Below are 115,343 nucleotides of genomic sequence, written 5' to 3' on the forward strand. Positions count from 1 at the left end.
TTAATTTTTAGGCTTAGGTTAAGACAGTTCTCCAAACTTCTGATTATCTGAAATTATTTGATTTTGGGTGCTTTCTTAACGGTATCTTGCACATCAATTTTTCCAAGTCGTTTATCGAAGGAGAGATATATTAAAAGGTTTGAAAAGGTGAGCTACTAATATCTTCTTTCCAACAATTTTGACAATGTTCTTTTTATTTTTGACAAAGATGCTTGTCAAAAATAAAAAGAAGCGTTACAATAGTTTTAGACGAAGGAAGGAGAGAAATTACGATGGAATTTATTTGGCTATCTTTTATTCCACTTCTATTTCTGATTTATACGGGCTCAGAGAAGAAGATAAAAAGATTGAACAAACGTATCAAAAGGTTGGAAAAACAATTGAAAGGAAATAAAGAAATGTCTAGACTTTTAGAAGAATTGAAAGGGCAAACGGTCAGTATTAGACTAAATGGTTTTGGAAGTAATTGGGAAATTGTTGATTTTGATGAAGATTGGGTTAAATTAAGCCATGAGGGCATTAAACAACATAGGGTGACAAAATTAGTTCGTATTGAAGATGTTGAATTAATTCAACAATTGAGGTAGTCATCATGAGATTAAAAAATCGTCTGAAAGAGTTGAGGGCGCGTGATGGGCTCAACCAATCTGAGCTAGCTAAGCTGGCAGGGGTCTCGCGTCAGTCCATCAGTCTCTTGGAACGGGGGGAATATACTCCTTCGGTTATTATTGCCATCACCATCGCCCAGGTTTTCAAAGAGCCTGTGGAAAATGTTTTTAGTCTAGTAGAGGAAGAGGAATGATTATGAAAAAGCAACCACAAAAAAGATCTCCACGTTACCGTTTTTGGAGAAATGTCGGAATCATCACAGTTTCCTGCTTAATCGGAGGAGGTCTTGGAGTTTTGACAGGGATGTTCGGATCAGAAAAGCCAATTGAAATTCAATCTCTCTTTAGTAAAGAAGTACTCTATTTGGGATCTGTAGTTTTATTCCTGATTGTGTTTATGATTACGATGGGCTTACTGATGTGGGGAAGAAAAGTCCATCAAAAGATGCTTCAAATAGAAGATGAAGATGAGGCATATCACTATGACGTTCAAAAGAAAAAACTTTATGGTTTAGCAACCATTTTTAAAGGAATCTTGATCTTACCATACTTTTTAGTCATCATATTTTATAGTCAATTGATGTCTATGGATAGACCTGGAACAGGAAGCTTGTCTTTTATCTTTGGACCTTTTACCATGCTCTATCTTTTTCTTGCCTTGATTGTCCTATTTTTCCTAGTGGGTATCTTCTATCGTAAGACCTTTGATCTGATTTATGGAAAACCAATTCCTCGCAATGCCAATGCCAAGGAAGTGCGTGAATTTTTGATGAGTATGATGGATGAGGCAGAAAAACAGATAAGCTACGAAGAAAATTTCGAAGTGGTGGTTAAGTTAAGCAATTATATCTTGCCAATCATGCTAATTGGAATTTTAATCATTGGGATTGCCTTCCAGACGGATATCCTCTTGGCTTTGAGTGTTGTATCCATCATCTATATTTATATCCTTATTTCACAATACAAGATTACCAAACGTTATTATAAGGAATAAAGGTGTCATCCATGTTATAAATCTGTAAAAAGCTTTTGGAAGTGATAGAGAGCTCTTCTTATTGAAAATCTTATCTTCCATTTCTTTATATACAATCAATGGGTGTGTTATCAGTCTTGAATCTTAGGTATTCTGAGAGACTATCAAAGGTGACCTAGCTATCGTAAATCATCTAAGCCCTCAGTTGAAACTGAGGGTCTTTTATTTCACAATTGATTTTTGAAACCCTTTTCACTACAATAGAGATACAGAAAAGGAGGCAGAGATGAAGTATATTGATTTTGCTGAAAATGAGCGTTTGTCAACGATTGTCCTTGGGATGATGCGTATTAGCGAATTGAGTGAATATGAGGTCGAGGCCTTGGTGGAGGCAGCCTTGTCGATTGGAATCAACACCTTTGATTTGGCGGATATTTATGGCAATGGCCAGTGTGAACAGCTCCTTGGTAAGGTCCTCAAACGTCGCCCGGATCTTCGGGACCAGATGTGGATCCAGTCCAAGTGTGGAATTCGCAAAGACGGCTTTACCTATTTCGATTTTTCTAAGGACTATATTTTGGACTCTGTCGACGGTATCCTTGAGCGCCTGCAGATCGAGCGCTTAGATAGTCTTCTCCTTCACCGACCGGATGCCCTCATGGAACCTGAAGAAGTGGCAGAAGCCTTTAATCACTTGGAGCAAGCTGGCAAGGTCCGTCATTTTGGGGTGTCCAATCAAAATCCTATGATGATGGAATTGCTCAAAACGGCAGTAAAACAACCTCTCAAAGTCAACCAGTTGCAGTTGAGTGCCACCTTTACACCGAGCTTTGAAGCTGGTTTTCATGTCAATATGGAAGGCCCAAAAGCAGCCGTGCGAGATGGTAGTGTCTTTGAGTATTGTCGCTTAAACGACACGGTGATTCAGGCCTGGTCTGTCCTCCAGCATGGCTATTTCAAGGGGAATTTTGTCGGCAAAGAAGAGTTTGCGGCCCTCAATCACGTCCTTAATGACTTGGCTAAGAAACATCAAGTCACACCGACAGCTATCGCCCTCGCTTGGGTCCTTCGCTATCCAGGTAAGATGCAGGCCGTCATCGGCACGACCAAACCCCAGCATGTCCTTGAAGCAGGGAAAGCAGCAACAGTTACTTTGACCCGCAAGGAATGGTACCAAATCTACCTGGCTGCAGGAAATGATTTACCTTAGAATCTTGTTATCAAACCAGATTCCACTCTAATCGGTAGTCTGGTTTTTTGTTTTGTGGTCTTCAGTTTTTTCTTGACAAGCCTTTCCTTTTTATGATATCTTTTATGCAACAAGTGTTGCGCAACGTATGTTGCGCGAAAGGAGTCTTATGCCACCCAAGGTTAAATTTAGTAAAGAGGCTATCATTGGGGCAGCTTTACAATTGGTGAGAGAAGAGGGAATGGCTAGTTTAACTGCAAGAGCATTAGCGGAGAAACTGGGAGCCACACCAAGAGTCATTTTTGGGCAATTTGCTAATATGGCTGAGTTACAAGCAGAGGTTATTGGTGCTGCGGAGATGGTGGTGGTGGAGTATATTCGCAAGGCCTTAGAAGATGAGAAACCTTTCCGATCTGTCGGGGTTGCTTATATCCTTTTCGCCTCAAAAGAACCCCAACTCTTTCAGTTGCTTTTCCAAAATCCTAGCAAAGATCCGATTCGTCGCTTTCAAGATTTTCTTCCCATGAAGGATCATAGTTACCAATTGGTTATGGATTCGATTGTCGCAGACTATCCTTTGACTCTAGAGGAGGCTGGTCGCTTGTACCAGCATTTATTTATCTACTCACACGGGATGGCCTCTATGGTTGCTTCTGGCATTTATCAGTTCAGCATGGAAGAAGTGATTGGATTACTGACAGAGGTTTGTCAATCTCTCATCAAAGAAATGGTAGGAAAGAAATGATTCAACTAGAAAATGTGCACAAAAGTTACGGCCAAACTAAGGTTTTAAAAGGGATTGATTTGCAGATTCAAGACCAGGATGATGTGGTTATCCTTGGCCCTTCTGGATCGGGGAAATCAACTCTCTTAAATGTGTTATCAGGATTAGAAAAGGTAGACGAGGGGCATATCCTCATTCAAGGACAAGATTTATCACAACTCACGGATGCTCAATTGACAGCCTTTAGACGTGAGAAGATTGCCTTTATTTTCCAGCAGTATTATCTATTGCCGAATCTAACGGTCAGACAAAATGTAAAGATGGGAGCTGACCTGGCAGACAATCATGATTTTTTGCAGATCATCGAGGATTTGGGGCTTGGCGATAAGCTGGACAAATATCCGAGTGAATTGTCGGGTGGGGAACAGCAGAGAGTCTCCATTGCCCGAGCCTTGGCCAAAAAGCCAGAGATTCTTTTCTTAGATGAGCCGACGGGAGCCCTGGATGAAGAAACAGGGCGAAAAATTCTCGACTATATTTGGAAATTAAAGGAGAAGCTTGGCTTTACCCTCATCATGGTGACGCACAACCAAAATATAGCGGATATGGCTAGAACCATCATTCGTGTCAATAGTGGCAAGATTACCGAAGTTGTGACCAATGATCAGCCTCAGACTGCCTTTGAGATTGGATGGTAAGTCATGTTTTCAGTAAAAGATATTCGAAAATTAGTTGTCGTTAGTATCATTGGGGCTTGTGCGGTCTTTGTGGCCAATCTCTTCTTGAATTTTTACCTGGATATCGAGCAGTTGGAGATTTCTAAAACCAATCCCATGATGCAGACCTACTATGATGCCCAGGTCTCGCTTTCCTGGATGGTGGCCATGGTCAGTGGGGTTGTCTTGTCCTTGACGTCGGTCCTTCTCATGTGTTTTTATATCAAACAATTTGTTGATGACCACAGGGAACAATTAGGAATTTTAAAGGCTTTGGGCTACAGCAATGGCCAGTTGGCGAAACGATTTTGGGCCTTTGGACTCAGTTTTGGAGCTGGAGCGCTTCTTGGCTATTTCACTTCATTTCTCATGATGGGACATTTTTACGACTTCCGTAATGAGAAGGGGATTTTGCCAGAAATTACCATTCATTTTCATTGGCAGCTCTTGCTTGCTTTGGTAATCCTGCCAACGAGCTTCTTTATGGTTCTTGCGATTGGCTATGCTAGAAGACAACTACAAACGCCGGCTCTTCGCTTATTGAAAAAGTCCCCAAGTCCGATCAAGGTCCAAAGGAGAAAGAAGGCTTCCAAGAAAGACAAATCTTTCTTAAAAGAGCTGTCTTCGTCACTGATTTGGGGGAGAAAATCTATCTTGTTCTTTGTGGTCTTTGGATCCATGTGTTTCGCGGCTATGGTTCAATTGTCCTTTGGCCTCAGGGATTACACAGATGACATCATCCAAACCATGATGATTATGATTGGCTTGATCCTTTCTTTCTCGATTCTCTTTTTGTCATTGGGGATTGTCGTCTCAGAAAGTCGTGAAACCTTGGCCTTGATGAAGGCTTTTGGCTACACCAATCGTGAATGCCAAAGTCATATTCTCGCTCCCTATCGTTTTTGGGCTTATCTAGGATTTGTTCTTGGGACGGTTTACCAATATGGCATCATGGAAATTTTGATCGGTGTGATCAAAGATACGGTTCCTGAAAAGATTGAGCATCACTTTGATGGGAATGTGTGCTTCTGGACCTTGCTTGGTTTTGCTGTGGTTTACGAAAGCCTCTTTTATCTATCCAACAGAAAACTCCAAAAACAAACCATTAAAGAAGTGCTTCTAGCAGAATAATTTATGACAGTAATCCTTAATATCAGTGCTTTTTGATGAGAAAAAATAGTAGATTCATTGACTTTAGACCTCTTCACGAGGTCTTTTTCTACTATGAAAACGCTACATAAGAGACTAAATGCACTATCACAATCTTGTGATAGTTTACATCTTCTTAACATTGTCCCGAAATTCTTGCATTCTCTATTGTTAAAGCGTATGATAGACACTGTTTTAATTTTAGTGCTTTAAAACATGTCTTGAAATATTTCTAGATGTACAAGGCAAAAAGAATTTTATGAAAGAGGAGTCTCGAATGTCAGATAAACAAATGAAAACCCTTGGTTGGGTGGCAACCTTCATGTCAGTTATGATGTATGTATCATACGTACCACAAATCATGGACAATTTGTCTGGTCATAAAGGAAACTTTATCCAACCATTGGTAGCTGCAGTCAACTGTAGCCTTTGGGTTTACTATGGTCTCTTTAAAAAAGAACGTGACCTTCCCCTTGCTGCGGCCAATGCACCAGGTATTATCTTTGGTTTAATTACAGCATTGACAGCTTTGTTCTAAAATAAAGCAAAATTTCTTTCTATACTATTTTTCTTAACGCAGAAAACGAGAGCAAAACTAGCGACAGTCAAAGATTGTCGTTCTAGTTTCACTCTCGTTTTTTGTTTTTAGTTACTAAGAAGAGCCTTGATAGCATCTTCCATTTTTAGTGGATCAGTTTTGGAAGAAAAGCGTTCGACGACTTGACCTTCACGGTTAATCAAAAATTTAGCAAAGTTCCATTCAATTCTAGCCCCAAGCGGTCCAGATTTTTCTTGTTTTAGCCAATCAAAAAGTGGTTCTGCTTCCTTACCATTGACCTTGATTTTGGCAAACCGAGGGAAGGTTGTATGGTAATTGAGGGTGCAGAAGGTATTGATTTCTTCAGCACTACCAGGTGCCTGCCCCATAAACTGATTACAAGGAAAATCAAGAATATCGAATCCTTGTTCTTTGTATTTATCATAGAGTTCCTGCAAGCCCTGATACTGTGGCGTCAAACCACAACCTGTTGCTGTATTGACGATTAAGACGACCTTGCCCTTATAATCATTTAGGGATACGGGCTGGTCAGCTTGATCTGAAACTGTAAAATCGTATAAGGTTGTCATAGGAAACCTCCTTTGGTTTAGTTGAGACTATTATATCAAAGTTAGTCAGAGAAGGGTTATTCGGGAAGAATAGAGACTAAATTAAGTTGGTGATAGTAATTCTTTATCTTTGATTTAGGTTTACTTATTACTAATTGTGATGATACTAAATGGAGATATATTGCTCTAGAGTATATAACACAAGGTTTAAAGGGGATTTGAATGTTACACTCATAAATTAAATTTATAACCCAGGATAAAATTTCTTTATTTTTCGGATGTGATAATCTCTGATAAGATAATGTCATTCAGTTTTGAAGCAGCTAGTGATAATAGGAGTTGAAAGTATTTTAGGTATGTTCATTAGCTGTTGATATTAGGATAAGAGAAAAGGAGATTCTTATGTCAGAAAAAAGAGAGTTAGTTTTGAAAGCATTTCGTGGAGAAAGTGTTGATCGTGTCCCGGTGGGATTTTGGCATCATTTTACTACTGAAGCAGAGTGGTTACATGGTTTTGAAAATCCAGAAATTATTGATAAAAATAAGGCTGGTCATAAAAAATTTATAGAAGAAGTCAAACCTGATTTTGTTAAATTGATGAGTGATGGTTTCTTTGCATATCCACAGCCTGCTTTTAAAGACTTTAAGTCAATCAGTGATTTGCAAACAATTGAACCTTTAGGTGCAAATCATCCTTGGATTTCTGCTCAAGTTGAACTTGTAAAAAGTTTGATTGCTGATTTTCCCGAAGATATTGTTGCAATTTACAATATCTTCGCTCCGGTTACTTATTTTAAATGGTTAGTTGGAAAGGTTTCGGGTGGTGATGATGCCATAGCAGATTACATTGAGGAAAACCGTGAAGCTTTGAAGCATGTTTTAGATGTTATTGGAGAAGACATTGCAAGTCTTAGTCAGAGAGTGATTAAAGAAGCTGGTGCTGATGGTATTTACCTAAGTGTTCAAAGTATTCAAGATAATCGTGTTAGCGCTGAGATTTATAAGGAAATCATTGCTCCAAGTGAATTAAAGGTTTTAGATGCAGCCAATGAGGCCAAGGGTCACAATATCCTACATATTTGTGGTTACGAAGGGGCCCGCAATAACATCGAACTCTTTAAAGATTATCCTGCTCAGGTAGTTAATTGGGCGGTTGGTCCTGAGGGAATTAGTTTGGCAAAAGGCCGTAACATTTTTGGAGGTCGTACAGTTCTTGGTGGGTTTGAAAATGGAAAAGATGGTCTTCTATATACTGGAACTAAAAAAGCTATTCAAGAAAAGGTTAGGGAGATTATTACTGATACTGGAACTCATGGGTTAATCATTGGTGCTGATTGCACGATTCCAAGTGATATTAACCATGAGCGTATTGAATGGGTACGTGAAGCAGCAATTTTGTAAGAAAAAGGAGAGATTAATATGAGTAAAAAGACATGGATTATTGGTGGAGCTGTTGTTGTAGCACTTATTGGGGCTACAGTTATTGGACGTAGCTTAGCAGGAGATAAAAAAGCAAAATCAGACTCTGGAAAGGTAACAACATTAAAGGTTGCTCATACTCAAAACTATGTTCCTTATGATTTCGTTGATAAGGATGGTAATTCTGATGGCTATGAGGTAGCTGTATTAAAGGAAATTGATAAAAAGCTTCCACAGTACAAATTTGAATATACTGGAACAAGTGATGATGACCTTTTGATTGGTTTAGAGTCAGGTAAATATGACATTGGTACTAAGGGCGCGTGGTACACAGATGAACGTGCTAAAAAGTTTATTATTCCGAAAGATCCAATTGGAGCAAGTATTATTGGATTTACCATTCGTAAGGATGATAAAGATAAATATAAAAATATCTCTGATTTTGCAAAACAAAATGGTCGATTGGTGCCAATTTCACCACAAAATGCTCAGTGGAATGTTATCAAAGACTACAACGATGAGCATAAAAATCAACCAATCGAGTTGACATCTGCGGAATCTTTCCAAGTTTCAGATGCCTATGCATGGGTTTTGGAAAATCGTTATGATGCTTACTTTGATATTAAATTATCTTTTGAAAAGGCTGTAACTGATAAAGATGGTGCGTATCATCAATATGCGGATAAATTGACTTGGTTCCCTTATAAAGGAATTCCAACATATCCACTTTTGCATCGTAATAGTAAGAATGAAGAGTTTTCAAAAGAATATACTAAGGCAATTAAGGAACTAAAAGAAGACGGTACACTTGAAAAGTTATCTAAAAAATACTTTGGTGAGGATGTCTTCTCATACGTAGACAAATAAGTAATTGTAACGTCGTAAAGTAGGATGTTTTGATAAGCTTCTGAAGTGAGTTTAGTTAGGAGAAATTATGGTCAATTATGACATTTCAAAAGTTTTTGGAGCATTACCTGAAATCATAAAGGGCTTACCGATGACATTATTGGTTATCTTATTAACGACTTTACTTGGGTCGTTATTAGGAGGATTAGTTGCTTGGGCAAGCCTTTCTAAGGATAAAGCTTTAGAGAATTTGGCTAAGGGATATGTTTTTATCTTACGCTGTACCCCACCGATTGTGTTGCTATTTTTAGTATTTTACGGAGTTCCAGAATTTCTTAATTGGTGGTTAGGATTAGATATTAATGATTGGTCCAAATTGATATTTGTTCTTGTGACTATGGTTCTCCTATTTTCAGCAATGATATCAGAAGTGTTTAAAGCGGCTTATCAAGCAATTCCTAAAGGACAATTAGAAGCTGGGCTTAGTATTGGGCTTACTTCTGAACAAACCTTTGTAAGAATTATCGCCCCTCAAGCATTTAAGGTTGCTTTACCAAATATTACAACAGCTATACTTAACCTTATGCGCGATGCAGCTTTGGCTTATACGATTGGTTTTATTGATGTTATGGGCAAAGGGAACCTTTTGATTAGTCGCCATTTAGGAAATTATTCTTTGGAGACTTATACAGCTGTTGCCTTTGTTTATTGGGGAATAGCATTAATTCTATCGTTGATTTCTAGGATAGCAGAGCAACAATTGAGTGTAAAAGAGAGGTAAAAAATGAATATTACTTTTATTATAGATACCTTTATCAAGGCTTTATATGGTGTTCCGGTAACACTGGGAATCATGGTTGTGGCTATTCTATTGAGTTTTCTACCTGCTTTATTTCTCGCTTTGGGTCAAATTTATAAGGTACGAGGTGTTAAGACTTTTTCAATTGTGTATCTTGCGTTTATTCGTGCAACACCTCCAATTCTTTTAATTTTATTCTTTTATAGTTTGTTCCCTAGTTTGTTAAATCAGTTTTTTAAAGGTATTGGGAGTCACATAGATGTCTTCAAAGTTAATCCGCTTTACTATGCTTTTATTATCTATAGTTTGATGACAACAGGGAGCTTATCAGAAATCATTCGATCAGCATTACTAACTGTTGATAAAGGTCAACTAGAAGCTGCACAAGCCATAGGCTTAACAACAAGACAAGCCTATCTGAGAATCGTTTTTCCACAGGCACTTAAGGCCGCTCTTCCAAATTTGTGTAACTTAGTTATCAATATTGTAAAAGGAACGTCACTTGTCTTTGTTATGACGATAAAAGATATTACCGCAATTGCACGAGTCGAAGCAGCATATGGATATCAATATTTTGAATCTTATTTTGTCATCTTCATTTTATATTTAATCATTTGTGGTATCATTCAAGTTCTCTTTAACTTTGGAGAAAGAAAATTGCAATTTACATAGAGGGAGTCACTATGCTAGAAGCTAAACATATATCAAAAACATTTGGAGATCGTCAGGTTCTTGTTGATGTCAATCTACAAGTGAAACAGGGAGATGTGGTTGTCATCTTGGGACCATCAGGTTCAGGAAAAACAACTTTCTTACGTTGCCTTAATCATTTGGAGAAAGCTGATGGAGGTCAATTAACAATTTCGGGTAAGGACTACTCTTTGGAAAAGTTATCAAAGAAAGATATTTTAGATATCCGAAAGAAAACAGCTTTTGTATTTCAACATTACAATTTATTTGCAAACAAGACTGCCATTGAGAATATCTTGGAAGGTTTAGTGATTGCTAGGAAAGTTCCCAAAAGTGAAGCGCAAGAGATTGCTGAAGAAGCACTTAAAAAAGTTGGTCTTCTGGATTTTAAAGATTACTACCCATCACAACTTTCAGGAGGACAACAACAACGTATTGGTTTAGCTAGAGCAATAGCAGTCAAACCAGAAGTTATCTTGTTAGATGAACCAACATCGGCCCTTGATCCAGAACTAGTTGGGGATGTTCTGGATGTCATGAAACAACTTGCTAATGAAGGAACGACAATGGTAGTTGTGACTCATGAAATGGGGTTTGCACGAGATGTAGCTAATCATGTCGTTTTCATGGATGGTGGTCATGTCATCGAAGAGGGGAGTCCAAAAGACATTTTTTACAGACCAAAAGAAAAACGTACCCAACAATTTTTGGCACGTATTCTTTCTGATGCTAGTTATGATTTGGAATATATGATTTGATCCATCATTAATAAGTTGTAATTAGAGTATATAATTCTTGTATAAATAAAATAGGCTGAGGTTATTTCTCAGCCTATTTTATGTTTCCTATATGTAATGTTAGTTTATATAGTCCTTAACTCCCACAAAAAAACCAAGACTTTCGTCTCGGTTTCATCTCATCTTATGACACGACATGTCCATCTTTGTCGAAGGTATAGAGTTTACCGTCGATGAGGACAGAGCGGTTAGTGTATTTTTCTCCTGTTTTAGGATCGAAATAGTAGGTATAGTTATCGACTGTGACGAAACGTCCTAGGACTTGTTTACCTTCAGCGTCGAAGTAGAGGACCTTGCCATCAACTTCTTGGAAGCCGGTCACTTTCTCACCTTTGTCATTGTAATAGTAGTTATCGCCTTTATCGTAGACAATACGATTGCGATAGGCAGGTTCACCCTTGCGGTCAGCAACTACACCATTGTCATCAGCATTATAGGCTCTGTCTCCGATGACAAAACGTCCTGTTTCAAGGTTTCCGCTATCTCGGAAGTAGTAGTCCTTGCCGTCGATGGTTTGCCAACCTGTCAGAGCAGCTCCGTCGTTGCCATAGTAGCGTGTTGGGTAGTATGGGAAGCGTGGAGAACCTTCGTAGTTGTATGATTTTGAAAAGGCGTTGCGTGTCATGATACCAGTCAATTGGTCAAATTGGTAAGTCTTACCATTGATTGTGACCTCTGTGCCTTTGGCTTGGCGGCCATCGTCATAGAAATAGTAAGTGACGCCATCAAAGGTCTTCAAGCCAGTGACTTTTTGACCATTTTCATAGAGATAACTTGTGCCGCTACGATCCGTCTGCAATTGGTCAAAGTGGATGGCTTTTTCTTTTGCCGCATCAATACCCTTGGCATCAAAATTAAAGGTTACACCGCGATAGGTAAGGGCCTTATTAGTTGTTGCAATGGCAACGTTTGTGGTCACTTTTTGGCCATTTGGTGCTGTGAAGGTCATAGGTGTTGAGTCGAAGTGGTAGAGGTGTCCATTAAGAATGTCCCATTCGTCAAAAGTTGACCATTGTGATTGGCGGACGTTACTATATTTAGATCCAAGAATCTTACCATCATATTGATAAGGACCTTCTTTGATATTACCGTCGGCATCTGTAACATAGACACCTTCAAGTTCATACGAATTTTCACCAGTACGCTTGAACTCAGGATAGAGACCGTTTGTCAAGAGTTTTCCATCTGGGCTAAAGAGTTGAGAGTTGATAACTCCTGTGTAGAGGTTTCCTTTAGGTGTGTCGTCATCAGAATAGTCGCTACCATAATAACGGTTGCCATCAACTTCAAACCAGCCTGTCTTGAAGGCACCATCACTTCCTGCGTAGTAGATGTTTTCAGAGAAGTTACCGTAACGACCAGTAGATTTATCATGGTAGAAGGCATTACGAAGGACAGCACCAGTGTCTTTGTTGGCAAAGTAGTAGTTATCACCTAGGTTGAAAATACTTCCTCGGACTTGTTGGCCCTTATCGTTGAAGTAGAAGAGGTCCTTGTTAATAGTTTGGAAACCAGTGACCTTTTTACCATTGGCATCGTAGTAGTACCATTCTTGATCAGTACCTTTAACAAATTGATTTCGATTTGTGGTTTGGTCAGCTTTAGTAGTCGCCACACCATTGCTATCAAATTTATAGACCGTACCGTTTAAGGTAAGTGAGCGATTTACCCACTTGTCACCTGTATTTGGATCGAAGTAGTAGGTTTTGCCACCAACAGTAACCAGTTGTCCCTTGGCTTGTACACCATATTCGTGGAAATAAAGGTTCTGTCCGTTAATGGTTTGGAAACCAGATACGGCTTTACCATCAGCTCCGAAGTAGTACCAAGAGTTATCTCTATTAACGAATTGGTTGGTTACTGGATTTCCATTGTCTTTGTCGAAATAGTAGATATCGTTACCGTAGTAAAGGAAGTCCCCTTTGACTTGTTGACCATTGTCATTGAAGTAGTGAAGGCTACCGTCTACTGTTTGAAAGCCATGAAGCGCTTTACCATCTTTACCAAAGTAATACCAATTCCCTTTATCGTCAGAAACATAACGGTTGGTTACCATGATACCAGTCTTGGGGTCAAAATAATACTGTTGTCCGTTCAGGTTTTGAACACTTGTCTTGTAGTGAGCTTGGCTACGGTCTAGAAATTCGGTTTGGAAACCAAATGGGGCTGAGAAGCCTTTAGTTGCCTTGAAGTCATTGATGTAATACCAGTTTCCAGCTTTATCCGAAACAAAGACAAAATTAGGTTGATTACCAGTAGCATCAAAGTAGTAAAGATTTCCATTTTCAGTGATGAAGTCATCTTTGACCATCTTGCCATCTTTGTCGAAGTAGTAAAAGCCAAAGTATTTATGGTTGACGTTGTTAAGAGCTTGGAGACCTGTTACGCGACGTCCATTGCCTTTATCGAAATAGTAGCTATCACCATTAATAGTGACGATTTCGTTTTTAGCTTGTCGACCATCTTCGTGGAAGTAGAGGTTAAAGCCATCGATGTTCTGAGCACCAGTGACGGGTTTGCCATCTTTGCCGAGGTAATACCAGTTGTGGTTGTTGTCTTCAATAAACTGGTTGCGTTTGTTCGTTTCAGGCAGAACTGCTGTCAAACGACCTTGGGCATCAGCTTTGTAGGCTTGACCATCAATGTTGATAGAGGTATTGGTTACCTTACGTCCATTGGCTTTGTCATAGTAGCAAGATTGTCCATTTTCTGTGATAATCTCACCTTTAGCTTGCTTGCCATCCTCGTGAAAATAAAGGTCGAAATGGTCAACGTTTTGGGCACCTGTCAGATTTTTCCCATCTTTGAGATAGTACCAGTTGCCCTCAGCATCGCTCTTGAATTGACCGCCAGAAACGACAGTAGTTTCAACAGACTCCGGTGCTTGACTGTTTACTTCGGTGACTGTGCTAGCTGTTTCTGAAGTTGAGGTAGCGGTTCTCGTTTCGCCACTAGACAAATTGTAAGTGCTACTTGCTTGGTCTTCCTTAAGGACTGGCTGCTTATCAGTTGTGACAGTAGCAGTTGTATCAGTTGCCTTATTGGTTGCGCCTTGATCAGCTTTTGTCGTAGCTACAGTTGTTTCTGTGACAACAAGCTCAGGATCCTGACTGACGCTTTCAGGCGTGCTAGCTGAGGTAACTTGATTTGTAGCTTGCTCGTCGGCAGAGACACCAACTCCAATCAATGAGGCACCAAGTGCCAAACCAGACACGGCAATGGTAACCCATTGTTTTTTCACTTTATGAAGTTTAAAATGAACTTTATTTTCCATAAAAGTTCCCCTTTTCCTTTTTAATGACCCCATTCTAACATCTTTCATTAGAAGAATCAAACGCATTCATAAGATTTTCATGTTTTTTTCTAAAAATTGAAAATTCTTTCTAGGTAAGGATTTGAGAAACAAAAAAGAATGATAAATGACCACTTTAGTAAGCTCCTTTTAATCGAGATGTATGGAAAATTAAAAAGTAAGCATTAGGAGTCCCCATCTTCAACATAGCATTCACCAATAAAAGTATAAAAATACAGAAAAAGGACCATTTAGACCAAGAAATATGGTATAATAGTTCGGTATTTTGCAAAAAATGGAGTATAAAAATGAGTATTTTTCGTAAAAAGGATGTCGGTCTCGCTCAGACTGAGATGAAACGACATCTGACCCTTAGGGATGTGGTCCTGCTGGGAATCGGTGCCATGGTTGGTACAGGAATCTTTACGATTACTGGTACCGCGGCATCGACTCTGGCTGGTCCTGCCCTGATTATTTCGGTCTTGATTTCAGCCGTGTGTGTTGGGATGTCAGCTATTTTCTTTGCTGAGTTTGCCTCACGTTACCCATCGGCTGGTGGTGTTTATGGTTATCTCTATGCTGTCTGGGGGGAGTATCCTGCCTGGATGGGTGGCTGGTTGACCATGATTGTCTTTATGAATGCTGTATCCAGTGTGGCCTCTGGTTGGGGTGCCTACCTCAAGGGGCTCTTGGCTAGCTTTGGTCTTAAGTTGCCTCAAGCCATCAGTGGACCTTTCAATCCCAGTCAAGGCACTTACATTGACCTCTTGCCAGTCTTGGTCTTGGTCTTGGTGACGGCTCTTCTTCTCATGAATTCTAAACAGGCTTTACGTTTGAACTCCCTCTTGGTAGTGCTCAAATTTTCAGCCTTAGCAGTCTTTATCTTAGTGGGTCTCTTCCATTTGAATCCTAGCAACTGGGCAGATTTTGCACCATTTGGCTTTGGGCAAATTTATGGAGGAAAGACAGGAATTATGGCGGGTGCTTCCCTCATGTTCTTTGGTTTCCTTGGTTTCGAGTCTATCTCTATGACAGTAGACGAGATTAAAGAGCCGCAAAAGAACGTTCCTCGAGGTATCGTTCTTGCCTTGATTATCGTGGCTTCACTTTATGCCGTGGTTTCGCTGGTCTTGACAGGAATGGTTCACTATACCAAGTTGAATGTTGATGATGCTGTGGCTTATGCCCTTCGCTATATCGGTATTTCTTGGGCGGCCAACTATGTCTCTGTGGTTGCTATTATGACCTTGATTACGGTATGTATTTCAATGGCCTATGCCCTTAGCCGTATGGTTTATAGCTTGGCGCGTGATGGTTTCCTTCCTCAAACCTTCCAAAAGGTTTCAGAGACTAATAAGGTTCCACATCATGCGACGCTTTTGACAGGCGTTTTGTCAGCTATCTCAGCAGGTATCTTCTCTTTGGCCAATATGGCATCCTTGGTTAACATTGCGACCTTGGCTTACTTGGTCCTCTTGGCTATTGCCCTCATTATTCTTCGTAAGGACAAGGGTTTGCCACAGAAGGATGAGTTTAAGGTTCCATTTGTTCCTGTCTTGCCCATTATTTCAATTATCGTCTGCCTCTCCTTTATGAGTCAGTACAGTTGGCAGACATGGTTAGCCTTTGGTTTGGCAGTGCTAATTGGTTCAGCTATCTATGCCTTTTACGGTTATAAACATTCTAAGTATTAAGATGAAAACGTTAGGTCTGATGATCTAGCGTTTTTTGATATAATGGAAGGGAAGTAAAAGCAGGAGTAGATTGATGAAATCAGACCAGATGTGGCAAGCCTATAAGATTTTAAATCAGACAATCGGAGATAAGATTGATGCCTGGGCCTTTGGCGTGGAAGCAGATTATTTGGCAGAACTCGTATTGATGGGGCAAAAGACAGCAACCAGTTCAGCTTTTGACTTGTATGCAGTGGGGAATGAACCATTGCCCAAGGAAAATGAACTGAGCGTCATTCTTGATAGTAAGGAGAATGCTATTTGTATTATTGAAACGACGAAAGTTGAGGTCATCCCATTTAAAGAGGTTTCTAAAGACCATGCCTACAAGGAAGGTGAAGGAGACCGTGGGCTAACTTATTGGCAAGAGCTTCATGAGAATCTCTTTAGCAATTGGTTAGAAGAGGTTGGATTACATTTTAGTCAGGAAAGTCTGGTTGTTTTGGAAGAATTTAGAGTGGTCTATCCTAGAGATTGAAAGTTCCCAATATCTTGGGGACTTTTTTACTTTAAGGAAAGATTAACCTTTCTTTAAGTCTTGTCTTAGGTTTCTTGTGTTTAATAGAGGCATCTCAAAAGTAAGAAAGAGGTAGAACATATGACATACAAAGATACAAAACAAACACAAGAACGTTATGCCATTAAAAAATCATCAAAATGGAAAACTGCAGGTTCAGTTCTAGTAGCGAGCTTAATTTTTGGAAGCTCTGTTGTCTTAAATGAAAATAAGGCTTCAGCCGATGAGACGAACACTGATTCAACGCTCTCAACGGTTACGACGGGTGAAACCACTGCTGATTTAATTGAAGAAAGTGTGCAGACAGAAGATTCGTCAAATACTAGTGAGAAAAGTACAGATACTGATACAAGTACTACAACTACGACATCTGACACTGGTTCATCAGCAACAAGTACAACAGCAGACACAACAAGTTCAACATCCGACACAACAGAAACATCGTCAAGTAGTGAAACCTCTAATCAGTCAAGCACCTCTTCAACTTCAGAAGCCAGTTCTTCTGAAACTGCTGCAACAACAACTAATGAAACTTCAGAAACGGCAACAACTACTACAGATGAAAGTAGTAGCACTAATACAAGCACAAGCTCCACTGAAGCGACTGCTTCAGAGACAGCTTCAGTTTTAACCAACAATGCTTCAGATACTACATCTGAGACAACAACAACTGAGTCTAGCAGTGCTGATTCAGAAAGCACCACGACCACGATTACCTTTAATGGGACAACTGTGGTAACAAGTGATAGTAGCACAGTAACAGTTGACGGCACTACTGTTACCATTAATCAATCAGGTTCATATATTCTAACAGGTAATGGCTCAAGTTACACTATTATTGTGGCTGGTAGCGTGACGGATCCAGTTACAATCTACTTGGATGATGTGACCTTAACAGATTCGTCAATCACTTCTAATTCCTCAGCAGAATTGACGGTGAATGTCCTTTCAGACAGTTCCATTTCTTCGACCTCTGCTAATGCCATCGAAGCAGCTGGAGCTTTGACCATCACCAGCGGTATTGGAAGTAGCTTGACCCTTTCAAGTACTGAAAAGCACGCCATTAAGGCTGATAGTGTAACGGTTGACTCTGTAACGCTTGATTTGACTTCTGAGGCCAAGGATGGCATCAATGCGACGACAGCTGTAACCATTAAAAATGCCACAGTCAACATCACAGCAACTGATGATGGTATTCAAGTCGAAGACGAAACAGATGTGAATAGTGGTGACTTGACAATTACCGACTCAACGGTAACCATTAATGCGACTGATAAAGGTATCACGGTTACGGATGAATTGACCGTTGAAGGTAATTCTAAAGTAACAGTCGTGGCAGGTGACGAAGGCCTTGAAGGACGTTATATCAATTTGACAGGTGGAACCGTTGACATCACTGCTGGAGATGACGGTATTAACGCCACTGAGTGGACGACCAAGGACAGTGCAGACACTTCAAGCCTAACCAACTCGACTTCTGATTTGGAAAATGAAGTTGCCATCAATATTGACGGTGCAACAGTTACAATCCTAGCAGATGGTGATGGTATCGACAGTAATGGGAATGTGACAGTTAAAAGTGGTTCTCTCTATGTCGCTCAGACAAGTGCCGATAATGCGGCTATCGACTATGATGGGACAGGTATCATCTCGGGCGGTACCGTTTGGGCCATTGGTAACCAAGGAATGGCTCAGGCCTTTACAACAGGTTCAAGCCAATCTTACATCATGGCTAACATTTCAGGTAGTGCAGGGGACACCATTACAGTCACTGATAGTTCTGGAAATGTCATTGCCACAACGACAGCGACTTCTTCATTTGGAAATGTGGTCTTTAGTACCGAGAGTCTAACTTCGGGTGAAACCTATACCATTACGACATCAAGTGGTGCTAGTGTGACTGCAACAGCTACTGAAGAAGGCACAAACAATGGTCCTGGTGCTGGTGGCATAGGCGGCTTCCCAGGCGGTGGCTTTGGCAATAGCTCAATGTCTGATAACTTCGGAGGCTACGGCAGACCAACTAGCTATGGTGGCAGCTCTACAAATACGGGTACCGTCAATACCCCATGGGGCCAATCTGCTTCGACAAGTTCTGAGAATACAACTAGCACAAGTAGTACAAGTTCAACAAGCCAGACGGCTAATACTGGACGTCCAACCCCACCAAACTTTGCTAGTCAAACAAGTAGCTCAAACTCTATAAATATGAGCCCTACGACAAGCAGCAGTGCTAATCAACCAGCTACCAATGCTCCAGCAATGACAGCGACAAACACAGCTTTATCAAATCAAAATACGTCAACATCAAATCCTTCAAGCTTTGAAGGAGCATCGCTTAAATCAAATACCTCTCTCGCTAACCAGCCTACAAAAGAGCAATCGACACAAACAATGACCAATACATCAAGCAGTGCCCAACAACAAGCTCATGAGACTGCTGAAAAGTTGGATAAGCTCCAACCTCAAAATCAAAGCTCTAAAGCATCAAAAGGTCAGCCAAGAGAAGTTTCAAGTCAAAAGGAAAATGTAGGCCCAGTCGTACAGACGAATCTTGCACAAAAAACAAATAATCAAACAAGCTCTAAGTCTAACCAGTCTGACAAAAGCTCACAAAGCAACCAAACAACAAGTAAATCTAGCCTACCAAATACTGGTGATGTGAGTAGCTTGGGCTTAGGCGCATTAGGAGCTGTACTCATGACAACATCATTTGCACTTAAGGGAGGCAAGCATTCCCGTAAGTAATCTCTCATTTTAAGTATAAAAAACTGTACCTGATTAACAGATACAGTTTTTTTACTTATTTTTTAAAGCTATTTTTAAGGCCTTCAACAGCACCTTCAACGCCTTCTTTAACATCTTCGATACCGTCTTTTGCTTTTGCTACAACTTTTTCGACAGCACCTTCGATTTCAGTTTTTTTGTCGCCAGTAAGTTTACCAGCACCCTCTTTAAGAGCGCCTTTAGCTTGATTCAATTTATCTTCGATTCCCATAGTAGAACCTCCTTTTTATGATGAGACCATTGTAGACAATATTAGACGGTAATGCAAGTGATTTGTTTAATAAGTAACGACATTAATGTTTCCTTTATCGTATTCAGCGATGAAGATATCTGAAATGTTGTCATATCCCATTTTAGTAAGTTCGTCGTTTAACCATGCTTCAGATTTTCCGATACTGTCAAGAATTTCCAACTGAACAACGCCATCTGTGACAATTGGGTATTTCGGATTTTCATCACCCGCACGAATCACAATCAATTGGCCGTTTTGCTCAATTACAGCACGTTTAACCTCTTTGAGTTGAAAAATTCCTTGAGAACGTAATTTTAAAGCGACATCAGAGGCTGAAAGTCCTTTAGAGCGACAAGCTTCAGGATCTAGTTGACCATGTTTGATGATGACTGTTGGCTTACCGTCAATCAAGTGTTTGATAAAGCGAATGTTTGTGTTAAGCCATTTTAGAAGTAAAATCAAAATCGTCCAAATAATCAAAATCACGAAATATTGGAGGATGGAAACGTTACTACTATAAATTGTTCCACCGATGATTCCACCAAGGACGAAGTTCTGTACTTGGTCAGTAGCTGAGCTAGGTGCTAGGTTTCCTTTACCTGTTAAATTGATAACAAAGACGAGTGAAATAAGCCCCAAAGCTAGTTTAATTGCAACAGTAAGATAAAAAGATGTCATTTTTTAACCTCCACGAGTTCAACATCAGACTTGTAAAGTTTTATTTGTTCTAGCAAGTAGCTATCGGGATCCGAACCTGCAATGGCACGGTAGTAGTTGTCTTTAACTTTTACGATAGCTCCATCAGTGGCAGCAGAAGTATTGACATAAACCTTGCTCTTATCAACGTCAAGATTTTTAGACACAACCTCGATAAAGTGAAGAGATGCTCTAAATTGGTCGTTGTTAGATTGATTGCTTTGGAAATTACTGATAGCAATTAGAACCACGGCAACTAAGGTTAAAATAGAAATGATAGAGAGTTCACGAAACTTAGTATCATGGCGTTCTTTGAAGGCCTTAAAAGCAAATACGCCGGTCACTAAAATAAGTCCTGCAGCAATGGCAACCATAACCCAGTTTTGTTGGCTAATCTGACTTAGCACATAGTCGTAGGAATAGAATTTCATTGAGAGATTTCCTTTCATAATATCACTAACATTATAGGTTAAAGATTGACTTAATTCAAATAGATGAATTTAGGAAAACGTTTAACTGGACATATTTTTTTAGGTGTTCTATTAAGGTTAGTGATCTGGAAAGTTGGCCTGCTAATTCTGTTCTTTTCTCTATAAGTTTGTTGAATTTTTCACAAATTATGCTTATAATTGAGGTAAACAATCATAAGAACTTGCCTAAACTTTTGGTAAATAAGAAGACTATTGACTTTAATATGATTGAGTTACACATATAGAGTACCTCTATCTGAAAATCTGTCATTGTAAGGTCACTAGTCTAAATTTTCCTAGAGACTTTTTGGCCTCTCGTTCCTAGAATAAGGAGAATATTATGTCTGAACCATTATTTTTACAATCTGTTATGCAAGAAAAAATCTGGGGCGGCACACATTTGCGTGATGTCTTTGGCTACGACATTCCAAGCGACCATGTCGGAGAGTACTGGGCTATTTCTGCTCACCCAAATGGTGTATCGACGATTAAGAATGGTCGTTATGCTGGTCAAACTTTGGATGTTCTTTATGTTGAGCATCGTGAATTGTTTGGCAATCGTCAGGAACCTGTCTTCCCACTTTTGACGAAGATTTTGGATGCCAATGACTGGCTTTCAGTTCAGGTTCACCCAGATGATGCTTATGGACTTGAACATGAAGGTGAGCTTGGTAAAACAGAGTGTTGGTATATCATTGCTGCTGAACCAGGTGCAGAAATCATTTATGGTCACAATGCTAAATCAAAAGAAGAATTGCGCCAGCAAATTGAACGTAAGGATTGGGAAAATCTCTTGACCAAGGTTCCAGTTAAAGCAGGAGATTTCTTCTATGTGCCAAGTGGTACCATGCATGCTATTGGTGCAGGTATCATGGTTCTTGAAACGCAACAATCTAGTGATACGACCTACCGTGTTTATGATTTTGACCGTAAAGATGATCAAGGTAACCTGCGTGAACTCCATCTTGAAAAATCTATCGATGTCCTTACTATCGGTGAGCCAGCCAACAGTCGTCCAGTCACAACAAAAGTAGACGACCTCAAATCAACACTTTTAGTAGCAAGTGATTTCTTTGATGCTTACAAATGGGAAATTTCAGGTAAGGCTGATTTTGAAAAGACTGCTGATTACAGTTTGTTTAGTGTGCTTGATGGCCAAGGAAGCCTTAAAGTAGACGCTCAAGATTATGACATCGCCAAAGGAAGTCACTTTATTCTACCTAGCGATGTCCAAGCTTGGCAAATCCAGGGAAATCTTGAACTGATTGTTAGTCATCCATAATTTAAGTAGTTAAACTAGACGGGATAAGAATCTTGTCTAGTTTTTTCATCCAATCAGACAGAATATTTGAAATTTTAAAAATCTTTCCTAATACGTTTCAATAGCTTGAAGTTCCAAACTAATCATGTCATACTAAATAAGTTGACTAAAATTATAATAAACAAGTTGTGTCTATTTGGGGCATAAGATCTTGTTTGTTTTAGATTGGAGAAACTTATGTTAAAAAAGGGAAGCCTTACAGCTTTATTGTTGTTTGGTATGTTCTTTGGAGCGGGAAATCTGACCTTTCCCCCTCAGTTAGGCTTTGAATCTGGAGGTCATTTTTGGCCAGCCATTGCCGGTTTTGTCCTATCTGGTGTCGGAATTGCAATTCTAACACTTATTATTGGGACTCTAAATCCGAAGGGGTATATTCACGAGATTTCGCAAAAAATCTCACCTAAGTTTGCCTTGTTATACTTGGCAGTGCTTTACTTGTCTATTGGACCATTCTTTGCCATTCCAAGGACAGCAGCGACAGCTTTTTCAATTGGTATTGCACCAATGGTCGGTAATAGTCATACTAGTCTATGGTTACTTGCCTTCACAGCCGTTTATTTTGCCTTGGCTTTATGGATTGCAATGAATCCTTCTAAGATTTTAGATAGTATTGGTCGAATCCTGACACCTATTTTCGCTCTATTAATCGTTATTTTGATTGTAGTTGGTGCCTTTAAATATGGTGGTCATAGCACACATACTGCAACAGAAGCTTATAAAGCCTCAGCCTTTGGTAATGGTTTCTTGGAAGGGTACAATACCTTAGATGCCTTGGCTTCGGTAGCCTTTAGTGTGGTGGCAGTAGTAACCCTCAATCAATTAGGCTTTAAATCTAAAAAAGAGTACATCTCAACCATTTGGGTTGTAGGTATTCTGGTTGGATTGATGTTCTCAGGTTTATACTTAGGTCTAGCATTCTTGGGGAACCATTTCCCACTTGATACATCAACTTTGGGAGAAGGTGCTAACCTTGGAGCAGCTGTTCTATCGAATGCAACTCAGGCTATCTTTGGTCCGATTTCACAGATTTTCCTAGCAGTTATGGTAACAGTGACGTGCTTTACGACAACAGCAGGCTTGATTGTGGCGACCGGTGAGTTCTTTAACAAGGCCTTCCCACAAGTCTCATACAAAACCTATGCTATTGTCTTCACTCTTGTTGGGTTTGCGATTGCCAATTTGGGACTTAATAATATCATTGCATTCTCAGTACCAGTACTTTTGATTCTTTACCCAATTACAATCACGATTGTCATGATTGTGATTGCTAATAAGTTTGTGGCCTTGTCTAAACCTGGTATGCAAATTACAGTTGCTGTAGTGACGCATATCGCTTTACTTAGTGTAATTGGCAGCCAGTTCAAACTTGCAGGACTCAATGCCCTTATTAACTTCCTACCATTGTCAGGAGCATCATTGCCATGGTTGATACCAGCCATCTTGTGTATCCTCTTGTCTCTCGTCTTACCAGATAAGATTAAGAGCGAAAGATTCGAAATGGAATAAACATAAAATCCTATCACAATTGTGGTGGGATTTTTTTGTCTCTCCAAGTCACCATAAGTGCGAAATCTCCCAAAAAGCGTTACACTTAAGGCGTGGAGATGCAAGTATCTAGTGAAGGGAGTGTTAAAAATGTCAAATCTAAATAATCATAAGATCTATCTTGCTGGTGGCTGTTTCTGGGGTGTGGAAGAGTACTTCTCTCGTGTGCCTGGTGTGTTAGATGCCATTTCAGGTTATGCCAATGGTCGTAGTGAGACGACTCGCTATGAGCTCATCGGTCAGACGGGCCACGCTGAAACTGTTCAGGTAACCTATGATGCTAGCAAAGTGTCATTGCGAGAGATTTTGCTACATTTCTTCCGTATTATCAATCCTATAAGCAAAAACAAACAGGGCAATGATGTGGGAACCCAGTACCGTACGGGTGTTTACTATACTGATGTAAATGACTTGCCAATCATCGAGCAAGTTTTCCAAGAAATATCTGAGCAATACGGTCAGCCTTTGGCAGTTGAGTTGTTGCCATTGCAACACTTTATTCCTGCTGAGGATTATCATCAGGATTATCTCAAGAAGAATCCTAATGGCTATTGCCATATTAATGTTAATCAAGCGGTTAATCCTATTATTGATTCAAGTTCTTATCACAAACCAAGTCAGGAGGAGCTTAAAGTAAGTCTGAGCCCAGAAGCTTATGCTGTGACCCAGGAAAATGGAACAGAACGGGCCTTTACAAGTCCCCTTTGGAATCATTTTGAACCAGGGATTTATGTTGATGTAGTGACTGGTGAGCCCCTCTTTTCATCCAAGGACAAGTTTGATTCAGCTTGTGGCTGGCCAAGTTTCTCTCGTCCCATTAGTCCCGAGGTAGCCAACTACAAGGAAGACCATTCTCACAATATGGATCGTATTGAGGTTCGTAGTCGTGTAGGAGATTCTCATCTTGGGCATGTCTTTCCAGATGGGCCAAGTGACAAGGGTGGGTTACGCTATTGTATCAATGGTGTAGCAACGCGATTTGTGCCTAAAGCCGATATGGAAAAAGAAGGCTATGCCTACTTACTTGACCAAGTAGACTGATTAGTCACTAGTTCTAAGAGATCTTTTTACTAGAATCATGCCATAACTAAAGAGGTTGGAGTCCCTTACCACCAACCTTTTTTGCATGTAAAAGAAATTAAGGAAAGCCTTTTAAAGCTAACATAAAATGTCACCTTACCATTCAGGACAAAAAAGTAACCTTTCATTACATTTTTTTACAATTTTATCGAATTTGTTTTAAGTGTCAAACCAAAAAGTAGTACACTATAGTAGTGAGAAATCTGACAAGTGTCAAAGTGTTTTTTCCATAGATTTTGCTAGTTTTGGTGTCTGTAAACATTATTGTACTTTGTGTAATAATTAGTCTTCCTAACCTCCCAATTATGATTTTATATGTCTAAACTTACCTAAACATAGCTAGCAAAAGAGTATAAATTTCCATAACGAAATATGACAGCACTTGTTAGATTTTGTGATAAGATTCAGATAGTCCTAAGGACTATTTTATTGTGCTAAACCTTTTTGACGGAGCTTATTATGGAATTGATGAATAAACTAATCATATTAATAGCCATTTGTGTCTTGTGGTTCTGGTCTTTTCTTTTACTTCCTAAAACAGGGGAGAAAATAGTTTATCTTTATCATTTCCTAGCTCTGTGTGGTTTAGTCATGATTTATTTTGCCCTAATTGACCCAGCTGGTCTCTGTGATACCTTTTTCAATATTAAACATCTATGTTTTCATTAATGGATCCAGTTTGACAATAGGTCAGGAAAATCTGAATATAACTAATCACTCATAAAAGAAGCTTTCTGTACATTGACAACAGTTTATCTGTTTTCAATATGCAGGAGGATTTTTCTTTATTATCAAGTTTTGAGCAGAGAAAAAGCAGTCTGACTAGACTGCTTAAGGTATATTAATGATGTGATTCGTAGCGTTTGACGATTCTATTTAGGCGCCATTGGTAACAAAGACCACTGACGATAAGACTGGCAATCAGGCCAATCCAGTAACTATATGGACCCAGTCCAGCAACTTTTTCAAGAAGGTAACCAACAGGGAAGGTCATGCCCCAGTATGACAAGACACCGAGATAGAAAGGGACCTTGGTGTCCTTATAGCCACGAAGAATTCCTTGAAGTGGAGCCGCAAAGACATCCGCCACTTGAAAGAAGAGGCTATAGGTCATGAAAACGGCCGTCATTCTCAAAAACTCAGGTTCATGTCCATAGAGTTCAGCTAAATCATAGCGCAAGAAATAGAGAAAGAACAAGGTAAAACCAGCAAAACCTAAGGCAGTTAGACGTCCTAGCTTGCTATAGCTCTTGACCGCATCCATGCGTTTAGCTCCAAATTCGTAAGAAATAATGATAGCCATTGCACTGGAAACACTGAGAGGAAAGGCATACATGAGGTTTGAGAAATTCATGGCCGCCTGATGACTGGCAATGACTAGGGATGGATACTTGGCCATAACTAGACCAACGCCTGAGAAGATGGCGACCTCCGCAAAGACCGTTCCACCAATGGGGAGACCTAGTTTCAGTGCGTCAAGCAGAGCCGTCTTATCAAGGGGTTGGATTTTTTCAATCTGGTAGGGTTTAACCTTCTTATGCTTTCTGATAACTGCGATGGAAATAAGGAGAAGGGCCCAGTAAGCCAATGAAGTTCCCAGACCTGCTCCAGCTCCTCCCAACTCTGGTAGACCAGCGATGCCATAGATGAGGAGAAAATTGAAGAAACCATTTAGTGGTAGAAGCAAAAGCATGAGGTACATGGAAAGGCGCGTAAGGCCAAGCGCATCAAGGAAGGAGCGAACCACGCTAAAGAGCAGAAGGGGAATAATCCCAAGACTCAAAAAGCGTAGGTATCCAAGGGCCACCTTTCTGACCACAGGTTCCAAACCTAAGTGTCCCAGAACTAAGGGTGCCCCCAGAAAAACGAGGGCAAAGAGGATCAGTGATAGACCCAAAGCCATATAAAGAAATTGATAGAAATCAGGTGCCACTCGGTCCTTGCGACCTGCCCCTAGATGGTGTCCGATAATAGGAACTAGGGCAGATACGATACCTGTTAAGAAGGTGAAAAAAGGACTCCATAAACTCGTTGCCATGGCTACCCCCGCCAAGTGTAGGGCATCGTATTGACCAGTCATGGTAGTGTCCACAAAAGCTGCTGAAAAGTTGGCAAACTGATAGATCAGTATGGGCACAAAAATCTTGAAGAAAACAAGAAATCGCTCACGGAGAGAATGTGTTTCGTGCATTCTGTTTTCCTTTCTAAATTTTTCAAATTATATAATCATTGTACAACTGTTATCCAATAAAGTCTATAATTGACGGAAAGTTCGGTCCCATTCTCTCAAATTATCGTCATCTCCCATAAAAGCCAAGTAGTGGAGAATTTCTTTATGTATAGTCTTTCCCATATTCTTATCGATAAATTTATAAAGGTATGCGGCTTTTAGTTCTTTAAGATAGAGTTTTTGTAACATGAAATAGTCTGGTAATTGAATAGTTTTTAGTTCGTTTAGATAGTAGTCACTATCTTCTTGATTTCCGTAAAGAATGATTTGGAAAATACAACGACTGATAACTTCTAAAGTGATTCGATCTAAATTATTTCTAGGATTTTTATTGAGTATTGATAGGAATTCCTTAATGTAGATTTTTAGCGCATCTTCTGTGAAGATATCCTTTACCATATTCAGTAAATTAATATCGAGAAGTGTCCAAATATCAATAGAAAAGAAGTAGTTTTGAAGTTCTGTAGCAATATCTTGGTTAACTGACCGGTTTTGAAGTTTTGAAACCTGACAGTCAATACAAAGACTAATCAGATAATCACTATAATTGGTTTCTCCTAAAATGCGAAACTTTTCTGCGACTTGCTCCAGTGCTTCAAAGTCTAGATGATTTGAGGCTTGATTGAATTGATTAGCAAGTTTTATGTAGGTTTCGTCCACAAGATATTCTTGTTCGAAAAATTCATTATATTCGACTTTTAGATGTTTTAAAAGTTTGAAAAGAGTATCATTTGAGAGTGATGTTTTGTTATTTTCAAAGTCTGAAAGACTCGCTACAGATCCAGCTACTTGAGCGAGTCTCTGAATAGTGTATTTTCTCTGTTTTCGAATCTGTTTAAATTTTTGACCTTGTTCCATATAAAATTACCTTATCGGATTTCCGAAATTTCAATAGTTGATACTATTAATAAACTAAAATAATAGTATCAAATTGAAGGAGGTAAAAGCAATGATTATTGAAAAAAATAAATCGGTTGCTGTGTCACTGCTTAAATTTATTAAGCTACTTCCTAAGAAGGAAATGGTACTTTATATCATTTTTGCGCTTCTTTATTCGTGTCAAGGCATTGTAATACCTGTAATTATCCAGATGGCAGGTCATATAGATAGTAGTGATAGTTGGGATTTAATAGTTTTTACATTTTCGAGTATCTCTCTTTGGGTGGTTGTGTACGCTTTTATGTATATAGAGAATATTCTGCTTCGTTCTATTATTAGAGCGTTTAATGTGAGCCTATCAGAAAATATTTTAAAGAATCATGCTGTCTTTCCTAAAAACATCTCCGATTCTGAGCTTTGCTCACTCTTGACACAAGATCTTGGAATTGTAGACCAAGAGTTCCTTCAATCTTTTCTTATCTCGCCTGTGTGGGGCGCCTCTATTCTAGTCTCTGTTATTTATTTGATCAAACAAAATATTATTGTGGGTAGTCTTTTTACAATAGGTGCTTTTCTGATGATTTTGCCTCAGTTTATATTTAAGAGAAAATTAAAAGAGTCAGGAGAATTACTAAGTAGTTCAAAAGAGAAGAATTTAAGATCTATCACAGACTTTGGTAAAGGGATTGAAACGATTATTTGCAACCAAGCAGAAAAAGAGAATGTAAGGCAAACTCTCATAACCCTTGGTGAGATGGAAAAGACACAATTTAAGTATTATACACTTCAGAATTTAGTTATGTTTTGGACAGGACCTCTTAAAGCTATTGGCCTGATTGGACCGTTTGTGATTGGTCTTGTAATAAAACAAAATTCAATCACTACACTTATTGCTATGATGTCTGCTTCAACATATCTTATTAACCCCTTACAACAGATTCTGGAGGCTATTGCAAGTATTCAATCAAGTCAAGTGATAAAAGATAAATTATTGACATTTGGAAGTGAGTCAGAAATTCCTTCAAAAGGGCTTCACATACATACTTTAGAAGAAATTCAGTTAAAAAACGTCACTAAATCTTATGATAATCAAGAGATTTTTCGAGATGTCACGGTTACTTTTTCATTGTCTCAGCATAACCTTATAGTTGGTGATAGTGGTATTGGAAAAACAACACTTTTTAGGTTAATATCAGGGCAAGATAAGGCATATAGTGGGAAAATCATTTTTAAAAGCATTGATGGAAGGGAGCTGACTCCAAATTTAGATAATATTGCAATTATTCATCAAAATCCCTATGTCTTTCATACAAGTGTGCGACATAATCTAACTCTTTATCAAGATTATTCTGACTCATTGCTCATTTCAACACTAAAAAAAGTTGGACTATGGGAGGCTTGTTGTCACCAATTAGACTATGAATTAACTGGAGATAACTTTTCAGGTGGTCAAATCATAAAACTTGAGATTGCACGTGCTATTTTAAGGGGCAAGCAGGTTTTACTAGCGGATGAGATGATGGCTTCTTTAGATGGAGCAAGTTCAAAAGAAATAAGCAATGTCTTAAAACAGTTGCCTAATAGTATTATTGAAATTGCCCATCATTACAATCTGGAAGATTATGATGCTGTCTATAGAATTGAAAATAAGTCAATCGTAAGAATTAAATAGCATGAGCTACTTTCAGTAAAAGTTAGACAGAGGAGTTGCTGAGTCTTTTCTTTCGATAGATAAACTTGGGACAGATTTTATCACTTGAGGAAATTCTCAAAAAGATTTTATTTCAAACAAAACACCTAAGTCAAGCGACTCAGGTGTTCTTGTGTTATTTTTCTTTTTTATTATGATTCAAAATGGCATTGAGGACAATGGCAAGCAAACTTGCGACCACGATACCGTTTGAGAAGAACATTTGGAAAGCTGTTGGTAGGCTGTTGAAGAGGTTGCTATTGTTAAGACCAACCCCTGCAGCGATGGATACCGCAGCAATCAAGAAGTTGTGTTCGTTGTTGGCGAAATCAACACGTGCCAAGATTTGCATCCCTTGGATAGAAACAAAACCGAACATAACAAGCATAGCGCCACCAAGTACTGGGCTTGGGATGATTTGAGCCAAGGCACCAAACTTAGGAAGGAGTCCAAGAAGAACAAGGAAGCCAGCTGCGTAGTAGATTGGCAAGCGTTTCTTAATGCCTGACAACTTCACAAGACCAACGTTTTGAGAGAAACCTGTGTATGGGAAGGTATTGAAGAGCCCACCAAGGAGAACGGCCATACCTTCAGCTCGGTAACCGTTACGGAGGCGAGTGCTATCAATTGGGTCTTTGGTAATATCAGAAAGAGCCAAGTAAACCCCAGTTGATTCAACCATTGACACAGTAGCGATGATACACATCATGATGATTGATGATAACTCAAATTTAGGCATTCCGAAGTAGAATGGTGTTGGCACATGGACAACAGGTGCCGCAGCAACCGGTGAGAAGTCAACCAAGCCCATGCTTGCTGCGATAACAGTACCTACAACCAAACCAATTAAAATTGAGATGGATTTGATAAATCCTTTGGTAAAAATATTAACCAGAAGGATGATAAGAACCGTGATAGCTGCAAGGAAGAGGCTTTGACCAGTTGGTTTGTCAACGTTGTTCCCCATATTTCCGATAGCGACAGGGATAAGGGTCAAACCAATAGTAGTGATGACAGATCCCGTAACGATGGAAGGGAAGAGGTTGGCCACTTTTGAAAAGACACCAGAAACAAGGATAACATAAATCCCTGAAACGATAAGGGCACCAAACATAGCACCGCTGCCATGACTCTTACCAATCATAATGAGTGGAGCCACTGATTGGAAGGCAACTCCAAGCACAACTGGAAGACCAATACCGAAGTGTTTATTGAGTTGAAGTTGGAGGAAAGTTGCCACACCACACATGAAGATGTCAGTTGAAATCAAGTAGGTTAATTCATGAGCTGAATACCCCAAAGCACCAGCAATCATGATTGGCACCAGGATTGATCCCGAGTACATGGCAAGAAGGTGTTGCAGTCCTAGGACCGCCGCCTGCGAGTGTTTCTCTTTGTTTTGCATTAGATGTCTGCCTCCTTAAATACAACCTGACCATTTTTAAAACGATCCAAACGAGCAAGTGAAACCACTGGGTAGCCGGCTTCTTCCAAAAGAGCACGACCATCTTGGAAGGATTTCTCGATAACGATACCGACAGCTTCGACGTGTGCGCCAGCCTCTTCAATGATTTGAATCAAACCTTTGGCAGCTTGACCGTTCGCTAGGAAATCATCAACGATGAGAACCTTGTCTTCAGGAGTGAGAAACTTGCTTGCGATAGAGACAGTACTAGTCACCTGCTTAGTGAAAGAGTAAACCTCAGCAGTGAGGATACCTTCATTCATGGTGATATTTTTAGCCTTCTTAGCAAAAATCATAGGGACATCCAAGGCCTCAGCCGCATAGAGGGCTGGTGCAATACCAGATGCCTCGATAGTCACCACCTTGGTGATACCAGCGTCCTTGAACTTGTCAGCAAAGACCTTTCCAATTTCACGCATGAGCTCAAAGTCTACTTGGTGAGTTAAGAAAGAGTCAACTTTGAGGATATTTTCCCCAAGGACATTCCCATCATTGAGAATGCGGTCTTCCAGTAATTTCATATTACCTCCTATAAATTGAATAACAATGCTGTGTCTTGATTTATTTCAGATTTTATTGAGACTCTGAAATAAATCAAAACCATCGAATAACAGAAAAAGGCCTGCAAAGCAAGCCTTTGAAATCACAAAAAGACAGTAAAAATCTTTCTATGACTATGTTAGCTTACTCATTGTTAGGTGTTACGGCACCTTGTAGAAACGTCACGCCCATTCGTGACATAAATAAGTAATGTTCTCATTGTTCGATGAAGCTGTCGATGGTTGATGATAAATCAATATCAACTCTTTTATAATACTATATTTTCTTTGAAGACTCAAAGAATTTTTTCCATAAAAATGCACTCTTTAAAAAGTTGCAAAATTCAATCTAACATTATTGTAAGATTTGCTGAGAATGGTCGTTTCTTGGGGTATTTATTGTTATAATAGTGGGAAATGAAAGAGGTTGAGTTATGCATAAGATTTTATTAGTGGAGGACGACGAGGTTATCCGTCAACAAGTCAAAAAAATGCTAGAACAGTGGGGTTACGAAGTTGTTCTTGTTGAAGATTTCATGGAAGTATTATCTATTTTTGTAAAAGAAGAACCCCACTTGGTTCTTATGGATATTGGTTTACCTCTATTTAACGGTTATCACTGGTGTCAGGAAATTCGGAAGGTCTCCAAGGTGCCGATTATGTTCTTGTCCTCTAGAGATCAGGCCATGGATATCGTTATGGCAATCAATATGGGTGGAGACGACTTTGTGACTAAACCATTTGATCAAAACGTTCTCCTAGCAAAAATTCAAGGGCTTTTACGTCGTTCTTATGAGTTTGGTAAGGATCAGAGCCTTTTGGAATATAGAGGTGTGATACTGAACCTCAAAGCCATGGATTTGGTTTATCAGGGCGAAGTCGTTTCTTTGACTAAGAATGAGTTTCAGATTTTACAAGTTCTCTTCGAGCGTTCTGGTAATATTGTTAGTCGTGAAGACCTCATGAAGGAGCTTTGGAATAGTGACTTCTTTATTGATGATAACACTCTCTCTGTAAATGTGGCACGTTTACGTAAGAAGTTAGAAGCAGTCGGTTTGAATGATTTTATAGAAACCAAGAAAGGTGTCGGCTACGGGTTGCGTCATGATGGGTAAGTGTCAATTTATCAAATACTATATTAGGTCTCGTCTGACTTTCTATCTTTTATTTGTCTTTAATGGAATCATCTTGGTCTTGTTTGCCTTTTTATTTGAAGAGGCAGCAGATATTCTTTATTATGCCTTAACCATAATGACCTTTGTGACTATCATCATGGTTATTTGGGATTTGGTTAGCTCTTATCACTCTTATAACTTAGCTTATCTCTATGAGGAAATCACACCATCAAGTCCTTTAGAGTTTTACCTGGCCCAAACTTTGGAAAATGCTAGGGAGAGTCAGATCTCTCAGACTGAGGAGGAGCGCAAGCGCTATACAGATTTGATGGACTACTATACCCTTTGGGTGCACCAAATCAAGACGCCAATAGCAGCCAGTCAATTATTGCTTCAGGATGTTACGGATAGTAAAACGAGGGCTCTCTTGGAGCAAGAGGTATTCAAGATTGATTCTTACACCAATTTGGTCTTGCAATATTTACGTTTAGAGAATTTTCATGATGATTTGCAGTTGAGGCAGGTTACATTAGAACACTTGGTTAAAGAAGTTATTAGAAAGCATAGCCTTTTCTTTATTCAAAAAGGGTTGACCATTAACCTAGATAACTTGGATGTTAAGGTTATTTCAGATGAAAAATGGCTCTTAGTCATCATTGAGCAGGTCTTGTCAAACAGTTTGAAGTACACAAAGAGTGGCGGTATTGAAATCTACTTCAAGGATAATACGCTTTATCTTAAAGATTCTGGAATTGGTATCAAGGATAGTGATATTTTACGGGTTTTTGAGCGTGGCTTTTCAGGTTACAATGGGCGATTGACTCAGCAGTCGTCTGGGTTAGGTCTCTATCTTTCAAAGAAAATTGCTAATCAGCTTGGACATGATATTAGTATTAGCTCCCAAGTAGGTCAAGGAACCACAGTTTCCATTCATTTTCAAAAGAAAAAATTAGCCATTGATTGATAACTTACAAAAGTGTAAGAAATTAGACGACAAATGAAAGCAAGGGTTATGGTTTTGCCCCTGCTTTTTCTATAAAATGGTATCGAAGTTAAGTAAGAGATTCCTAAAATCTCTCCCAATTCTACTAAATAAAGGAGCTTATTATGACATTACTAGATGTTCAACATGTTAAAAAAATTTATAAAACACGTTTCAAAGGAAATCAGGTTGAAGCCCTTAAAGATATCCATTTTACGGTTGAAAAAGGTGAGTATGTTGCTATTATGGGTGAGTCTGGCTCAGGAAAATCAACCCTGCTCAACATCCTTGCCATGCTTGATAAACCAACGGCAGGGCGTGTCTACCTTAATGGTATGGACACAGCAACTATTAAAAATAAGGATGCTTCCAGTTTCCGTCGTGAAAGATTAGGATTTGTTTTCCAGGATTTCAATCTGTTAGATACCCTATCTGTTAAAGATAATATCTTGCTACCTCTGGTCCTTTCTCGACGCTCAGTTAAGCAAATGATGACACAAGTTGAAGCTATCAGTCGTCAACTGGGAATTCATTCCTTGCTAGAGAAGTACCCTTATGAAATTTCAGGTGGCCAAAAGCAAAGGGTCGCAGTTGCGCGTGCGATCATCACTAAACCAGAAATCCTCTTAGCAGATGAGCCAACAGGCGCCTTGGATTCAAAATCTTCAGCGGCACTCTTGGATGTCTTTGATACTATTAATGCTAGCGGCCAGACCATTCTTATGGTAACTCACTCAACAGCGGCCGCCAGTCGTGCGCAGCGTGTTTTGTTTATTAAGGATGGGATTCTTTATAATCAAATCTTCAAAGGGGATAAGTCTGAACATCAAATGTTCCAAGAAATTTCCGATACACTAACTACAATGGCAAGTGAGGTGAACTAATATGTTTCGTCTAACCAATAGACTGGCTTTGTCCAATCTCATAAAAAATCGTAAGCTTTACTATCCGTATACATTGGCAACTATTCTGGTTATTGCCATTACCTATATTTTTACATCTTTAACGCTTAATTCGCATCTGGATGACTTACCTGGGGCAGATGCTATCAAGATGGTTTTGGGGTTGGGACTTGGGATTGTCGCCCTATCCTCTGGGATTATTGTTCTTTATGCCAACAGCTTTGTCATGAAAAATCGTTCAAAGGAGCTTGGTCTCTATAGTGTGCTAGGCTTAGAGAAACGTCACCTCTTTAGCATGATTTTAAAAGAAACGATGATTATGGGTTTTGTGACTTTGCTTCTAGGTATAGGTGTAGGGGCGCTATTCGATAAACTCATTTATGCTTTTCTTCAAAGGATTATCGGTGAAAGTACTGGTTTGGTTTCGACCTTTCAAGTAATGACAATTCCTATTGTTCTTGTCATCTTTGCTTGTATTTTTAGTTTGTTGGTTTTGGTAAATGGTTTCCGATTACTACGGCTTAATCCTTTACAATTAACTAAAGATGGCCTTAAGGGTGAGAAAAAAGGACGCTTCCTAGTTATTCAAACCCTTTTAGGACTTGGGACTATGGGATATGGTTACTATCTTGCTCTCTCTGTTCAGAATCCAGTAACGGCTATTATCAGTTTTTTCCTAGCTGTTTTATTGGTCATTTTAGGGACTTATCTTCTCTTCAACGCTGGGACAACAGTAGTTCTGCAACTCTTGAAAAAGAAGAAAAGCTACTATTACAAGCCTAATAATATGATTTCCATTTCCAACCTTGTCTTTCGGATGAAGAAAAATGCAGTTGGGCTGGCGACCATTGCTATCCTCTCAAGTATGGTTCTCGTGACGCTTGTAGGTGCTGCAAGTATCTATGCTGGAAAAAAAGACTATTTGGCCAGTGCTGCTCCACATGAGTACTCAGTTACCGGAACGAATGTAGATGTAACAAGTACACAGAAGGTTATGGATGATTTCTTATCACAGTCGGGAAATCAGGTAAATAGAAAAACGGAAGTAACTTACCTCTACTTTGGTATCAAAGAACAAGAAAAAAACAAGCTAACCATCTTTTCTGAGAATGAAAGAAAAGTTCTACCAAAGTCAGTTTTTCTTGTCTTCTCACAAGCAACTTATAAGCAATTAACAGGTAAAGACCTCAATCTGACTTCAAATCAAGTTGGCTTATTTACTAAAAATAAAATATTGAAAGATCAAAAGAGTGTCTCTATCAATGGTCAAAGCTACCAGATTCAGGATGGTCTTAATGACTTTATTAAAGGTAAAGTACCTAATATCTTTACAACTATAGTTTCTGATTATAGCTACCTTGTCGTTCCTGATATGGATAATTTTAAAGAAAGTATCAAAGGAACAGCAACCACTCAAACTACCTATGTTGGTGTTAACGTCAAAGATCCTACACATGAAGCCAAGAAAAATTCAGATTTGCTAGACAAACTCACGGATAAAGAAACACAACAGTTAGCTGGACAAACTACTGGCGTCCCTGGGCCTAACCTCACTGCGAATAGCCGATATGATGTAGAAGGGATGCTAAATGGCTTTGTTGGCGGAACCTTATTTATCGGTATTTTCTTATCCATCATCTTCATGCTTGGTACAGTTCTCGTGATTTACTATAAACAGATTTCTGAAGGTTATGAGGACCGTGAGCGCTTTGTTACTCTTCAAAAGATTGGGTTAGACGACCAACAAGTCAAGAAAACCATTCGTAAACAAGTTCTTACTGTCTTTTTCCTCCCTTTGATTTTTGCCTTTACACACTTAGCCTTTGCTTACCATATGATTAGTTTGATTGTGCGTGTTATTGGGGTTCTCAATCCAGATCTTATGTTAGTGGTCACTATTATTGTTTGTGGCGTATTCTTCCTAGCCTATGTCTTGGTTTTCGCCCTAACGTCGCGTTCTTATCGTAGAATTGTATCGATGTAACTAACATAGAGTCTAGTTCAAGCTAGGCTCTATTTCTTTTATGCTATAATAGATGACAGAATTATAAATTATCGGAGAAAACACATGTCACAGACTATTGATGTCAAACGTTATGAGGAATTGGCACGTCAAAAGCAAGGGGAGCACCGAAAGTTTCTAGCACAACTCAAGAAGAAGGCTCCTAAAAATTTAGATAAGATTGTTCAGCAGGTACACAATGAAGTCTTCCAAGAAATTGATTGTACCCAGTGTGCAAATTGCTGTAAGACGCTTGGTCCAGACTTCACAGAACAGGACATCACTCGCATTGCCAAGCATTTTCGCATGAAGTTACCTGCCTTTGAGGAGATGTACTTGCAGGTAGATGAGGATGGGGATAAGGTCTTCAAGTCTATGCCTTGTCCATTCTTGGGGCCTGATAATCTCTGTGATATTTATGATGTCCGTCCTAAGGCCTGTGCAGCCTTTCCTCACACGGATCGTAAGAAAATCTATCAGATCAATCATCTGACTATAAAAAATACGCTTTTCTGTCCAGCAGCCTACCTTTTTGTGGAAAAACTCAAGGACAGGATTTAGGGAGGACTTGTTATGAAACGCTTTAATTCAGGTGTTATTACCTTATTGATCATTGCTGCCTATTTTATCGCAACAGCTTTTATTCCAGATTTGTATTTGGCTTTTAATTATAAGTTGATTTTAGCCTTGCTTTTTGTGCTTTTGAGCTGGCAATCTAAGGGGAAATTTCTCTTTTTCTTGGGGATGGCTTTTCTATCGACCTATATCCATGACCTCTTTAGATTGGATTATTCGGAATGGACACTCTTTGTAGGGATTCTTATCTTAGGTATTGCGATGGACCGTTTGAGCAAACCAAGTTATAAGAAAAAATTCTCTTACAAGGTGTCTAAAGAACATGAGCGAGAAATTTTTGCTAAGACTCTTTTTTCAGAGTCTGTGCAAGTGGTGACTTCTCAAAACCTCGAAACTGTCTATGCCAATGCTGATTTTGGGCGTTTGACCTTGGATTTGCGTCAGGCTCAGTTTATGACGGACCGACCTCAGATTGTGGTTCAGGCCAATTTTTCTCAGGTCATCATTCGAGTGCCCAAGGATTGGCAAGTGGATACACACGGGCTTCATACAAGCCTAGCAGGAGTGAAAGGCTACGATAGTCTAGGAGAGCGAGAGTTATCAAGCACTACAGTTTCTCTAACAGGATCTGTATCCTTTGGACAAGTAACTGTCAAACATTGAAAATAATGAAAGAGCGAAAGCTCTTTTTTTCTTGCAAATCCTTTTAATATAACATTGAATACGTTTACAAATAGTGCTATACTGATAGTGAAAATAATTGGAAAATTGCAATCATTTCTTTAGAAAGGAGTTTTCTTATGGAACGATTTAATCTTCGGTCCTTCTTGTTGTTTTTACTAGCAGCTTGTTTTATTGCTAGTGCCTTTATTCCAGATTTTTGGATCATGGTCAATTATAATCTGGTCTTCTTCGTGGCCTTCTTTTGTTTTGGTATCTTGAATAGACGACCTCTCCTCATTTTTCTTGGTTTGGCCTTCTTATCACCCTATGTTCATGACTTGTTAGACCTCGATTTTGCACAGTGGAATCTCTTTAGCGGCATCTTTCTAATAGGTTTGGCTTTAGAGTTGCTCTATGGCCGTAGTCAAAAGAAAGGTCTCACTAAAGACTATAAGGTCAATAAGAACGACCAAGAAGGACCACATATTTCTGTTAAGACATATATGGCTGAGGATAGGTATCGCATCTATTCTCAAGAAGTCGAAACGGTTGATATGAATATGGCTTTCGGTGAGCTGTGGCTGGATTTGAGTCAAGCCAGCTTTGCATCAAGTCAGGTAGCAGTTCATCTTGATGCTAAGTTTGGTGAAGTTCATATTCGACTTCCTCATGGTTGTGTCATGGACACCACTGGAATCTCACATCCCCTATCATCTGTAAAGGTGGATCGTTTTGAATCTGATTTAGAGCAAGTTGAAACAAGGCTTCATATGAGCGGAAGTCTCTTCTGTACGGAGTTGGAAGTGGAGTATTAAGGGAAGTCCAATGATGTCAGCGATATTGTCAAGCATGGCTTCTATATAAAAGAAAGGAAAGCATTGATGGGTGAGACAGTTATTCAGGTTTCTTCTCTTGGAAAACGTATCAAGGGAAAGACCATTTTAGAGGATATTAGTTTTGAGATAAACAAGGGCGATTGTGTGGCCTTGATTGGACCTAATGGGGCAGGTAAGACTGTCTTGATGTCCTGTATTCTTGGCGATAAAAAACCGAGCAGTGGTCAGGTCCTCATTGATGGTAAGGCAGGTAAGGCCAAAAATAAAATTGCGGTTCTCCTTCAGGAAAATACCATTCCAAATAGTTTGAAAGTGGAGGAACTGATTGCCTTCTTCCAATCTATCTCTGATAATCCCTTGACCAATCAAGAGGTACAAGACCTCTTACAATTCAAGGAAGACCAGTACCAGCAGTTTGCGGACAAACTCTCTGGTGGACAAAGACGTCTTCTAGCTTTTGTCCTTTGTTTGATTGATAAACCTAAGATCCTCTTTTTGGATGAACCGACAGCGGGTATGGATACCTCCACTCGTCAGCGTTTCTGGGAGATTGTCAATGACTTGAAAAAAGCTGGGACAACTATCCTTTATTCCTCTCACTATATTGAAGAAGTGGAACACACGGCTGACCGTATCTTAGTCCTCCATCAAGGGAAACTCATCAGAGATACCACGCCATACGCTATGCGACACGAAGAGAAAGAGAAGCAGGTCACTCTGCCAAGTAGCTTTGTTAGCATCGTTCATGGACTGCCAGATATCTATGAAATCACTGAAAAGAGGGATGTCATTAGCTTCATGACCAAAGATATCGAAAAGGTATGGCAAAGTCTTGAAGAAGCGGGCTGTGGAATTTCTGATATTGAAATCCAAAATAAAACACTCTTGGATAGCCTATTTGATTCAACAAGGGAGGACAAGGCATGAAAGCATTACTAAAAATTGAATGGATAAAAACGTGGCGAACCTGGCCAGTCTTTATCATGGGAATCGGGATACCCGTCGGATTTTTCCTCCTTTTTTCAAGTATTTTCTCAGCGCCTACTCCAGAAGCCCAAAAAGAGTTTTTGCTATCTTATATGTTAACCATGACTGGCTTTTCTATGTCTAGTTTTGGTTTGTTCACCTTTCCCTATATGTTACAAGAGGATCGAATTGAACACTGGTTGACCTATATCGAGCACTCAAAGGTTAGTATCGCAGCTTATTATCTTTCTAAAATTTTTCGTGTGCTTCTAAACTTTATGGTTGCTATCATTGTGACCTTTTGTGTAGGTACCTTTTTCCGAGATGTAGAGATGCCATTCTTTAGATGGCTAGGATCAGGTGCTCTTTTACTTCTATCAAGCTTGGTCTTTTTGGCCTTTGGCTTGCTTATCGCTCAGATTAAATCTCAACAAATCATGTCTCTTGTAGCTAATATTATTTACCTTGTCTTGCCTATAGTGAGTGGTTCATGGGTTCCTATTTCCATGTTCCCTAAGTGGGTTCAGAGTATCTCTGAGTGGACACCTGTCTATCATGTCAATGAATTGGTCGTTAATTTTGCTATCAATGGGAAATTTTCATGGAAATCACTTTTGTTTATTTTGGCTTATACGGCAGTATCAATAGTGCTTGCACTCTTTATCAAGTCTCATAGAGAAAGTGATCGAGGTTAAAGGAGAAATAATGGATATTTGGCAGAAAATGTATGAAAAGGCTCAAGCCTTGTATCAGCCACAGGAAGTCTCAGACTTTGTCTATGCTAGACATGTTGTGGCTGCCGTTGAGTCTGAAGATGGGCAAATTTTCACGGGCTTTTGTATGGAAGGGACGTGTGGTATTTTCCATCTATGTGCCGAAAGAGCTGCCCTTTTCAATATGTATCAAGAAACTGGTCAAAATAAGGTTAGGCGAATTATCGCCTTTCGTGACCAGCCGCCTCATGGTGGACCGTCTGGCATGCCTTGTGGGGCCTGTCGAGAATTTCTAATGGAACTGCATCCTGATAATCGTAACTTGGAGTTTATGGTTGACTACGAAACACGTCAAACCATTACTTTGGGAGAATTGTTGCCACTGTGGTGGGGAGAAGAACGGGCTCAACAATTTGAAGAAAAGTCGCAAGACAAGGCTTAAGGTTTATAGAAATCACAAAATCCTCGCATGTTAAGTGTGAGGATTTATTTTCTGAAATTAATTTCAGAAAATTCGAAATTTACCTTGAAATTCAAAGTGAAAGTGCTATACTATTCTGTGAAAATAGAAAGAAGGTTTCATTATGGAGTCACTTGTATCTTTTAGTAAATGGCTCAGCAAATGGTTTACTGTAGCTGTTATCCTCTGGGCGGCCTTTAACTATGCCCTTCCCGCAACTAGTAGTTGGGTCATTCCCAATACGGCTTATCTACTTGGTTTGATTCTCTTTGGTATGGGACTTACCTTGACCACTGAAGATTTTAAACGTATTGCTAAGCGTCCAATTCCAGTTGTCCTTGGGACTGTTGCCCACTATGTCATCATGCCTGGTTTGGCTTGGTTGCTTTGTATGATTTTCCATCTTAAGGGTGCGACAGCAGCAGGGGTTATCCTTGTCGGGTCTTGTCCAAGTGGGACTTCATCTAGTGTCATGGCCTTCCTTTCAGGTGGGGATGTTGCCTTGGATGTCTCTATTGAAACCCTCTCAACTCTCTTGGCACCACTCATGATTCCAACCCTCTTGTCATTCTTGGCTGGTCAGTACGTAAGTGTCCCTGCCCAAAGCCTCTTCCTTAGTACCTTGCGTATCGTGGTTGTCCCAATCATCTTGGGTGTACTCATTCACTCAATCTTTGGTAAGAAAATTGATGCCATCATCAAGATTATGCCTTTGATTTCACAAGCTGCCATCCTCTTGATCGTTGGAGCAGTTGTTTCTGCCAACCATGCTAATATTTTCACAGCAGCGACAGCCCTTGTCATTCCAGTCGTTATGCTCCACAATCTTTGTGGTTATGCCCTTGGTTTTGGATTTTCAAAAATCCTTGGTTTGGAAGAACCACAACAAAAAGCCATTACCTTCGAAGTGGGGATGCAAGACTCAAGTCTTGGAGCAACCCTTGCCATGAAATATTTCGTGCCACAAGCTGCGATCCCATCAACTATCTTTAGTATTTGGCACAATATCTCAGGTTCCATCCTCTCATCATGGTGGAAGAACCATTCAAAAAATAATCAATAAGAAAAATGAAAAGCTGACCTTAGGTTGGCTTTTATTTTTTAATAAAGAATCTTTTTCGAGACTTTCCTTAGGTGATGACGGACGTTAGCGAACTTCAAAGAAGTTCCATGCCTAAGTTTCGAGTCTAAGGTCTCGAAACTTCCGAACCCCTGAAGTTTAAGTTCTTCAGGGGTTTTTATCACAGCGGAAAGTCTCAGTTATACTCACTTCATTCTCAAAGAGAATCATCTGTCATTCTTTGCTGACTTTCTTAGTTCATGGCGCATTTGAAATAGTTTATTTACTTCTTGAATAGGGACGTTTTTGACTATGTTATAATGGAAGGACAAAAGCAGTTTAGGAGAATGTTATGGCAACAATTGGTATTGATTTGGGGACGACTAATAGTCTAGCGGTTACCTATCGTGAAGGTGAGGTTGAGCTTATTCCAAATGGTTTTGGAGAATATTTGACGCCTAGTGTGGTCCATGTGTCTGACGATGTCTTGACGGTTGGAAAAATTGCGAAGGAACGCTTAGTGACTGATCCTGAGAATACGGCTCAACTCTTTAAACGTTCAATGGGAACCAATGAAATCTTTTACCTTGATGGAGAAGCTTTCTCGGCAACTGATTTGTCAACTTTGGTGGTTAAACAATTAGTAGCTGATGCGGAGAGTTACTTAGGTGAAAAAGTAGATGAGGTGCTCATTAGTGTGCCGGCTTATTTTAATGAAAAGCAACGTTCAGCGACCAAGGCTATTGGACAACGATTGGGCATTAAGGTGGAACGATTGATTAACGAGCCTTCTGCGGCAGCCATTGCTTGTCACAAGATTGGCAAAGACGAATCTTTCATCGTCTTCGACTTTGGAGGAGGAACGCTTGATGTTTCTGTGGTTGATTGTTTTGATAATGTGATTTCAATCGTTTCCATTGCAGGTGATAATTTCTTGGGTGGTAGCGACTTTGATAAGGCTATCGCTGAAGATTTTTGTCAGTCTCAAGGGATTGATTTGGAGAAGCTAGATACCAAGCAAAAGTCTAGTCTCCTCTTGTCTGCAGAACGTTGCAAACTCAAGCTACAAAAGGAAAAACTGGCTGCAGTATCCTTGACCTACGATGACCAATATTACATGAAACAATACACTCAAGCTGAGCTTAAGTCCATTATTCAACCTGTTCTTGACCGTGTTAAGAAAGTCATTGGTAGAGCGGTGAGTGATAGCGGCTACAGGGCTCATGAGCTAGATGCCTTTATCTTGGTCGGTGGGTCTAGCATGATGCCTTTGGTTCAATCCTATATCATGAATCTTCTCAATCTTCCTATTAAGCGTTTGAAGGATATGGATGAGTTGGTTGCGCGTGGTTTGGGGACTTATTTAGCTGTCAAAGAGCGTCAGGAAAAGGTCAAAGATTTGGTGATTACTGATATTTGTCCTTTCTCATTGGGAATCAGTGCCTATGACTCTGACTTTGATAAAAATATCTTTTCAAAGGTTATTAATAAGTTGTCTGTCCTTCCGACCTCAGCCAGCAAATATTATTATGCCAGCCGGGGACAGAAACAATGTCGCTTTATGATTTATCAGGGAGAATCGCTCGATCCTGAGGCAAATCTCTTTTTGGATGAGTTTATTATCGATGTTCCTGGGACTGCGACTAAGACAGAGTTTTTTGAGACCACCTTTACTTACGATATTAATTCCATGCTCTATATAGAGGTTAAACTGGGGTCAACAGGCGAGACTAAAACGTATCGTATCGGTAGTCAAAGTAAAATCGAAGAGGTTGACAAGAGTGAGCATCTGGAGAATATCAAGCTTGTCTCTGATCAATTGTCCTTTGAGGCCGACTTTAAAACGCAGACTGAGCGGGCCTATCGTTTAGTCATGGAGATGCCTTATAAGATGCAACTACATTTTTTGTGGCAGATGGAAGATTTTGAAAAAGGCTATCAGTTGGCTATTAACAATATTAAGAAGCGAAAAGAAATCGTGAAACGCTACCAAGCTTATCTTGATAGCATTGAAAATATCATGTCACTAGATGATTTGGATATTTTCCGTCAAGAAAAAGACGACCATGAGGAGAATGGCGAGCCCTTTGATAGGTCTGATGACCCTAATTTCTGGAGATAGGAGGTGACGCATGAATTTTTGGTCGATTTTAGGCATTCCACCAACTAAAAATCTTAAGGATATCAAGCGAGCCTATGCCAAACAGAGTAAGGTCTACCACCCTGAGGATGACCCTGAAAATTTCCAACGCCTGCAAAAGGCTTATCAAGAGGCCCTTGCCTGGCAAAAATCGAAATCTGGAAATGAGGATGTGAGTGCTGTCATAGGCTATAAACAGGCTGATGGTAGCGTGGTTGGGATGGTGTCTGCCTCTCAGCTAGAAGTTTCCTTTAAACAAGCTGCAGATGCTAGCAAATCTAGTCAAAATCAGGAAAGTATTGATGAACTTGAGCTTACAGATTATGCAACTGAAAAAGTCAACGACGAGCAAGTGACTGAATACGAGGTTCAGCAGGTGGATGCTGAAGAAGAGCAGAAGCAACTGGATGAGCTAACTTTATCAGATACTCATGAAACGTTCAATCACAGTGATCCTTATCAAAGTAATCTCAATGATTCTGTCTTAAGAGAAGATTTATCTATTGAAAATCAGGATAGTTTTCTTCAGACTGTTGAGCTATATTTCCTATATAATACTCTGACTATTTCTAAACTCAAAGACTATATTAGTGAGTGTGCTGCTTTGGGCTGGTTGGAGGATCAGGATTTTTCTTACCGCTTCACCAAGACTATTGGGACCATACTTGAAAGAGGTGGTCTAAGTTATGAGACCTTAGAAGGGATTGAAAGTCTAGCCAAGGATTATGGCTTCGCATTGTTGGAAGACTACCTTTGTGACCTCTTGGATAAGAGACACAAAAAGACCGCTTGGCAAGGACCTCCTCTTCGTCCAATGACAGAAGTGACAGGGCCCACACGGACAGGTGGAGGGGTGATTGTCTTATCCTTTCTAGTCATGGTGTGTGGTATTTTATTCCTCGCCAATGGATTTTTCACACGAGCAATGGTCCAGTCACAGCCTAAGAAGATTCAAGTTATTTCGGGGCTTTCAGGAAATGAGTTGGTTACACAGGGAACGGTAGATAAGGCAGCTTCAGCCATATCTGATTTGGCTAAAAAATCAGATAAGCCTATTTCTGACACCAAGAAAGTGGTCTATGACCAAGCCAGTTCAACCTTTGTGATTGAAGATAGCTCAACAGGGCAGAGCCAAGAACTACCGGGGGTGACAGAGGTTTATGTCCTGCCAGTTTATGAAAATGGTCAAGAAGACAAGGGTCTGGCTACAAGTAACGACGGTAGCAATTGGGAACTCAGAGATACTGATGGCCAAGTTCGTGGTCCAATTACTTTATCAGTTGCCATGTCATCAGATATTGCTATCAAGAGTGAAAATGGTAGCTACACTACGGTAGAAAAGGAGTAGAGACATGAAAGATTTTATTTTGAGAAATATTGAAAGAGTCTTCTCTCTCCTCCTTACAGGTATTTTTCTAGCCCTGCTGTATTTTGGAAATGAGAAAGGTTTGCATCTCTGGTTTGACAGTGGACGTGAGAGTGGTAGTCTGGGCTTGGTGACAGGAATATTTATCTTTTTTGTATTTGCTCTTTCTGCTGGTATTTGGGTACTAACGGATAAATTTCTTCTCTTTATTTTAACCAAGATGGGCTATTATAGCGAAGACTGTTCTAAGGTTGTAGGTGTCATCATTGGAAAGAGAATTGCTAAAGCACTAAGAACGAGTACCAATCATTTCCTAGTCGTTAAAGTTGGTGAGGCAAAACGTAACTTCTTCGTTAGTCGAGATGACTTCTATACCCTTGAAAAAGGTGATAGCCTTTGGCTACGGAAAGTCAGAGTGCATTATAAAGGACGTGTCGTTCGCACTTATTACGAACTTGCTGAGAGATATTAGACTATAGAAAGCTGACCTTTGGTCGGCTTTTTATAATGACTAAAAGTTACAAAAAAACTTAGGAGAGGACCTAAGTTTTGTTAATAAGATTATTGATCTATGTTTAAGAGTCTTTCAATCTCTTGATAAAGTATTTCTGTAGGTTGATAGGCTTTGCTTATCTGAGTTAGAGAATGTAATTTAGACCAATCTTTTTGAGAAATTAATGCTTGGAATAAATCTAAGACTTCAGACTCTGTTTTTTTTCGTGAGACAAGTCCTACCTGGGCTAACTCAGCTCGTAAGGCGTTATCAAACTGATCAAAATCTTGAGGAAGAATAAGGCTAGGAATGCCTTGTTCGATACATCCCATTAGAATACCTGAACCAGCGTGATGTATCGCAAAGTCCATTTTATCTAGAATGTCTGTGTAGGGCAGATAATCAAAAAGTAAAAGATTGTTATTTAGATGATGTGGCGGATTTTGCAAACCACTTGGGTTACCTAGTGTGACATAGAAATGATAGTCAGGATATTCTTGACTTAGCATTTTGGCCAATTTCACCATTCTTTCTTTTTCCCATTTTAAATGGGTACCACAAGTCACTAACACGCGTTTTTGAGAGGTCGTGAAATACTGTTCTTGTTCCTTGGGTAGTTTGTCAAAAGAAAGGCAGCGATAACCAACCCACTTAAGATGGGATGGAAAATCATCTCTAAACTCCAACTCTTTTATTCCCAGAGCCAGAATTGAATAAGGAGAATAGATGGTTTCTGTACCATCCTCTCTATAAAGTTTGAAATCTTGTAAATTTTTAAGATTTCTTTTAACAAGTGCAAAGCCAATTCTTTTTGCCATGCGAATAATCTGTCTACCCAGTGCATCTCTACATTTGTAGAGGATTCCCTGATGGGGTTTCCAACCTCCTAAATAAGCAGGAGTAGTTGTGCGACTCTCAATAGCTACTGGACTTGGGAGGGTCGTAATCCAGGGAATTCCCAAACGGTCTGCTAAAATACCAGCAGGAGCTGCAATGAAATCTGCAATAATCAAATCTGGTTTTCCATCGGACTCCCAAATTCGCTTGATTTCGTCTATAACTTCTGGAATTAGTTTGCTATTTGCGATTAATTGTTGGTACATAATATGTGGTTTTGCTTGCTTTGAGGTATTGGCGATATCTTCCATCACTGTCGGACGATCTGGAAATAAGGCAACACAGTCAAAGCCAATTTTTTCAACTAATTTCTTCTTTTGATAACCTGTAATGACACGTATTTGAAAACGAGGGTCTTCTAACAAGGGTTTCACCAGTGTCAAGGTCGGAAATAAATGACCACTAAATGGAACGCTTATCACATCGATTTTTATCACTTTGTCTAATCCAGTCATGAATGATTCCTTTCACATCTTCTTTGTATTCATAGCTATAATGATCCGAATCCACTAGGATATCCGCTTGGTGGGAATCCAAGAATTGAGAATATGGATCTTTTTTTCCTTTAATCACCAATACCTCTAGCTTTTTGTTGTCTAAGAGTTTTTGGGAGACAGGTCCAAGTGCAATTATGCGAAATCTTGGAAGGGATATCTCGTTATCCAAATGATTCAACCATTGGGTAAGCATATTGACTCCTGAACTCTTACAGACAACAATCACTTCCTTAGTTTCTAACAAGGGAGACATGTGTACTTGTAAAAGTTTTTGAAAACAAGGGTTCAAAACTGTATGCCAGTAGTAGACAATGTTTGCTAAAGAAGCCGATAAAAGTGATACTTTAGGAGACTTCATATGATCAAATCTTTGATTGAAAGGAAAATTACTGGCTACTACTGAATAATCAGATGGACAAATAGCATGGAGGAGGTCAAGTTGCCCAGCTGTCAGTCCAGCACAAGTGTAATCACTGCTCCCACTAAGAAAGAGGACTAAGCAATCAGATGTCAACAATGTCTGATCAGGAGATAAATCAGACAAACAATCTAGATACGACTTCATCTTACTCATAACGAATCTTCCCATCCGTCACACGTATCTTTCGACCCCGCCAGTTTATCACAGGAGGAGTCAATAGGACATAAAGAAATAACCATGGAAGTAAGAAATCATTAAGTACTTCGTATAGGACTTCGTCCAAGTGTAGTTGATTCATTAGTATGCTTTGTCTATAAAGGAGCATCCAGATTGCCTTAATCAGTAGTAGAACCAGAGCTACAAGTAGATAAGGCCAACCTAAAAAAAGAGTCAAAAGTATGATTGGAAGAGGCAGAAAACTTGTTAAGCCAATGAGGGTAAAGACCTTGAAGTCCAGGTGTTTTTTTAAATAGATGGAACTAAAGAGAAGCCAACGCTTCATCTGGAGCAAATACTGCGTGGCACTCTTGATGGTCGTACGGACATTACAGGTAACTCGAGTTTGAACAATGGATACCCCTTTACTACTTAGAAAATCAGCCACTGCCAAATCATCACAAAGATAATCTTTGATAGCTGTAAAGAGATCTTGGTCTTTTACAAGATTTACTGGTAGGATATAAAACATTCCATTGATAGAGTGATTGGCTTCAACTTGTGCCATTGTGAAATAGGTGATTAAGGAATTGCCATTGACGAATGCTGCTACCAGCTTGGACCAGAAATTGCTTCTCTCTTGGTTATAGGGTATCCCAGTCAAAATGACTTCTTGACCCAGATAGGCAGTCAGTTCCCCCATTTTAGAAAAATCAATTACACTATCATCGTCCAAAACAATGAGGTAAGGTCGGGTCAGATCCTCTACAACTTGCTCAATCTTATAACTCTTTGGATTAATCCCCTGAGGGACATCTTCAATAAGAAAGATTCGGATACGCTGAGAAAATAACTCATCTTGGCAAATTTTGTTCGCTACACGCTGAGCTTCTGTGTCAGACTGGTCAATTAACCAGTAAAATTCTACTGTTTTTGTTTGCTGCAGATTGGCTCGTAAATCACTCTCCAAGCGAGGGTCACCGGAGAGAATTGGTTGGACCACTGTAAATAGTTCTTCTGGAAAGTCAGTAACATCAGATTTGCCTTTTTTGTAATAGATTAGTGACAGTAGCCATCGAACGAGGAAGAGAAGGAGATAGGCGACTGCTATAATTATAAAAATTAGTTTCATATGTTAAGTCCCTTTCGTAAATATCTAGAAATGAAATGTATAATCCATTTTTGAGGGAGTAGCTTTCCTAGATAAATCAACAATCGATAGCGAAGGCCGATAACAGCATAGGAAGTATCCCTTTCTATGAATCGGATCAACTGCTGAGCGACTTTCTCAGGCTTCATCTGCAAGCGACTGCCTCCCAATGCTTCTACTAGTTTAGGAGGAAAAATAGCTGTTTGGACTGGTCCAAGAATATACAGACCTAGCTGGACCGGGGAATCTGATTGACATAGTTCCTCCTGAAGAGCAAGAGTGTAGTTCTGCAAGGCAGCCTTACTGGCACTGTATGCCGCTAAATAGGGATGGGGAAAAAGAGCTGCTAGTGAGGAAAGTTGGACTAGTCGGATTTTCTGATTTTTCTGCACTAGCAATTTCATTAGCTGGACTGGAGTATGGTAGTTCACCTGCCAGAGCTCTTGTTCCTTTTCTGTGGCTAAATCACTTCCTATGGAGAAGCTAGCTAGTCCTGCACAATTGACCAGAAGGTCAGCATCTAATGCCTTTCCAAAATTCTCCAGTGCTTCCTTATCACACAGATTTAAAACCTTAATTGAAAGTTGTGCCTTGCTTCCAGCTAATTCATTTTGCAGTTGGACTAATTTGTCTGGATTTCGGCCTACTAGAACCAGAAAATCAAGATGTTTTGCCAGTTCAGTTGCTAGGTGACGTCCAATTCCTCCTGTAGCTCCCAAAATAATTGCCTTACTAAATGAGTCTGTTGTTTGCATAGCTCTAGTTTATCAGATTTTACTGAAACAGAAAACTACCTCTCAATTCCTTTGGAAAGAATGTTTGTCATGATGGAGGTAAGTTAGGGGATTCTTGCTAAAAAATATTGAAAAGTTTTATGTTAAAGTATTTGTGGCAAGCTTTGATTGATTAATGGATGAAAAATCTTACTGAAGAAGTGTATCTATTCAGAGAAAATGAGTTTAGATAGTATTTGGTTTTGAGTAGTTCTTTCAAAAAAAATTTGCTATGCTAATGTTATGGGAAAACTAAAAATTGACGTGGTCATCGTTCCATTAAGTGGGCATCTTTATCCAACCATGAATCTGCTAATGCCTTTATTAAAAAATCCTCGCTATGATATTCGTTTATTCACAGGACAGCAGAAACGTGCAGTAGCTGAGGAAGCAGGCTTTAAGGTTGTTACTATTCTTGAAGGTCATGAAATGGACTTTGAAAGGGTGGCTAATAATAAGGAGCAATTGGGCCTTTTTTCTGCTTATCGTCAACTATCAGCTAGTCTTGATATTATTAATCTTGTTTCCGATCAATTACTATCGGAATGGAAAGTAAGCCAACCTGATTTAGTCATTGCCGATTATGTCAGTTTGTCGGGTGGACTTGTTGCAGAGCAAATGGGGATTCCGTGGATAACGACAATGGCTACACAATTTGCTATTGAAACGACGGATGGTCCTCCTTGTTTCTTCGGAGGAATGGGAAGTCCGAAGAATCGCAATCAATTGATTCAACAATGGCTAGGCAGAAAAATGACACGTTTTTTGAAGTATTCCGCCGCTTTTTTATTACGAAATCGATTAAAACGCTATGGTTTTAAGATGTACGACCAAAATGGACAAGAGAGCATCTATTCACCGTATTCTATTTTAGGAATAGGTATGAAAGAATTGGAAATCAAAAAAGGATTCCCAGAACATTATCTCTGGGTGGGTCCAACTGGAGGTTCAGTTGAGCGATGTGAGGATTATCCTCTTGATTTGTCGCCTTTTGCAAATCGTAAAATTGTCTTTGTGACTTGTGGTACCCAATTGGACTGGGCAAAGAATAATTTGATATACCAAACGAAGCTGTTAGCTAAGTCTCATCCTGAGTGTCAGTTTTTTGTAACTTTAGGTCTTGGTGGACAAGAATTCCAATGCCAAAAATTAATGGATAATGTTTCAGTGGTTTCTTATCTTCCCTACAATGAGTACATTCCCCAGATGGATTATGTTATTCACCATGGTGGTTCAGGTATTTTTTTCCAATGTATTATAAATAACAAGCCAGCCCTAATACTGCCACACGATTATGACCAGTATGACTATGCTATTCGTGGACTTGAGGCAGGTGTAGCTTTGACTGTTAAAAGAGAGGATGATAAGGCAATTGGGAAAGCTTTTGAGGCGTTGTTGGCTAAGAAAGATTGGTCAGAGCTAAAGGCTTTAAGTCATGCTGCCAAGTCATATCATCCTACAGAAGTAGTGGAGGGTGAAATTGCTCGCCTACTTGCAGACAAGGAGAAAAAACGATGAAGAAAGTTTTAGTAACGGGGGCTACAGGTTTCTTAGGCAAATATGTCGTGGAAGAATTGGTTGATCACGGTTATCAAGTCCGAGCTTTCGGTCGTAATCATACAATTGGCCAATCTCTGGTAAATGCCTCTGTGACCTTTGTTCAAGGAGATTTGACAAACCAAGAGGATTTGACCAAAGCTTGTCAGGAAATGGATATGGTCATTCATGCCGGTGCTTTGTCAACTGTCTGGGGTCCTTGGGAAGATTTTTACCAAACGAATGTCTTAGGAACTAAATACGTCCTTGAAGCCTGCCGTGAGGCTAATATCGAGCGCTTGGTATATGTATCGTCTCCAAGTATCTATGCAGCGCCTAGAGACCAGCTGGGTATCAAAGAAAGCGATGCCCCTCAGGAAAATAGGCTTAACAATTACATTCGAAGTAAATTGGCATCAGAAAAACTATTTAAAGATTATCCTGATGTGTCTAGTGTTATATTGCGACCTCGTGGACTTTTTGGGATTGGAGACACCAGCATTTTGCCACGTGTTCTTAATCTTAGCCAGAAGATCGGTATTCCTTTGATTGGTGATGGTCGTCAACTGATGGATATGACCTGTGTGGAAAATGTTGCTTTGGCTATTCGTCTGGCTTTGGAAACTCCTCAAGCAGCTGGAGAAGTTTATAATATTACCAATGGAGAACCCAGAGTATTTAGAGACTTGATTGAGGAAACCTTGAGAGGTTTGGGCTATCCCATCCGTTATCGCAAAATCCCAGCTCCACTTGTGTCTGCTATTTCAAGTATTTTGGAGTTTATTTATAAGAATCTAAAGCTCAAAGGAGAGCCAGCCCTAACACGCTATACCTATTATTTGCTACGCTATAGTCAGACTTTGGATATTAGCAAGGCGGAGCGTGACTTGGGCTATAGGCCTAAAATAACGATTTCAGAAGGGATTGAACAATATGTCCAAGATTATCGAAAGCATTGATTATTTTCCTGCGGGATATTGTACAAGCTATACTGGTCTTTTGTTCAAGAAAGTCAAGAATAAAAAGATGACCTTTCCAGCCGGTGTCTTTCTAATCAAACACAGAGATAAAGGCTATCTGCTTTATGATACAGGTTATCACTACGATATTAAAACCAAGCTTCGCTATGGCTTGTATCGTTTGGGAACGCCGGTGCAGATGACAGAAAAGGATCAGATTTTAAACTTGTTGAAGGCGAAAGGGATTAGGCCTGAGGACATTACCCATGTTATGCTTTCCCATCTGCATCCTGATCATTTGGGAGGAGCTGGCTTCTTTCCTAATGCGAGCTTCCTTCTGACTCAGGAGGTTTATGAGGTTTATCAGAAGCCTAAGTTGAAGGATTTGATTTTTAAGGAATTTTTACCAGCCTCTTTTGAGAAACAGGTAACAGTAATCAAGGCTGATCAGCAAAACTCAACTTTTCCTTATCGTCCGACCTATGATTTATTTGGAGATGGAAGTATCTTGGTAGCCTCTGTTGATGGCCATGCCAAGGGTCAGGCTTGTCTCTACTTTCCAGATTATAATCTTTTTATCGCAGCGGACTTGTGCTGGGGTGTCGATTTGCTACCTTATACGAAACAAATGCACCTCATTCCGTCCTTGGTTCAGGATAATATGTCGGATTATATTAAGGGAACTGAGTTACTAGAGGACATCCTAAAAGATGGGACGGAAGTACTAGTTAGCCATGACCCTGTAGAAAGGATAGAGCGTATCTTGTATGAAAAAAATAACCTTTCTTAAAACCTTTATCCAAACCAGATGGCTTCACAACTTCAAAACGAGAGCAGACCTAGAAGCTTATCAGAAAAAGCAATTATCTAACTATATGGATTTTCTAAAGCGAGAGTCTCCTTATTTCAATAATGGTGTCCCTACTGACTTTGACCATATGGATAAGACCTTTATGATGGCGCATTTTAATGAGTTAAACACTCAAGGCATCGATCGTGATGAGGCTTTAGCCTTAGCTATTGAGAGTGAAAAGACTCGTGACTTCACCGAACTTAAAGGTGAAGTAGCTGTTGGTTTATCTTCAGGAACATCGGGACATCGTGGCCTCTTCATCACGACTGAGAAAGAGCGAAGCATGTGGGCGGCAGCTATTTTAGCTAAGATGTTGCCCAAGGGTCATCTTTTTGGCCACCGAATTGCCTTTTTCCTGAGAGCAGATAATGAACTCTACCAGACTATCAATACAGCATTGATACGATTAGAATACTTCGATATTTTCAAAAATACAGATGAACATATTGAACGTCTTAATCATTATCAACCGACGATTGTTGTGGCACCAGCTTCCATGTTAATAGAGTTGAGCAAGCGTCTTAAGGCAGGAGACTTGTCTATCTCACCGCAAAAAATTGTCTCTGTAGCAGAAATTCTAGAGGATAGTGATAGAATTCGCATTTCGAGCGCTTTTAAGCTCCCCATTATTGACCAGGTTTATCAAGCGACGGAAGGTTTTCTAGCCTGCACTTGTTCTGCAGGACATCTTCACCTCAATGAGGATATCATTTTTGTAGAGAAAGAGTATCTGGATGAGCGTCGATTTTATCCAGTAATAACGGATTTTAAGCGAAGCAGTCAACCTGTTTACCGCTACAAACTTAATGATATCTTGGTTGAGAATCCTGAACCTTGTTCATGTGGTTCTCATTATACAAGGATTGACAAGGTCGAAGGTCGCTCTGATGACATCTTCTACTTTGAAGGTCAGGATGGAGGACAGGTGACAATCTATCCTGATTTTATCAGGCGTTGTATTCTCTTTGTGGAAAATGTTGGAGACTATCAAGTCAAGCAACATTCAGAGAAGATTGTTGAAGTCTGTCTCAGCCAACGAGACGTGCAAGTAGAAGCAGCAATCGCAGCTCAGTTTCAACTCTTGGCGCAACAAAAGCAGTTTAAGGTTCCGGAAATCCATTTTTCCGATTATCATTGGGATACCAGTCGAAAACTCAAACGTATTCAGCGTTTATGAAAGGATGAATGACAATGACAGAAGTAAAAAGACATGTTGAAATCGCAGGTTATGGCGTTTGTCTTCCAAAACAAACCGTACAATTCAAAAACCAAACACGTTATCGTGTTGTAGAAGATGAAGAAACACAGTTGGATTTGGCCGAAGTGGCTATCCAACGAGCTCTGGAAAATGCCAATTTGAGAATTGAAGACATTGATTGTCTTGTCTCAGCTAGTGCAGTTGGTGTGCAGCCTATTCCTTGTACAGCAGCCTTGATTCATGAGCGCGTGGCAAAAGGACTTGCCATCCCAGCCATGGATATCAATACGACTTGTACAAGTTTTATCTCAGCTTTATCAACAATGTCTTATTTGATTGAGGCTGGTGAATACCATAGTGTTTTGATTGTATCCAGTGAAGTTGGAAGTTTGGGGCTTAATCCGAAACAAAAAGAAAGTTTTGAACTCTTTAGTGACGGAGCAGCAGCCTTTATCTTCCAAGCAAGTTCTCAAGACAAAGGGGTTATTGCAAGTCTTCAACATACCTGGTCAGAAGGTGCCCATGATACTGAAATCCGTGGAGGTTTGACTTCTTACCATCCTAAAAAATATTCAGAAAAGACAAAAACGGACTTTATGTTTGATATGAAGGGCAAGAAGATTCTCCTCTTATCAGCACATAAGCTTCCTGATATGTTCAAAGAATTCCAAGAGAAAACTCACTTAGCCCTAACCGATGTGGACTATATCATTCCCCATCAAGCTAGCCGTGCCTTATCTTTAGTTATGGATAAATTGGGTATTGCCGAAGACCAATACCTTAATATAGTTACTGACTACGGAAATATGGTTTCTGTATCTGTTCCATTCGGTTTGGCTTATTCATTAGATCATGGATTAGTTAAAGAAGGAGATGTCGTCTACCTTTTGGGAACAGCAGCAGGTATGACAGTTAACATGCTGGCCTTGAAATTATAATTTCTTGGCTAGAAACGGATAGTGTCAAAATGACGGAAGAACCTCCTTTTGCTTATAACTTAAGTGGCTCTTTGTCAACTGTAGTGGGTGACGAAAAGCTAACATCTAGAGAGGACCTGATAGGTCTTCTCTTTTTTTATGTTCAGAGTGATTAAGATCCGCTTCCTAAAGTTGATGAAGTTTCTAAAACCAAATCCTAGACGTTTGATGTCTTTGATCAACTTGTTAGTCGCTTCAAGTTTTGCATTTGAATAGTCCGTTTCTAGTGCGTTTTTGATGTATTGCTTGTGTCTAAGAAAAGTCCTAAAGACAGTTTGAAAATAATGATTAACCTTGCTCCTATTTTCCTCTATCAGCTCAAAGAACTCAGCTACTCTCTTCTCCTGAAAATGAAAAAGTAAGATCTGATAAAGTGTATAGTAGTCGGTAAGCTCTTCTGAAAAGTCTAGTGTTTTCCCAACAACTTCATGTGGACTTAAGGTTTGGTGGAATGTCTTTGAATAAAAAGAGTTGAGAGATAACTTACGGCTGTCCTTTTGGAAGAGTCGCCAATGATTTTTCAAGGCTCGATAGGGTAGTGACTTCTTATCGAACTGGTTCATAATCGCAATTCTTGTCTTTAAAAAGGCACGACCAAGGTGCTGTATAATGTGGAAACGATCAAGAACGATTTTAGCGTTTGGAAAAAGTCTTTTGGCAAGTGGAATATAAGCTCCAGACATATCCATCGTGATAAACTGCACCTGTTGGCGAGCTTTTAATGGATACTTTAAAAAGTAGTTTCGTATAGAGGTTTGGCGACGATTATCAAGGATGGTTATGAGTTCGTTTGTCTCATAATTCTGCGCCACAAAAGCCAATTCCCCTTTCTTGAACCCAAACTCATCCCAGGACATAACAGCTGGAAGTTTGTCATAATGTTCTTTGAAAGTGAACTGGTCAAGCTTACGATAGACAGTGGACGTCGACACACGAAGTCTTCTGGCAATATCAGTTAGTGAGACCTTCTCAGTTAGGAGTTGTGCAACCTTTTGTCGGACTAGATTGGAGATTTGGCAGTTTTTCTCAACGATTGGTGTCTCAGCTACCGTGACTCGTCTACAACTTTTACACTGAAAGCGACGTTTCTTCAGACGTAGTAGTGTTGGAGTTCCCGTTTGCTCGAGAAGAGGGATTTTAGAAGGCTTTTGAAAGTCATATTTGATCATCTTTCCTTGGCAGTGAGGACATGATGGTGCAGGGTAATCAAGTTTTGCTTGAATCTCTATATGAGTGTCAGTTTCAAAAACAAGTGAAATCTTGATATTTTGGTCTTTAATTCCGATTAATTCTGTGGTATTCTTAATAAGTCTCATAAGTTCTTCCTAATGATGGTTTGGTCGCTTTTCATTATAGTTCTTATGGGACTTTTTGTGTACACTTAAAAAGCTCTATAATCTCTACAGTGGTTTTACCCACTACAGAAATTATAGAGCCACTTAAGTTAGAGTTGACTGAAAGGTCAGCTCTTTTTTCTTGCCTTTACGTCACATGACAAATGTCATGTCATGTCATGACATCTGGTGCTAAAAAGAGAATGACCAAAAAGATATACTTTAGTCATAACTTAGAAATAATAAAAAACGAAAGAGGTCATCTCATGAAAATCAAAACATCTTACCTTATCTACGCTGTTATCGGAACTGTCTTTGCTGGACTTAGCATGTTTACTGACATCTTTGAAAAAGGGAACTTTGAAGCTATCTTCTCAAATTTGGGTATGATTATTGGCTTGTCTATCTCAGCTTACATTCTTATCACTATGGCTAAAAGTTTTATCGACCTTGTCATTAATGAATTGAAAAACTAGGAGGCTCGGTATGAAATTATTGAAAATACTAAGCATCATGCTCCTAGCGGTAATTTGGACCATCCTCTTTGCCTATGTCCTACTTCATGGCAGCAGTGATACTCTCTATAGTGTCATGAGTGTCTCAGTTGCAGCTTGTTATGTTTTTTTAGCCTTCTATCAAAAGAAAGGAAATCACACACATGAGTGAAGCAATCCTTCAAGTCACAAATCTTGTCAAAAAAATCAAAGGAAAAACAATTTTAGACCAAATTAGCTTTGAGGTGGGACAAGGAGACTGTCTTGCCTTAATCGGGCCCAACGGTGCTGGTAAAACGACCTTAATGTCCTGCATTCTTGGTGATAAGAAAGCCAGTAGCGGTCAAGTCTTTATCAAGGGCAAAAAGGGTAAAGCACAAGATCAAATTGCTGTTCTCCTTCAAGAAAATACCATTCCCTCACAATTAAGAGTTAAGGAACTGATTGCTTTTTTCCAAGATATTTCTGAAAATGGCTTATCTAAAGAAGAGATACAAGCACTCTTACAATTCCAAGACGACCAGTATCAGCAGTTCGCGGACAAACTCTCAGGAGGACAAAAACGTCTTCTTGCCTTTGTTCTCTGTCTTATTGGCAAGCCTGACATTCTCTTTTTAGATGAACCGACAGCAGGGATGGACACTACGACACGCCAACGCTTTTGGGAAATCATCAATGATCTGAAAAAGTCAGGTGTGACTGTTCTTTATTCGTCCCACTATATCGAAGAAGTCGAGCACACAGCTGACCGCATTTTGGTTCTTCATCAGGGAAAACTCATTAGGGATACTACGCCACATGCTATGCGTAGCGAAGAAAAGGAAAAGCAAGTCACCTTACCAAGTCGCTTTGCGCCAAGTCTTGACAAACTGGCAGCAATTTATGATGTGACTGAAAAACGTGATGTTGTAACCTTTATGACTAAAGATATTGAAAGTGTATGGAGTAGTTTACAAGCTCTAGGCTGTCGCATTTCTGACATTGAAATTCAAAACAAGACACTTTTAGATAGCCTATTTGATAGCACAAGGGAGGACAAGTCATGAAAGCACTACTTAAAATCGAATGGATAAAAACATGGCGCAGTTGGCCAGTCTTCATCATGTCCATCGGAATGCCCGTCGGATTCTTCCTCTTGTATTCAGGTATGGAAATGAGTCCTGACCCTGAATCACAAAAAGCCTTTATCTTGTCCTATATGTTGACCATGACTGGATTTTCTATGTCTAGCTTTGGTTTCTTTACCTTCCCCTACATGCTTAGAGAGGATCAAACCGATCATTGGCTAACCTACATCGAACATTCAAAAATCAGTATTCAGTCCTATTACCTCTCTAAGATTTTCCGAGTTCTTATGAACTTTATGGTTGCTATCCTAGTGACTTTCTGTGTGGGAGCTTTTGTGCGTGATGTTAAGATGCCATTATCACATTGGCTTGGTTCAGGGGCTCTTTTACTCTTGTCAAGCCTAGTCTTCCTATCCTTTGGCTTGCTCCTTGCCCAAATTAAGTCTCAACAAATCATGGCTATCGTCGGAAATATCGTCTTTCTTGGTCTTGCTATTATCGGTGGTTCTTGGATGCCAGTAACCATGTTTCCAAAATGGGTTCAGCACATTTCGGAGTGGACACCCATCTATCATATCAATCAGTTAGTAGTCAATTTCGCAAAAAAAGGGGAATTTTCATGGAAATCGCTCATTTTTATCTTGGTCTATGCTACAATAGCTACAGGCTTAGCCCTTTTTATCAAATCGTACAGAGAAAGTGACCATGTTTAGAACATACCAGAAAAATGATTTTGCTTATTTTGTTAGTCTGATTTTCCTAGTCTTCCCGATCTTAGGAGTGTTTGGTGGGGATTTCCCAGTTTGGACTTTAGGTCTGACGCTGGCCTTTACTCTGGCTTATCTCCTTATAGTGTATTTGAAAAAAGCCTATAGCAAGTGGATTCCCTTTCTGTGGTTTTACACTCTAGCTTACATTATCTTTATGTCAGTGACCTTCCAGGGTGGCATGATGTGGTTTATCTTTTTCAACGTTAATCTTCTCGTTTGGCACTTTGAGGATAGCATATCTTCTTATCGATTCTTATCCTTTCTAGCGACACTCTTGATTTTGACGTCATCATCCTTCCAACTGACAGACGATTTGAGCACCCACCTCATGTCTCTGGCTATTACTCTTTTTTCTTTGGGAATGTACTATTTTCAAAACCGTATACGTCAGGAGAGAAAGATGGAAGAAGCCCTTGCAGAGCAGAACCGGACCATTAATATCCTGTCAGCTGAAAATGAACGCAATCGTATCGGTCGTGATTTGCACGATACCTTAGGACATACCTTTGCCATGATGAGTCTTAAAACCGAGTTGGCTCTAAAACAGATGGACAAGGAGCAGTATGAAGCTGCTAGAAAGAATCTGGAAGAATTGAACCAGATTAGCCGTGACTCCATGTACGAGGTGCGTGAGATTGTTAATAAGCTCAAGTACCGAACGGTGGCAGAGGAGTTACTGGAACTTGAGCGACTCTTTGACCTATCTGATATCGTCCTGACCGTGGATAGTAGCCTTGACTTAGACAGCCTGTCACCAGTTAGTCAGTCTACCTTGTCCATGGTGCTTCGTGAACTGGCCAATAATGTCATCAAACATAGCCAGGCCGATAGCTGTCAGATTCGTCTAAGACGTGATCATGGTATTGTCCTTGAGTTTGAGGATGATGGTTGTGGCTTTGAGGAAGTCACTGGACAAGAACTACACAGTATCAGAGAGCGCCTCAGTTTGGTAGATGGAGACTTGGAAATTCTGTCTCAATCGCATCCAACCATTATTCGTGTACATTTGAAAGAGGGAGGAAAAGCATGAAATTATTAGTCGCCGAAGACCAGTCAATGTTGAGGGATGCCCTCTGCCAACTTCTCATGTTGGAAGACGATGTCGAAGAGGTCCATGCGGCCAGTGATGGTCAAGAAGCCATTGCTCTCTTGGAAAAAGAAGAAGTCGACGTAGCCATTTTAGACATTGAAATGCCAGTTAAAACAGGCCTTGATGTTCTTGAGTGGATGCGTGCCAAACATAGAGAAACGAAAGTCGTTATTGTGACCACCTTCAAACGTAAAGGCTATTTTAAACGAGCCCTTGCAGCCCAGGTGGATGCCTATGTGCTCAAAGAGCGTTCCATCAGTGACCTCATGGCGACCATCCATACCGTCCTAGCAGGTCATAAGGAATACTCACCAGAGCTTGTCGAAGGTGTCGCCTTTGACAATAATCCACTCAGCCAACGTGAACAAGAAGTCTTGGCCATGGTTGCTCAAGGATCAACCAACCAAGAAATCGCCGAAAGTCTCTTTCTCTCAAACGGGACTGTCCGAAATTACATGACAGCCATCCTGACTAAACTCGATGCAGGCAACCGAACAGAAGCCGTCCGCATTGCCAAAGAAAAAGACTGGTTGGGGTGAGGAGAAGTTTATAAAAGAAATTTTATTAATTAAAGGTCACCATATGGTGGCTTTTTTGTGGCTTATAATCTATCTAAACATTCACAAGCAAGAATGAGAGAAGTTGAAATGAGCCTCTACAGGAATATGTAGAGGCTTTGATGAATTATTGAATTGTGTCATTTTGTTTAGTGAATTAGACGGGTGGTTTTAATTTTTTCAAGTATCAAAACTATTTTCTCTTTTTCGAGAATAACACTTGGTTTCCTTTTTTAACTGCTTTATAATAGAGTAATACTAAGGTCTTCTGCTGTGATAAAGAAGGCAGATTTTAGGAGATGAGAAATTGGCTTTTTGTGTTTAGAGGACACGGTTTGTTGATTTTTTACTGTAGGAGATAGATATGGCAATGATAGAAGTGAAACATCTTCAGAAAAATTTTGTGAAGACAGTCAAGGAACCGGGGTTGAAGGGGGCTTTGCGTTCCTTTATTCATCCTGAAAAGCAGACCTTTGAAGCGGTCAAGGATTTGACCTTTGAGGTGCCCAAGGGGCAGATTCTAGGTTTTATCGGGGCAAATGGTGCTGGGAAGTCGACCACCATTAAAATGCTGACAGGAATTTTGAAACCGACATCTGGTTTTTGTCGGATTAATGGCAAGATTCCACAGGATAATCGCCAAGATTATGTCAAGGATATTGGAGTCGTTTTCGGACAACGCACCCAGCTATGGTGGGACTTGGCCCTGCAAGAAACTTACACGGTTTTGAAGGAGATTTACGATGTCCCAGACTCGCTCTTCCACAAGCGCATGGATTTTTTGAATGAAGTCTTGGATTTGAAGGACTTTATCAAGGATCCCGTGCGGACTCTTTCGCTAGGTCAACGGATGCGGGCGGATATTGCGGCTTCCTTGCTTCACAATCCCAAGGTTCTCTTTTTAGATGAGCCGACCATTGGTTTGGATGTGTCGGTCAAGGACAACATTCGTCGGGCCATTACTCAGATTAATCAGGAAGAAGAAACAACTATTCTCTTGACCACTCACGATCTGAGTGACATTGAGCAACTCTGTAATCGGATTTTTATGATTGACAAGGGGCAAGAGATTTTTGATGGAACGGTTAGCCAGCTCAAGGAAACCTTTGGAAAGATGAAGACTCTCTCTTTCGATCTGACGCCAGGTCAAAGTCATCTCGTCTCTCATTATGAGGGCCTGCCTGATATGTCCATTGATAGACAAGGAAATACTCTCAATATTGAATTCGATAGTTCCCGCTACCAGTCGGCCGATATTATCAAGCAAACCTTATCTGATTTTGAAGTTCGTGATTTGAAGATGGTAGATACGGATATTGAAGATATTATCCGTCGCTTCTATCGAAAGGAGCTCTAAGATGGTCAAATTGTGGAGACGTTATAAACCCTTTATCAATGCAGGGATTCAGGAGTTGATTACCTATCGAGTCAACTTTATTCTCTATCGGATTGGTGATGTCATGGGGGCTTTTGTCGCTTTCTATCTCTGGAAGGCTGTCTTTGACTCCTCCCAGGAGCCTTTGATTCAGGGCTTCAGTATGGCAGATATCACTCTCTACATCATCATGAGTTTTGTGACCAATCTTTTGACGAGGTCTGATAGCTCCTTTATGATTGGGGAGGAGGTCAAGGATGGCTCCATTATCATGCGCTTGCTGAGACCAGTGCATTTTGCGGCCTCTTACCTTTTCACCGAGCTTGGTTCCAAGTGGTTGATTTTCATCTCTGTTGGCCTGCCATTTTTAAGTGTCATTATTTTGATGAAAATCCTGTCTGGGCAAGGAATTGTAGAAGTGCTGGGATTAACTGTCCTTTATCTCTTTAGCTTAACTCTGGCTTATCTGATTAACTTTTTCTTTAATATCTGCTTTGGATTTTCAGCATTTGTCTTTAAAAATCTTTGGGGTTCCAATCTACTCAAGACTTCCATAGTGGCCTTTATGTCTGGAAGTTTGATTCCCTTGGCTTTCTTTCCAAAGGCGGTTTCAGCTATTCTCTCCTTCTTGCCTTTTTCATCCTTAATTTACACTCCGGTCATGATTATTGTTGGGAAATACGATGCCAGTCAGATTCTTCAAGCACTTTTGCTTCAGTTTTTCTGGCTTATAGTGATGGTGGGCTTGTCTCAGTTGATTTGGAAACGAGTCCAGTCATTTATCACTATTCAAGGAGGTTAGTATGAAAAAATATCAACGCATGCATCTGATTTTTATCAGACAATACATCAAGCAAATCATGGAATACAAGGTGGATTTTGTGGTAGGTGTGTTGGGAGTCTTTCTGACTCAAGGCCTAAACCTCTTGTTTCTCAATGTCATCTTTCAACACATCCCCTCGCTAGAAGGTTGGACCTTTCAAGAAATTGCCTTTATCTATGGATTTTCCTTAATTCCAAAGGGATTAGATCATCTCTTTTTTGACAATCTCTGGGCCTTAGGTCAACGACTAGTCCGAAAAGGGGAATTTGACAAGTATTTGACTCGTCCTATCAACCCTCTCTTTCATATTCTGGTTGAGACCTTTCAGATTGATGCCTTGGGGGAACTTTTGGTCGGTTGCATTCTATTGGGAACAACAGTATCAAGCATTGCTTGGACGCTTCCCAAATTCCTGATTTTCCTAGTCTGTATTCCATTTGCTACCTTGATTTATACTTCCTTGAAAATAGCGACAGCCAGTATCGCTTTTTGGACTAAACAGTCAGGCGCCATGATTTATATTTTTTATATGTTCAATGATTTTGCCAAGTACCCGATTTCCATTTACAATTCGCTCCTTCGTTGGTTGATCAGTTTTATCGTGCCATTTGCCTTTACGGCTTACTATCCTGCCAGTTATTTCTTGCAGGGTAAGAATGGGCTCTTTGATATCGGTGGTTTGATTCTGATTTCCCTTGTCTTCTTTTTCATTTCCCTCAAACTCTGGGATAGGGGCTTGGATGCCTACGAAAGTGCTGGCTCGTAAGGGGGAAAGTAAGACTAAAATCAAGAAAGGAACTTATGATGTTTACAATTGAAGAAGTCAAGGATGAAGATCAAAAAATGGCAGTTGTTGATGAGGTTTTAAAGGATTTGCCAGAATGGTTTGGAATACCTGAAAGCACGCAAGCCTACATCGAAGGAGCCAAAGATTTGCAAGTTTGGGCAGCCTATCAGGAGAGTGATTTGACTGGATTTGTAAGCTTGTCCTATTCTAGTGAAGAGTGTGCAGAGATTGATTGTCTCGGCGTAAAAAAAGCTCATCAAGGTAGAGGAATTGGGAGTCAATTGCTTGCTACTTTAGAAAGTGAAGCACGCAAACAAGTAGACTACCTACAGGTAAAAACAGTAGCAGAAGGCTCTAATAAAGATTATGATCGAACAATTGTCTTTTATCGAAGTGTTGGTTTTAAAAAATTAGAGATTTTTCCTCAACTTTGGGATCCCCAGAATCCTTGCCAGATTTTGATAAAGAAAATCGTTTAAAACTTCCTGACAAAAAATTGAGAGTGCCATACTATAAAAGTGTTAGCCAATTTAGCTCAGTTGGTAGAGCAAGGCACTCGTAAAGTCTAGGTTATAGGTAGATAAACGACTGAGGATTTGAAAAAATAGATATGTAGAAGATAACCGTTAAGTCTTATTCTTAGCGGTTTTTTATATTGTTTAATAGCGCTGATATTTCATTAATGATGTTTGACTTTGTGATGTTGCTAGTGCTTTAAGTTGATTGCTACTATTTTTGATGGTGTGAATGTTCTGATAATGTACCCCAGCTAACTACGAAAGTTTTTGACTCTATGTTTTTAACGCTTATTAAAAAATAAATTAATGTAGGTTAATTTTTCTTGACTTAAATTTTTTAAATGATATACTATTTTTCTGGAGAGCTAACAATTATATATAAATGTACTACTCTATTTCCTAGATAATACTTATACTCGATGAAAATCAAAGAGCAAACTAGAAAACTATCCGCAGGTTGCTCAAAGCACTGCTTTGAGGTTGTAGATAGAACTGACGAAGTCAGTAACCATACATACGCTAAGACGACGTTGACGCGGTTTGATGCGATCTTCGAAGAGTATTAGTAAAACTTTTTATAACAAATGCTAGCAAAGTTAAAGTTTACTATCTATTGGAAGTTAAATAAATATGTAAGGAATTAAAATGAAAAAAAGTACAGTATTGTCATTAACCACAGCTGCAGTTATTTTAGCAGCATATGTCCCTAATGAGGTAATCCTAGCAGATACACCTAGTTCTGAAGATTCTTTAAAAATATCTGATAAAGAAACAGTAGTAGGTAAACAAAACGAAAACAAAGAAAAACTTGAAGATATTCATAATGTTATAGAAACTTCAAAGGATACTGAAGAAAAGAAAACAACAATTATTGAGGAAAAAGAAGTTGTTAGTAAAAATCCTGTGATAGACAATAACACTAGCAATGAAGAAGCAAAAATCAAAGAAGAAAATTCCAATATTGAGGAAAAAGAAGTTGTTAGTAAAAATCCTGTGATAGACAATAACACTAGCAATGAAGAAGCAAAAATCAAAGAAGAAAATTCCAATCAATCCCAAGGAGATAAAGCGGACTCGTCTGCAAGTAAAGACCCAGAAAGTCCCAAAAAAGAGGATAAACTTGTCTATATTGCTGAATTTAAAGATAAAGAATCTGGAGAAAAAGCAATCAAGGAACTATCAAATCTTAAGAATACAAAAGTTTTATATACTTATGATAGAATTTTTAACGGTAGCGCTATTGAAACAACCAAAGATACTCTGGACATAATTAAACTAATAGAAGGTATTTCATCGGTTGAAAGGTCACAAAAAGTCCAACCTATGATGAATCATGCTAGAAAAGAAATTGGAGTTGAAGAGGCAATCGATTACCTAAAATCTATCAATGCACCATTTGGGAAAAACTTTGATGGTAGAGGTATGGTCATTTCAAATATCGATACGGGAACGGATTATAGGCATAAGGCCATGAGGATTGATGATGATGCTAAAGACTCAATGAGATTTAAAAAAGAAGACTTAAAAGGTACTGATAAAAATTTCTGGTTGAGTGATAAAATCCCTCATGCTTTCAATTATTATAATGGTGGTAAAATTACTGTAGAAAAAGCTGATGATGGAAGCGATTATTTTGATCCACATGGGATGCATATTGCAGGGATTCTTGCGGGAAATGATACTGAAAAAGATATTAAAAACTTTAACGGAATAGATGGAATTGCTCCTAATGCACAGATTTTCTCTTATAAAATGTACTCTGACGCAGGATTTGGCTTCGCAGGAGATGAAACAATGTTTCATGCTATTGAAGATTCGATCAAACACAATGTCGATGTTGTTTCGATATCATCTGGCTTTACAGGAACTGGTCTTGTAGGTGAGAAATATTGGCAAGCTATTAGAGCATTAAGAAAAGCAGGCATTCCAATGGTTGTAGCTACGGGTAACTATGCGACTTCTGCTTCAAGTTCTTCATGGGATTTAGTGGCAAATAATAATCTGAAAATGACCGACACTGGAAATGTAACACGAACTGCAGCACATGAAGATGCGATAGCAGTCGCATCTGCTAAAAATCAAACAGTTGAGTTTGATAAAGTTAACATAGGTGGAGAAAGTTTTAAATATAGAAATATAGGTGCCTTTTTCGATAAGAATAAAATCATAACAAATGAAGAAGGATCAAAAGCTTCTAGTAAATTAAAATTTGTATATATAGGCAAGGGGCAAGACAAAGATTTGATAGGATTGGATCTTAGAGGCAAAATTGCAGTAATGGATAGAATTTATACAAAGGAGTTAAAAAATGCTTTTAAACGTGCAACGGATAAGGGTGCACGTGGCATTATGGTTGTAAATACTGTAAATTACTACAATAGAGATAATTGGACAGAGCTTCCAGCTATGGGATATGAGGAGGATGAAGGAACTACTAGTCAAGTTTTTTCAATTTCAGGAGATGATGGTGTAAAGTTATGGAACATGATTAACCCTGATAAAAAAACTGAGGTTAAAAGGAATAATAAAGAAGATTTTAAAGATAAATTGGAGCAATACTATCCAATTGATATGGCAAGCTATAATTCTAATAAACCGAATGTAGGTGACGAAAAAGAGATTGACTTTAAGTTTGCACCTGACACAGACAAAGAACTGTATAAAGAAGAGATCATCGTTCCAGCAGGGTCCACATCTTGGGGACCAAGAATAGATTTACTTTTAAAACCAGATGTTTCAGCACCCGGTAAAAATATTAAATCCACTCTCAATGTCATTAATGGGAAATCAACTTATGGTTATATGTCAGGGACTAGTATGGCAACTCCAATCGTGGCAGCTTCTACTGTTTTGATTAGACCAAAATTAAAGGAAATGCTTGAAAGACCTGTGTTGAAAAATCTTAAGGGAGATGACAAAATAGATCTTACAAGTCTTACAAAAATAGCCCTACAAAATACTGCACGCCCTATGATGGATGCAACTTCTTGGAAAGAAAAAAGTCAATACTTTGCATCACCTAGACAACAGGGAGCAGGGCTAATTAATGTTGCCAATGCTTTGAGAAATGAAGTCGTAGCTACTTTTAAAAACACGGATTCTAAAGGTTTGGTAAACTCTTATGGTTCTATTTCTCTTAAAGAAATAAAAGGAGATAAAAAATATTTTACAATTAAGCTTCACAATACATCAAACAGACCTTTAACCTTTAAAGTTTCAGCATCTGCTATAACTACAGATGCTCTAACTGACAGACTCAAACTGGATGAAACATACAAAGATGAAAAATCTCCAGATGGTAAGCAAATTGTTCCAGAAATCCACCCAGAAAAAATCAAAGGAGCAAATATTACATTTGAGCATGACACTTTCACTATAGGTCCAAATTCTAGCTTTGATTTAAATGCGGTTATAAATGTTGGGGAGGCTAAAAACAAAAATAAATTTGTAGAATCATTTATTCATTTTGAGTCAGTGGAAGAAATGGAAGCTCTGAACTCCAACGGGAAGAAAATAAACTTCCAACCTTCTTTATCGATGCCTCTAATGGGATTTGCTGGGAATTGGAACCACGAACCAATCCTTGATAAATGGGCCTGGGAAGAAGGTTCAAAATCAAAAACAATGGAAGGTTATGATGATGATGGCAAACCGAAAATTCCAGGAACCTTAAATAAGGGGATTGGTGGAGAAGGTATAGATAAATTTAATCCAGCAGGAGTTATACAAAATAGAAAAGATAAAAATACAACATCCCTAGATCAAAATCCAGAATTGTTTGCTTTCAATAACGAAGGGATCAACGCACCATCATCAAGTGGTTCTAATATTGCTAAAATTTATCCTTTAGATTCAAATGGAAATCCTCAAGATGCTCAACTTGGGAGAGGATTAACACCTTCTCCACTTGTATTAAGAAGTGCAGAAGAAGGATTGATTTCAATAGTAAATACAAATAAAGAGGGAGAAAATCAAAGAGACTTAAAAGTCATTTCGAGAGAACACTTTATTAGAGGAATTTTAAACTCTAAGAGAAATGATGCAAAGGGAATCAAATCTTCTAAGCTAAAAGTTTGGAGCGACTTGAAATGGGATGGACTCATCTATAACCCTAGAGGTAGAGAAGAAAATGCACCAGAAAGCAAGGATACCAAAGATCCTGCTACTAAGATAAGAGGACAATTTGAACCGATTGCAGAAGGTCAATATTTCTATAAATTTAAATATAGATTAACTAAAGATTACCCATGGCAGGTTTCCTATATTCCTGTAAAAATTGATAATACAGCCCCTAAGATTGTTTCGGTTGATTTTTCAAATCCTGAAAAAATTAAGTTGATTACAAAGGATACTTATCACAAGGTAAAAGATCAATACAAGAATGAAACCTTATTTGCGAGAGATCAAAAAGAACATCCTGAAAAATTTGACGAGATTGCAAACGAAGTTTGGTATGCAGGCGCTGCTCTGGTTAATGAAGATGGAGAGGTTGAGAAAAATCTTGAAGTAACTTATGCAGGTGAGGGTCAAGGAAGAAATAGGAAACTAGACAAAGACGGAAATACTATTTATGAAATTAATGGTGCAGGAGATTTAAGAGGAAAAATCATTGAAGTCATTGCATTAGATGGATCTAGCAATTTCACAAAGATTCATAGAATTAAATTTGCTGATCATGCTGATGAAAAGGGGATGATTTCCTATTATCTAGTAGATCCTGATCAAGATTCATCTAAATACCAAAAGCTTGGCGAGATTTCCGAATCTAAATTTAAAAATTTAGAAAATAGAAAAGAGGATAGTCTTAAAAAAGATACAACTGAGGAAGAAAATCATCAAGAAAATGAAGAGTCTATCGAAGAAAAATCAAGCTTGACTATTCATAAAACTATTTCAACAATTAGAGATTTTGAAAGTAAAGACTTAAAGAAACTCATTAAAAAGAAATTTAGAGAAGTTGATGACTTTACAAGTGAAACTGGTAAGAGAACAGAGGAATACGATTATAAATACGATGATAAGGGAAATATCATTGCTTATGACGATGGTAGTGCCTTACAATATGAAACTGAAAAACTTGACGAAATCAAATCAAAAATTTATGGTGTTCTAAGCCCGTCTAAAGATGGACACTTTGAAATTCTTGGAAAGATAAGTAATGTTTCTAAAAATGCCAAGGTATATTACGGCAATAACTATAGATCTGTAGAAATCAAAACGACTAAGTATGATTCCCAATCAAAAACGATGACATTTGATTTATACGCTAATATTAATGATATTGTGGATGGATTAGCTTTTGCAGGAGATATGAGATTCTTTGTTAAAGATGATGATCAGATAAAAGCTGAAACTAAAATTAGAATGCCTGAAAAAAATAAGGAAACTAAAACAGAATATCCCTATACATCAAGTTATGGGAATGTAATAGAATTAGGAGAAGGTGATCTTTCAAAGAACAAACCAAACAATTTAACGGAAATGGAATCTGGTAAAATCTATTCTGATTCAGAAAAACAACAATATCTGTTAAAGGATAACATCATTCTAAGAAAAGGCTATGCACTAAAAGTGACTACCTATAATCCTGGAAAAACGGATATGTTAGAAGGAAATGGAGTTTATAGCCAGGAAGATATAGCAAAAATACAAAAGGCCAATCCTAATCTAAGAGTCCTATCAGAAAAAATAATTTATGCTGATAGTAGAAATGTTGAAGATGGAAGAAGTACTCAATCAGTATTAATGTCGGCTTTGGATGGCTTTAACATTGTAAAATATCAAGTGTTTACCTTTAAAATGAATGAAAAAGGGGAGGCAATCGATAAAGATGGAAATCTTGTAACAGATTCTTCTAAACTGGTATTATTTGGTAAAGATGATAAAGAGTATCATGGGGAGGATGATTCCAACGTAGAAGCTATAAAAGAAGATGGCTCTATGTTATTTATTGATGCAAAACCAGTAAATCTTTCAATGGACAAGAACTACTTTAATCCATCTAAATCTAATAAAATTTATGTACGAAATCCAGAATTTTATTTAAGAGGTAAGATTTCTGATAAGGGTGGTTTTAACTGGGAGTTGAGAGTTAATGAATCGGTTGTAGATAATTATTTAATCTACGGAGATTTACACATTGATAACACTAGAGATTTTAATATTAAGCTTAATGTTAAAGACGGTGACATCATGGACTGGGGAATGAAAGACTATAAAGCAAACGGATTCCCAGATAAGGTAACAGATATGGATGGAAATGTTTATCTTCAAACTGGCTATAGCGATTTGAATGCGAAAGCGGTTGGAGTACACTATCAATTTTTATATGATAATGTTAAACCAGAAGTAAACATTGATCCTAAGGGAAATACTAGTATTGAATATGCTGACGGAAAATCTGTAGTCTTTAATATCAATGATAAAAGAAATAATGGATTCGATGGTGAGATTCAAGACAAACATATTTATGTAAATGGAAAAGAATATAAATCATTTGATGATATTAAACAACTAACAGATAAGACACTAAACATTAAGATTGTTGTAAAAGATTTTGCAAGAAATACAACCGTAAAAGAATTCATTTTAAACAAAGATACGGGAGAGGTAAGCGAACTAAAACCTCATACGGTAACTGTGACCATTCAAAATGGAAAAGAAATGAGTTCAACGATAGTGTCGGAAGAAGATTTCATTTTACCTGTCTATAAGGGTGAATTAGAAAAAGGATATCAATTTGATGGCTGGGAAATTTCTGGTGTCGAAGGGAAAAAAGATGCTGGCTATGTTATTAATGTATCAAAAGATACTCTTATAAAACCTGTATTCAAGAAAATAGAGGAGAAAAAGGAGGAGGAAAATAAACCTACTTTTGATGTATCGAAAAAGAAAGATAACGTACAAGAAAATCATAGTCACTTAGATGAAAATTACAAAAAGGAGGATTTACAAAGAGAAAATCATTCACACAAATCTGATTCAACTAAGGATGTCACAGCTAAAGTTCCTGATGAAAATGATAAAAACTTTGAAAATAAGAAGGAAGTTTATCTTAATGAACCAGAGAACATAGATAATAAACATTCCAATATTGATAGTAAATCAACTACTAACAATGATAGGTTGCCAAAAACCGGAACAGTTAGCGAAGTCTTCATGTCATTAGTTGCCGGAATAATGTTTACCTTAGGTGCGTTTCTTGGATTAAAGAAAAAAGATCAAGATTAAGACAAAGCTATAGAAAAATGGTTTGTGTACTGAGATAGTGTGATGATGAAACAGTTTTGTGAAAATAGCCATTTATAACTCAATTATTTAGTTTACTTTACTATTGATACTCTTTTTGGATTTATTAATGTACTTAGTTTCGACAACTAATGAATTGATTGAAAGGGTTAGTATTGATAATATTGGTCATATTAATTAGAAAATAGAGTCTATCAAAATTTAAAGGCTAATAGAGGTGATGAGATAATTTCAAGGAATTAAGTAGCGTTTGGTTGCTTAATTCCTTTTTATTATGTGACTATTAGTCCGTTTCGCTCCGAAGGTGCGAAACAAATAAACCACCCGCTATGATTGATATGCCCCCTGTCAAGTAGACAGGTTAAATATGGCTCTTTGTCAACTGTAGTGGGTGACGAAAAGCTAACATCTAGAGAGAACCTGATAGGTTTTCTCTTTTTGTATGTTCAGAGTGATGAAAACACGCTTCCTAAAGTTAATAAAGTTTCTAAAACCGAAGCCCAGACGTTTGATGTCTTTGATAAGCTTATTGGTCCCCTCCAATTTTGCATTTGAGTAATGTGTTTCTAGTGCGTTTTTGATGTATGGTTTGTGTCTAAGGAAGGTCAAGCATAATTAAGATAAGAAAGAGAAACGATATGAAAACCACAATTTTTACATTTCACCCTCAATTAAAAACGGGCTCACGCATTAATAAAGAACTGGCAACAGCTGCTGCTGGAGCTGGTTATGATGTGCGAGATATGTACCAACTGTATCCCAATTTTGACATTGATGTCAAAACGGAGCAAAAGATTCTAGAGGTAAGTGATCGCATTGTACTCCAGTTCCCAATTTATTGGTACCAAACGCCAGCCCTCATGAAACAGTGGTTTGACGTTGTTTTTGAATACGGTTGGGCCTATGGTTCGACTGGTACTGCCTTACAAGGCAAGGAAGTCATGTTGGTAGCTAGTTTTGGAGCTGGGCAAGATGACTACACGAGAAACGGCCGCTTCCATGTAACAATTGAAGAGATTTTAAAGCCTATCACTACGATTCAGTATTTGACAGGTCTAACATTTCTGGAACCTCTTATCATAACTGGTACTTTAAACATGGATCAAGAGTTATTATCAAATAAAGTAAATAAATACCTACAAATAATATAAATAAGACATATCAACCCTCTATAAATGGAATATACTTTATTATTTTTCTGTTTCAAACAATAAAGCATCAATCAATATACTTGAATACTAGTGGATATTATTGAGTATATTTCATATTGTCCAATTAGGACAATACATAAAATTTTTCCTCTATACTTTTCCTTAGGAGAAAGATTGATGTACCGACGTTTAAGGGATTTGAGAGAAGACAATGATTTCACTCAAAAATTCGTTGCCGAAAAACTTTCGTTTACTCAACGATATTCAGGAAAGATAAGAAGCATCTGAGTTTAACTTCAGATGCTTCTTTGGTAGTTATTACATTTGGAATGAATCATGTTTAAAATGTTGATGATATATTTTCTATTTTATGTTTAAATCTTTTTCCATTTCCATTTTAAGATTTTTGATGAAGACTTGGTCACCAAAAGCTTCAGCTAGTACGGTAGCCGTATTATAGAGCTCAGCCGCTTTATCTCTGTTGTTCTCATAGAACAGATAATATTTTGCTTCAAGCATTGCTATCCCAGGTTGATAGGAATGTTGCATAATAGAATGCATGACCTCATACATTTTATCAACAATAGTTTTCATGTTTTTATAGTCATGATGCATGACATAAATCCCAGCTATAGCTGATAAAGCCCCTAATAGTTCCACATTGGATAATTCATCACCTTGCAATCTTTGTTTTATTAACTTCATTCGAAAATGCTCAATTGTAGTTTTATCATATGAAGAACCTTGACATTGTACAGAGTAATATTTTATCAACAGAAGGTCATTCAAGGTGTACTCTTCTTTTTTCAATACCTGATTCAAATAGTCTTCAAATACAATCTCAACAAGATCTTCTTTCTTCTCTTCAGAGATAAAATTCAGGGTTCTTTCAATGATATCGATGGTTAGAAGTTCGTCCTCTGGCAGGATATCAATATAGTTGTCGTAGAGGTCTTCAATATCCTGCAGTTTTTTCTTGATACGCTCGAGGTCGCCATAGACAGGAGACTTCATGAGTTTATATTTAGCCTGATAGTACTCTTCAGGAATGTCTAGTTTTGTTTCACCTAACAAATAGTTGAGGGAAACTCCCAATTTATCACTGATGTATTGCAGTTTGACAATAGTTGGTAAAGAACGCCCGAGCTCAATTCTCATCAGTTGTTTTACTGTTAATTCTTCTTCGGTATCACAAACGTGCTCACGTGTTAATCCTTGACGTTCACGTTCTTCACGAATTCTTTTTCCAATCTCGATTTTAATCTCTTCAGACATCTGTATTTCCCTTAAGTTTTAATTATATAATAATATACCTTAAAATCATGTGAATGAAAAGACTCTATGAAGCTGTCTGTGTTTCTAGTTAGAACTAAAGAGGGGAAATAAACAAATCAACCATCTAAACTGAGTGTTAGATGGTTGTGGTTTTGAATTAAGATATTTTTCGTAATCTCTTAGATTGTAGAATGGTCAGTGTAGCAAAGAGGAGCAACCACGCTAGTAGAGAAAGTGAGCTTGCTATTTGGTCTTGCCACTTAAAGCTTTCAAGCTGGCTTATAGATTTTGTGAACAATCCCATATAACTGTACTTCGTGACATTATCGAAATCTTTACTGATCCCTGAAAGCATTGGAATAAACATACTAATCATTGATACTGGAAGGCTAATTACTTGGGCAGATACTTGCGTTTTACTGATTAATCCAATGAAAAGATTAATCAGCATTATTACTATAGCTGTAGCAAGCGAGATGATAAGATAAGCACTATAATTATTTTCAATATTAAGTTCGAGTATTTTCGGAATAGCAGTTGTCATCACTAAGCTAATAAGAACTGGATAAAATAAAACTGAAAGAATATAGTTTTTACTGTTAACACCACTTAAAAACAAGGTTCTTAAAATATTTTTTTCCTTTTCTTCGGAAACAATAGTACTGATTGGATTTCCAACTGATAAACTCAAAGATAGGGCTAAACAGTTGACTAATAGATTGACTTTCATTGAGTTGTTTAGGCTACCTTGAATCTCATAGATATGTTTGTAGAGAAAGGCAAACCCTAAAGGAAGGAGAATTTGTAGGATAATGGTTTTGTTAGATTTGATAACTCGCTTTCTAAGCCATAGTAAAGATTTTAATTGGTTAAACATTAAGTTTTCCTCCTGTAAGTTGGATGAAGATGTCCTCTAAAGTTGGTTCACATGAGTGGATGGTTTGAATATCTTGAGTAGCACTAATATGATTTAATTCAGAGAAAGGAATCACTTTTTCTTGACCTGAGCAGTAGGTCACTTTTACCATTTTATTTGTATTATATTTCTGAATAAGTTCAGCAGGTTTCCCCTCTTCGACAATCTTTCCTTTATTTAAAAGTACAATCTTATCGCATAAAATGGTAGCTTCATTCATGTCATGTGTCGTCAAAAAAATGGTTGTTCCTTGTTGTTTTAGTTCTTCAATAAGAGCATGAATTGTTTGAGACGTTGATGGATCTAATCCAGAAGTAGGTTCATCAAGAAAGAGAACTTTTGGCTTGTTTATGATAGCTCTCACTAAAAGCATCCGTTGTTTCATCCCTGTAGAGAGCTTGTCTGCCAAGGTTTTACGATGGTCATAAAGACCGACACGTTTCATCAAATTGTCAATATAATCTGGTGAAACATTGTAAAGCTTTGCGAAGAATAGAAGATTGTCATAAAGTGTCAATTTTTCATAAAAACCACTATTTTCAGTGATTAAACCAATCTTTGACAAATCATCTTCTTTTAACTGAAGGGATGATTTGCCCAAAATATAAGTTTCTCCCTGACTAGGAGTGAGTTGACCTGTTAAGATATTGATTGTTGTCGTTTTACCAGAACCTGATGGCCCAAGGAAACCTAGAATTTCACCTTTTTCAACTGTGAAGTTTAGATTTTCTATTGCTTTATATTTTTGAAATTCTTTGCTTAACTGTTTTGCTACGATAAGGTTTGTCATATCTTGATTTCTCCAATTTGATTATATGAACGAGTATAAACAAAAAAATAACGAATCAAAAGGACATCTATGTCACTTTGACTCGTTACTTGTATTTAAATCTTTTTGTATTTCCATTTTTAAATTCTTGATGAAGACTTGGTCTCCAAAAGCTTCGGCTAGTACAGTAGCTGTATTATAGAGTTCGGTTGCTTTTTCTATGTTATTCTCATAATATAAATAGTATTTTGCTTCCAAAATGAGTACGGCGGGTTTGTAAGCATGTTGTAGTGTCTTATCAATAACAGTATGCATTTTATAGACAATAGTTTTCATATTTCTATAATCATGATGCATAACATAGATTCCAGCTATAGTTGACAATGCCCCAAGTAGTTCAACATTAACTAGCTCTTCCCCTTGTAATTCTTGCTTAATTAATTTATGTCTAAATTTTTCAATTCTCTCATTATCATAGTCATAATCCTGACATCGAAATGCATAGTATGAAATTAATAGAAGGTCATTTAAGGAGTATGCTTCTTTTTTCAACGCTTGAGTCAAATAGTCTTCAAATACAGATTCAATAAGACTATCTTCTTCCATAACCATAAAATTTAACGTTCTTTCAATGATATCAATAGCAAAAAGCTCGTCCTCTGGTAGAATATCAATATAGTTGTCGTAGAGTTCCTCAATATCTTTTAGCTTCTTCTTGATACGTTCGGGGTCGCCATAGACAGGAGACTTCATGAGTTTATATTTAGCCTTATAATAGTCTTCAGGAATGTCTAGTTTTGTTTCACCTAGCAAATAGTTTAGGGAAACTCCTAATTTATCACTGATATACTGCAGTTTGACAATAGTTGGTAATGAGCGACCGAGCTCAATTCTCATCAGTTGTTTGACGGTTAATTCTTCTTCGGTGTCACAAACCTGCTCTCGAGTTAGCCCTTGGTGCTCACGTTCTTCACGAATTCTTTTTCCAATCTTGATTTTAATATCTTCTGACATACATAATTCCTTATGATTTAGATTTTTAATAATAATATAACGTAAAATTGAAATAAAGTCCAAAAGCCATAATAGAAGTAGTGTATAATAAAACCTACAGGAGTTTACAATTATGAAACAATCTCAATTTGCGAGGGTGCTAGCCAGCAGATTTTCCTCTCAAATATTATTTAGAATATTAAAAATGTTATAATAGGAGATGAGAAAGGGGGAGATGATGATGAAAATTATAGCAATAAACCCTATTCCGTTTAAAAAAAGAATGATTGAATTTCTCTTTGATTATCTTTTCATTCTAGCTTATTTAGTTCTTCTGTTTTTAAGTTCGATGCTTATTTACATCATCTTTTTTAATGGTGTCCCAGAGTTTACAGAAATTCAGTCGCAGTGGCTTGTATTTTTCACCTCTGTTTTGCCAATCACGCTCCTTTTCACATTCTTGGATTATAAAAATGATGGCAGTTTTGGGAAGGTAAAAGCTGGACTTGAACTGGTCTACCAGAAAAAAACAGTGCAGGCTAGCTTGATTAGAAATGTTATCAAATTTTTACCTTGGCAACTCGGTCATGTGGGCACGATTCATGGCTTATATAGTGATTTTGATGTGGTATCCATTATCCTTTCTAATTCGGCGACTCTACTTGCAGTTTTGCTACTGGCAATGACGATATTTAGGAAAGATAAGAGGCATCTAGGAGACCTACTAGCCCGTACACAAGTGCAACTAAAAGAAGAATAGGGTAGAGATTGTTTATCCTATCCTTAAAGAAAAAGACAAACATAGTTAGGAAGTATTTGTATGAATGAGACTGTTGAGTTTACAAATCTTTGTATGGTAAGAGACGGCGATAGAGTTCTTGTTATTGATCGTAAAAAAAAGGACTGGCCAGGCATAACCTTTCCTGGTGGTCATGTCGAAGCGGGAGAATCATTTACGGAAGCAGTAATCCGTGAAGTGAAGGAAGAAACTGGCTTAAGGATTGCTTCTCCCCGGATTTGTGGAATGAAAGATTGGGTAGAAGACGGCATTCGTTATGTAGTTCTCTTTTATAAGACAGAAAAGTTTGACGGAGAATTAATATCCTCTGAAGAGGGGGAAGTCTGGTGGGAGGACCTGAAAGAATTGCCAAATCTAGACCTCTCTCTAGATATGGAGGATATGCTTCGTATCTTTCTTGAAGAAGACCTGTCTGAATTTTTCTACTACCAAGATGGAGAAGACTGGAAGTACGATTTAAAGTGAATTTGGATACTGATTCTTTTAATAATTAACTTGATAACTTTTTTTAGCAGTTAACCCAATGGTTGGCTGTTTTTCTTTGTCATAAATAAAAATTCGTCATCAATCTTGAGTTGACTTCTTAAAATGTTATAATGAGTGATATAAAACCGTATTTAAAGAAATTGAAGTAGATAGAGGAGTTGTTCAATGTCAAACTTGAATGAAAATTTGCGCATTGTCAGTGTTAGAGAAATGATGGTAGAAAGGTTAGCGATTCCTAATTATCAGAGACCGTATCGTTGGGGAACACAATCAGCACTTAGACTGATCACAGATACTTATGAGGCGTTTAAGAATAGAATTCCAGAATATCGAATGGGGTCTGTTGTACTCCACAGAGAAAACATAAATGACGCATCTTCTAAACTTAATATTGTCGACGGCCAGCAGCGCTTAACAACTCTTTCTATTCTTTTATTTGTGGTGTATGAGATACTTCAAGAGGCATCATATGCTAATCTTTCATCCTTGCTGAATGAGGAATATAATGAACTATCTAGAGAAGCGATCGTGCATAATTTCCAAATCATCAAGCGCAAGCTAAGAGAGTTTGACGGACAAGAAGTTAAAAAGTATGCTGATTATCTTCTTGATAACTGTTCTTTGGTAAAGATTATCACGAATGATGAGCAGGAAGCTTTTCAATTCTTTGACTCCCAGAATTCTCGGGGGAAGGCTCTCTCTCCACATGATTTGTTGAAATCTTATCATTTGAGAGAAATGAATGATGAATCTGAAAGTGATAAGATTGAGATCATACAAGCTTGGGAAAATAAAAATCAAAGCGAACTGGAGGATCTCTTTGCAGACAATCTCTTCCCCTTAGTGAGATGGTATAAGAACAAAAATGGCCTTCATTATTCTACTAAAGATATTCAAACTTTTAAGGGAATTAAACCTTCGAATCCCCATCATTTTGCGACTTATGCTAAAGCCTCTCATCTTTATGTGGAACGTTTTAATGCTGACAAAGTGTATGAGCTAACAACTGGAATTCCTTTGAATCAATTCCAGTTAACCCAACCCTTGATTGCTGGAAAAAGATTCTTTTCATACACTTTGCATTATGCCAACCTCTATAGAGAGATTGTGAACTTGGTCGATAGTAGATTTAATGAAGAAGAGGTCATAAAAAACGGAACTGGTGATCTCTATGTTTATAATCTCTTCATAAATATTTTGATCTTCTTTGTCGATAAATTCAGTATGAAGGAATTGACACCTGCAAGATTGTCTTTTCTACATAGATGGGCTTATTCTCTAAGATTGATCATGAAAGCAGTCTATAGAGAATCGGTAAATAAGTACGCACAAGGACAATCAGATCGTATCAATAAGGGATTGAATCTCTTTGCTTTGATTTCTGAAATGCAGGATCCGATAGGGTTGGATACCATTGTTTTAGATATTATCTCAAAGGAAGCTTTCCAGAATTCCAACGTGAATAAAAAACGCTATCAAAAACTCTATGATAAAGTATTTGGAGAGGAGGACTAGTCTAATGAGAAGTGAAAAGTATATTCAACCAGATGAATTGAATGTGGACAATGTTTTTGAAAATGTCAACTATGTCATCCCAATCTATCAACGAAATTACGCATGGAGAAAAGATGAAATTGAGCAATTGCTAATGGATATTGATGATCTTGACGAAACTAATTCAAGTAAATATTACCTTGGCAGTTTAGTGGTCAATCAAGTCCAACCTCGAGTTTATGAAGTAATCGATGGCCAGCAACGCTTAACTACTTTGTTTTTGCTTCTTCGTTATCTGGATCATCCTTCTGTAGAAAGAAATCCTTTGAAATTTGAAGCTAGAGAAAAATCGAACATCACTCTAGGTGAGATCGAAACTGTAATGGATAGTAAAGAGCCTTCTCTTTATTCAGAAGAGTTAGTAGAAGGATATGAAATAATTAAGAAATATTTCCAGAGCAAAAACGCTAATGATGATTATAAAAAACGGTTTAGAGATAAGTTTTCTACTGTAACAATCATCCGAACCCAGGTTCCTCAAAATATCGATTTGAATCACTATTTTGAGATCATGAATACTCGTGGAGAGCAATTGGAGCTCCATGAAATTGTGAAAGCAAAGATTTTGGGTGCTATCAAGTCTGAAAATGGATTCAGTGAAGAGGACAAAAAAGATAAACTAATTGCAGCTACGATTTGGGATGCTTGTGCACAAATGGACAACTATCTTCAGATGGTTCTCCCAGTAAAAATACGTGAAAAACTATTTAGTGCAAATTGGGATATGCTGAGGGTGGCTGACTTCTCAGATCTTCGTGACATTTTTAATGCAGAAAATAACAGTGATGAGACTCAATTTACCTTAAAAACTATCTTGCAAGCGCCGGATTCTACTGTGTCTAATCAAATTGATGATAGGGAAGAAGAAAATGAACGGTTTGAGTCTATCATTAACTTTCCAAATTTTCTTTTGCAGGTCAATGAAGCCATGGAGATGACTGAGACGGATCGTGATAGTGGATTAGATGATAAGCGATTCCTTGACTTATTAAAGGACAGATGGGCTAGTAAAGAAAAGGCCTTGGAGTTTATCTATGCTCTTTTGAAGTATCGGTATCTATTTGATCGTTATATTATTAAAAGAGAATATATCGGTGAATACAAGGTCGAAGGGAAATGGTCTTTACAAAAGCTCGTCATGTATGAGGATAAAAAGGGGAGAAAACCATCCTATAAATCTACTTTAGACTCAATGGATCAAGAAGAAGGAACGGATAATCAACAATTACGACTCCTAGAATCTTGCCTGCGCGTGACCTATACTTCCCCTAAGACCATGCACTGGATTGCTAGAGTCTTGACGAATGTGAATAAAGAGCAAGATGGCAAACTCCTTATCCCTACCTTAGAAAAGTATTGCTGCAAAAAAATTGAATCTTCAGATTATCGAAATCGAAGTGGATTTGGTATCGATCGGATTGTCTTTACTTATTTGGATTATCTGTTGGCGAGGGATAGAGCATCTGAATTTAGCAATTTCCAATTCCAGTTCAGAAATTCTATCGAACATTTCTTCCCTCAGCACCCTATTAACGCTGATAATTCAGTGACTGTTGAAAATAGAGATCTGTTGGGGAATCTTGCTCTCATCACTGTTTCAGCCAATTCAAAGTTTTCGAATCGGTTTCCAATTGAGAAGGTTGAGCATTTTCCAAATATAATAGAGCAAAGTCCCAAGTTGAAGGCGATGAGTGACCTGCTCAAGAAATATGATCGAAAATGGGATAATAACAGTGTCAAAGAGCACAATGCTAGCATGCTCAGTCTATTAGAAACGGAGATAGAAAAGTACAAATAAGTGTTAATCTTTTCAAAATAGTGAAAAGCTAAAAATTATAGGAAAGAAGAAAACTGTAAAGTAGAAATTGCAGTTTTTCTTTTTGATAAATTGTAAAATATAGTGCAACAAAAAAACTCATAGCGTTTCATTGGTGTAAACTGTAAGTAACCACACAAACAGAACCCGAGGAAAAACTATGAGCTACTCCCATCTTACCATAACCGACCGAATAAAGATAGAAACTTACTTGGATTTAGGTTTGAAATCTTGCCAAATTGCAAGTAAACTTGGTGTCCATAAGTCTACCATTTCAAGAGAGTTAAGACGATGCCAAAATGGTTATTCCGCCGTCTTAGCACAGGAACAGTACGACCACAGGGCTAAGCAAAAGGGTCGGAAGTCTTGTTTGACACCAAAGTTGAAAAAGAAAATTGAGAAGGGGTTAAAAGCCTCTTGGTCACCTGAACAGATTTGTGGTCGCTATCAGCTTGAACAAAAGCCAATGGTAGCTTTTAAAACCATCTATAATTGGCTCTATGCTGGTTTGATTGATCCGGATTTAAGCGTCCTGCGCCGAAAGGGAAAAAGTCGACAGCCCAAAGAAACACGTGGGACATTTAGGATTGGCACGTCGATTGCCAAACGTCTTAAAGAGGTCAGGAATCGTGAGACTTTTGGCCACTGGGAGCTCGATACTGTGGTGTCTTCCAGAGGCAAAAGTAAGGGCTGTTTAGCGAACTTTCTAGAGCGAAAAACTCGTTTTTACTTAGCTTTCAAGATACCAGATAGAACAGCCAAAGCCATGTTTTCAGCTATCGAACAACTTTGTAGGCTATTTCCAAAAGAGACTCTTAAAACCTTCACTTCAGACAGGGGAAAAGAGTTTGCCTGCTATCCTCTGGTGGAGAACTTAGGAATTCCCTTTTTCTTTGCGGACGCCTATTCTTCCTGGTAGAGAGGAAGCAATGAAAACGCAAATGGCTTACTAAGAGAATATTTCCCAAAGAAAACAGATTTAGCCGCTATCTCTGAGGAGGCTTTGAACAAAGCCTTATATGATATCAATCACCGACCGCGAAAATGTTTAGCTTACAGAACTGCTTGTGAAGCTCTAGAGGATGAGTTTGACTAAATGTTGCACTTATTCTTGCAATTTATCATTTTTAATCGAAATATGAATCTTTCGGGTGGGTCCTGGATGTGGAGTGCTAGTCTTTTGATTTTACTGGCCGCTTTTGCCTAGCCTTTTGGGATTCTTTGGGATTGCTATTGTAACCATTGGTATTATTGGAAATAGCCTGCTAACAGGCTCAGATTAAACATAAGTAAGGGACTTTCGAATGGCAAATTCGGAAGTTTTTTATTTCTATTAAAAATATTATAGAAAAATGCGACATTTTCAGACGATAGTGCTATAATGATATTAAAAGTAAGCGTTTACCGTTTTAATGTAAATCCTAGAGATATTTCCGGAAATTTTGACAGGCTTATTAATAAAGGCGAATGTATTGACTTTGAATTTTCATGAAAAATGAGTTAACATTTAATGTTACTCTAAAGAAGGAGAAGAGTCATGAATGATACTGTTTGTAAAAATTGGTTTATGCGCAAAAGTGGGAAGACTTGGGTCTACGGCTGTGCCTTGGTAAGTTTTGCAGGTTTGGCCCTGGCTGGTCCTGTCTATGCGGACCAAGTGGAACAGGCAACTGTGAGCCAAGTACCTCAAGAAGTGGTAGCTAAAACTGACCATCAAGTTACCCCTCAAGCGGAGCTTACTCCTAGCACGACCAAGGAAGTCCCCCAAGTGGTAGAGCCGAGCCCGTCTCTTGTTTCCGAATCTGCTAAAACAGCTCAAGAGAATCCCACTCAGCCTATCCCTGACCAGTCAAAAGAAGTACAAACACAGGCTAGTGAGGCTGAGAAAGTAACTAACCAAGCGCAAGAAGCCGATTTGAATCAGACCAATCAAGAACAATCTCCAGTTGTAACGAATAGCACCAGTCCTGTTCATGTGACAGAGGAAAAAACGGATTTGCCTAATAATGAAGCAGTTACCAATCTTGAAGGGATGACCGCAGACCAAAATGGTCACTGGGAAATGCAGGCTGACGGTATTCATTCAGAAGCCAAAGACAAGGGAGACTCTTTCCTTTATTCTCAATCCGAGGGCAAGAATTTTATCTATTCAACAGATGTGACCTTCAAGGAAGCTGGTGGTGCCGCTGCCCTCATTTTCCGTGGTAACAATGATAGTAGCGATAAAAATATGTACGGGGTCAACGTAGACTCTGGTAACCATAAGGTTAAGTTTTGGCGTTGGGTCAATAATCATGATATTCAACTTGTAGACGAAAAAGATGTAACACCAACTGCCGATGAAACCTACAATCTTAGAGTAGTTGCGGCTAATCAGTGGCTATCTTACTATGTCAATGATGTGCTTGTCGCAAGTACAGGTGACGCTGTTCTTCAAAAAAGTGACAAGGGTCAACCTCAAGTCCTTCCAGAAGGTTACTTTGGACTTCTTAATTGGAATGCCAATGTCATTTTCAAAAACACCCGCTATGTTAATCTTGATGATGCCAGTCTTCCTTTGATTGACAATCTTGTGGTGACCTCAAAGACAGGATCTGTTGAAAAACAAGCCCAATTCTTCTCCCAAGAACCACTTCATATCCAATATGTAGGGCATAATGCTGAGACGGTAGGCTTTGACATTACTAAGCACAATCCTAATGCTGTCATCAAGGTTGAAGATGCCAAAGGAAATGTCTACACAGATATTTCTCAATTGCCAGTGGCTGTAGGTTCCAATTACTTTACTATTGAAAGTAGTGTGACCGATTCGCTTGGTCGTCCAGTGACCTTGACCTACCGTGTCAATATCCACCGAAGACAGAGCGATGATGTCTATTACAACGAGCTTTACCGTGATCAGTATCATTATTCTGTTAAGGATGGCTGGGCTAATGACCCTAATGGCTTGGTCTTCTACAAAGGACGTTACCATCTTTTCTATCAATTTTACGATGATACCAAATGGGGTCCAATGCACTGGGCTCATGCGACCAGCCGAGACTTGCTTCATTGGGATGAAGAGCCAATTGCTTTTTATCCAGATGCAACAGGTCACATGTTCTCAGGCTCTGTCGTGGTTGATAGTACCAATAGCTCAGGTCTCTTCAAATCTCCGGAAGGCGGTCTGGTAGCTATTATCACTTCAAATGGTAATGGGCAACGGATTGAAATTGCCTATAGTGAGGACGAGGGTAGAACTTGGCAAAAATATGATAAGGTGGTTGCCGACTGGTCTCAGGACCCACTTCAAAACCAAGATTTCCGTGATCCTAAGGTCTTTCGCTGGGATAACCAATGGTTTATGGTCCTTGCTGGTGGTCCACTCCGCATTTATTCCTCACCAGATTTGAAGAACTGGCAGGTTGAAACAACCTATAAGGATTTGCATACGGAATGTCCTGACCTCTATCCAATTGTGGCCAATGATGGGGCACTCAAGTGGGTCCTCTCACGTGGTGGTCGTTCTTACAAGGTTGGAGACTTTAAACAAGTGGATGGTAAGTGGGCCTTTGTAGCTGATGAAGTTTACCAAGAACATGATGAAATCATGAATTTTGGTAAGGATTCCTATGCTGCCATGACTTACTATGTTCATGATTTTGGGACAGCTGACCATCCAAACATCCCGCAATTGACTGAAATCAACTGGATGAACACTTGGGAAGATTATTGCAATCTAGTTGCAGATACTGTTGGTCAAAAATTTAATGGTACCTTTAACCTTAACCTTGACCTTGGTTTGGTTAAATCAGGCGACCGTTACCTCTTAACACAAACACCTGTTAAGGCCTATGAAAGCCTTCGTGATACAGATAATGCCCAGTATTTTGAAAATGTCAGAGTAGCTTCTGACAATGAACTGCTTAAAGATTTCTCAGGTGATACTTATGAAGTGGTTTCTCACTTTGTACCAGGTAAGGACACGACTGCAGTTGGATTTAACCTTCGCGTCGGTGATGGTCAAGCTACAAAGGTCGTTTACGATTTAACCAAGGAAACTTTGTCTATTGACCGTAGCCAATCTGGGACAATTCTTTCTGATGCCTTTGCTAAGGTTAATAGCCAACAAGTGACTCGCAATGAAGATGGTTCTATTGATTTGCATCTTTATGTGGACCGTGCGAGTGTGGAAGTCTTTGCTAAGGGCAATACGGTAGCTGGTGCCAATCAGATTTTCCCAAGCCCAAGAGCCGTTGGAGCGAGCGTCTTGGTTGAAGGTGGTCCAGCCAAAGCAAATATTGCTATCTACCCAATTAAGAGTACTTGGACTGACAAGAAGGAAGTCACTAAGGCTGTTGCCATGAACACCACAGTTGCAGGTGATTTGACCCTCGAAGTTGGTCAAAGCAAGGACTTGCAGGTTTACCTCGCACCCGCTTCTGAAGAGCAAGATGTGACATGGACGGTCAGTGATCCAAGTTTGGTGTCATATACTGAACATGACAATAAACTTTCTCTCAAAGCTCTTCATAAAGGTCATCTCACTGTTACAGCAACCTCAGTTGAAAATCCTTCATTGACCAAGACCTTTAAGATTGCCATCACTCTCAATAATTTTGCGACCAACCTTAAAGGCTTGAAAGCTGTCACTGGTAATTGGTATATTGATGACGATACGCTTTACGATAGCAATGTCAGTGCCAATGACTTCTTCATGGCTTATGAAAGTAATGGCTTCAAGCAATTTGACTATGATATCGACGTCAAATACCAACATGGATTGGTCAACCTCTTTGTAGCTGCGGAACGTGAAGAACCAGGCCGTGCCTACTCTGTCCAATTTGCTGACAACGATACTGTACGTCTCTTCCGTTTTGGTGGTGAAACCATCGCTGAAGCTCATCTGGATAAAGCAATCAACGATGGTCAGTACCACCACGTCAAGGTTGAAAAGGGCAAGGACACCATGACAGTCTATGTCGATGGTAAGGAAGTGCTCCATCATCAATTTGATGCCGTGGATAATTACTTCAATCAAGCCCATGTAGGTGTTGGTCTTTGGGATGGAGCAGTAGAATTCAAAAATTTCTTCGTTACTGAAAAAATGACAAACACAAGTAGTGACACCACTGACGAGCCGATCAAACCTGATCCTCAACCACAACCTAGTCCAGAACCAAGTCCGGAAAATAAACCAGATGAACCTGAGCATCAACCTGAGGTTGCTCCAGAGCCTGAACCAACTGGACAAAATAATAGCCATGACAATACAAGTACAGTACCAAATCCATCTCAGGATAATACTGGTAAGGAAGAAGAAAGTAAGACTCCAGTGGAAACACCTAAGACTATTGCTCCAATAGTTGACAATCTCCTAAAAACATTTAACAAATTTAGTCTATCAACCTTCCTTGCAAGTATTGCCAAAGAAACATGGCACTTTTTGACAAAATGGTTATTCAACTAAGATCAAAACGTTGAAAAGGCTATATAAGAAGAAAAAACTTAGAAGCACTCATACTTCTAAGTTTTTTTGCTTAGAAATAGTCATGGGATGATTCAGTTCTTTTCAAAAGGTTTGATTTTGTAAGTCGCTTTATTTTAAAATCCATTAAAATACTATCTTGGGCACAATCTAAAGAGTTTTTACAACGTTCTAAATTGTGCCCTAATTATCTTTATGTTTTGTAAGCGGTGTCATATAATCTAAGTAGAAAGGTTAAAAAATGATTGATCATAAAATTATAGTAGTTTTGATAACATTACTGGCTAATCAAAATCTTTCTTTGTATGAGTTATCTGTAAAAACTCGTTGCTCAATAAAAGACGTTAGAGATTGTATCAATCAATTAACTATTTATCTTGATAACCGAGGAATAAAAATCGAGCAAGATAAAGGGAGGTATTACGTTACTGGCATACTAAACGATGAAAATATAGCGACTTTAATTGGTTCTGAAGAATTACAGCTTCCCAAAAGGATTCGTTTACAGTTAATTTACCTTTATACTTTTTGTCGGACGGATTTTGTTTCCAATTGGCACTATCAAGATTTTTTGAAGGTTAGTAAGAATACCACCTTGTCTGATATTCGTTCTTTGAGAAAGAATCTGCAAACTCATCACTTGGATATAGAATATTCTAGATCTCAAGGATACATTATACTTGGTGATGAAAAACAGAAACATTTGATGGCTTTTAAAGTCATTAATGAGTTACTAAACTCTCCTGTCGGACTTTGGGGACTTGAATATGTTATTTCTGCTTGGCCTCATGGTATTACCTTTGAGATTTTAAATAAACTTGTTCAGGATTATTCAAAAATTCTACATCTTACGCCAATTTCCGATAAGTTACAAGAATGTTTGTATGGAATAACGCTTATTTTATGTCGTTATCAAAGGAAAGTTTCCAGAGTAGTTTCAGAGGAGATAGAGGCTCCTTCTCAGATACGTAATTTGGCAGATATTTTATTGGATAATGCTTATGATTTAGGGGGATTTGATAGTAATTTTACTAGATCAGATCGCCAATATATAGCTGGGCTCTTGTCTAGTGGTTTTGAAGGAAATACCTCTGTTGATTTTAGTTATTTCCAAACTTTAACGGATCAAATTGTAGAAAAAATGGAAAGTATTACACTTTTACAATTTTCTAAGCAAGCCACGCTCAAAGATAATTTGATGAAGCATTTGATTCCAGTTTACTATCGCTTAAAATTTGGTCTTCCTAGTTCAAATGATTATACAGATAGGATAAAAGAACAGCATCCAGACTTATTTGAATTCGTTAAGGAATCCTTGGAGCCCTTGTCAAAGGTTGTAGGTCAACCTATTCCAGACAGTGAAATAGCTTACTTTGTCGTTCATTTTGGTGGTTATCTTAAGAAGAAGGAGACGACTAGAAAAAACTACAAAGCAGTTATTGTCTGTCCAAATGGTACGAGCTCTTCACTTATGATAAAGGAAAACCTACGCATTTTATTTCCGCAGGTTAGCTTTATCGGAGTTACTCGAGTTGATCGTTTGCATGAGTTTAAGGATGAAGAATTCGATTTAGTATTTTCAACAGTAAAAGTTGATACTAAAAAACCTCAGTATTTAGTATCAGTAATGATGTCTGTTGAGCAATCTTCACAATTAGTGCAATTAGTCTCAAAAGATTTTCCAGAAATGGATTCCAAAGATATTGAGCTAGAGAGGTTGCTTGAGTTGATTAAGCGATTTGCTTCAGTTTCACAAGAATCAGAATTACGCATTGCTCTGAAAAAATTTATATATGAAGAAATTCAGAGAAAGGAAGTGTTACCTTTGTTACAAGATTTAATTACGGAAAAAATGTTTCATAGAAGTTCAGAAAAAATGGGATGGAAGGACGCTATTCGAAAAGCATCTCAGCCATTGTTGGAAAGTGGCCAAATTACCGCCAACTACCCAGAAGCAATGATTGGAAAAGTCGAAGAATTTGGACCTTTCATTAATCTAGGAAAGGGAATTGCGATTCCCCATGCTAGACCCGAAGATGGTGTTAATGAAGTGGGCATGTCCATGTTGGTTTTAGACCACCCAATTTATCTGCTGGATGATCCAGCTCAAGAAATTCGTTTATTAATTTGTATTGCTGCTGTCGATAATCAGACTCACCTAAAAGCATTAAAACATCTTACGATGATTTTACGTGATAATGCTAAGGTTGAAAGATTGTTAACAGCTCAAGAGTTTAATGATATCAAAGAAATTATTCAACAGGAGGACTAAATTATGTTGAGAATTGGTACAGCGTGTGGTTCAGGACTAGGTTCTAGCTTTATGGTTCAAATGAATATCGAATCTATTCTTAGCGAACTAGGAGTGACTGGTGTTGAGGTTGAACACTATGATTTAGGTGGTGCGGATCCAAGTGCTGCGGATATTTGGATTGTTGGACGTGACTTGGAAGATTCAGCAGGACACCTAGGTGACGTAAGGGTACTAAATAGCATTATTGATATGGATGAGCTGAAAGAATTAGTAACTAAAATTTGTGAAGAAAAGGGTCTTATTTAGGAGGTTCTATCAATGATTAAGTTCTTATTAGATATTGTAAGTACACCAGCCATATTGGTGGCTTTAATTGCTATTCTAGGTTTGGTGCTTCAAAAGAAAGCATTACCAGATATTATTAAGGGTGGTATTAAAACCTTTGTAGGTTTTCTAGTTGTATCAGGTGGTGCAGGAATTATTCAAAGTTCCTTGAATCCATTCGGAACAATGTTTGAAAAAGCCTTCCATCTATCAGGAGTTGTACCAAATAATGAAGCGATTGTAGCGGTTGCCTTGACAACTTACGGCTCAGCAACAGCCATGATTATGTTTGCAGGTATGGTCTTCAATATTCTTATTGCAAGATTTACCCGCTTCAAATATATCTTTTTGACAGGTCATCATACGCTTTATATGGCATGTATGATTGCGGTTATCTTATCAGTTGCTGGATTTACTAACTTACCATTAATTTTATTGGGTGGTCTAGCTTTAGGTATTATCATGAGTCTATCGCCAGCTTTCGTTCAGAAATACATGGTTCAATTAACTGGTAATGATAAAGTTGCCTTAGGTCACTTTAGTTCATTGGGATATTGGTTAAGTGGATTTGTTGGTGGTCTTGTTGGGGATAAATCAAAATCAACAGAAGATATAAAATTCCCAAAAAGTTTAGCATTCTTACGTGATAGTACTGTAAGTATTACAATTTCAATGTCAATTATCTATCTAATCGTTGCCATTTTTGCAGGGTCAGGGTACATTGAAAAAGAATTGAGTAGTGGTACTAGTGGTTTAGTTTATGCCCTTCAATTGGCTGGACAATTTGCTGCAGGAGTATTTGTCATCCTCGCTGGTGTTCGTTTAATTTTGGGTGAAATTGTACCAGCCTTTAAGGGAATTTCTGAACGCTTGGTTCCAAATTCTAAACCAGCTCTGGACTGTCCGATTGTTTATCCATACGCTCCCAATGCGGTCTTGATTGGTTTTATCTCTAGTTTCGCTGGTGGTTTGGTAAGTATGGCCCTTATGATTGCTACTGGATCTGTTGTCATTTTGCCAGGTGTTGTTCCTCATTTCTTCTGTGGTGCAACTGCAGGGGTTATTGGTAATGCCTCAGGTGGTGTTCGTGGAGCAACAATTGGTGCCTTTTTACAAGGTGTTCTGATTAGCTTCTTGCCAGTATTCTTGATGCCTGTTCTTGGTTCTCTTGGATTCCAAGGTTCTACTTTCTCAGATGCAGACTTTGGTTTGTCAGGAATTATTCTTGGTGTTCTAAACCAAGTTGGTTCACAAGCTGGTATTATTATTGGTCTTATCGTTGTCCTTGTAGCTATGGTTGGAATTTCTCTCGTTTATAAAGCACCTGCTAAGGAGGAGTAAGCTATGGCCCTAAGTCCAAAAGAGGTACATGAATTAAAGTCTTTTGCTACCAAAATTAGATTAAATACACTGGAAACCTTGAATCATTTAGGATTTGGACATTATGGTGGAAGTCTCTCTGTCGTAGAAGTACTTGCCGTGTTATACGGAAAAGTGATGAATATGGCTCCAGAGCAATTTAAGAAGAAGGATAGAGATTACTTCGTTTTATCTAAAGGACATGCTGGTCCTGCTCTATATAGCACACTTTATTTAAAAGGATTTTTTGATAAAGACTTTCTTCATTCTTTAAATACGAATGGTACGCGACTTCCGTCACATCCAGATAGAAATCTAACTCCAGGAGTTGATATGACGACAGGCTCTTTGGGTCAAGGAATTAGCGTTGCTACTGGAATAGCTTATGGTCAAATTATAAATGATTCTCCACATTTTACATATACAATTGTTGGTGATGGTGAGTTAAATGAGGGTCAATGTTGGGAAGCAATTCAATTTGCAGCACATCATAAATTGAGAAATCTCTTGGTATTTGTTGATGATAATAAAAAACAACTTGATGGGACGACAGAGGAGGTCTGCAATCCTGGCGACTTTGTTGAGAAGTTTAAAGCCTTTGGATTTGAAACGATTCGTGTAGATGGCTCAGATATTAAGGAAATTTACGATGCGATTATTGAATTGCAATCTTCGACCTCTAACCAACCAAAGTGTATTGTCCTAGATACTGTGAAAGGACAAGGAGTTCCTGAACTTGAAACTATGACAGCTAATCATCATTTACGCCCTTCAGATGAACAAAGAGCAATGTTAGAAAAAGCAGTGTTTGACTTGCGTAAGCGGCTGGAGGATATGGTATGAAAAGAGAAGCAAAAGAAATGCGTCTAGTTTACAGAGATTTCCTACTTGATATTAATAAAAGTCATCCGGAAGTTGTTGCATTAGAAGCGGATCTATCGAGTTCAATGGGAACAAATAATTTAGGGAAAGCATTTGGCATGCGATACATTAATGGTGGAATCATGGAATCAGAGATGGTCGGCCTTTCTGCTGGTTTATCCATCCAAGGGTTTAAACCTTATTTCCATACGTTTGGACCATTTGCTTCAAGGAGAGTATTTGACCAGTTGTTTATTTCACTTGGCTATGCTCAATTAAGTGCAACTGTTATTGGATCAGACGCCGGTATTAGTGCTGAGATGAATGGTGGAACGCATATGCCTTTTGAGGAGCTTGGTCTCCTTCGCTTAGTCCCTAACGCTACGGTTTTTGAAGTTAGTGATGATATCCAATTTGAGTCAGTATTGCAACAGACTTTACATTTGAGTGGCTTAAAATATATTAGAACTATTCGGAAAAAACCATCCCCTCTATATAAAGGAGATGAAGACTTCTCTAAAGGGTATATTAATCTAAAACAAGGAAAAGATCTTACTTTGGTTTGTTGTGGAATAATGGTTGCTCCTTGTTTAGAAGTAGCGAACTCTTTAGAAAAAGAAGGTTATTCGGTTGGTGTCATTGATCTCTTTCGTGTTAAACCAATTCATCCTGAGGTAGAAACTTTGTTGTTGGATAAACCAGTACTAACTGTTGAAAATCATAATGTTATAGGTGGTTTAGGTAGTGCGATCTGTGAAATGATGGCGACCAAAGTAAATACACCAGTTTATCGACTTGGTATAAAAGAACGTTTTGGCCAAGTAGGACAACAAGATTATCTTCTTAAGGAATATGGTTTAGATAAAGATAGTATCAGACGAGAAATCCAACAGATTCTATCCTAAGTTTAGACATAGCTGAAAAAGGCAAACATCTACTAAAAGATGTTTGCCTTTTATATGTTTGAATTAGTAATCTACGGATATCGACTAATTCTCAACCAAAGATTTCTTTTGCGAGTGCTTTTCCTTTCGGAGTTGCTGCTAAGCCACCTTCAGCAGTTTCACGGAAGGCAGTTGGCATGGCTGAACCTACCTGATACATAGCGTCAACAACCTGGTCGACTGGAATGGCAGATGTGATACCTGCCAAGGCCATATCGGCAGCTACTAGGGCAAAACTTGCTCCCATAGCATTACGTTTGACACAAGGAACCTCGACCAATCCGGCTACTGGGTCGCAAATGAGTCCCAACATATTTTTTAGTACAAAGCAGATGGCCTGGCTAGCTTGGAAGGGGGTTCCACCAGCAGCTATTGTAATAGCGGCAGCAGCCATAGCAGAGGCAGAGCCAACTTCGGCCTGACATCCTCCCTCTGCTCCAGAAATTGAGGCGTTATTTGCGATGACTAGACCAAATGCGCCAGCAGTGAAGAGAAAATCTAGTTGTTGTGATTGGCTCAAGCCCAATTTTTCGATAGCTGTTGTTAGAACAGCGGGCAAACAACCTGCTGAACCAGCCGTTGGTGTGGCACAAACCAAGCCCATCTTGGCGTTAGATTCATTGACGGCCATGGCATTTCTAGCAGCCCCCAGAACAGCAGAATCAGCCAGGGTCTTTCCATTTTTGATATAAGCATCCAGTTTGGCAGCATCTCCCCCGGTTAAGCCAGTTGGTGATTTCTCAGGGGATAGACCAGCCTGAACAGACTCTATCATCACTTCAAGATTTCGAGTCATAAGAGATAGGATTTCAGGACGTTCACGTCCAGTTAGCTCTGTTTCTGTGGCAATCATGAGCTCTGCGATATTACCTTGGTAATCTCGGTCAGCTTGTTGAACCAATTCTTCAATAGTGTAAAACATGCAATCCCCCTCTTAGCTGAAAAAGTTGACATTATGTAGATGAGGAATTCTAGCAATTTCATTGACGGCCTCATCACACTGGTGCGAGTCAATTTCTATAATCATAATAGCCTTCTCACCAGCATTTTCTCGAGTGACGGTCATCTGAGCGATATTGATACCATAACGAGATAAAATATCGGTCACAAGAGCAATCATTCCTGGAACATCTTGGTGGACTATGATAAGAGTCGGTGTATTCATCTTGAGATTGACCGCAAAACCATTGAGTTCAGTTACTTGGATATTTCCTCCACCGATAGAAACACCTGTGGCAGAAATGGTTTTTTTATCATTTTTTAAGGTAATACGAGTCGTATTGGGATGCGGCGCATTACTATCCTTGTTGATTTTCCAGTAGACCTTAATGCCTTTTTCGTATGCGATATCCAGAGCGCGTGGAATGTCAGGGTCGTCGGTTTCCATACCTAAAATACCAGCTACTAGAGCTACATCAGTCCCGTGACCTCGATAGGTTTTGGCAAAGGAATTAAAGAGTTGAAATTCTACCTCAGTCGGTGTCTCACCAAAGATGGCAGAAACAATCTTGCCAATACGAACAGCTCCTGCAGTATGGCTAGAGGAAGGCCCGACCATGACAGGTCCGATGATGTCAAAAACGGATTGAAATTTTAAATTTTTCATAACACGCCTCGTTTGATTAATCTTGTATTTTCAGTATACCACGAATTAGAGCGATTAGGTATTTAAGTAAAAATCTATAGAAATAGTAAAAAAATAATCTACTTTAAGCTTTCTTTAAGGTTCAATGGATATAATAGCAGCCTATTAAGTAAGCAATACTTATTTTTCATAAATCTGAGTGGGCGGCCTGCGGGTCGCCCTTTTGTGTTTCTTTATTTATATATAGCTGGATTGTGGTAAAATAGAGCCTAAAGATTTCCAGTTAGAAAGGATATACCATGACCTACACCCATTTACTTTTCGACCTTGACCACACCCTCCTAGATTTTGACCGTGCTGAAGATTTGGCTTTGACCTACCTTCTTGAAGAGGCTGGGGTGGCTTCACGAGATCTTAAAGTTTACAAGGATCACTATATCCCCATGAATCGTTCCATGTGGGAAGATCTCAATCATGGTTTAATCACTAAGCCGGAATTGCTTCGCACGCGCTTTTCTCGTCTTTTTGAGCATTTTGGACAGGAGGTTGATGGCAGTCACTTAGCTGGCCGTTACCAGCATTTCTTGAGCCAACAGGGGCAGGAGTTGCCTCAGGCCCATGCTTTCTTATCGAATGTTAAAGACCGAGGTCACAAGATATATGCAGCAACTAATGGTGTTAGCTACATCCAACGTGGTCGTCTGCAAGCCTCAAGCATCTTGCCATTCTTCGACGATATTTTCATTTCAGATGAAGTGGGCGCCCACAAACCGTCTACTGACTTTTTTGAAAAAATTTCGGATCAGGTAAATGACTTTCATCCCGATTCGGCCCTCATGATTGGTGATAGTCTAACTGCTGATATCCAAGGTGGTAATAATGCAGGAATTGACAGCATTTGGTTTAATCCAAAAGGTTTGGTTAATGAGACTCCGGCTATTCCAACCTATCAAGTCAAAAACTACCAAGAAATCTTGACGATTTTGAGCAAATAGGCCACTTTTCAAAATTGTATTCAACCATGACTATTAAGAGCTTTTCAGCTCTTTTTTTGCTACAATGAAAGCATGAATGATCTGATTAAACATAAGTTGGAATTACTCCCAAACAACCCGGGGTGCTATCTCCACAAGGATAAATTCGGCAATATTATCTATGTCGGTAAGGCTAAAAATCTAAAAAATCGTGTGCGTAGCTATTTTCGTGGAAGCCATGATACCAAGACAGAGCTTTTGGTATCTGAGATTGCAGATTTTGAATTTATCGTAACCGAGTCCAATATTGAGGCCTTGCTTTTGGAAATTAATCTTATCCAAGAGAATATGCCTAAATTCAACATCCGCCTCAAGGATGACAAGTCTTATCCATTTATCAAGATTACTAAGGAGCTCTATCCAAGGCTCATGATTACTCGCCAGGTTAAGAAGGATGGCGGTCTCTATTTTGGTCCTTACCCAGACTCTGGTGCAGCTAATGAAATTAAGAAGCTTTTGGACCGTATTTTCCCCTTTAAGAAATGTAAAAATCCCGCCAACAAGGTCTGTTTCTATTACCATATTGGCCAATGTAATGCCCATACCATCTGTCACACCACTGAAGACTATTGGCAAGGTTTGGTTGAGGATGTCAAGAATTTCCTAAACGGTCATGATGATAAAATCGTTAATCAGCTTAAGGCCAAGATGAAGGATATGTCTGACCAGATGGAGTTTGAGCGTGCTGCGGAGTATCGTGATTTGATTGAGGCAGTATCGACGCTCAGGACTAAGCAAAGGGTTATCCGTCAGGACATGCAGGACCGTGATATCTTCGGTTACTACGTGGACAAGGGGTGGATGTGTGTTCAGGTTTTCTTTGTTCGCCAAGGGAAACTCATTCAGCGTGATGTCAATATGTTCCCATATTATAATGATGCTGAGGAAGATTTTCTAACTTATATGGGTCAATTTTACCTGGATAGTCGGCATCTCAAGCCTAGGGAAATTTTTATTCCTGGAGACATTGATCAAGAGTCTGTCGAAGCTCTGGTCGGAGATGAAGTCAAGGTTTTTAAACCACAAAGAGGCGAGAAAAAGCAGTTGGTTAATCTGGCGACGAAAAATGCCCGAGTCAGTTTGACCCAAAAATTTGATCTCCTCGAAAAAGACTTGGCTAAGACCCAAGGAGCTATTGAAAATCTAGGCAAACTCATGGGGATTCCGACACCGGTCCGTATCGAGTCTTTCGATAACTCTAATATCATGGGAACTAGCCCTGTCTCTGCCATGGTTGTCTTTGAAAATGGTAAACCTAATAAAAAAGAGTACCGCAAATATAAGATTAAGACTGTTGAAGGCCCTGATGATTATGCCAGTATGCGTGAGGTCATTCGTCGTCGCTATAGTCGTGTCAAACGAGATGGTTTAACGCCACCAGACCTCATTATCATGGATGGTGGTCAAGGTCAGGTCAATGTCGCCAAGGACGTCCTTCGTAATGAGCTGAATCTATCTATCCCAGTTGCAGGTCTTCAGAAAAATGACAAGCACCAAACCAATGAATTGCTCTTTGGGGATCCTTTGCGAGTCATTGATTTGCCACGTCAATCCGAGGAGTTTTTCCTCCTTCACCGCATTCAGGATGAAGTTCACCGCTTTGCCATCACCTTCCATCGTCAAGTCCGTAGTAAGAATAGTTTCAGTTCTAAACTTGATGGCGTGGAGGGGTTAGGACCTAAGCGCAAACAAAAACTCCTCAAACACTTCAAGTCTATGACAGCTATCCAAAAAGCTACTGTTGAGGATATCCATTCCCTTGGCATTCCAGAAAAAGTAGCAGAGGCTCTGTTAGATAAATTAAATGATAACAATTAAGTTAGACTTTTCAAGTAACTCAGAAAAACTTGGTAGGGTGATTGATAATTCAATGATTTCCTAGGAATTCTATTTCTTGAGAGTGGGACAGAAATCGGTAATTCGTTAGAATTCGATTTCGTCGTCCCACCTCCGCACAGTTGAGTAGGGCAGTAAAAGCTGATGAAATCAGCGTAGTAGAGCCCACTCAACCACTGCGTCTTGCTCGACAATCCAAAAACAATAAAGAGGCTAGGACTTTTGTCCCAGCCTCATAATTTTGAGAAATATTAGTAAAATCCATTTGATGTCGAGAAAGAGAATGACAAACAAGTGATTGTCTTGCCTGAAGAGACGAAGGAACGGATAACGGGTGATTTGTTTGAGGGACTTTATCGGAAACGACAGATTGGATTTGGAAAACTCTTCAAGACTATCAAGAAAGAATTAGACTTAGATGATGTCGAAGATGGTAATCTTGTTCAGACTGGAGAGGATAGTCAAGAAGTATCGCGAGGTCAGGAAATTGTAGCCGTTTGGAATTGGCAGAGAAAGAATTATTTTTTACAGTTACTAAGAAATATGTTAGTCAGTTTTATTATTAGGTGTATTTAATTTGCTGTAGTAATTGACAATTACGGCTGATAAGCATCCAAAAAAAATAAGTCCATATACAGTTAAAAAGACGCTAGTAATACGTCCGATTAGAGTAGTAGCTAGTATATCTCCGTAACCTACTGTTGTTGATGTGACAAAAGCATACCATAGTCCATCCCAGTAATTACTTATTTGAGGTTCAACTAATAAAAGTATTCCTCCTGAAATAAAAATAAAACTTACAAAACTTGTCAAAAATTGATTAAAACCTGTAACTTTTATAATATGAAATAGAGTATTTAAACGTTTCATTTGGTTCTCCTTTGTTATAGTGTTAATGAAAATTATAGCATACAAAAAGTGTCTAAATATGTATTTTAGAAACTTTTTATATTAATTTTTATTATGTTTTCTTGATAGTAAGCCTCTATCGTTACAAGCTCGTTTGTGGTAAGATGAGTATAGGTCATTTATCTTAGTTCCTTTCAGACAAATGTGGTGTTTATCTGAGCCTAACATAGATGGCTTTTTCTGTCTAGCTTCGTTTTACAAATTGGGTTATTTATTCTTCATAAGATTTGAAGGGTTGATCTTTTTTAGGGTATCGCGTCGGTGTGATTGACAGTCCCATCTTGTCTTTTTCGTGTAGCAATTCAATGACTAGGGAAACCATGATCAGTACCATGATGAGTGAAAATGGAAAGGCTACGATAATCAGCGTATTTTGCAAGGCTACTAAGCCCCCTGAAAGAAGTAAGACGATGGCAATAGTCGCAAGGAGTACGCCCCAGAAGATTTTAAGGTTATTCTTTGGTTTGAGATTCCCATCATCAGAGAGCATAGCTAGCACATAGGTCGCAGAGTCTGCTGACGTGATAAAGAAGGTAATGATCAAGATGATGGCAACAACGGAGGCAATAAAACCAAATGGCAGTTGACTGAAGGTTGCAAACAAGGTCTGCTCACTTGGAAACTGTGTTAAATCTACATTTCCAAGTGATTGAACATGCGTTGAAAGTGTTCCAAAGGTAGAAAACCATAAAAAGCTTAATACAGTCGGTGCTAATAAGACGATGGATAGAAATTGTCTGATACTACGTCCTTTAGAAATTCTGGCAATAAAAACTCCCACGAATGGTGACCAAGAAATCCACCAAGCCCAATAGAAAATCGTCCAAGTATTGATCCAGTCACGATTGTATTGACCAAAGGAACCAGCACTGAAACTCATACGGAAGAAATTGGAAATATACAGTCCGATACTATCGGTCAAGGTATTAAAAATCTGGACTGTGGGACCGATGATTATGGTGATGGCGAGTAGTCCAATCGCTAAAATAAGATTGGTGTTTGATAAGATTTTTACCCCTTTTCCAAGACCAGAAAGGGCTGAAATGGTAAAGAGGATGGTTGTGATAATGATGATAATAACTTGCACAAGGGCATTGTTTGGAATACCAAAGAGGTAGTTGAGTCCCCCATTGATTTGGGCTGCCCCAAAACCAAGAGTGGTTGCCACCCCGATAACAGTAGCGACCACTGTAATCGTATCTACGATCTTACCAAGGATACCGTTTGTTTTTTTACCAAACAAGGGCTTTAAGGTAACCGATAAAAGATATTTCTCTTTTTTTCGGAAACCAAAGTAGGCGAGGGCCAGGGCGATTAAAGCATATATTGCCCAGGCATGGATGCCCCAGTGAAAGAAAGTGTAACGGAAAGCATCGGCTAAGGCTTCCTGCGACCCTGGGGTAGCTCGTACCGTTGAAATGGCATAATGGGATAAGGGCTCTGCGGCACCGTAGAAGACAAGGCCGATTCCCATTCCAGCAGAAAATATCATGGCAATCCAAGAGATAGTAGAGTGTTCAGGCACCGAATTGGGTTCCCCCAGTTTGATTTGCCCAACGGGACTAACCAGGAAAAAGCCACAAAGTAGAACGATTGACGTGACCAGTAATAAGTAAAACCAGCCAAGTTTATCTGAAATAACTTCCCTTAGTTGTTCTGACCAAACTTGGTAGCCGTCAGGCATAACAATACCAAGAAGGACGAGGATAGCCAGTAGCACAAAAGAGGTTTTTAAGACCGGCGTTAAATTTTTAGTTGACATAAAGTCTCCTTTCATTCTCTACCATTATATCAAAAATGATAAAAACTTAAAAATGAGGGGAGATTAGATAACACCCAGCTAGTTATAATTTTTAGTTGATTAACTAGAGACGTTTAAGAACCTAAATTGTCAAATTAAGTTAGACTTTTCAAGTAACTCAGAAAAACTTGGTAGGGTGATTGATAATTCAATGATTTCCTAGGAATTCTATTTCTTGAGAGTGGGACAGAAATCGGTAATTCGTTAGAATTCGATTTCGTCGTCCCACCTCCGCACAGTTGAGTAGGGCTGTAAAAGCTGATGAAATCAGTGTAGTAGAGCCCACTCAACCACTGCGTCTTTCTCGACAATCCAAAGACAAATTGAGAGGCTAGGACTTTTGTCCCAGCCTCATAATTTTGAGAAACATTCGTAAAATCCATTTGTTTCGGTAATCCATTTCGTCCTATATGTTAGTTCTTTTCAGATAAATGTGGTGTTTATCTGAGCCTAACATAGATGGCTTTTTCTGTCTTGCTTAATTTTACAAATTTGGTTATAATAAGATTAATTAAAAAGGGAAAGGAGTCATGCTATCAAAAACGAAGCTAAAATTGAACGTCTTTATGATAAGAGTCGTCGTGGCTTTCTTCGTGGAATCTTTAGTCGTGCTACGATTATCTTCTTAATCATCTTACTGCAGCTTGTTGTTGTGGCCATGTCTTACCTCTGGTTGCATCAATATAGGATACACCTGCAAGTTACAGAAGTAGTCCTTCGTATTCTGGCCATTATTTATCTCTTTCAAAGTGATATGGAGTCGACGGCTGTAAATACATGGCTCCTGATAGTCTTGCCTTTCCCTATTATCGGAACCTTGCTCTTGGCTTATACGAAACTTGATATAGGTTACACAGGGATGAAGCGTGCTATTCAGAGCAATATTGACCGCAGTTCTGGTATTCTGAAACAAGATAATCAGGCCCTCGAAGAGCTTAAACAGCGTCACACCAGCAACTATAACTTGGTCCAATATCTTGAAAATGTGAACGGTTCCTTTCCAGTTTATCGTGACACGAAGACGACCTATTTCCCAAGTGGTGAAGCCAAGTTTGAGGAAATGAAGAAACAGCTCCTTAAAGCAGAGAAGTACATTTTCTTGGAATATTTCATCATTGGTGAAGGTGAAATGTGGGGTGAAATCCTAGCAATCTTGAAACAAAAGGTTCAAGAAGGGGTGGAAGTTCGAGTCCTGTATGACGGTATGAATGAATTTTCAACTTTGAGTTTTGACTATAAGAAACGATTGGAAAAAATTGGCATTCAATCTCGAGTTTTTGCATCGGTAACCCCTTTCCTGTCAACCTATTACAATTACCGTGACCATAGGAAAATCTTGCTGATTGATGGTAAGGTTGCTTTCACAGGCGGGGTTAATTTAGCTGACGAGTATATCAACAAGATTGAGCGTTTCGGTCATTGGAAAGATACTGCCTTGATGCTGGAGGGCCCAGCGGTTGATACTTTTTTAGTTCTCTTTCTTCAGATGTGGACCTATTCTAACGAAACTTTAGATGTTACGCCGTATATGGTTGAACATAAGGCGTTTGATACCCCTGGCTTTGTTGTTCCTTATGGGGATATTCCATTGGACAAGGATAAAGTTGGTGAGAATGTCTATATTGACATCCTTAACCATGCGCGTGATTTTGTTCATATCATGACACCTTATCTTATTTTGGATGGTGAACTACTCCATGCTCTCAAGTTTGCGGCTGAGCGTGGGGTAGACGTTAGTATCATCATGCCTGGTATTCCTGATAAAAAATCAGTTTACTACCTAGCTAAGACCTACTACCCAACACTGCTAGCCTCTGGCGTTAAAATCTATGAGTACACACCTGGATTTATTCATGCCAAGATCTTTGTAAGTGATAATAGTCGGGCTGTTGTAGGAACGATTAATTTAGATTACCGAAGTCTATATCATCATTTTGAGTGTGCGACCTATCTCTATAGGACTTCTTCGGTTCTTGCTATTGAGGAAGATTTCCAAGCGACAAAAGACCAGTGTCACCGAGTCAGCACGACTGACGTTGAAAAACTTCCATTCCATCAAAAGGCCTTAGGCTTATTGACCAAACTAGTGGCGCCATTGATGTAATGTCAATTTTTGTAAGAAGAGGGTTGAGCCCTCTTTTTTTATAGTATAAAATAAAGATAATGAAGTCGAAGGAGAAAATGATGTTAACCATTCGTCCAGCCAACTTGGCTGATGCACAAGCTATTCAGGTCATCTATGCACCCTATGTTGAGAAGACGGCCATTACCTTTGAATATGAAGTTCCCAGTGTTCAAGAATTTGAGAATCGTATCAATAAAACCCTTGAAACTTACCCTTATCTGGTCGCTGAAGAGGATGGACAAGTTCTCGGATATGCCTATGCTTCAACCTACTATGCCCGGACAGCTTATAATTGGACAACTGAATTGTCCATCTATTTGCATGAAGATGCCCGTGGTCGAGGTCTGGGAAGTCAGCTCTATGATGCTCTTGAAGAGGAACTTGAACAACGGGGCTTTTTGCGATTCTTAGCCTGTATTGCTGTTCCGAACGAGGCTAGCATTGCTATGCATGAAAAACGTGGTTATGTCCAAGTTGCTCATTTTCCAAAAGTGGGCTACAAGTTTGAGCAATGGCATGATATTGTCTGGATGCAAAAGACCTTAGATGGTCCTGTCAGGAAAATACGGTAGGAGGCTAGAAATGTCTAGTCAAAGTCGACAAATTGATTGTGTCATTTGCCCACGCCAGAATGATACTAATAATTGAAAAATCGTAGAAAAAGCTCTGAACTGTGAGCTAATTTCTTTGTACTAAAGGAGCCTATATGTCCCAAGAAATAAGTGCCCGGCTATTGCCTCAGAAGCCGTCTAAATGGGCTAAAAGTCTTCTTAATCGCAAGGTACCTATTTTCCTGTTCTTCTTACTGGAATTGGCCTTTCTTGTCTTTTCATATATTAGCCTACAAGAGCATTTCCCATCCATTATCTTATGGGAACACTTATTGAGTGTTTTTACCTTTTTATATTTGCTCAATCGTTCCATGGACTCCCGTTCCAAACTTTCTTGGTTGATCATCATTGCCCTCTTTCCCATTTTTGGGACCGCCTTGCTCTATTTTTCGCTAGCTGATTTTGGTGTCAGACGTTTGAAAAAGCGTCTTGTGGAAGCTACTCAGCAAACTTCCGACTATTTGGCTACCGAGCCAGAGGTTGAGGACTATCTGCCTCATAGCGATAGGCAACTGCAAAGACTGGCTTATTTTCTGGAGCATAGTCCTGCTCATTTTCCAATTTATAGAGATACTAAAGTGACTTATTTCCAACTTGGAGATGATATGCTTCCGGCCTTGTTGGAGGATCTGAAAAAGGCAGAGCGTTATATCTTTATGGAGTATTTCATCATTGATGAAGGCATCATGTGGGGAGAGATATTAGCCATCTTGGAGGAGAAGGCTAAGGCAGGACTGGACGTTCGTGTTATGTTTGATGGGATGAATGAGATGACCACCTTATCCTACGATTATATCGAGAGGTTACACAAGGTTGGTATTAAAGCTCAGACCTTCTCGCCAATTAAGCCAGTTTTATCGACCTATTACAACTATCGAGACCACCGAAAAATAACAGTGATTGATGGTCAAGTTGCTTATACTGGTGGCGTTAATATCGCTGACGAGTATGTTAATAAACGAGAACGCTTTGGCCATTGGAAGGACACGGCCCTTCGCTTAGATGGTTCAGCAGTTCAAACGCTAAAAGCTCTCTTTTTGACCATGTGGACAGTGACTGGAATAGAAGATAAAACGGATATGGAGCACTATCTACAAGAAAAACCTCAACAAAGAAAGAGTCAGGGCTTTGTACTCCCTTATGGCAATTCACCGCTGACCTACCACAAGGTTGCCGAAAATGTTTATTTACATCTTCTGAATACATCAACTAATTATGTCTATATCATGACGCCTTATCTGATTTTGGATGATGAATTGGTCAGAGCCATGACCTTTGCGGCCAGACGAGGTGTAGATGTTCGTATCATTATGCCAGGGATTCCAGATAAACAGTATGCCTTTGATATTGCGACGACCTATTTTAAAGTCCTCTTGGATGCTGGCGTCCGTATTTTCCGTTATACCCCAGGCTTTGTCCATGCTAAAGTTTATGTTTCTGACGCCAAACAAGCTGTGGTAGGTACCATTAACACTGATTACCGGAGTCTCTATCAAAATTTTGAAGATGGGGTCTATCTCTATAAAAATCTGGAAGTGATTAAGATTGAACAAGATTTTGAGAAAACCCAGGCGCTCTCAGAGGAAGTCACTCTGGAAAGTTTGTCAAAAATGCCTATAGCACATCGTCTAGGTGGCTATCTCTTTTCTCTGATTGGACCATTGATGTAAAAAAGAAGAAATCATATGGATACAAACATTCTTTTGAAATTGTTAGAAGACCAAGCTGATTCAACGAAAGTCCCAGCAATGGAAGCTTATATGAAAAATAAATTCAGCTTTCTTGGCGTTCAAAAACCAATTCTCAAAAAGATTGAAAGAGAGTTTTTTAAGCCTTTCATAAAAAATCCAATTGATTGGACTTTTGTGGAAGAGTGTTGGCAGCAACCTTACCGTGAGTTTCAATATATTGCTATGGATTATCTGGATAAAAAGAAGAAGGAGCTTAGACCTGAAGATTTTCCAAAGCTAAAGGAATTGGCTCAAACCAAATCATGGTGGGACAGTATAGATCAATTGGACCTTATCATCGGAGAGGTTACTTTTCACTATCCAGAAACCAAGAATATCATGCGCCAATGGAGTCTTGATGAGGATTTTTGGTTGAGACGTATTGCCATTGACCACCAGCTTATGCGTAAAGATTTGACAGATACTGCTCTCCTAGCAGAGGTTATCTGTAACAACTTTGGGCAGACAGAGTTTTTCATTAATAAGGCTATCGGTTGGAGTTTGCGCAATTACTCAAAGGTAAATCCTGATTGGGTTCGGGCTTTTATTGATCAACATGCTAGTCAAATGGCATCTCTTAGCATTCGTGAGGCAAGTAAGTATTTATAGAAATCAAGAGCTTGACTCTGTCGTTCAATATGCTAGAATAGAAACATGCGATGAGTCGATTGGCTCTTTGGAGCCTTTTGCGCTGAGGAGGTCTACATTAGATTGTAACGCAGGAGCGGACCTTGAGTAGTTGTGTGAACCTGCTACTCTCATCGAAAGATGCCTCCTATCCCTTACCATTTGGTAGGGGCTTTTCTTTATTCTTGGCCTTTTAACCCTTTTCAACTGGGCTTAAACGTAGTATAATAGATTCACTAAACTAAATTGATAGAAAATTCCGAAAGAGGTTTTACTATGGGATACACAGTTGCTGTTGTCGGTGCTACAGGTGCCGTCGGTGCTCAAATGATTAAAATGTTGGAAGAATCAACACTTCCAATCGATAACATTCGCTACCTTGCGTCTGCTCGTTCTGCAGGCAAAGTCTTGCAATTTAAAGGCCAAGACGTGACCATCGAAGAAACGACTGAAGACGCATTTGAAGGTGTAGATATTGCACTTTTCTCAGCTGGTGGATCTACCTCTGCTAAATATGCACCATACGCCGTTAAAGCTGGTGCAGTAGTCGTTGATAATACATCATACTTCCGTCAAAACCCAGATGTACCATTGGTTGTACCTGAGGTCAATGCACATGCGCTTGATGCTCACAACGGTATTATTGCTTGCCCTAACTGTTCAACTATTCAAATGATGGTTGCCCTTGAGCCAGTTCGTCAAAAATGGGGCCTGGACCGTATCATCGTGTCAACTTACCAAGCCGTATCAGGTGCTGGTATGGGAGCAATCCTTGAAACACAACGTGAGTTGAAAGAAGTTTTGAATGATGGCGTTAACCCACGTGATGTCAAAGCTGAAATCTTGCCATGTGGTGGTGATAAGAAACACTATCCAATCGCCTTTAACGCCTTGGCTCAAATCGACGTCTTCACTGAAAATGACTACACTTACGAAGAAATGAAGATGACAAACGAAACTAAGAAAATCATGGAAGACGATAGCATTGCTGTATCAGCAACATGTGTGCGTATTCCAGTCTTGTCAGCTCACTCAGAGTCAGTCTACATTGAAACAAAAGAAGTGGCACCAATTGACGAAGTGAAAGCTGCTATTGCAGAATTCCCAGGTGCAGTCCTTGAAGACGACGTTGCTAACCAAGTCTACCCACAAGCCGTTAATGCTGTAGGTTCACGTGATACATTCGTCGGACGTATCCGTAAAGACTTGGATGCTGAAAAAGGTATCCACATGTGGGTTGTTTCAGATAACCTCCTTAAAGGTGCCGCTTGGAACTCAGTCCAAATCGCAGAAACACTTCACGAACGTGGTTTGGTTCGCTCAACTTCAGAATTGAAATTTGAATTGAAATAGGGAGCGAAACAGAAATCAGTAAGGATTTAGTGTTGTACTTGAATACTAAAATCATGCTGAATCCTATAAAGCAGAGAGACTTCTCTCTGTTTTTTGTTTATTGGCCATCAATTGAAACAGTCAGTCCTCATGTTTTCAGAAAATTGTCAACTTATCTGTCTGTCTGGTCAAAATTATGGTAAAATGGAAAGGATTAGAAAACGGTTGAAGGAGAATATTATGTCAATTGATCAATTAAGAGATGTCAAACTGATCACAGCCCTTATTACACCTTTCCACGAAGATGGATCAATCAATTATGATGTCCTTCCAGAATTGATTGAGCATCTTTTGGCTCACCATACAGAAGCTCTTCTTTTGGCGGGAACAACGGCTGAAAGTCCAACACTTACTCACGATGAGGAGTTGGAACTCTTTGCGGCTGTTCAGAAAATTGTTAATGGACGTGTGCCATTGATTGCTGGTGTCGGTACCAACGATACACGCGACTCAATCGAGTTTGCTAAAGAAGTTGCCAAATTTGGTGGTTTCGCAGCTGGTCTTGCTATCGTGCCTTACTACAACAAGCCATCACAAGAAGGTATGTACCAACACTTCAAAGCCATTGCGGATGCTTCTGATTTGCCAATTATCATCTACAACATCCCTGGTCGTGTGGTTGTTGAAATGGCTCCTGATACCATGCTTCGTTTGGCTGAACATCCAAATATTATTGGTGTTAAAGAATGTACCAGCCTTGCTAATATGGCCTACCTTATCGAGCACAAACCTGAAGATTTCTTGGTTTATACCGGTGAAGATGGGGATGCCTTCCACGCTATGAACCTTGGTGCTAACGGTGTCATCTCAGTAGCCTCTCATACAAACGGTGATGAGATGCATGCCATGCTTGAAGCTATTGAAAATAGTGACCTCAAGACAGCAGCAGCTATCCAACGTAAATTCATTCCTAAAGTTAACGCTCTCTTCTCAGTACCAAGCCCTGCACCTGTCAAGGCTGTTCTCAACCATCTTGGTTTCGAAGTTGGACCACTTCGTTTGCCATTGGTTGCATGTACTTCAGAAGAAGCTAAACGTATCATCAAGGTCGTCCTTGAAGAAGATGTCGAAGCAACACGTGAGACAGTTACAGGTGTCGTTCGTCCAGATTATTAAGAAAATGAAGTTGAGCAGATTCAGATTGCTCAGCTTTTTTAGTTGAATAGGTTAAATCTCACAAAATCAGCAGATTAGGCTTTAAAAGCAGTTTTCCATCATGAAAATCTGCTTTTTTTGATATAATTATAGTTAGTGTGTTTAAAATAGAAAGGAAGTTTTATGAATCAACTTGAACAAAAACTTGAGCAGGACTTTGGTATTGTTTTTAACCAAAAGGACCTCTTAGAAACTGCATTTACCCATACCTCATATGCCAATGAGCACCGCCTCCTAAACATTTCACATAATGAACGTTTGGAATTTTTAGGAGACGCGGCTCTACAATTAGTCATTTCCGTTTATCTTTACAATCGCTACCCTAACAAGCCAGAGGGGGAAATGTCTAAGATGCGTAGTACTATCGTTCGTGAAGAAAGTTTGGCAGGTTTTACAAAGGCTTGCGGATTCGAGCGGTATATTCGTCTTGGTAAAGGGGAAGAAAAATCTGGTGGACGTGAACGTGCCACTATCCTTGGTGACCTCTGGGAGGCCTTCCTCGGTGCTCTTTATTTGGATCAAGGTTTGCCTGCAGTTGAGAAATTCTTGAATCAGGTCATGATTCCTCAGGTTGAAAAGGGGAACTTTGACCGCGTAACAGACTATAAGACAGCCTTGCAAGAGCGTCTTCAGGTCAATGGTACGGTTGATATTACTTATACCGTTATTGATGAGTCTGGACCAGCTCATGCCAAAGAATTTACTATGCAGGTAGCTGTTGATGGTAAGGAGCTCAGCACAGGTCTTGGAAAATCTAAGAAATTAGCTGAACAGGCAGCGGCTAAGGCTGCCCTTGAACAACTAGGAAATTAAGCATGTATTTGAAATCAATTGAAATGCAGGGCTTTAAATCCTTTGCGGACAAGACGCAAGTCGTCTTTGACAAGGGAGTGACAGCCGTTGTAGGTCCAAATGGATCGGGAAAATCAAATATTACAGAAAGTCTACGCTGGGCATTGGGTGAATCATCTGCCAAGAGTTTGCGTGGAGGCAAGATGCCTGACGTTATTTTTGCAGGGACAGAGGTTCGTAAGGCTCTCAACTATGCGGAAGTGGCAGTCACTCTTGATAACAGTGATGGCTTTATCGCGGGTGCTGGTGAAACCATTCGTGTGGAGCGTCACATTTATCGAAACGGTGACAATGATTACTTGATTGATGGTCGTAAGGTTCGTCTGCGTGATATTCATGACCTCTTTATGGATACAGGCCTGGGGCGTGATTCTTTTTCCATTATTTCCCAAGGTCGTGTTGAGGCTATTTTTAATGCCAAACCTGAAGAACGCCGCGCTATTTTCGAAGAAGCAGCAGGGGTTCTCAAATATAAGACACGTAAGAAAGAAACGGAAAGCAAGCTTAATCAAACTCAGGATAATCTTGATCGTTTGGAAGATATCATCTACGAGCTGGACGGTCAGGTTAAACCGCTTGAAAAGCAAGCTGCGACTGCCAAACGTTACTTGGAATTAGATGAAGAGCGTAGACAGACTCAGCTTAACCTTTTGGTCCACGATATTGAAGTTGGTAAATCTGAGTTGAGCCAGACCCAAGAGGATTTGGCAGCGGTCAAGGAAAAATTAACCAGCTATTATGAGGAACGTCATCGTCTAGAGACTGAGAACCAGGAGCTCAAACAGAAACGACATCAAATTTCAGAACAAATTTCTTCTGACCAACAAACCTTGGTGGATGTCACACGTCTTATTAGTGACTTTGAGCGTCAAATTGATCTTTATACTATGGAGAGTCAGCAGCGTTCAGAGAAAAAAGAAGAAACTGAAGCTCGTCTCAGTGAGTTAGAGCATTTGAAAGAAGAAGCTCAGACAGCACTCAATAAGGTTAATCAAGGCCAAGTTGAATTGAATGCTGAGTTGGATAGCCTTGCCCAGGAGCTGATTGCTATTCAAAAAGAACTAGAGCAATTTTCTGATGACCCAGATACGCTTATTGAACGTTTACGTGAGGACTATGTTGGTCTGATGCAGGAGGAAGCCAAGGTTTCTAACAGTTTGACTCAGGTCACTCACGACATGGACAGTCAGACACAAGCATTAGAAGCTCAAGCTGAAGAATATAAACAAGCTCAGGCAGATTTGCTTTCCGCTCAGGAAGTGGCTAGCGAAACCCAAAAAGCTTATCAAGCAGCCAAAGAGAGTCTTCAAAGCCTCTTAGCTAGCTACAAAGAAAAGGCCCAGGCTTATCAGGCTCTTGATAAGGACTATCAAGAGGCTCAAAAGCAGATGTTTGACCTCATGGATCACCTTAAGAGTAAAGATGCTCGTCGTCAAAGTTTAGAGTCTATCCAAAAAAATCATAGTAATTTCTATGCAGGGGTTAAGGCTGTCCTTCAAAATGCCCAATCCATTCAAGGAATTATTGGTGCAGTTAGTGAACACTTGACCTTTGATACGCGCTATCAGACGGCTCTTGAAATCGCAATGGGAGCTAGTGGGCAAAATATTATTGTGGAGGACGAAGCGGCTGCTAAGCGTTCGATTGACTACTTGAAGCGCAATCGTCAGGGTCGTGCGACATTCTTGCCGTTGACCACTATTAAACCACGTCAACTTAACGGACAATTTGCCCAAAGTCTAGCCAATGCACTTGGCTTTATTGGTATGGCTTCCGATTTGGTTACCTATGAGGACCGCTTATCTAACATTTTCCAAAACCTCCTAGGGGTAACGGCAATCTTTGATACCATTGACAATGCTAATAAGGCAGCTCGAGCGGTTCGTTTCCAAGTTCGTATGGTTACTCTTGACGGGTCTGAGATTCGTCCCGGTGGTGCCTTCGCTGGTGGTACCAACAAACAAAACAATAATCTCTTTATCAAGCCTGAACTGGATGCATTAACTACTGAAATTAACCAGATTAAGGCTCAATTAAGTGATAGTGAAGCTAAAGTTGAAGCCCTCAAGATCAAACGTAAGGCTCTACAGAAAGAGTTAGAAGACCTTAAGGTAGATGGTGAAAATGCTCGTCTTCAGGAGCAAAAACTAGACTTAGAACACCAACAAGCCTTGTCAGAGGTGGAGAAAAATCAAACCCTAGTGGATAGTTTCAAACAGGATTCTCAGGGAACTGATGGAGCAAATCTTCAAGACAAGGCTGAACAACTTAAAGCAGAGTTAGCACAAATTGCATCCAAGCGTGAGGTCATTAACGACCGTATTGAAGCTATTAAGGAAGACAAAGATGCACTTGGCCAACAAAAACAGGTTCTCTTAGACAAGCAATCTGAACTTCAGTTGAAGGAACGTGATTTGCAAGCAGAATTGCGTTTTGCTAAGACAGAGAGCAATCGTCTTCAAGCCGACTTGTCTGAGTTAATGAAGGAATCGGATAGTCTTAAAGCGCTCCTTAATAATCAGGTCAATGATGACCAAACTGACCGCCTTCCGCATTTGCAAGCACAGCATAAAGAAGCTGTCCAACGTAAGGACGATTTGGAGCAAGCTCTTGTCCGTGCCAAGATTCAGGTGCAAGATTACGAAGGTCAGTTGGAAGACTTGGAGGAGCGTTTGGCTAAAGCTGGCAATCGTAACGAGGACTTGATTCGTCAGCAGACTCGCTTGGAAGAACGTGAAAGTCAGATTAGTCAATCGCTTCGTAAGTTTGCGACTCAGTTGGCTGAAGATTATCAGATGACACTTGAAGTCGCCAAAGGTCAGGCTAGTCCTCTTGACAATGTCGAACAAACACGCCAGAATTTGCAAGGTCTTGAGCGTTCGATTAAAGCTTTGGGTCCGGTCAATGTAGATGCTATTGCCCAGTTTGAAGAGGTTAAGCAACGTCTTGATTTCTTGAACGGACAAAAGGATGATTTGCTCGAAGCTAAGAGCCTCCTTCTGAATACCATAAATGACATGGATGATGAAGTGAAATCACGCTTTAAAGCAACCTTTGAGGCTATCCGAGAAAGCTTTAAACAGACCTTTACCCAGATGTTTGGTGGAGGTTCAGCAGACTTGATTTTGACCTCAGACAATCTCCTAGAGGCTGGGGTAGAAATTTCTGTGCAGCCACCAGGTAAGAAAATTCAATCGCTTAACCTTATGTCTGGTGGTGAGAAGGCCTTGTCAGCTCTGGCCCTTCTCTTTGCCATCATTCGTGTTAAAACCATTCCATTTGTTATCCTAGACGAAGTAGAAGCGGCTTTGGATGAAGCCAATGTTAAACGCTTCGGTGACTACCTTAATCGTTTTGACAAGTCTAGTCAATTTATTGTAGTTACCCATCGTAAGGGAACGATGTCTGCAGCAGACTCTATTTATGGGGTAACTATGCAGGAATCAGGTGTCTCGAAAATCGTTTCGGTCAAACTAAAAGACCTTGATTTAGACTAAAAATAGATTATATTTTCATGAAAGATAGTTGATAGCTTTATCACTATCTTTTTTCATAGTCTCAAAAAATTTGTAAGGACTTTCAGAAAATAATTAAGTTTGCGCTTTCAAAATTACGCAATCGATTGCGTGAAATAGCATAACAAAGGCTATGATTAGGATTTTGGGGTTTATGAGAGAGAGGGTGACTTGTCATTTCCCACTGACATGTTACAATATTTAAGGAAATGTCATATGGGGATATGGTGTTTTTTGAAGTTAGTTATAGTGTATGTGTTAAGATACGATTTTCTGGACACATTTAGGCTTCGCGTATACAAGTCTAAGAAGTCTTCTTTCAAGCAAAAAATCCAGGCTGGGAAACCTGGATTTTTCTTTGTCTTTTTGAGTTTATTGGTCATCTTTATCAGCTTGAGATTTGGCTTGTTTGATACGAGCATTTACAAAGCGTTGCATGATAGCCCCAAAAAGGATAGCCTCAAAAATGCCTGACAGGATATTTCGGACTGAGAATAATTCTGTCAAATAGTCTTTATGATTAACTAGTAATTGAATCAGGGGCATGCCTAAGAACATAAAAACGCCAAAGAATAAACCTGACTTAAGCCCCACGTGCTTAAGTTGTTTTTTCTCTTTCTCAGTCAGTTCTTCCTCGTCAATAGCGTTAACAGCACTCATCTTAAACTTATAAGTAAGGATGCTACTAACTACCAGAATGATAATCAAAAGTAGAACAGGATAAATACGAGCCACAAGTTCGGGATACTTAGAGCTTAGAAGAAAGGCAATACAATTACCAAAAATTAAAATATAGAAGAGAACAACGAAAGCCATGTTACCCATTCGATCAACCTGTTGGCGCTTTTGTTCATCTAAAGGTCCAGTAATACCGTAAAAACGTTTGATTAGTTTATCAGTGAAAGTTTCTTTAACCATAATTTACCTCTTTCTATCTTATATTTCTATTCGCAATTTCCATCCCAAAAGAGACTGTTAAGATCAGTATCTAGTGCTTTAGCTAGATTAAGACAGAGCTCAAGTGTTGGGTTATACTTGTTATTCTCAATCATGTTAATGGTCTGTCGGGAAACACCAATAGACTTTGCAAGTTCTAATTGCGAAAGCCCTAAATTCTTTCTAAATTCCCTGACATGATTCATAATGGGCCTCCTTCTGAAAGACAAGCTAATGTGTTGCTGTAAGTCGCAATTTATCAATTATGTCAACTATATCTGACATAATTGTAGCAAATTTATATAGGTATGTCAATTATCTTAGACATATTTTCCATTTTGGCATTAACTAAAGGATTCTTTGTCAGCTCTTGAAAGCTTTTTGTTTTTTTGGTAAAATTGATAGTAATTGAATAGAAGTCGTAGAGACTAGTAACCTTATGGAAATTGACAGGGATTGGAGGTCATGGACTGGAAGCCTCCTCAAGGGAAGTTCGGCGAATTCACTCATGAAAACGACTGACGAATCAAGGTCTGGGTAACCAGATAAAAAACGGATGGTACCGCGTGTCAACGCTCCGGGTTGGAGTTTTGGCATGTGGTTTTTTGTTTGCGATTCGAAATTGTTACATCAGAAAGGAATCTCATGGATTTACAAACACAATTGCAAGAGTTGAAAACATCAACGCAGGCTAAATTGGCTGAAATGCGTGGTGAACACTCTAAAGAATTACAAGAATTGCGTGTTGCAGTTTTGGGTAAAAAAGGCTCTTTGACGGATCTTTTGAAGGGGCTTAAAGACCTTCCTAATGAAGTACGCCCTAAAGTTGGTAAAATGGTCAACGAAGTTCGTGACGTTTTGACTGAAGCTTTTGACGAAGCCGCTAAAGTTGTTGAAGCTGCTAAAATTCAAGCACAACTTGACTCTGAAAGTCTTGACGTAACCCTTCCTGGACGCCAAGTCAAACTCGGTAATCGTCATATTCTTAGCCAAACAGCTGAAGAAATCGAAGACATTTTCTTGGGGATGGGCTTCCAAATCGTTGATGGTTTTGAAGTTGAGACTGACTATTATAACTTTGAACGTATGAACTTGCCTAAGGATCACCCAGCCCGTGACATGCAAGATACCTTCTATATTACGGAAGAAATTTTGCTTCGTACACACACAAGTCCTGTCCAAGCTCGTACACTTGATAAACACGATTTTTCTAAAGGTCCACTTAAGATGATCTCACCAGGACGTGTTTTCCGTCGTGATACAGATGATGCGACTCACAGTCACCAGTTCCACCAAATCGAAGGTTTGGTCGTTGGTAAAAACATCTCAATGGGTGATCTTAAGGGAACGCTTGAAATGATTATCCAAAAAATGTTTGGTGCAGAACGTCAAATCCGTTTGCGTCCATCTTACTTCCCATTCACTGAGCCTTCAGTTGAAGTTGACGTGTCATGCTTTAAGTGTGGTGGTAAAGGATGTAACGTATGTAAGAAGACAGGTTGGATCGAGATCCTCGGTGCTGGTATGGTTCACCCACAAGTGCTTGAGATGTCAGGCGTTGATTCTGAAGAATACTCAGGTTTCGCCTTCGGTCTTGGTCAAGAACGTATTGCCATGCTTCGTTATGGTATCAACGATATTCGTGGTTTCTACCAAGGGGATGTTCGCTTCTCAGAACAGTTTAAATAAGGTTTAGGAGGTTGTCATGTCAGTCGTTATTCGTAAGGTTCTTCCGGAAGAAGTAGCAGAATTAAAAGTTATCTCCGAAGATACCTTTAGAGAGACTTTTGCTCATGATAATACCGAAGCCCAGTTGCAAGGTTACTTTGACACTGCACTTTCTGAGGAAGTCCTCTTAGATGAAATCACTCATGAAGAATCGCGTTACTTTTTCATTCTCGTTGATGGTGAAAAGGCAGGTTTTCTAAAGACTAATGTAGGTTCTGCTCAAACAGAGCAGCATTTGGATAATGCCTTTGAAATTCAACGTATTTATATCAGTCAGGCCTTCCAAGGCATGGGCTTGGGTAAGCAACTTTTTGAATTCGCCCTACAAGAAGCTCGTGATCTAGGTTGTGATTGGGCCTGGTTGGGTGTTTGGGAAAGGAATTTCAAAGCACAGATATTTTACGATAAATATGGCTTCGAAAAATTCGCAGAACACGATTTTCCAGTTGGTGATGGTAAAGTTGACCGCGACTGGTTGCTTAAATTAAAACTATAAACCTATTATTAAGTTGATAGAGAGGAGTTTAAAAGGCGATTAAACGTGTTAGTTCGTCTTCCTCTTATATCAGATATACATATTCCTAAATTACAGAAAGGATTTGAACCCGCCCTAAGCTCTGGGCAAAAAAGATAAAGTCGCCTAGGTGCTGATGCACCAACGTTGCCTTTCCTATTTTTGCGGAGAGCTATTAACGGGCTTGGTATCATAATTATGCTAGTTAGTTATAAATGGTTAAAAGAGTTGGTTGATGTGGATGTTACCACTGCTGAACTCGCTGAAAAAATGTCGACGACAGGTATTGAAGTGGAAGGTGTTGAGACACCTGCTGAGGGCTTGTCAAAATTGGTTGTTGGTCATGTCTTGTCATGTGAAGATGTGCCTGACACACACTTGCACTTGTGTCAAGTAGATACAGGAGATGCTGAAGGTCCACGTCAAATTGTTTGTGGTGCTCCAAATGTCACTGCTGGAATCAAGGTAATTGTTGCCATTCCTGGTGCCCGCATTGCGGACAACTACAAAATCAAAAAAGGTAAGATTCGCGGCATGGAATCACTCGGGATGATCTGTTCTTTGGCAGAGCTTGGACTTCCAGATAGCATTATTCCTAAGGAATTTGCGGATGGTATCCAAATTTTGCCAGAAGATGCCGTTCCTGGCGATAGCATTTTCCCATATCTTGACCTTGATGATGAAATCATCGAATTGTCAATCACACCTAACCGTGCGGATGCTCTATCTATGCGTGGTGTGGCACATGAAGTCGCTGCAATCTATGGAAAATCAGTTC

The 115,343-nt window shown here is 39.1% G+C and carries 98 protein-coding genes, 4 pseudogenes and 1 riboswitch (1 of these 103 cut by a window edge); of the genes and pseudogenes, 77 read left to right on the plus strand and 25 right to left on the minus strand.

The genetic code is table 11. From position 1 onward, the window contains the following. The first annotated feature begins 272 nt into the window (after nucleotides 1-272). The 8 genes from ACT170_RS04215 to ACT170_RS04250 all read left to right on the plus strand — a co-directional run bounded on the left by ACT170_RS04215 (nucleotide 273) and on the right by ACT170_RS04250 (nucleotide 5,897). Nucleotides 273-587 carry a FlxA-like family protein gene (locus ACT170_RS04215; protein ID WP_004182277.1) on the plus strand — a complete coding sequence of 105 codons (315 nt, stop codon included), beginning with the start codon at nucleotides 273-275 and terminating at the stop codon, nucleotides 585-587. Between the two features lie 5 nt (nucleotides 588-592). Beyond that, nucleotides 593-802, plus strand: coding sequence for a helix-turn-helix transcriptional regulator (locus tag ACT170_RS04220; RefSeq protein WP_002885361.1), 210 nt, complete (start codon nucleotides 593-595; stop codon nucleotides 800-802). Beyond that, on the plus strand, nucleotides 799-1,602 hold the full coding sequence (locus tag ACT170_RS04225; protein ID WP_004182278.1) for a DUF3169 family protein: 804 nt from the start codon (nucleotides 799-801) through the stop codon (nucleotides 1,600-1,602). Before ACT170_RS04220 ends, ACT170_RS04225 begins: the two co-directional genes overlap by 4 nt. A 265-nt stretch (nucleotides 1,603-1,867) precedes the next feature. Continuing rightward, entirely contained in the window at nucleotides 1,868-2,791 is a 924-nt protein-coding gene (locus ACT170_RS04230) for an aldo/keto reductase (RefSeq protein ID WP_004182279.1), read from the plus strand. 148 nt (nucleotides 2,792-2,939) lie between these two features. Beyond that, the gene (locus ACT170_RS04235) at nucleotides 2,940-3,515 is read left to right on the plus strand and encodes a TetR/AcrR family transcriptional regulator (protein WP_004182280.1); all 576 of its coding nucleotides are present in this window, start codon (nucleotides 2,940-2,942) and stop codon (nucleotides 3,513-3,515) included. Continuing rightward, entirely contained in the window at nucleotides 3,512-4,192 is a 681-nt protein-coding gene (locus tag ACT170_RS04240; RefSeq protein WP_070438122.1) for an ABC transporter ATP-binding protein, read from the plus strand. The genes ACT170_RS04235 and ACT170_RS04240 overlap by 4 nt, the downstream gene beginning before the upstream one ends. A 3-nt stretch (nucleotides 4,193-4,195) precedes the next feature. Then, a complete protein-coding gene (locus ACT170_RS04245; RefSeq protein WP_175061870.1) occupies nucleotides 4,196-5,341 on the plus strand; it encodes an FtsX-like permease family protein in 1,146 nt (381 codons plus the stop codon). 295 nt (nucleotides 5,342-5,636) lie between these two features. Beyond that, the gene (locus tag ACT170_RS04250; RefSeq protein ID WP_002885327.1) at nucleotides 5,637-5,897 is read left to right on the plus strand and encodes a SemiSWEET family transporter; all 261 of its coding nucleotides are present in this window, start codon (nucleotides 5,637-5,639) and stop codon (nucleotides 5,895-5,897) included. A 107-nt stretch (nucleotides 5,898-6,004) separates the two neighbouring features. On the opposite strand, the gene ACT170_RS04255 is transcribed toward ACT170_RS04250, so the two are convergent. Continuing rightward, on the minus strand, nucleotides 6,005-6,487 hold the full coding sequence (locus ACT170_RS04255; RefSeq protein ID WP_049546145.1) for a glutathione peroxidase: 483 nt from the start codon (nucleotides 6,485-6,487) through the stop codon (nucleotides 6,005-6,007). Between the two features lie 381 nt (nucleotides 6,488-6,868). On the opposite strand from ACT170_RS04255, the gene ACT170_RS04260 reads away from it, so the two are divergent. The 5 genes from ACT170_RS04260 (at nucleotide 6,869) to ACT170_RS04280 (ending at nucleotide 10,978) form a co-directional block, all read left to right on the plus strand. Then, nucleotides 6,869-7,867, plus strand: a complete 999-nt coding sequence (locus ACT170_RS04260) for a uroporphyrinogen decarboxylase family protein (RefSeq protein WP_049546144.1) — start codon at nucleotides 6,869-6,871, stop codon at nucleotides 7,865-7,867. Between the two features lie 18 nt (nucleotides 7,868-7,885). Further along, nucleotides 7,886-8,752, plus strand: a complete 867-nt coding sequence (locus ACT170_RS04265; RefSeq protein WP_444818082.1) for a transporter substrate-binding domain-containing protein — start codon at nucleotides 7,886-7,888, stop codon at nucleotides 8,750-8,752. A 67-nt stretch (nucleotides 8,753-8,819) separates the two neighbouring features. Continuing rightward, nucleotides 8,820-9,512 carry an amino acid ABC transporter permease gene (locus tag ACT170_RS04270; RefSeq protein WP_021143940.1) on the plus strand — a complete coding sequence of 231 codons (693 nt, stop codon included), beginning with the start codon at nucleotides 8,820-8,822 and terminating at the stop codon, nucleotides 9,510-9,512. Nucleotides 9,513-9,515: 3 nt separating this feature from the next. Further along, entirely contained in the window at nucleotides 9,516-10,202 is a 687-nt protein-coding gene (locus ACT170_RS04275; RefSeq protein ID WP_004182287.1) for an amino acid ABC transporter permease, read from the plus strand. Between the two features lie 11 nt (nucleotides 10,203-10,213). Beyond that, nucleotides 10,214-10,978 carry an amino acid ABC transporter ATP-binding protein gene (locus ACT170_RS04280; RefSeq protein WP_049546143.1) on the plus strand — a complete coding sequence of 255 codons (765 nt, stop codon included), beginning with the start codon at nucleotides 10,214-10,216 and terminating at the stop codon, nucleotides 10,976-10,978. 163 nt (nucleotides 10,979-11,141) lie between these two features. Here the strand turns inward: ACT170_RS04280 and ACT170_RS04285 are convergent, their stop codons facing one another. After that, nucleotides 11,142-14,291 carry a KxYKxGKxW signal peptide domain-containing protein gene (locus tag ACT170_RS04285; RefSeq protein ID WP_371490768.1) on the minus strand — a complete coding sequence of 1,050 codons (3,150 nt, stop codon included), beginning with the start codon at nucleotides 14,289-14,291 and terminating at the stop codon, nucleotides 11,142-11,144. A gap of 326 nt (nucleotides 14,292-14,617) precedes the next feature. Between ACT170_RS04285 and ACT170_RS04290 the strand changes: the two genes are divergently transcribed. The 3 genes from ACT170_RS04290 to ACT170_RS04300 all read left to right on the plus strand — a co-directional run bounded on the left by ACT170_RS04290 (nucleotide 14,618) and on the right by ACT170_RS04300 (nucleotide 19,307). Further along, the gene (locus tag ACT170_RS04290; RefSeq protein WP_444818083.1) at nucleotides 14,618-16,003 is read left to right on the plus strand and encodes an amino acid permease; all 1,386 of its coding nucleotides are present in this window, start codon (nucleotides 14,618-14,620) and stop codon (nucleotides 16,001-16,003) included. A gap of 73 nt (nucleotides 16,004-16,076) precedes the next feature. Next, the gene (locus ACT170_RS04295; protein WP_410534861.1) at nucleotides 16,077-16,520 is read left to right on the plus strand and encodes an ASCH domain-containing protein; all 444 of its coding nucleotides are present in this window, start codon (nucleotides 16,077-16,079) and stop codon (nucleotides 16,518-16,520) included. Nucleotides 16,521-16,640: 120 nt separating this feature from the next. Then, complete coding sequence (locus ACT170_RS04300) at nucleotides 16,641-19,307, plus strand: carbohydrate-binding domain-containing protein (protein WP_444818084.1); 2,667 nt, start codon at nucleotides 16,641-16,643, stop codon at nucleotides 19,305-19,307. A gap of 55 nt (nucleotides 19,308-19,362) precedes the next feature. Here the strand turns inward: ACT170_RS04300 and ACT170_RS04305 are convergent, their stop codons facing one another. The 3 genes from ACT170_RS04305 to ACT170_RS04315 all read right to left on the minus strand — a co-directional run bounded on the left by ACT170_RS04305 (nucleotide 19,363) and on the right by ACT170_RS04315 (nucleotide 20,705). Further along, on the minus strand, nucleotides 19,363-19,557 hold the full coding sequence (locus ACT170_RS04305) for a CsbD family protein (RefSeq protein ID WP_037602189.1): 195 nt from the start codon (nucleotides 19,555-19,557) through the stop codon (nucleotides 19,363-19,365). Between the two features lie 66 nt (nucleotides 19,558-19,623). Next, nucleotides 19,624-20,256 carry a DUF421 domain-containing protein gene (locus tag ACT170_RS04310; RefSeq protein WP_410537053.1) on the minus strand — a complete coding sequence of 211 codons (633 nt, stop codon included), beginning with the start codon at nucleotides 20,254-20,256 and terminating at the stop codon, nucleotides 19,624-19,626. Continuing rightward, nucleotides 20,253-20,705 (minus strand): DUF3290 family protein, encoded by a 453-nt coding sequence (locus ACT170_RS04315; protein WP_444818085.1) that lies wholly within the window; start codon nucleotides 20,703-20,705, stop codon nucleotides 20,253-20,255. Before ACT170_RS04315 ends, ACT170_RS04310 begins: the two co-directional genes overlap by 4 nt. Before the next feature lie 379 nt (nucleotides 20,706-21,084). Here ACT170_RS04315 and manA point away from each other — a divergent pair, with 379 nt between their 5' ends. The 3 genes from manA (at nucleotide 21,085) to msrB (ending at nucleotide 24,651) form a co-directional block, all read left to right on the plus strand. Next, nucleotides 21,085-22,026, plus strand: coding sequence for a mannose-6-phosphate isomerase, class I (manA, locus tag ACT170_RS04320; protein WP_444818086.1), 942 nt, complete (start codon nucleotides 21,085-21,087; stop codon nucleotides 22,024-22,026). A 216-nt stretch (nucleotides 22,027-22,242) separates the two neighbouring features. Next, entirely contained in the window at nucleotides 22,243-23,571 is a 1,329-nt protein-coding gene (brnQ, locus tag ACT170_RS04325) for a branched-chain amino acid transport system II carrier protein (protein WP_444818087.1), read from the plus strand. A gap of 129 nt (nucleotides 23,572-23,700) precedes the next feature. Continuing rightward, nucleotides 23,701-24,651 carry a peptide-methionine (R)-S-oxide reductase MsrB gene (gene msrB / locus ACT170_RS04330; protein WP_444818088.1) on the plus strand — a complete coding sequence of 317 codons (951 nt, stop codon included), beginning with the start codon at nucleotides 23,701-23,703 and terminating at the stop codon, nucleotides 24,649-24,651. Between the two features lie 880 nt (nucleotides 24,652-25,531). On the opposite strand, the gene ACT170_RS04335 is transcribed toward msrB, so the two are convergent. Together ACT170_RS04335 and ACT170_RS04340 are read right to left on the minus strand one after the other, a co-directional pair. Beyond that, nucleotides 25,532-26,881, minus strand: a complete 1,350-nt coding sequence (locus tag ACT170_RS04335) for an MATE family efflux transporter (RefSeq protein WP_444818089.1) — start codon at nucleotides 26,879-26,881, stop codon at nucleotides 25,532-25,534. A 63-nt stretch (nucleotides 26,882-26,944) separates the two neighbouring features. After that, on the minus strand, nucleotides 26,945-27,778 hold the full coding sequence (locus tag ACT170_RS04340) for a helix-turn-helix domain-containing protein (protein WP_002885299.1): 834 nt from the start codon (nucleotides 27,776-27,778) through the stop codon (nucleotides 26,945-26,947). A gap of 91 nt (nucleotides 27,779-27,869) precedes the next feature. Between ACT170_RS04340 and ACT170_RS04345 the strand changes: the two genes are divergently transcribed. Beyond that, nucleotides 27,870-29,471, plus strand: coding sequence for an ATP-binding cassette domain-containing protein (locus tag ACT170_RS04345; protein WP_444818090.1), 1,602 nt, complete (start codon nucleotides 27,870-27,872; stop codon nucleotides 29,469-29,471). Nucleotides 29,472-29,625: 154 nt separating this feature from the next. Here the strand turns inward: ACT170_RS04345 and ACT170_RS04350 are convergent, their stop codons facing one another. Continuing rightward, nucleotides 29,626-30,894 carry a nucleobase:cation symporter-2 family protein gene (locus ACT170_RS04350; RefSeq protein WP_410532187.1) on the minus strand — a complete coding sequence of 423 codons (1,269 nt, stop codon included), beginning with the start codon at nucleotides 30,892-30,894 and terminating at the stop codon, nucleotides 29,626-29,628. Further along, nucleotides 30,894-31,475 (minus strand): xanthine phosphoribosyltransferase, encoded by a 582-nt coding sequence (locus ACT170_RS04355; RefSeq protein WP_410532186.1) that lies wholly within the window; start codon nucleotides 31,473-31,475, stop codon nucleotides 30,894-30,896. Before ACT170_RS04355 ends, ACT170_RS04350 begins: the two co-directional genes overlap by 1 nt. Nucleotides 31,476-31,625: 150 nt before the next feature. Beyond that, a riboswitch (purine riboswitch) is annotated at nucleotides 31,626-31,721 on the minus strand. 206 nt (nucleotides 31,722-31,927) lie between these two features. On the opposite strand from ACT170_RS04355, the gene ACT170_RS04360 reads away from it, so the two are divergent. The 14 genes from ACT170_RS04360 to ACT170_RS04425 all read left to right on the plus strand — a co-directional run bounded on the left by ACT170_RS04360 (nucleotide 31,928) and on the right by ACT170_RS04425 (nucleotide 45,746). Further along, complete coding sequence (locus tag ACT170_RS04360; protein ID WP_444818091.1) at nucleotides 31,928-32,608, plus strand: response regulator transcription factor; 681 nt, start codon at nucleotides 31,928-31,930, stop codon at nucleotides 32,606-32,608. Beyond that, the gene (locus ACT170_RS04365) at nucleotides 32,598-33,572 is read left to right on the plus strand and encodes a sensor histidine kinase (protein ID WP_444818092.1); all 975 of its coding nucleotides are present in this window, start codon (nucleotides 32,598-32,600) and stop codon (nucleotides 33,570-33,572) included. Before ACT170_RS04360 ends, ACT170_RS04365 begins: the two co-directional genes overlap by 11 nt. 143 nt (nucleotides 33,573-33,715) lie before the next feature. Then, nucleotides 33,716-34,474 (plus strand): ABC transporter ATP-binding protein, encoded by a 759-nt coding sequence (locus ACT170_RS04370; protein ID WP_195519999.1) that lies wholly within the window; start codon nucleotides 33,716-33,718, stop codon nucleotides 34,472-34,474. A 1-nt stretch (nucleotide 34,475) separates the two neighbouring features. Next, the gene (locus tag ACT170_RS04375) at nucleotides 34,476-36,476 is read left to right on the plus strand and encodes an ABC transporter permease (RefSeq protein ID WP_414327600.1); all 2,001 of its coding nucleotides are present in this window, start codon (nucleotides 34,476-34,478) and stop codon (nucleotides 36,474-36,476) included. Nucleotides 36,477-36,560: 84 nt separating this feature from the next. After that, nucleotides 36,561-37,055 (plus strand): YkgJ family cysteine cluster protein, encoded by a 495-nt coding sequence (locus tag ACT170_RS04380; RefSeq protein ID WP_002885314.1) that lies wholly within the window; start codon nucleotides 36,561-36,563, stop codon nucleotides 37,053-37,055. A gap of 12 nt (nucleotides 37,056-37,067) precedes the next feature. Then, nucleotides 37,068-37,733: a hypothetical protein gene (locus ACT170_RS04385; protein WP_410537060.1), complete on the plus strand. Its 666-nt coding sequence runs from the start codon at nucleotides 37,068-37,070 to the stop codon at nucleotides 37,731-37,733. A 137-nt stretch (nucleotides 37,734-37,870) separates the two neighbouring features. Beyond that, nucleotides 37,871-38,548 (plus strand): hypothetical protein, encoded by a 678-nt coding sequence (locus ACT170_RS04390; RefSeq protein ID WP_410537061.1) that lies wholly within the window; start codon nucleotides 37,871-37,873, stop codon nucleotides 38,546-38,548. A gap of 66 nt (nucleotides 38,549-38,614) precedes the next feature. Then, nucleotides 38,615-39,496: an ABC transporter ATP-binding protein gene (locus tag ACT170_RS04395; RefSeq protein WP_414327601.1), complete on the plus strand. Its 882-nt coding sequence runs from the start codon at nucleotides 38,615-38,617 to the stop codon at nucleotides 39,494-39,496. Then, complete coding sequence (locus tag ACT170_RS04400) at nucleotides 39,493-40,230, plus strand: ABC transporter permease (protein ID WP_021143963.1); 738 nt, start codon at nucleotides 39,493-39,495, stop codon at nucleotides 40,228-40,230. The genes ACT170_RS04395 and ACT170_RS04400 overlap by 4 nt, the downstream gene beginning before the upstream one ends. Nucleotides 40,231-40,240: 10 nt before the next feature. Continuing rightward, on the plus strand, nucleotides 40,241-40,690 hold the full coding sequence (locus tag ACT170_RS04405; protein ID WP_021143964.1) for a cytidine deaminase family protein: 450 nt from the start codon (nucleotides 40,241-40,243) through the stop codon (nucleotides 40,688-40,690). A 142-nt stretch (nucleotides 40,691-40,832) separates the two neighbouring features. After that, on the plus strand, nucleotides 40,833-41,771 hold the full coding sequence (locus tag ACT170_RS04410; RefSeq protein WP_021143965.1) for a bile acid:sodium symporter family protein: 939 nt from the start codon (nucleotides 40,833-40,835) through the stop codon (nucleotides 41,769-41,771). Nucleotides 41,772-42,120: 349 nt separating this feature from the next. Further along, nucleotides 42,121-43,890 (plus strand): Hsp70 family protein, encoded by a 1,770-nt coding sequence (locus ACT170_RS04415; protein WP_201712282.1) that lies wholly within the window; start codon nucleotides 42,121-42,123, stop codon nucleotides 43,888-43,890. 10 nt (nucleotides 43,891-43,900) lie between these two features. Continuing rightward, the gene (locus ACT170_RS04420; protein ID WP_201712281.1) at nucleotides 43,901-45,256 is read left to right on the plus strand and encodes a J domain-containing protein; all 1,356 of its coding nucleotides are present in this window, start codon (nucleotides 43,901-43,903) and stop codon (nucleotides 45,254-45,256) included. A gap of 4 nt (nucleotides 45,257-45,260) precedes the next feature. Continuing rightward, a complete protein-coding gene (locus ACT170_RS04425; RefSeq protein WP_183136360.1) occupies nucleotides 45,261-45,746 on the plus strand; it encodes a hypothetical protein in 486 nt (161 codons plus the stop codon). A gap of 89 nt (nucleotides 45,747-45,835) precedes the next feature. Here the strand turns inward: ACT170_RS04425 and ACT170_RS04430 are convergent, their stop codons facing one another. Genes ACT170_RS04430 through ACT170_RS04445 form a run of 4 tightly spaced genes read right to left on the minus strand, consistent with a single transcriptional unit; the run spans nucleotide 45,836 to nucleotide 49,643 of the window. Further along, complete coding sequence (locus ACT170_RS04430) at nucleotides 45,836-47,119, minus strand: glycosyltransferase (protein WP_183136359.1); 1,284 nt, start codon at nucleotides 47,117-47,119, stop codon at nucleotides 45,836-45,838. Further along, complete coding sequence (locus tag ACT170_RS04435) at nucleotides 47,067-47,735, minus strand: hypothetical protein (RefSeq protein WP_410537068.1); 669 nt, start codon at nucleotides 47,733-47,735, stop codon at nucleotides 47,067-47,069. The genes ACT170_RS04430 and ACT170_RS04435 overlap by 53 nt, the downstream gene beginning before the upstream one ends. Further along, complete coding sequence (locus ACT170_RS04440; protein WP_080611945.1) at nucleotides 47,728-48,870, minus strand: glycosyltransferase; 1,143 nt, start codon at nucleotides 48,868-48,870, stop codon at nucleotides 47,728-47,730. Before ACT170_RS04440 ends, ACT170_RS04435 begins: the two co-directional genes overlap by 8 nt. Then, on the minus strand, nucleotides 48,867-49,643 hold the full coding sequence (locus tag ACT170_RS04445; protein WP_183136356.1) for an SDR family NAD(P)-dependent oxidoreductase: 777 nt from the start codon (nucleotides 49,641-49,643) through the stop codon (nucleotides 48,867-48,869). Before ACT170_RS04445 ends, ACT170_RS04440 begins: the two co-directional genes overlap by 4 nt. 261 nt (nucleotides 49,644-49,904) lie before the next feature. Here ACT170_RS04445 and ACT170_RS04450 point away from each other — a divergent pair, with 261 nt between their 5' ends. Genes ACT170_RS04450 through ACT170_RS04470 form a run of 5 tightly spaced genes read left to right on the plus strand, consistent with a single transcriptional unit; the run spans nucleotide 49,905 to nucleotide 55,145 of the window. Then, nucleotides 49,905-51,179, plus strand: coding sequence for a glycosyltransferase (locus ACT170_RS04450; protein WP_195435319.1), 1,275 nt, complete (start codon nucleotides 49,905-49,907; stop codon nucleotides 51,177-51,179). After that, nucleotides 51,176-52,156, plus strand: coding sequence for an NAD-dependent epimerase/dehydratase family protein (locus tag ACT170_RS04455; protein ID WP_175061857.1), 981 nt, complete (start codon nucleotides 51,176-51,178; stop codon nucleotides 52,154-52,156). The genes ACT170_RS04450 and ACT170_RS04455 overlap by 4 nt, the downstream gene beginning before the upstream one ends. Continuing rightward, complete coding sequence (locus ACT170_RS04460; protein WP_183136354.1) at nucleotides 52,131-52,946, plus strand: MBL fold metallo-hydrolase; 816 nt, start codon at nucleotides 52,131-52,133, stop codon at nucleotides 52,944-52,946. The genes ACT170_RS04455 and ACT170_RS04460 overlap by 26 nt, the downstream gene beginning before the upstream one ends. Continuing rightward, nucleotides 52,924-54,186, plus strand: a complete 1,263-nt coding sequence (locus ACT170_RS04465; protein WP_211180937.1) for a F390 synthetase-related protein — start codon at nucleotides 52,924-52,926, stop codon at nucleotides 54,184-54,186. Before ACT170_RS04460 ends, ACT170_RS04465 begins: the two co-directional genes overlap by 23 nt. A gap of 14 nt (nucleotides 54,187-54,200) precedes the next feature. Continuing rightward, nucleotides 54,201-55,145: a 3-oxoacyl-[acyl-carrier-protein] synthase III C-terminal domain-containing protein gene (locus tag ACT170_RS04470; protein ID WP_201712277.1), complete on the plus strand. Its 945-nt coding sequence runs from the start codon at nucleotides 54,201-54,203 to the stop codon at nucleotides 55,143-55,145. 105 nt (nucleotides 55,146-55,250) lie between these two features. Here the strand turns inward: ACT170_RS04470 and ACT170_RS04475 are convergent. Beyond that, nucleotides 55,251-56,500, minus strand: a pseudogene (locus ACT170_RS04475) (ISL3 family transposase). Between the two features lie 284 nt (nucleotides 56,501-56,784). Here ACT170_RS04475 and ACT170_RS04480 point away from each other — a divergent pair. The 11 genes from ACT170_RS04480 (at nucleotide 56,785) to ACT170_RS04530 (ending at nucleotide 71,229) form a co-directional block, all read left to right on the plus strand. Continuing rightward, a complete protein-coding gene (locus ACT170_RS04480; RefSeq protein WP_004182317.1) occupies nucleotides 56,785-56,994 on the plus strand; it encodes a hypothetical protein in 210 nt (69 codons plus the stop codon). 10 nt (nucleotides 56,995-57,004) lie between these two features. After that, nucleotides 57,005-57,184: a hypothetical protein gene (locus ACT170_RS04485; RefSeq protein WP_414327594.1), complete on the plus strand. Its 180-nt coding sequence runs from the start codon at nucleotides 57,005-57,007 to the stop codon at nucleotides 57,182-57,184. Beyond that, entirely contained in the window at nucleotides 57,177-58,058 is an 882-nt protein-coding gene (locus ACT170_RS04490; protein WP_107373187.1) for an ABC transporter ATP-binding protein, read from the plus strand. The genes ACT170_RS04485 and ACT170_RS04490 overlap by 8 nt, the downstream gene beginning before the upstream one ends. Continuing rightward, entirely contained in the window at nucleotides 58,055-58,792 is a 738-nt protein-coding gene (locus tag ACT170_RS04495) for an ABC transporter permease (RefSeq protein WP_080610623.1), read from the plus strand. Before ACT170_RS04490 ends, ACT170_RS04495 begins: the two co-directional genes overlap by 4 nt. Then, entirely contained in the window at nucleotides 58,785-59,879 is a 1,095-nt protein-coding gene (locus ACT170_RS04500) for a sensor histidine kinase (protein WP_060971943.1), read from the plus strand. Before ACT170_RS04495 ends, ACT170_RS04500 begins: the two co-directional genes overlap by 8 nt. After that, nucleotides 59,876-60,478, plus strand: coding sequence for a response regulator transcription factor (locus ACT170_RS04505; RefSeq protein WP_048790067.1), 603 nt, complete (start codon nucleotides 59,876-59,878; stop codon nucleotides 60,476-60,478). Before ACT170_RS04500 ends, ACT170_RS04505 begins: the two co-directional genes overlap by 4 nt. A gap of 382 nt (nucleotides 60,479-60,860) precedes the next feature. Then, a complete protein-coding gene (locus tag ACT170_RS04510; protein ID WP_048790066.1) occupies nucleotides 60,861-61,853 on the plus strand; it encodes an ABC transporter ATP-binding protein in 993 nt (330 codons plus the stop codon). A 1-nt stretch (nucleotide 61,854) separates the two neighbouring features. Beyond that, a complete protein-coding gene (locus ACT170_RS04515) occupies nucleotides 61,855-62,673 on the plus strand; it encodes an ABC transporter permease (protein ID WP_004182324.1) in 819 nt (272 codons plus the stop codon). A gap of 1 nt (nucleotide 62,674) precedes the next feature. Continuing rightward, nucleotides 62,675-63,460: an ABC transporter permease gene (locus ACT170_RS04520; protein WP_004182325.1), complete on the plus strand. Its 786-nt coding sequence runs from the start codon at nucleotides 62,675-62,677 to the stop codon at nucleotides 63,458-63,460. A 38-nt stretch (nucleotides 63,461-63,498) separates the two neighbouring features. Beyond that, entirely contained in the window at nucleotides 63,499-63,960 is a 462-nt protein-coding gene (locus ACT170_RS04525; protein ID WP_004182326.1) for a GNAT family N-acetyltransferase, read from the plus strand. Nucleotides 63,961-64,644: 684 nt separating this feature from the next. After that, nucleotides 64,645-71,229: a S8 family peptidase gene (locus ACT170_RS04530; RefSeq protein ID WP_225998712.1), complete on the plus strand. Its 6,585-nt coding sequence runs from the start codon at nucleotides 64,645-64,647 to the stop codon at nucleotides 71,227-71,229. A 427-nt stretch (nucleotides 71,230-71,656) separates the two neighbouring features. Here the strand turns inward: ACT170_RS04530 and ACT170_RS04535 are convergent. Continuing rightward, nucleotides 71,657-71,853, minus strand: a pseudogene (locus ACT170_RS04535) (transposase); the annotation flags it as partial. A gap of 32 nt (nucleotides 71,854-71,885) precedes the next feature. Here ACT170_RS04535 and ACT170_RS04540 point away from each other — a divergent pair. Both ACT170_RS04540 and ACT170_RS04545 read left to right on the plus strand, forming a co-directional pair. Continuing rightward, nucleotides 71,886-72,398, plus strand: a complete 513-nt coding sequence (locus tag ACT170_RS04540; protein ID WP_021143975.1) for an NAD(P)H-dependent oxidoreductase — start codon at nucleotides 71,886-71,888, stop codon at nucleotides 72,396-72,398. A gap of 177 nt (nucleotides 72,399-72,575) precedes the next feature. Then, nucleotides 72,576-72,674, plus strand: a pseudogene (locus ACT170_RS04545) (helix-turn-helix domain-containing protein); the annotation flags it as partial. Nucleotides 72,675-72,761: 87 nt separating this feature from the next. Here the strand turns inward: ACT170_RS04545 and ACT170_RS04550 are convergent. The 4 genes from ACT170_RS04550 to ACT170_RS04565 all read right to left on the minus strand — a co-directional run bounded on the left by ACT170_RS04550 (nucleotide 72,762) and on the right by ACT170_RS04565 (nucleotide 76,372). Continuing rightward, nucleotides 72,762-73,673 carry a helix-turn-helix domain-containing protein gene (locus tag ACT170_RS04550; protein ID WP_048790877.1) on the minus strand — a complete coding sequence of 304 codons (912 nt, stop codon included), beginning with the start codon at nucleotides 73,671-73,673 and terminating at the stop codon, nucleotides 72,762-72,764. Nucleotides 73,674-73,830: 157 nt separating this feature from the next. Beyond that, nucleotides 73,831-74,550: an ABC transporter permease gene (locus tag ACT170_RS04555; protein ID WP_048790878.1), complete on the minus strand. Its 720-nt coding sequence runs from the start codon at nucleotides 74,548-74,550 to the stop codon at nucleotides 73,831-73,833. Continuing rightward, nucleotides 74,543-75,379 carry an ABC transporter ATP-binding protein gene (locus ACT170_RS04560; RefSeq protein WP_021143978.1) on the minus strand — a complete coding sequence of 279 codons (837 nt, stop codon included), beginning with the start codon at nucleotides 75,377-75,379 and terminating at the stop codon, nucleotides 74,543-74,545. Before ACT170_RS04560 ends, ACT170_RS04555 begins: the two co-directional genes overlap by 8 nt. Before the next feature lie 72 nt (nucleotides 75,380-75,451). Then, nucleotides 75,452-76,372 (minus strand): helix-turn-helix domain-containing protein, encoded by a 921-nt coding sequence (locus tag ACT170_RS04565; protein WP_048790880.1) that lies wholly within the window; start codon nucleotides 76,370-76,372, stop codon nucleotides 75,452-75,454. A 217-nt stretch (nucleotides 76,373-76,589) separates the two neighbouring features. Here ACT170_RS04565 and ACT170_RS04570 point away from each other — a divergent pair, with 217 nt between their 5' ends. The 11 genes and pseudogenes from ACT170_RS04570 to ACT170_RS04620 all read left to right on the plus strand — a co-directional run bounded on the left by ACT170_RS04570 (nucleotide 76,590) and on the right by ACT170_RS04620 (nucleotide 92,176). Beyond that, complete coding sequence (locus tag ACT170_RS04570; protein ID WP_225901291.1) at nucleotides 76,590-77,111, plus strand: RDD family protein; 522 nt, start codon at nucleotides 76,590-76,592, stop codon at nucleotides 77,109-77,111. A 60-nt stretch (nucleotides 77,112-77,171) separates the two neighbouring features. Beyond that, nucleotides 77,172-77,615 (plus strand): 8-oxo-dGTP diphosphatase, encoded by a 444-nt coding sequence (locus tag ACT170_RS04575; protein ID WP_014634653.1) that lies wholly within the window; start codon nucleotides 77,172-77,174, stop codon nucleotides 77,613-77,615. 186 nt (nucleotides 77,616-77,801) lie between these two features. After that, nucleotides 77,802-79,151 (plus strand): DUF262 domain-containing protein, encoded by a 1,350-nt coding sequence (locus tag ACT170_RS04580; RefSeq protein WP_014634652.1) that lies wholly within the window; start codon nucleotides 77,802-77,804, stop codon nucleotides 79,149-79,151. A 4-nt stretch (nucleotides 79,152-79,155) separates the two neighbouring features. Next, the gene (locus ACT170_RS04585) at nucleotides 79,156-80,988 is read left to right on the plus strand and encodes a GmrSD restriction endonuclease domain-containing protein (RefSeq protein ID WP_014634651.1); all 1,833 of its coding nucleotides are present in this window, start codon (nucleotides 79,156-79,158) and stop codon (nucleotides 80,986-80,988) included. Between the two features lie 178 nt (nucleotides 80,989-81,166). Then, nucleotides 81,167-82,102, plus strand: a pseudogene (locus tag ACT170_RS04590) (IS30 family transposase). Nucleotides 82,103-82,543: 441 nt separating this feature from the next. Then, entirely contained in the window at nucleotides 82,544-86,455 is a 3,912-nt protein-coding gene (locus tag ACT170_RS04595) for a GH32 C-terminal domain-containing protein (RefSeq protein ID WP_444818093.1), read from the plus strand. A gap of 259 nt (nucleotides 86,456-86,714) precedes the next feature. Continuing rightward, nucleotides 86,715-88,745 carry a BglG family transcription antiterminator gene (locus tag ACT170_RS04600; protein ID WP_060933722.1) on the plus strand — a complete coding sequence of 677 codons (2,031 nt, stop codon included), beginning with the start codon at nucleotides 86,715-86,717 and terminating at the stop codon, nucleotides 88,743-88,745. Between the two features lie 3 nt (nucleotides 88,746-88,748). After that, nucleotides 88,749-89,033 carry a PTS sugar transporter subunit IIB gene (locus ACT170_RS04605; protein WP_037612076.1) on the plus strand — a complete coding sequence of 95 codons (285 nt, stop codon included), beginning with the start codon at nucleotides 88,749-88,751 and terminating at the stop codon, nucleotides 89,031-89,033. A gap of 12 nt (nucleotides 89,034-89,045) precedes the next feature. Beyond that, nucleotides 89,046-90,392: a PTS ascorbate transporter subunit IIC gene (locus ACT170_RS04610; RefSeq protein WP_060933721.1), complete on the plus strand. Its 1,347-nt coding sequence runs from the start codon at nucleotides 89,046-89,048 to the stop codon at nucleotides 90,390-90,392. 3 nt (nucleotides 90,393-90,395) lie between these two features. After that, nucleotides 90,396-91,253, plus strand: a complete 858-nt coding sequence (locus tag ACT170_RS04615; RefSeq protein ID WP_060933720.1) for a transketolase — start codon at nucleotides 90,396-90,398, stop codon at nucleotides 91,251-91,253. After that, nucleotides 91,250-92,176 carry a transketolase family protein gene (locus ACT170_RS04620; RefSeq protein ID WP_060933719.1) on the plus strand — a complete coding sequence of 309 codons (927 nt, stop codon included), beginning with the start codon at nucleotides 91,250-91,252 and terminating at the stop codon, nucleotides 92,174-92,176. Before ACT170_RS04615 ends, ACT170_RS04620 begins: the two co-directional genes overlap by 4 nt. Before the next feature lie 91 nt (nucleotides 92,177-92,267). Here the strand turns inward: ACT170_RS04620 and sdaAA are convergent, their stop codons facing one another. Continuing rightward, complete coding sequence (gene sdaAA, locus ACT170_RS04625) at nucleotides 92,268-93,137, minus strand: L-serine ammonia-lyase, iron-sulfur-dependent, subunit alpha (protein WP_060933718.1); 870 nt, start codon at nucleotides 93,135-93,137, stop codon at nucleotides 92,268-92,270. Between the two features lie 12 nt (nucleotides 93,138-93,149). Further along, nucleotides 93,150-93,821: an L-serine ammonia-lyase, iron-sulfur-dependent subunit beta gene (gene sdaAB / locus ACT170_RS04630; protein WP_155124181.1), complete on the minus strand. Its 672-nt coding sequence runs from the start codon at nucleotides 93,819-93,821 to the stop codon at nucleotides 93,150-93,152. Nucleotides 93,822-94,099: 278 nt separating this feature from the next. Between sdaAB and ACT170_RS04635 the strand changes: the two genes are divergently transcribed. The 3 genes from ACT170_RS04635 to ACT170_RS04645 all read left to right on the plus strand — a co-directional run bounded on the left by ACT170_RS04635 (nucleotide 94,100) and on the right by ACT170_RS04645 (nucleotide 97,246). After that, on the plus strand, nucleotides 94,100-94,795 hold the full coding sequence (locus ACT170_RS04635) for a YjjG family noncanonical pyrimidine nucleotidase (RefSeq protein ID WP_073951108.1): 696 nt from the start codon (nucleotides 94,100-94,102) through the stop codon (nucleotides 94,793-94,795). Nucleotides 94,796-94,867: 72 nt separating this feature from the next. Next, nucleotides 94,868-96,652, plus strand: a complete 1,785-nt coding sequence (uvrC, locus tag ACT170_RS04640) for an excinuclease ABC subunit UvrC (RefSeq protein ID WP_064525112.1) — start codon at nucleotides 94,868-94,870, stop codon at nucleotides 96,650-96,652. Nucleotides 96,653-96,964: 312 nt separating this feature from the next. Continuing rightward, nucleotides 96,965-97,246 (plus strand): protein rep, encoded by a 282-nt coding sequence (locus ACT170_RS04645; RefSeq protein WP_002891204.1) that lies wholly within the window; start codon nucleotides 96,965-96,967, stop codon nucleotides 97,244-97,246. On the opposite strand, the gene ACT170_RS04650 is transcribed toward ACT170_RS04645, so the two are convergent. Continuing rightward, on the minus strand, nucleotides 97,217-97,540 hold the full coding sequence (locus ACT170_RS04650; protein WP_037611796.1) for a potassium channel family protein: 324 nt from the start codon (nucleotides 97,538-97,540) through the stop codon (nucleotides 97,217-97,219). The two genes, ACT170_RS04645 and ACT170_RS04650, sit on opposite strands and share 30 nt — an antisense overlap. Nucleotides 97,541-97,790: 250 nt before the next feature. After that, nucleotides 97,791-99,341: a BCCT family transporter gene (locus ACT170_RS04655; RefSeq protein WP_037611795.1), complete on the minus strand. Its 1,551-nt coding sequence runs from the start codon at nucleotides 99,339-99,341 to the stop codon at nucleotides 97,791-97,793. A gap of 592 nt (nucleotides 99,342-99,933) precedes the next feature. Between ACT170_RS04655 and cls (ACT170_RS04660) the strand changes: the two genes are divergently transcribed. The 8 genes from cls (ACT170_RS04660) (at nucleotide 99,934) to smc (ending at nucleotide 111,369) form a co-directional block, all read left to right on the plus strand. Then, the gene (gene cls, locus ACT170_RS04660; RefSeq protein WP_349955081.1) at nucleotides 99,934-101,484 is read left to right on the plus strand and encodes a cardiolipin synthase; all 1,551 of its coding nucleotides are present in this window, start codon (nucleotides 99,934-99,936) and stop codon (nucleotides 101,482-101,484) included. Between the two features lie 80 nt (nucleotides 101,485-101,564). Then, entirely contained in the window at nucleotides 101,565-102,077 is a 513-nt protein-coding gene (locus ACT170_RS04665; RefSeq protein ID WP_037611427.1) for a GNAT family N-acetyltransferase, read from the plus strand. 134 nt (nucleotides 102,078-102,211) lie between these two features. Further along, nucleotides 102,212-103,786, plus strand: a complete 1,575-nt coding sequence (gene cls, locus ACT170_RS04670; RefSeq protein WP_444818094.1) for a cardiolipin synthase — start codon at nucleotides 102,212-102,214, stop codon at nucleotides 103,784-103,786. Nucleotides 103,787-103,801: 15 nt separating this feature from the next. Continuing rightward, nucleotides 103,802-104,455 (plus strand): DNA alkylation repair protein, encoded by a 654-nt coding sequence (locus ACT170_RS04675; protein ID WP_038676220.1) that lies wholly within the window; start codon nucleotides 103,802-103,804, stop codon nucleotides 104,453-104,455. Nucleotides 104,456-104,749: 294 nt separating this feature from the next. Next, nucleotides 104,750-105,826 carry an aspartate-semialdehyde dehydrogenase gene (locus ACT170_RS04680; RefSeq protein ID WP_003093217.1) on the plus strand — a complete coding sequence of 359 codons (1,077 nt, stop codon included), beginning with the start codon at nucleotides 104,750-104,752 and terminating at the stop codon, nucleotides 105,824-105,826. Between the two features lie 219 nt (nucleotides 105,827-106,045). Next, nucleotides 106,046-106,981, plus strand: coding sequence for a 4-hydroxy-tetrahydrodipicolinate synthase (gene dapA, locus ACT170_RS04685; protein WP_038676217.1), 936 nt, complete (start codon nucleotides 106,046-106,048; stop codon nucleotides 106,979-106,981). A 162-nt stretch (nucleotides 106,982-107,143) separates the two neighbouring features. Next, nucleotides 107,144-107,833 (plus strand): ribonuclease III, encoded by a 690-nt coding sequence (gene rnc, locus ACT170_RS04690; RefSeq protein WP_444818095.1) that lies wholly within the window; start codon nucleotides 107,144-107,146, stop codon nucleotides 107,831-107,833. Between the two features lie 2 nt (nucleotides 107,834-107,835). Next, the gene (gene smc, locus ACT170_RS04695; RefSeq protein WP_444818096.1) at nucleotides 107,836-111,369 is read left to right on the plus strand and encodes a chromosome segregation protein SMC; all 3,534 of its coding nucleotides are present in this window, start codon (nucleotides 107,836-107,838) and stop codon (nucleotides 111,367-111,369) included. A gap of 390 nt (nucleotides 111,370-111,759) precedes the next feature. Here the strand turns inward: smc and ACT170_RS04700 are convergent, their stop codons facing one another. Together ACT170_RS04700 and ACT170_RS04705 are read right to left on the minus strand one after the other, a co-directional pair. Further along, nucleotides 111,760-112,305, minus strand: a complete 546-nt coding sequence (locus tag ACT170_RS04700; RefSeq protein ID WP_038676212.1) for a DUF3278 domain-containing protein — start codon at nucleotides 112,303-112,305, stop codon at nucleotides 111,760-111,762. A gap of 26 nt (nucleotides 112,306-112,331) precedes the next feature. Beyond that, entirely contained in the window at nucleotides 112,332-112,529 is a 198-nt protein-coding gene (locus tag ACT170_RS04705; protein ID WP_037611417.1) for a helix-turn-helix transcriptional regulator, read from the minus strand. A 439-nt stretch (nucleotides 112,530-112,968) separates the two neighbouring features. Between ACT170_RS04705 and pheS the strand changes: the two genes are divergently transcribed. From pheS to pheT, 3 genes are all read left to right on the plus strand, one after another. Beyond that, nucleotides 112,969-114,012, plus strand: a complete 1,044-nt coding sequence (gene pheS, locus ACT170_RS04710) for a phenylalanine--tRNA ligase subunit alpha (RefSeq protein ID WP_444818097.1) — start codon at nucleotides 112,969-112,971, stop codon at nucleotides 114,010-114,012. Between the two features lie 16 nt (nucleotides 114,013-114,028). Further along, nucleotides 114,029-114,547 (plus strand): GNAT family N-acetyltransferase, encoded by a 519-nt coding sequence (locus ACT170_RS04715; RefSeq protein WP_038676209.1) that lies wholly within the window; start codon nucleotides 114,029-114,031, stop codon nucleotides 114,545-114,547. Between the two features lie 216 nt (nucleotides 114,548-114,763). Further along, a protein-coding gene (gene pheT / locus ACT170_RS04720) for a phenylalanine--tRNA ligase subunit beta (RefSeq protein ID WP_324711661.1) crosses the window boundary here: on the plus strand, nucleotides 114,764-115,343 show its 5' end (the start). The gene runs 1,829 nt beyond the window's last position; the window shows 580 of its 2,409 coding nt (coding positions 1-580); its start codon is at nucleotides 114,764-114,766; the stop codon falls past the right edge of the window.

The sequence above is a fragment of the Streptococcus sp. cx1 genome (assembly GCF_052384325.1).
Taxonomy (GTDB): domain Bacteria; phylum Bacillota; class Bacilli; order Lactobacillales; family Streptococcaceae; genus Streptococcus; species Streptococcus salivarius_G.

Coding starts and splice junctions, on each gene's coding strand:
- ACT170_RS04215 (WP_004182277.1), top strand. CDS start 273: ATGGAATTTATTTGGCTATCTTTTATTCCACTTCTATTTCTGATTTAT.
- ACT170_RS04220 (WP_002885361.1), top strand. CDS start 593: ATGAGATTAAAAAATCGTCTGAAAGAGTTGAGGGCGCGTGATGGGCTC.
- ACT170_RS04225 (WP_004182278.1), top strand. CDS start 799: ATGATTATGAAAAAGCAACCACAAAAAAGATCTCCACGTTACCGTTTT.
- ACT170_RS04230 (WP_004182279.1), top strand. CDS start 1,868: ATGAAGTATATTGATTTTGCTGAAAATGAGCGTTTGTCAACGATTGTC.
- ACT170_RS04235 (WP_004182280.1), top strand. CDS start 2,940: ATGCCACCCAAGGTTAAATTTAGTAAAGAGGCTATCATTGGGGCAGCT.
- ACT170_RS04240 (WP_070438122.1), top strand. CDS start 3,512: ATGATTCAACTAGAAAATGTGCACAAAAGTTACGGCCAAACTAAGGTT.
- ACT170_RS04245 (WP_175061870.1), top strand. CDS start 4,196: ATGTTTTCAGTAAAAGATATTCGAAAATTAGTTGTCGTTAGTATCATT.
- ACT170_RS04250 (WP_002885327.1), top strand. CDS start 5,637: ATGTCAGATAAACAAATGAAAACCCTTGGTTGGGTGGCAACCTTCATG.
- ACT170_RS04255 (WP_049546145.1), bottom strand. CDS start 6,487: ATGACAACCTTATACGATTTTACAGTTTCAGATCAAGCTGACCAGCCC.
- ACT170_RS04260 (WP_049546144.1), top strand. CDS start 6,869: ATGTCAGAAAAAAGAGAGTTAGTTTTGAAAGCATTTCGTGGAGAAAGT.
- ACT170_RS04265 (WP_444818082.1), top strand. CDS start 7,886: ATGAGTAAAAAGACATGGATTATTGGTGGAGCTGTTGTTGTAGCACTT.
- ACT170_RS04270 (WP_021143940.1), top strand. CDS start 8,820: ATGGTCAATTATGACATTTCAAAAGTTTTTGGAGCATTACCTGAAATC.
- ACT170_RS04275 (WP_004182287.1), top strand. CDS start 9,516: ATGAATATTACTTTTATTATAGATACCTTTATCAAGGCTTTATATGGT.
- ACT170_RS04280 (WP_049546143.1), top strand. CDS start 10,214: ATGCTAGAAGCTAAACATATATCAAAAACATTTGGAGATCGTCAGGTT.
- ACT170_RS04285 (WP_371490768.1), bottom strand. CDS start 14,291: ATGGAAAATAAAGTTCATTTTAAACTTCATAAAGTGAAAAAACAATGG.
- ACT170_RS04290 (WP_444818083.1), top strand. CDS start 14,618: ATGAGTATTTTTCGTAAAAAGGATGTCGGTCTCGCTCAGACTGAGATG.
- ACT170_RS04295 (WP_410534861.1), top strand. CDS start 16,077: ATGAAATCAGACCAGATGTGGCAAGCCTATAAGATTTTAAATCAGACA.
- ACT170_RS04300 (WP_444818084.1), top strand. CDS start 16,641: ATGACATACAAAGATACAAAACAAACACAAGAACGTTATGCCATTAAA.
- ACT170_RS04305 (WP_037602189.1), bottom strand. CDS start 19,557: ATGGGAATCGAAGATAAATTGAATCAAGCTAAAGGCGCTCTTAAAGAG.
- ACT170_RS04310 (WP_410537053.1), bottom strand. CDS start 20,256: ATGACATCTTTTTATCTTACTGTTGCAATTAAACTAGCTTTGGGGCTT.
- ACT170_RS04315 (WP_444818085.1), bottom strand. CDS start 20,705: ATGAAATTCTATTCCTACGACTATGTGCTAAGTCAGATTAGCCAACAA.
- manA (WP_444818086.1), top strand. CDS start 21,085: ATGTCTGAACCATTATTTTTACAATCTGTTATGCAAGAAAAAATCTGG.
- brnQ (WP_444818087.1), top strand. CDS start 22,243: ATGTTAAAAAAGGGAAGCCTTACAGCTTTATTGTTGTTTGGTATGTTC.
- msrB (WP_444818088.1), top strand. CDS start 23,701: ATGTCAAATCTAAATAATCATAAGATCTATCTTGCTGGTGGCTGTTTC.
- ACT170_RS04335 (WP_444818089.1), bottom strand. CDS start 26,881: ATGCACGAAACACATTCTCTCCGTGAGCGATTTCTTGTTTTCTTCAAG.
- ACT170_RS04340 (WP_002885299.1), bottom strand. CDS start 27,778: ATGGAACAAGGTCAAAAATTTAAACAGATTCGAAAACAGAGAAAATAC.
- ACT170_RS04345 (WP_444818090.1), top strand. CDS start 27,870: ATGATTATTGAAAAAAATAAATCGGTTGCTGTGTCACTGCTTAAATTT.
- ACT170_RS04350 (WP_410532187.1), bottom strand. CDS start 30,894: ATGCAAAACAAAGAGAAACACTCGCAGGCGGCGGTCCTAGGACTGCAA.
- ACT170_RS04355 (WP_410532186.1), bottom strand. CDS start 31,475: ATGAAATTACTGGAAGACCGCATTCTCAATGATGGGAATGTCCTTGGG.
- ACT170_RS04360 (WP_444818091.1), top strand. CDS start 31,928: ATGCATAAGATTTTATTAGTGGAGGACGACGAGGTTATCCGTCAACAA.
- ACT170_RS04365 (WP_444818092.1), top strand. CDS start 32,598: ATGATGGGTAAGTGTCAATTTATCAAATACTATATTAGGTCTCGTCTG.
- ACT170_RS04370 (WP_195519999.1), top strand. CDS start 33,716: ATGACATTACTAGATGTTCAACATGTTAAAAAAATTTATAAAACACGT.
- ACT170_RS04375 (WP_414327600.1), top strand. CDS start 34,476: ATGTTTCGTCTAACCAATAGACTGGCTTTGTCCAATCTCATAAAAAAT.
- ACT170_RS04380 (WP_002885314.1), top strand. CDS start 36,561: ATGTCACAGACTATTGATGTCAAACGTTATGAGGAATTGGCACGTCAA.
- ACT170_RS04385 (WP_410537060.1), top strand. CDS start 37,068: ATGAAACGCTTTAATTCAGGTGTTATTACCTTATTGATCATTGCTGCC.
- ACT170_RS04390 (WP_410537061.1), top strand. CDS start 37,871: ATGGAACGATTTAATCTTCGGTCCTTCTTGTTGTTTTTACTAGCAGCT.
- ACT170_RS04395 (WP_414327601.1), top strand. CDS start 38,615: ATGGGTGAGACAGTTATTCAGGTTTCTTCTCTTGGAAAACGTATCAAG.
- ACT170_RS04400 (WP_021143963.1), top strand. CDS start 39,493: ATGAAAGCATTACTAAAAATTGAATGGATAAAAACGTGGCGAACCTGG.
- ACT170_RS04405 (WP_021143964.1), top strand. CDS start 40,241: ATGGATATTTGGCAGAAAATGTATGAAAAGGCTCAAGCCTTGTATCAG.
- ACT170_RS04410 (WP_021143965.1), top strand. CDS start 40,833: ATGGAGTCACTTGTATCTTTTAGTAAATGGCTCAGCAAATGGTTTACT.
- ACT170_RS04415 (WP_201712282.1), top strand. CDS start 42,121: ATGGCAACAATTGGTATTGATTTGGGGACGACTAATAGTCTAGCGGTT.
- ACT170_RS04420 (WP_201712281.1), top strand. CDS start 43,901: ATGAATTTTTGGTCGATTTTAGGCATTCCACCAACTAAAAATCTTAAG.
- ACT170_RS04425 (WP_183136360.1), top strand. CDS start 45,261: ATGAAAGATTTTATTTTGAGAAATATTGAAAGAGTCTTCTCTCTCCTC.
- ACT170_RS04430 (WP_183136359.1), bottom strand. CDS start 47,119: ATGACTGGATTAGACAAAGTGATAAAAATCGATGTGATAAGCGTTCCA.
- ACT170_RS04435 (WP_410537068.1), bottom strand. CDS start 47,735: ATGAGTAAGATGAAGTCGTATCTAGATTGTTTGTCTGATTTATCTCCT.
- ACT170_RS04440 (WP_080611945.1), bottom strand. CDS start 48,870: ATGAAACTAATTTTTATAATTATAGCAGTCGCCTATCTCCTTCTCTTC.
- ACT170_RS04445 (WP_183136356.1), bottom strand. CDS start 49,643: ATGCAAACAACAGACTCATTTAGTAAGGCAATTATTTTGGGAGCTACA.
- ACT170_RS04450 (WP_195435319.1), top strand. CDS start 49,905: ATGGGAAAACTAAAAATTGACGTGGTCATCGTTCCATTAAGTGGGCAT.
- ACT170_RS04455 (WP_175061857.1), top strand. CDS start 51,176: ATGAAGAAAGTTTTAGTAACGGGGGCTACAGGTTTCTTAGGCAAATAT.
- ACT170_RS04460 (WP_183136354.1), top strand. CDS start 52,131: ATGTCCAAGATTATCGAAAGCATTGATTATTTTCCTGCGGGATATTGT.
- ACT170_RS04465 (WP_211180937.1), top strand. CDS start 52,924: ATGAAAAAAATAACCTTTCTTAAAACCTTTATCCAAACCAGATGGCTT.
- ACT170_RS04470 (WP_201712277.1), top strand. CDS start 54,201: ATGACAGAAGTAAAAAGACATGTTGAAATCGCAGGTTATGGCGTTTGT.
- ACT170_RS04480 (WP_004182317.1), top strand. CDS start 56,785: ATGAAAATCAAAACATCTTACCTTATCTACGCTGTTATCGGAACTGTC.
- ACT170_RS04485 (WP_414327594.1), top strand. CDS start 57,005: ATGAAATTATTGAAAATACTAAGCATCATGCTCCTAGCGGTAATTTGG.
- ACT170_RS04490 (WP_107373187.1), top strand. CDS start 57,177: ATGAGTGAAGCAATCCTTCAAGTCACAAATCTTGTCAAAAAAATCAAA.
- ACT170_RS04495 (WP_080610623.1), top strand. CDS start 58,055: ATGAAAGCACTACTTAAAATCGAATGGATAAAAACATGGCGCAGTTGG.
- ACT170_RS04500 (WP_060971943.1), top strand. CDS start 58,785: ATGTTTAGAACATACCAGAAAAATGATTTTGCTTATTTTGTTAGTCTG.
- ACT170_RS04505 (WP_048790067.1), top strand. CDS start 59,876: ATGAAATTATTAGTCGCCGAAGACCAGTCAATGTTGAGGGATGCCCTC.
- ACT170_RS04510 (WP_048790066.1), top strand. CDS start 60,861: ATGGCAATGATAGAAGTGAAACATCTTCAGAAAAATTTTGTGAAGACA.
- ACT170_RS04515 (WP_004182324.1), top strand. CDS start 61,855: ATGGTCAAATTGTGGAGACGTTATAAACCCTTTATCAATGCAGGGATT.
- ACT170_RS04520 (WP_004182325.1), top strand. CDS start 62,675: ATGAAAAAATATCAACGCATGCATCTGATTTTTATCAGACAATACATC.
- ACT170_RS04525 (WP_004182326.1), top strand. CDS start 63,499: ATGTTTACAATTGAAGAAGTCAAGGATGAAGATCAAAAAATGGCAGTT.
- ACT170_RS04530 (WP_225998712.1), top strand. CDS start 64,645: ATGAAAAAAAGTACAGTATTGTCATTAACCACAGCTGCAGTTATTTTA.
- ACT170_RS04540 (WP_021143975.1), top strand. CDS start 71,886: ATGAAAACCACAATTTTTACATTTCACCCTCAATTAAAAACGGGCTCA.
- ACT170_RS04550 (WP_048790877.1), bottom strand. CDS start 73,673: ATGTCTGAAGAGATTAAAATCGAGATTGGAAAAAGAATTCGTGAAGAA.
- ACT170_RS04555 (WP_048790878.1), bottom strand. CDS start 74,550: ATGTTTAACCAATTAAAATCTTTACTATGGCTTAGAAAGCGAGTTATC.
- ACT170_RS04560 (WP_021143978.1), bottom strand. CDS start 75,379: ATGACAAACCTTATCGTAGCAAAACAGTTAAGCAAAGAATTTCAAAAA.
- ACT170_RS04565 (WP_048790880.1), bottom strand. CDS start 76,372: ATGTCAGAAGATATTAAAATCAAGATTGGAAAAAGAATTCGTGAAGAA.
- ACT170_RS04570 (WP_225901291.1), top strand. CDS start 76,590: ATGATGAAAATTATAGCAATAAACCCTATTCCGTTTAAAAAAAGAATG.
- ACT170_RS04575 (WP_014634653.1), top strand. CDS start 77,172: ATGAATGAGACTGTTGAGTTTACAAATCTTTGTATGGTAAGAGACGGC.
- ACT170_RS04580 (WP_014634652.1), top strand. CDS start 77,802: ATGTCAAACTTGAATGAAAATTTGCGCATTGTCAGTGTTAGAGAAATG.
- ACT170_RS04585 (WP_014634651.1), top strand. CDS start 79,156: ATGAGAAGTGAAAAGTATATTCAACCAGATGAATTGAATGTGGACAAT.
- ACT170_RS04595 (WP_444818093.1), top strand. CDS start 82,544: ATGAATGATACTGTTTGTAAAAATTGGTTTATGCGCAAAAGTGGGAAG.
- ACT170_RS04600 (WP_060933722.1), top strand. CDS start 86,715: ATGATTGATCATAAAATTATAGTAGTTTTGATAACATTACTGGCTAAT.
- ACT170_RS04605 (WP_037612076.1), top strand. CDS start 88,749: ATGTTGAGAATTGGTACAGCGTGTGGTTCAGGACTAGGTTCTAGCTTT.
- ACT170_RS04610 (WP_060933721.1), top strand. CDS start 89,046: ATGATTAAGTTCTTATTAGATATTGTAAGTACACCAGCCATATTGGTG.
- ACT170_RS04615 (WP_060933720.1), top strand. CDS start 90,396: ATGGCCCTAAGTCCAAAAGAGGTACATGAATTAAAGTCTTTTGCTACC.
- ACT170_RS04620 (WP_060933719.1), top strand. CDS start 91,250: ATGAAAAGAGAAGCAAAAGAAATGCGTCTAGTTTACAGAGATTTCCTA.
- sdaAA (WP_060933718.1), bottom strand. CDS start 93,137: ATGTTTTACACTATTGAAGAATTGGTTCAACAAGCTGACCGAGATTAC.
- sdaAB (WP_155124181.1), bottom strand. CDS start 93,821: ATGAAAAATTTAAAATTTCAATCCGTTTTTGACATCATCGGACCTGTC.
- ACT170_RS04635 (WP_073951108.1), top strand. CDS start 94,100: ATGACCTACACCCATTTACTTTTCGACCTTGACCACACCCTCCTAGAT.
- uvrC (WP_064525112.1), top strand. CDS start 94,868: ATGAATGATCTGATTAAACATAAGTTGGAATTACTCCCAAACAACCCG.
- ACT170_RS04650 (WP_037611796.1), bottom strand. CDS start 97,540: ATGAAACGTTTAAATACTCTATTTCATATTATAAAAGTTACAGGTTTT.
- ACT170_RS04655 (WP_037611795.1), bottom strand. CDS start 99,341: ATGTCAACTAAAAATTTAACGCCGGTCTTAAAAACCTCTTTTGTGCTA.
- ACT170_RS04665 (WP_037611427.1), top strand. CDS start 101,565: ATGTTAACCATTCGTCCAGCCAACTTGGCTGATGCACAAGCTATTCAG.
- cls (WP_444818094.1), top strand. CDS start 102,212: ATGTCCCAAGAAATAAGTGCCCGGCTATTGCCTCAGAAGCCGTCTAAA.
- ACT170_RS04675 (WP_038676220.1), top strand. CDS start 103,802: ATGGATACAAACATTCTTTTGAAATTGTTAGAAGACCAAGCTGATTCA.
- ACT170_RS04680 (WP_003093217.1), top strand. CDS start 104,750: ATGGGATACACAGTTGCTGTTGTCGGTGCTACAGGTGCCGTCGGTGCT.
- dapA (WP_038676217.1), top strand. CDS start 106,046: ATGTCAATTGATCAATTAAGAGATGTCAAACTGATCACAGCCCTTATT.
- rnc (WP_444818095.1), top strand. CDS start 107,144: ATGAATCAACTTGAACAAAAACTTGAGCAGGACTTTGGTATTGTTTTT.
- smc (WP_444818096.1), top strand. CDS start 107,836: ATGTATTTGAAATCAATTGAAATGCAGGGCTTTAAATCCTTTGCGGAC.
- ACT170_RS04700 (WP_038676212.1), bottom strand. CDS start 112,305: ATGGTTAAAGAAACTTTCACTGATAAACTAATCAAACGTTTTTACGGT.
- ACT170_RS04705 (WP_037611417.1), bottom strand. CDS start 112,529: ATGAATCATGTCAGGGAATTTAGAAAGAATTTAGGGCTTTCGCAATTA.
- pheS (WP_444818097.1), top strand. CDS start 112,969: ATGGATTTACAAACACAATTGCAAGAGTTGAAAACATCAACGCAGGCT.
- ACT170_RS04715 (WP_038676209.1), top strand. CDS start 114,029: ATGTCAGTCGTTATTCGTAAGGTTCTTCCGGAAGAAGTAGCAGAATTA.